Source organism: Marinobacter sp. G5_S1_61_S3, from assembly GCF_054968585.1.
The window spans coordinates 230,687-346,029 of sequence record NZ_JBQKUK010000001.1 but is presented as its reverse complement, the minus strand read 5'-3'; the positions used below and the strand labels follow the sequence as shown (position 1 = coordinate 346,029).

Here is a 115,343-nt window from a genome sequence, read left to right as displayed (position 1 = left end):
ACCCGCACCTGAAACATTGGAAGGCGGCACTTTACCCGCTACTGCACTGGGTTGTACACAGTGCCACGGAAACACCCTATGACATCCGGAGTGGAGAATGGGGTACCATCCAGCGCACCTGACAGTTTCCAATTTATCTCTCCGGCCCGGGCTCACGATTCCATGGACGAAACCCACCAGCCATTACCAGAAGTCCGCCAGCCTCTGGTCCAGCGCACACTGACCGAGTGGCGCACGCTGGCCGTCCTGGGCGGACCGATCCTGATTGCCCAGGTGGCGCAGATGGCCAACGGGGTCATTGATACCGTGATGGCAGGCCACGCCAGTGCCGAAGACCTGGCGGCCGTGGGCATTGGCAGTAGTCTGTGGATGCCGGTGTTCCTCTTTTTCATGGGCCTCCTGGGGGCCCTGCAGCCGATCATTTCCGGTTATAACGGGGCGCGCACCACCGAGAAAATCATGCCCGCGACCTGGCAGGGGCTTTATATCGCAGCCGGCGGCACGGTGATCATGATCCTGCTGCTGACCAACGTGCACCCGGTGCTGGATGCCCTGAATCTGGAAACCAACACCGCCCGCATCACCCAGGGCTACCTGGACGCCTTCGCCTGGGGCATTCCTGCGATGTTGATGATCATGGCACTGCGAGGGCTGACGGACGGGCTGGGCCATACCCGGGTGATTATGGCCTTCTCGGTGCTGGGAACCCTGATCAACCTGCCCCTGAACTACATCTTCATTTACGGCAAACTCGGCCTCCCGGCCATGGGCGGCATCGGCTGTGGGTGGGCCACCTCCATCTCCAACGGCGTTGCGGCCCTGGCGTTGCTGATCTACCTGAACCGCAGTGCGGTGTATCGCCGTTTTCACCTGCTGGCAGACTGGGCCAAACCGGACGCAGCGGGCATCCGCTATATCCTGCGCCTGGGCATCCCCATTGGTTTTACCATCTTTGTGGAAGCCAGCATGTTCTCGGTCATAGCCCTGTTCCTGGCACCGCTGGGGCCAGTGATTGTGGCGGGGCACCAGATCGCGCTGAACGTGGTATCGCTGGTGTTCATGCTGCCGCTGAGTATCGGAATGGCGCTGACCCTGCGGGTGAGTTTCCTGGTGGGTGCCAAGGCGCCGGATACTGCCCGGCTCATCGCCCGCAGTTCGCTGATTCTGGCGTCAGCGGTGGCGCTGGTATTTGCCGTGCTGCTGTTTGTGTTCGCAGAAGGAATTGCAGCGCTCTACACCGGTGAGCAGGACGTTCAGGCCGTGACGGTGACACTGCTGGTGTATGCGGCCTTCTTCCAGATTGCCGATGTGATTCAGGTGACCTGCATCAGCGCCTTGCGGGGCTACAAAGACACCAGCATTCCCATGCTCATCATGCTGTTTTCGTTCTGGGGCGTTGGATTGCCGCTGGGGTGGGTGCTGACCTTTACCGACTGGTTGCTGCCTGCCATGGGGGCCGCTGGTTTTTGGGTGGGGCTTACCTGTGGGCTGGCGTCCGCCAGTATCCTGTTGGGGCTGCGATTATTTCTGTACTCGCCAAAACCAGAGTAGTCTTGCCGGGGCGATCACGCAGGGCTGGCGACCATGTCGTCCGCGTAGACAATACGGTCGCGCCCGGTGTCCTTTGCTTCATAAAGTGCTTCATCCGCCCGCGCCAGCCAATCATCAGGTTTTTCGCCAGCCTGGAGCAGGGCAACGCCAAAGGAGGCGGTAACCTGCCCCCCGGGGTGACGCAGGAACTTGTGCATGATGTGCTGCAGGTTGTGCATGACCGCCTTCAACCCGGTTGAATCCACCCCGGGCATCAGCAATACAAACTCTTCACCGCCAAAGCGGAACAGTTGATCGGACTTGCGGATGTTCTGTTCGATCAACGCCACCATTTCCACCAGCACGTCATCCCCTACGTTGTGCCCATACTCGTCGTTGATCTTCTTGAAGTAGTCGATATCCAGCAACACCAGGGCGTAGGAGATGCCGTTTCTGGAAGCGCTGGCAACGGCCATTGCCAGCTCCTGATCCATGGAGCGGCGGTTTTTGACGCCCGTCAGGGGGTCGATTGTGGCCAGGTGTTCCAAGCGCTCCCGCTGGTTCTCGTTGCGATGGGCAAACACATAGGCGCAGCAGCTGACGACCATAGCCGTGGCGGCGAAGGTCCACATCTGGACAAGAGAACTGAAGGCCACGCCATGCACCATCAAGGCAACAACGGCGGCCAGATTGATAAAAATTGCGTAGCGGGGTTCCGTCAGGAAGAAGCTTGTCACCAGGCACGGATATAACCAGAACAGCCCAGGCTCTCCGACCAACGCTCCGACTGTCACCGCCCCGCCGCAGGCCACCAGGGCCATTGCAAAACCACTGCGAGCGGTATCGCCTGTTATCCAGGCGTAAATCATTCCGGCGGTGATCGCCAGCATAATACCCAGATCGACCACCCCGGCCAGCACGTTGCCCTGGACAAACCGCATCACCGCAAAGGGGGTTATCCCCAGAATGGCACTGATGGCCAACAACGTGATGATGGACAGCCTGAAATCTGTTTTCAGACGATAGAGCATAGTGACAGTACATTCCTACCAAGGTCTTATTAGCAAACTATCATAGCGCAAGATCCGATTACGGAAGCTGAACGCAACGAAATTTAACAAACGCACAAATGAAATACTTTGTTAAATCAAAGGACGCAGATTCCCATATCACCGCAAACGTCCCATTCCCGACCGTTCAACAACTGGAGTTGGTATCGGCTTAAGGGGTAAACTTAAGCATTATTATAATAAGCACCAGGAAGCCATTGAGTGCAGAACCTTCTTCGTATCGCACCCGGCGCATTGACCATTGGAAAGCCCTTGCCCTGGACGGTCTATGACGCCGATGGCAATGTTCTGCTGAGACAGGGCTACGTCATACAGAATGACATTCAGCTGGAGCAGTTGTTCGAGCGTGGCCTGTTCCAGCCCCGGGTGATTGAGCGCCCCGACGAGGATATTCAGGAAGATATCCGTCTCCGCAACCCGTTTGCGGATTATCCCGTATTACTGCAAACCCTGGAATCCTCGCTAAACGCCATTACTAACCAGGATGACAGTGCCCGCCAACGGGTACTTGGCCTGTCACGAATGATTGACCAGATGTGCCAGGAATCCCCGGAGGCCAGCCTGGCACTGGTGCACCTGTACTCGATCGAGCCCACCATCCATGAACAGATACTGTTCTATGCCGTTCTCTGTCAGTTTACTGCACGCCGGTTCGGCCTCGATGACAAGCGGATCGCCGTACTGATCAGTGCTGCGCTAATGGCAAACCTGGCTCTGGTGCCGGTGGCCGACAAACTCAATGCTTCCAACCGGGTATTGACCGACGAGCAGCGCGCGGTGATACGCAAACACCCCGAACGCAGCGTTCAGGCACTCAAAGAGGCCGACATCACCAGCCCACTGCTACTCAAAATCATTGCGCAGCACCACGAACAGGCGGACGGTTCGGGCTATCCCCATGGGTTGAGTGGTACCGACATACGGGGTGAGGCGGAAATCCTGGCGCTGGCGGAACGCTATGTGGCAATGATAACGAAGCGGGCTTATCGCGAACGAATGAACATAACCGAGGCCCGCAAACTGATCGCTTCGCTGGCCGACGGCAAACTACGCCCTGCCATTCCGCGGGCTCTGCTGGCCATTCTGACCGATCATCCGCCAGGAACTCTGGTGAGGCTCGCCAACAACGAAGTGGCGGTGATTGTCCGGCGCCCGCACCGTCACCGTGGCCCGTTTGCCAAAGCCATCATTGGTCCCAGGGGCAATCGTTACAGCGGCACCTTTGAGCGGGATTGCAGCCAGCCGGATTTCAATATTATCGACGTTGAACAGCCCGAAGTGATGCCCTCCATGGACTTCGGGCTACTCTGGGGTTTCCACTAACGCTCTACGCGCTCTGTATTATCTCAAGCCCAACGCCTGGGCGTGATGCTCCAGATGGTCATCGATGAACGAGGCGATGAAGAAGTAGCTGTGATCATAACCCCGGTGCATTCTCAGATTGATGTGGTGATGCACCTTCTCACATGCCTCGACCAGCGCCTCGGGATTGAGCTGACTTTCAAGGAAGTCATCCGCTGTACCCTGGTCCACCAGCAGCGGTAAGCGTTCGCTGGCGCCGGGAATCAACAGCGTCGCATCCCACTCTTCCCAGGTTTTCGGGTCGTCCCCCAGATAACCGCTGAAGGCTTTTTGACCCCAGGGGCACTCGCTGGGGTTGGCAATCGGCGCAAAAGCAGACACGGATCTGTACTGCCCGGGATTCTTCAGCGCCGCGATCAGTGCCCCGTGACCACCCATGGAATGACCACTGATACTGCGATCCTCTGTCACCGGCAAGTGGCCTTCCACCAGTTGCGGCAATTCCTTCACCACATAATCGTACATTCGATAGTGAGGGGCCCAGGGTTGGCGTGTGGCGTTCAGGTAAAAACCGGCACCACTACCGAAATCGTAACTGTCATGTTCACCGGGCAGGTCCAGACCACGGGGGCTGGTGTCAGGGCACACAATGGCGATGCCCAACTGCGCCGCTTTTTTCTGGGCCCCGGCCTTCTGCATGAAATTCTGGTCGGTACAGGTCAGTCCCGACAGCCAGTAAAGAACCGGCACTTTTTGAGGGTTGCTGCCCACGGCAACAGGAGGAAGGTACACCGCAAACTCCATATCGCAGTCCAGGGCTGCCGAGTGGTGCTGGTAGCGCCGGTGTTCGCCGCCAAAACAGACGTTGGTGGAGAGCAGTTGCATGGGAACCTCTCAGTCGGAAAATTCACAGTCTTCTGACTACGCGTATTTCGGTACTTCTATGCCATAACCGGCCTTTGCAAACTCTGCCAGGATGGCAGTGCGGGTCACAATACCGATCAAACGATCATGGTCAACCACCGGGTAGACCTTGGGCTTGCCTGCGCCCAGGTTCTGGGCCAGATCCACAACAGACATTTCCGGGGATATGGTGACCGGATTGCGAAACATAACGTCGTCCACGATCGGGTCGCCTTCGTGGTGGTAGTTGCTCACCAGCAGGGCGTGGATGCAGTCCTGTTCGGAAACAAACCCGATCACCTTGCGGTGGTCATCCACGACCGGCAGCCCAGTGACGTGGTTGTGAAGCAGTGTTTTGACCACTTTGGTTAAGGGCGTTCCACGACGAATGGGCTCGATGTGGTTCCACATGACATCGGATACTTTTAGCGATTGCATTGGCAGACTCCCTGACCAGTCATATTCTGGATTCGTCCCTCTTTAAACATAGGCAATGGGGGCGAAAACTGGAAGTATAAACCCGCAACCGGCCATCTCTTTCTGCGGGCACCGGCCGTCAGCCGTTGCCCTGCCTCGGCTGTTGCGCCATGGTTTCAAAGCCGATCTGGGCAAACCGCGACAACAGAGGTTCCGGAAGATCGTGCCCCATTCCGTCAATCATCTCAACGCGGGCATGAGGCATCAGGTATCCCAACTGCTCCGCAGCCACCGGCCGCACCAGCGGGTCGGCCTTGCCATGAATCACGGATACCGGCACCCGTATGCGCCGTGTGGCTGATGACAGGCTGCCAGTGGCAAGGATGGCACGGGTCTGGCGGAGAATGCCGGCGGGATGATAGCTGCGCCGGAACTCCCGTACGATCCGGTCCCTCACTTCCTGTTCGCGAGGTGGGTAGCCCGGACTCTGAATCGCCTTCCAGAAGTCCAGGGAGCGTGCGACAACTGCGGCTTCATCATGCCCCTTCGCGCCAATACCTGCCAGGCGCCAGATCAGCTTTGATTTTGGCATCGGCAGGCGCGGGCTGTTGGTGGAGGTCATGATAAGGGTTGCCGAGCGCACGCGTTCGGGGCGATTCGCAGCCACCAACTGGCTGATCATGCCGCCCATGGAAACACCCACCAGGTGAGCGCAGGTCAGGCTGAAGGCGTCCATCACCTTACAGACATCGTCCGCCATGTCATGCAGGGTATAGGGCGCGGCGATCGGCAGGCCCATCCGGTGCCTTGCCATGACCGCAACCGGATGACCCTCCAGGCGATCCTTCAGGTGCGATGACAGCCCGATGTCGCGATTATCAAACCGGATTACCCGGAAGCCTTCACGAACATACTGGTCCAGCAACGCCTCCGGCCAGAGCGTCATCTGCGCCCCCAATCCCATCACGAAGATCACTGGCTCCCCGGCGGGATCTCCCCGGGTTTCCACACAGAACGACAGCTCGCCTGCCTGGACGTGAAGGGTCTCGGGCATGGCGTTGACCGACGTATCGGCAGAACTCCAATCAGAGTGGCTTAGGGTTTCCGGCATTGAGGGACTCCTGAGATAACCAGTCCACAGCTTAACCCGAGAGGCTACGAATCCAATAGCTTTGCAGACCCACGTCGCGTCAGAACAGCGAATTCTTTGCAGCGAATATTTACAGATGGAAATAAGTATATAAACTCAATGAGTTATACGCTTCCGCCGAGCTCAGATCTGTACTACTCAGATCCATATCGCCGGTGTCGCGGAAGCTCCTCAATACCAAGGCACAAACACAGGGAGATTCCCATGGAAGCCTTTGAGTCGTTTATTAGCAGCATTAACGCACTGGTCTGGGGCCCGCCCATGCTGGTGATGATTCTTGGTGTCGGCCTGTTTCTGAGCATTGGCCTGAAGCTGATGCCGGTATTGAAACTGCGAGCCGGTTTCCAACTGATGTGGAAAGGCCGTACCGGGGCCGAATCAGAGGGCGAGATTCCTCCATTCCAGGCCCTGATGACCGCGCTGTCGGCTACCGTTGGCACCGGTAATATTGCTGGCGTTGCCACCGCGGTATTCCTGGGCGGCCCCGGAGCGCTGTTCTGGATGTGGCTGACCGCCCTCGTGGGTATGGCGACCAAATATTCCGAGGCGGTACTGGCGGTACGCTTCCGGGAAGTGGACGAACGCGGCGCCTACACGGGTGGCCCGATGTACTACATTCGCAACGGCCTGGGTAAAAAATGGGCCTGGCTGGGCGTGCTGTTTGCCATCTTCGCCGCTGTGGCCGCGTTTGGCATTGGCAACACCGTGCAGGCCAACTCGGTGGCCGATGTTCTGGAAACCAACTTCAACCTGCCGCACTGGGTGACCGGCCTTGTGTTGATGGTACTGGTAGGCCTTGTGCTGATCGGTGGCATCAAACGCATCGGGCAGGTGGCGAGCACGTTGGTGCCCTTTATGGCCATCGCCTATATCCTGGTTGGCCTGATGGTACTGGCCATTAACGCCGAGCAGATTCCGAACGCCATCGCCATGGTATTTACACACGCGTTCAGTCCGGTTGCCGCCGAAGGTGGCTTTGCCGGCGCCGCCGTCTGGGCCGCTGTCCGCTTTGGTGTGGCCCGCGGCATTTTCTCCAATGAGGCAGGTCTCGGTTCCGCCCCTATCGCCCACGCGGCAGCCCAGACCAAGAACCCGATCAACCAGGGCATGGTCGCCATGCTGGGCACGTTCATCGACACGATCATCGTGTGCAGCATCACCGGCCTTGTCATCATCAGCTCTGGCGCCTGGACGTCAGGTGAGACCGGTGCGGCACTGACCTCACTGGCCTTTGAAACCGGACTGCCCGGGTTTGGCAATTACGTTGTCGCCATCTCCCTGGCGATTTTTGCCTTTACCACGATTATCGGTTGGTCGTTTTACGGCGAACGCTGCATTGAGTTCCTGTTCGGCGTCAAAGCCATCGTGCCGTACCGCGTGATCTGGATACTGGCGATACCGGTCGGTGCCACCATCAACCTTGGCCTGATCTGGCTGATCGCCGACACGCTCAACGCCATGATGGCGCTGCCAAACCTCGTGGCCTTGCTGCTACTGAGCCCGGTGGTGTTCAAGCTCACCCGTGAGCATTTCGAGAAAGAGCGGTCAGTCGGCGTTAGCTGATACGTAAGTGGAGTCGGATGAGGCAAATCAAGACCCCTTGGTTTTCTCCCATCCGCCTCCACTGTTTATCGTATAGACTGAATTTTGTGCCGGCGCTTCGTCTGGCCGGGCTTTCGTATCATCAAAGGAGGAAACGCGATGAGTTTACGTCTGGGAGATACCGCACCGGATTTTGAGCAGGATTCCAGTGAAGGCAGGATCGACTTTCACCAATGGCTGGGCAACAGCTGGGGCATACTGTTCTCGCACCCTGCCGATTTTACGCCGGTGTGCACCACCGAGCTCGGCCTGACGGCCAAGCTGAAAGACGAATTCGCCAAGCGTGACGTCAAGGCAATCGCTCTGAGTGTGGACCCGGTCGATTCCCACAAGGATTGGATCAAGGACATCAACGAAACCCAGGGTTGTGCCGTTAACTTTCCGATCATTGCCGACCACGATCGCAAGGTGTCTAACCTTTACGACATGATCCACCCCAGCGCCAGTGAGACGCTGACCGTGCGATCGCTGTTCGTGATCGACCCGAATAAGAAAATCCGCTTGATGATCACCTACCCGGCCAGCACCGGTCGCAACTTCAACGAAGTGCTGCGGGTTGTAGACTCGCTGCAGATGACCGACATTCACAAAGTGGCAACACCAGGCAACTGGGAACCCGGCGGCGACGTGGTGATCGTGCCGTCCCTGCAGGATGAGGATGAAATAAAAGAACGTTTCCCGAAAGGCTATCGGGCGGTGAAGTCCTACCTGCGGATGACGCCGGACCCGGGATCGAACTGGAGTGGCGATTAAGCGCTGAACGCGCAATCCGCTGAAACGAAAAAGCCGGGCTGATGCCCGGCTTTTTTATGCCTATCGTTCCTGGCCTCAGAATGCCGGAACCACGGCTCCCTCGTACTGCTTCTTGATAAACGCCTTGACGTCATCCGTTGTCAGCACCTTCGCCAGCTTCTGGATTGCCTCATCGTTGGCGCGGCTTTCATGAGCCACCAGAATGTTCACGTACGGCGATTCAGCCCCCTCAATAACCAGCGCATCTTCCGTCGGATTAAGGCCGGCTTCCAACGCGTAGTTGGTGTTAATGAGCGCCAGATCCACCTGGTTCAGGATACGCGGCAGGGTAGCAGCCTCCAGTTCCTTGAATTCCAGGTCTTTCGGGTTATCAGCGATATCACGCGGCGTAGCGGTGATCTTGCTGCCGTCCTTCAGGGTGATCAGACCGGCTTTCTGCAGCAGAAGCAATGCACGGCCACCGTTGGTGGGATCGTTGGGGATCGCCACTGTGGCCCCGTCTTCAAGCGCTTTCAGAGAGTCGATCCGGCTTGAGTAGGCACCAAACGGCTCAACGTGGACACCCACTACGCTGACCAGGTTGGTACCACGGCCATCGTTGAATTCGTCGAGGTACGGCTGATGCTGGAAGAAGTTCGCGTCCATCCGCTTCTGATCCACCTGCACGTTAGGCTGGACATAATCGGTAAACACCTTCACATCCAGCTCCACGCCCTGCTCCGCCAGCTTGGGCTTAACAAATTCCAGGATCTCGGCGTGAGGTACCGGCGTTGCCGCCACGGAAAGCTTTTCCGCAAGGGCTGCGGAAGAGAATGTCGCAATGGCAGCCACTGCCACCAGGGTCTTTTTGAAGTTCATAAGCACGTTCTCCTGTTGTTTAAAATATCATTCAGACCTCGGAAGCCAGCAAAGACTCCGGGCCCGTGGCGGGAAAGCCCTTCCGAAAACGTGGAGCGCCAGGGATGGCGCGACCGAGCCCTACAGGGACGTACTTACGGGCGTTTTTCGGAAGGGCTTTCCCGCCATGGGCTTGCACCCAAACTGAGCCTATTTGCGGCTGAAATACAGAACGAGACGGTCGCCCGCCATCTGGAGCAATTGTACAAAAATGACCAACAGCGCCACTGTAATCACCATTACGTCAGTCTGGAATCGTTGGTAACCGAAGCGGATCGCCAGGTCGCCAAGACCGCCACCGCCGACTACGCCGGACATGGCAGCGTAGGACACCAACGTAATCGCGGTAACCGTAATACCGGCGATGATGCCCGGCAGGGCCTCCGGCAACAAGGCTCCGAATACAATTTGTTTTACAGTCGCGCCCATGGCCTGGGTAGCCTCGATGATTCCCCTATCCACTTCGCGCAACGACGTTTCGACCAAACGGGCAAAGAAAGGAGCACCACCGGCCACCAGTGGCGGAATCGCGCCGGCCACGCCAAGAGATGTACCAATCAACATCACTGTGAACGGGATCATCACGATCAGCAGGATAATAAACGGTACGGAACGCAGCACGTTCACCACAAAGGACAGCACCGCATAAGCGATGGGCTGTTCCAGCAGTTGGCGCTTGCCAAACAGGAACAGCAGCACGCCTACCGGCAGGCCGATCAGCACGCTGAACAGCAGCGACATGCCCACCATCACCAGGGTGTCCCAACTGGCCCAGCCGATCTCGGTCCAGTCCACGTTGCTCAACAGGTCTCCCATCAAGGCTTCCATCAGCGCAGCACCTCCACATGAACGTCCGCCGCCTCAAAGGCCTGCATGGCGGTATCGAGATTGCCGCCCACCAGCGAGAGAGTCAGCTGGCCGTAGGGCGTGTCCTTGATGTGGTCAATCCGGCCGGAGAGGATACTGAAATCCACGCCGGATTCCCGTGCCACGCTGCCCAGCAGTGGCGTGTAGGTGGATTCGCCACGGAAGGTGAGACGCAGGATGCGGCCTTTGGCGTGCTGCAGGTCCTGCTGCATTTCCTCATGGTCGATGCTTTCGCTCTCGAAGACGAAGTCCCGGGTGGTGGGGTGCTTCGGGTGCAGGAAGACATCACTGACCGCGCCCATTTCGACCACTTCGCCGGCATCCATCACCGCTACCCGGTCACAGACACGGCGTACCACGTCCATCTCATGGGTGATCAGTACGATGGTCAGGCCGAGTTCGCGGTTGATGTCCGCCAGCAACTTCAGGACCGATTGGGTGGTTTGCGGGTCGAGGGCGCTGGTGGCTTCGTCGCAAAGCAGGATCGTCGGGCGGCAGGCCAGGGCGCGGGCGATGCCAACACGCTGCTTCTGTCCACCTGAGAGCTGCGATGGGTACTTATTGGCCTGATCCACCAGGCTGACCCGTTTCAGCAACTCGTCCACCCGGTCACGAATCTCGGTGCGGGAATAAATGCCCGCGAGTTTCATGGGGAAGGCAATGTTGTCCGCCACCGTTTTCGAGGACAGCAGATTAAAGTGCTGGAATATCATGCCCACCTTGCGACGGAAGGCCCGTAGCTCGCTGGCGTTGTAGCCGGTGATATTTTCATCATCAATCAGGATGCGACCACCGGTGGGTGGCTCCAGCAGATTGATCAGGCGCACGAGGGTGGACTTGCCCGCGCCGGAGTGGCCGACGATGCCAAACACCTCGCCGGTGTCGATGGTCATACTGGTGGGGTGTAGCGCGGGGATCGCCCGCCCACCTACCTGGTAGGACTTCTGTACCTGGTCAAATACAATCACAACGTTGCCTTGTGAACGCTTTGTCAGCGCCTTGTGGGTGCAGAGGTAAAACGCGCGATTATAAACCAAACCGATGGCAAACCCGAATCCGCCACCTTGGTAAATCCCCTTACACCATTTGCCACCTGACACGAAGACCACGACTGAACTAGACTGATTCATTACAAGAACATGACTAACAATCCCGAGGCGCGCGCAATTTTGACCACAAAAACCGAGACTCCGCCCTCAAGGATGAACTCGACCCAGGCATGGGTGACCTACCTCAGCAAAGTGGAACTGCCGGTACTGGCAAACACTCTTCGCAGAATTGGTGAACTGACTGACAGCAGTAACAGCACGGTTAACGAGCTTGCAAACGTTATTCTCAACGACGCCCAGCTCACTTCCCAGGTGCTTCGGCTGTCCAATACGGTGTTCTACAACCAGACTCGCACCCAGGTAAGCACCGTAAGCCGCGCCATCACCCTGATCGGCTTCGACGCCGTGAAGTCCATGGCCATCTCGTCCCTGATCGTGGACTCCCTGCTCAAACGCAACGACCGCCCACACCTGCTTCGCTGCCTGGCCCGCGCCATCCACGCCGCCGTCCAGGCCCGCTGCCTGCTGCCAAAGCGCAACGAGCACGCCCTGGAGGAAGTGTTCATCGGGGCCCTGCTGATGAACATTGGCGAGTTGGCTTTTTGGTCCTGCGAGACCGAGCAGGCCAGTGAACTGGAATCCCGGCTGCGTGAGGGGGAGCCGACACTGGAGGCCCAGAAAGCCGCGCTCCACACCACCTTTACCGAAATTACCCGTGGCCTGGTGGACGCCTGGTCACTCGGCCCCTTTATTCGCGAGGTGGTTGCGCCCGGGCAGGCCAATTCGAAGGCCGCCAGCCTGGTGCGCCACTCCGTTGAGATGGCAAGACTGTCCGAGAATGGCTGGCGCGGCGACGACATGGAAAAGGTCATGGAAGCCCTGGGGCAGGACATCGGAGAGAACCCTGCAGCCGTTCGGGACCAGCTCAAGGTGAATGCCGGAGAAGCCGCGCGGGTCGCGGTGTCGCTGGGCATTCCCCAGGTGACCGCGCTGATGCCTGGCAGCCAGGGCAGCTCCGGCGAGGAGGCGGTGCGCGCACCAGAGGTGGACCCCAACCTGCAGTTACAGATTCTCCGCGATCTTACCCACAGCCTTACCGACAAACCGGACATCAACGAAGTCTGTCAGCTGGTCATCGAGGGCATTCACCGGGCAATCGGCATGCAGCGGGTTGTGTTGCTGATGAGCGACCGCAGCGGGCTTGAACTGGTGCCGCGCAAGCTGGGGGGCAGGGGCACCGAAGCCTGGAAGGACAACTTCACCATCCGCAAGGATGGCACCGGTCCTCTCGGGGCGCTCTTACCCCACGCTGATTGCAGTGTCTATCTGCCAAAATCGAAAACCGAAGGGGTTGCCTATGATCGCTGGCTGGGGAACGTGCCGGCGCTGATCGGCCCCCTGAAAGCGAAGGGGCGACTGGTCGGCCTGTTTTACGCGGACAACGCGGCGGCGGACTATGTGCCCTCCGACGATCAGCTGACGGCGTTCGGACACTTTGTCCAGAACGCCCAGCTGTGCATCACGCTGCTATCGAGCCATTAGTTTGCCGAGCCATTCATCCGCACTCAACGATTAGAGTTCATACAATTTCGCAACGTGCAGGATCGGCCCGGTCGGCTGGCCGGTGGGAGAGCCTCCCACCGGCTCCAGGCTGATCGCCAGTGTTCGGCTATTGCTGAGAAGCGCACGCGCCTCATCATCCAGAGTTACCTGATAGGTTCCACCCACCGGAATAACCCCGAGCGACAGGGGCTGGCCATCCGCCGGCACGATCCACAATTCATAATCCTTGCCCTGCTGGGCCGCCGTCGCAGCAACGGGACGCAGTTTCAATTGCCTGTCGAGCGATGACTCACTGACCAACCATAGGGGATCGCTCACGTCCGCCTGTACGATGGCGCCTGAAAGACGGTCATCCACCTCTGGCTCTGGCTGTTGCACCAGGACAACGGCCAGCACCAGCGCCGCAGCCGTTGCCAGCATGCTCCAGCCAGGCCAGAACCAACGGCCGGACGCATCATTGGCCGCAACTGCCGACTCGGGTTTATCCTCCCGGGCCCAAAGCCGGCGTTCGATGCCAGCCCAGACCGACGCCGGAGGCTGTTCTTCCTCAATGCGTGCGCCCAGGTGCCCCAGCTTCTCTTCCCAGAACCAGACTTCCTGGCGGACTCGAACCGACTCCATCATCCAGCGCTCGAAACGCCGACGGGCTGCCCCATGAAGGGAGCCAAGCACGTATTCCGCTGCCAATGCTTCTATTCTTTCCGGTGTCTTATTCATCGTTCCAGACACCTCTTCAAAGCCATTAATCCGCGCCGAATCCAGCTTTTTACGGTTCCAATGGGAGAACTCAGGGCCTCGGAAAGCTCATCGTGGGTAAACCCCCGATAATAAGACAACAGGATACTGTCCCGCTGCGTCTCTGAGAGTTCATCCAGGCACCCGCGAAGCTCGGCGCTGCCCGCCACACGAAGTGATTCGTCCAACGGACCGTCACGTTCATCGGCAACACGCTCAAGGTGGGCATCGCCGGACGTCGGCCGCGATTTCCGATTCCTCATAAGATCGAGTGTGCGATAACGGGCAATCGTCAGCATCCAGCTCAGGGGAGCGCCACGCTCACTGTGATATTCACCAGCGTGGTGCCATATCTGCACAAAGGCATCCTGAACGGCCTCTTCTGCCAGATCTCGCTGACTGGCCAGTTTCAGGCAAAGCCCGAACATCCTGCCGGAAATTTTTTCATACAGCCGCTGAAAGGCCAGTCGGTCTTCCCGGGACACTGCGATTAGCAGTCCCATCAGATCATCCTGCTCAGAATTGCTGGTTACCATCTATACGATCCCTTGTTTTGTTCTACAGGTATTAGTCGACCTTACGTTCAGAATGCCCATCAGGATGCATGCAGGTCATCAGATCGGGCTCAAACACGCCGCTTTGATCAAAATCGTCCAGCGCTTTTTCCCACTTGGTTAACTCCAGGCCCTGGTTGGCAAGCCACGCGGGATTGAAATAGGTGTCGGTGTAACGGTCGCCACCATCGCACAGAAGCGTGACAACCGACCCGCCCTCTCGGGCGCTTTGCATTTCACTGGCGAGGCTCAGTGTGGCAATCAGATTGGTACCGGTAGAGCCGCCACAACGCCGGCCAAGATGATGTTCCAGATACCGGAGCGCGGCAAAACTGGCCGCATCGGGTACGCGAACCATGCGCTCAATCACCGTCGGGCTGAAAGAGGGCTCAACCCTGGGGCGACCAATACCCTCAATGCGCGAACCGCACTGGCCGACAATATCAGACCGCCCGCTAGCGAAGGCGTCATAGAACACCGAGTTTTCCGGGTCCGCCACGCACAGCTCACAACCCCGGGCAAGATGGCCGCCGTAGCGGATGTAGCGCCCGATGGTTGACGACGTGCCACCGGTGCCCGCGCTGACAACAATCCAGCGCGGTATGGGGTGCGGCTCCCGTCGCAACTGCTCGAAAATGCTTTCGGCAATGTTGTTGTTACCCCGCCAGTCTGTCGCCCTCTCAGCGTAGGTGAACTGATCCATGTAGTGACCACCGAGCTCACGGGCCAGACGCTGAGATTCAGCGTAGATCTCACTGCCATTCTCCACCAGGTGACACTCGCCCCCATAGAACTCGATTTTGGCAATTTTCTGTGCCGACGTCGTTCGGGGCATGACTGCGATAAAACGCAGCCCGAGGAGCTTGGCAAAATAGGCCTCGGAGACCGCTGTCGATCCACTCGAGGCCTCGATGATCGGGGTGCCTGGCGTAATCCAGCCATTACAGAGCCCGAACAGAAACAGTGAGCGTGCCAGCCGATGTTTGAGGCTGCCGGTCGGGTGGGTCGACTCATCCTTGAGATAGATATCAACGTCACGCAGGCCCGGCAGGTCCAGCTTGATCAGATGGGTGTCTGCAGAACGATTGAAATCCGCATCAATGCGGGCAATGGCGTCGGAAACCCATTGGGTGCGATGGAGCATGTTGTTGGCCCTGAAATCAAACAAACACCATGAAGCATAGTCGCTCTGGGTCGACTTGAAGAATAACGCTGTGTTGGACCGCCAGCCCCGCCACCTGACACACGCCTCACAAGTTGGCTGAACGTGATGTACTCACTATTCGTACTAAGTCAGCCTGCTTCCGGATAAGACGCTTTCAATTTTTTTTGGTGAGAACTGCATCCTTTTCTCTAATCGCTCCGTAACCCCCTTTGCAACACCAACAATAGAAGAGGAAAACGGAATGAATACTTTACTAAAACGCTCCGGCCTCGCCATTGCGGTTGCCGGACTCTGTATCAGTGCCGGCGCAGCAAACGCCTCAAGCCACCGCGAAGCACCCTTTATCACTGAAGTACCCAAGGTGGACGGGACCGATTTCTACATGTTCCGCAGTTACGAGACGGGACGTGCGGATTTCGTCACCCTGATCGCGAATTACCTGCCACTGCAGGATGCGTATGGCGGTCCCAACTACTTCGATCTGGATGAAGACGCGGTTTATGAAATCCACATCGACAACAGCGGCAACGCACAGGAAAACCTCACGTTCCGCTTTCAGTTCTCGGATAACCTAGAGGATAAACAGTTGCCGGTCGGCCCCGATGGCGACCAAAGAATGGTGTCCGTACCGCTCAAAAACATCGGTGATGCCAGCGACGAAGCGAACGTACAGTTCAGCCAAGACTATACTGTATCGGTTATTCGGGGCGACCGTCGTACCGGTACTGTCGAGACCGCCACCAACGTCACGGATGGCACCGCCACCTTCGACAAGCCACTGGACAACATCGGCGGAAAATCGTTTCCCGGCGGATACCAAGCTTACGCCAACCAGCACATCTTCGAGATTGGCATTCCAGGCTGCGCCACCAACGGGCAGGTCTTCGTGGGTCAACGCAAGGAAGCTTTCGCGGTCAACCTTGGCGAGATCTTCGACCTGGTCAACACCAACCCGCTCGGCCCACGTGACGGCGAAGGTGCCGGTGATCTTGCAGACAAGAACGTGACCTCCTTCGCCCTGGAAGTACCGACCGAGTGCCTGACCGGCACCGCAGTCACCGGAATGGATCAGCCCGTCATCGGCGGCTGGACGACCGCCAGCGTTCGCCAGGCCCGAGTCATCAATCCGCAACCGACCGTTGATGGCAAAGGTGCAACCGTTGAAGGCGGCGCATGGACCCAGGTATCACGTCTCGGTATGCCGCTGGTAAACGAAGTCGTGATCGGCCTGAAAGACAAGGACCGGTTCAACGCCAGCGAGCCCATGAACGATGGCCAGTTCGCTACCTACGTGACTCATCCGACCCTGCCCGAACTGCTGGAAATATTGTTCAGCAGCGCAGGCGCTGAGGCACCGAATAACTTCCCGCGGACCGATCTGGTAACAGCGTTCCTGACCGGCGTACCCGATGTAAACATGCCGGTAGGCGTGCAAACGTCAGAAATGCTGCGACTGAACCCGGAAATCGCAGCCACACCTGCAGCCTCGCAAAATGACCTGGGTGTTCTCGGTGGTGACAACGCCGGCTTCCCGAATGGCCGTCGCCCGGTGGATGACACCGTGGATATTGCCCTGCGTGTAGTCATGGGCGCATTGACCACTGATGCCCCGAACAAGGACGCCCCGTTTACCGACGGTGTGCAACTTGACCCAGCTGAGCTCCAGGAAGTGTTCCCATATCTGGCAACTCCGCTGGCCGGCTCACCCAACTCATAAGGAGTGAATCATGAAACTCACTATGAAGTTAGCCGGAACGGGCCTGATAACCCTGGCACTGGCGGGGTGTTTCGACGGCTCCAGCAGCGGCGGCGGTGGCGGTGACAGGCCAGATCCGGCGGTGGATTTCTCAACCTTTGTGAAGGCTGAGATCGCAAACACCGACGACACCCGTGAAGCCGTTCAGATCAACGACAAGGAGTTCAGCTTCAATGACCAGAATAATGAACAGGCCTTCGACGATCTGTTCATCCAATAGGACCCCTTGCCGGCCTTCAGTACGCCTGAAGCCGGCAAGCACATTCCCTGCCCTTCGGGGCGGGGCTTTTTGTGTCGGGCTGTGGTTGATGGCCGGTTTTCCAAACGTCGCAACCGCTGCACCCGGACCTATCGAGACAGATTTTTCCGACACCGATATTCTTGTTGAACTGCCAGAGCCGGCACTGACCACGTCCGAATTACCGGTTTCGCCCGAGCAGCTGGCAGACACCGTACAAAATCAGATCTCCCGTGCCAGAAGCACCGGAGACCCCCGTTTCCTGGGCTATGCCGACGGGATGTTGCAGCGATGGTCCGGAGAAATGACCGACCGGCTGCTTACCCTCAGGGCAACACTGGACCAGAGCCTCCACCGCTTTGACAGTGCCAGGAAAGACCTGGAAACCGTCGTAGCCCGATCCAGCGCCACACTCCAGAAAAACCAGGCTCGGTTGCTGTTGGCCAACCTGGAAATCGTTCAGGGCAATTATGAAGACGCACGAAAGCACTGCGCCCAGTTGCAACAATCCTACCCCGGATTGATTGCCGACAGCTGCACGGCTCAGGTTGATGCCCGCACGGGTAGCCCCGAAGCGGCCTACCAGAAACTCCAACGACGAACAGACGCAACCGATGCCGATGTCACCAGTCGGCTTTGGGCGGAGGGAACCCTGGGGGATATCGCCGCGCAGATAGGTAGCCCCGCTGCGGAGGATCACTGGCAAACGGTGCTCAGCATCGCCCCCGACGATCTCTATACCCGCACCCAACTGGCAGACTGGTATCTGGGCCGAAACCAGAATGACAAGGTACTGGCCCTGACCGACGACTATGAACAAGTGGATTCGCTGGCCGTTATTCGGGCTATTGCCATGGCTGAGTCAGGGCACCCGACTGCAGAGACGTTGGCCGAAAGCCTCAGGGAGCGCTTCGCAGAGGCTCGTTGGCGCGGAAACCTGCTGCACCAGCGAGACATGGCGCGTTTCCAACTGGACGTGGAAGGCGATGCCGAGACCGCATTGACCTTTGCGGCGGACAACTGGCGCAGCCAACGCGAGCCTCTTGATACCCGGCTGCTACTGCGTGCCGCCGATGCGGCGGGTGACAACGAGCCAGCCCGGAAGGTGAGAACCTGGCTGAAAGAGCAGGGGCAGACCGATGCACGCTACCCGGAGGCTGAATCATGAGGGGTATGAAACAATGGGGCAACCTGGTGGTATCCATGGTCCTGCTGACCCTGATCTCCGGAACGGCATGGGCCCACAAAGCCAGCGACAGCTTCATCTACCTGAACCAGGACCGGGGCGAGATACGGATCGATGTGGCACTCCGGGACGTCTCGGTGGCCTTGCCGCTGGACCGGAACGGGGATCGCCAGCTCAGTGGTGCGGAACTCCGTGCTGGCCGGGACCAGATTACCCGATGGGTAGAGCAGGGCGTAACCTTGTCCAGCGCCCAGGCCGATTGCCGCCTGACCGGCCAGCAATGGGGGCTTGCCAGCCATAGCGACGGCCCCTATGCCGCCGGTCTCTACACCATTAGCTGCCCCGATGGCGCCACGTCCGACACCCTGACATACAACCTTCTGTTCTCACAGGACCCGCTCCATCGCGGCCTGATAAGCCTTGAAAGCGGCGGCACCAGCACGCTGGGGGTAGTAGGCCCTGACAGTCGCCAACTGGCGCTCTCCGCCGGAGACGCACCAGGAAGCCTGCAGCTGTTCGGAACCTTCCTGTACGAAGGTGTCATCCATCTGCTCATCGGCCTCGACCACATACTGTTTCTTCTGGTGCTGATGCTGCCGGCCACACTGAGAAAAAACGATGGCAGCACGCCGGTGGGGCTGAAGCAGCGGCTGTGGGAGCTGACGGGGATCGTGACCGCGTTCACGGCAGCCCATTCCGTAACCCTGGCACTGGCAGCCCTTGGCATTGTTCGTCTGCCCATCGCCTGGGTGGAGACCATCATCGCCCTGTCCATAGCGGTGGCCGCCATGAACGTGATGTGGCCGATACTGGGCAGGAAAACCTGGAAGCTGGCCTTTGGGTTCGGGCTGATACACGGATTCGGGTTCGCCAGCGTTCTGGGGGATCTCACCAGCGGTGTTTCCCAGACCGTCGTGGCTCTCGCCGGATTCAACATTGGCGTAGAGCTCGGGCAGTTGGGCCTGCTGGTTATTGCCTTCCCGCTGCTTTACCTCTGGGGTAAAACACACCTTTACGGCAGGGCAGTCGTTCCGCTGACACTGATTGCAGTAGGCGCAATCAGCCTTTACTGGGTAGCCGAGAGGGCAATGGCCATCTGAGCCTGGCCCCGGTGCCTTTCGACACCGGGGCTCCCAATGGCAGATTAATCAGTGCAGTGCACGGAGTTGGCGTGGATACAGAGCGGCGCTGACCTCCGGTTCATCCAGCAGATCCGCCAATTCCATATCCACCTCGGTTTCCTCGCCTTCATCAGGCAGCGGCTCAAACAGGGTGTTCAGCCAGGAGGTTACTGACGGTGCTTCGTCACGACCGTATTCGGTGGACAAGGCCTTGATCCGTCGGAAGCCGATAATGCGTTGGTGCTTGGGATCACGGATCTGCTCAAAGCCACGCCAGTAGATGCGGTCGCGGGTGTGCAACTGCACAAACAGTGTGTCGATGGGCTCTGCCGGATCCTCACCACGCGCAGGCTGCTCTTCGTCGCTATCTGCCACTGACTGGGTGTCCTCTGACCCTGCTTCGGCTTTCGCCGGTTTCTTGCTGCGGATGGTGGTCCACGCCGGGTACAGCACGGCAACCGCATCGGCTTCCACATGCTCTCGGGCCGCGCGCAGGATCAATCCCCAGCGGGCCTTGTCGGCATCGGTTTCAAGAGAGTTAATGGGCAAGTCGTAGCTTTGTTCGCTGGACAGTACGATCGCCATCATTGGGGCATCAAGCTCCCCCATGGCCTCGGCCTGTGCTACAGACACCAGTTCGTCGATTGCCATCGGTTGGTTCATAATACGCTCGCCTCCTCGATGCCATCAGGGTCGTTCAGGAAGAATGGGCTCTTCCTGACTCACAGCATAGCCTGTTCCTGCCATAAAGATAAACGTGGATACGGTGATCCCGGATCACAATGCGTTATTTATTGTTTCAGTGCATGGCGTCAGATCATTGCTTCCAGCAGTTCGTAGCGCCCAAACCAGGGGTTGGCCTCTTCCAGTTGTGCCGCCAGCTGAAGTAGGGTGCCTTCGTCTCCGTGCGGAGCGCCGAACTGCACTCCCACCGGCAATCCGGCGGCTGTCCAGGCGAGCGGGACAGACATCGCAGGTGTACCGGTAAGGTTGGCAAGCTGGGTAAAGGGCGTGCGGGCGAGGCTTTCCATAGCCATCTGGTCGACTTGCCCACTGCGGTGTACCAACTTGCCGGCTTTCAGCAGCAACATCAGCCGGGCAGCCACCTGCAGATGGGATGGGGTATCCAACTCGCCAATCTTCGCCGGCAACTGGCCAGCCGTCGGGCACAGGTACATGTCGTAACCTTCAAAAAACGCCCCCAGGGCGCGAGCAAAATCGTTCCACTGCTGGCGACGGCGCACGTAGTCCGGTAGAGGCATGGTCCGCCCCAACATACCGATCAGACGGGTATCCAGTTCGAAGTCGTCATCGCGGGCACCAAACTCGGCTTTCGCGCGGTCCATCAACGTAGACACTTCCCCGAAATACAGCCCCAGATAACAGCGGGCGAGGGCCATGCCGTCGAATTCCGGACGCGCATACTCCACCCGGTGCCCCAGGTTTTCCAGAGTGCGCGCAGTCTCCTCAACGGCATCCACACACTCCCTTGCCACGTCGGTTTCGTAGGGCGACGACGTAAATACACCAATCTTGAGGCTGCGTGGCGCCCGCTGCATCAGCTTGGCATAGGGGGCGGCCGGCGGTGCAATGGTAAAGGGATCTCCCACCGCGGGGCCAGCCAGCACGTCCAGCATGGCGGCGCTGTCTCGAACCGTGCGGGTGACCACGTGATCGGTCGAGGCGCCCGTCCATGCCTCACCCACCGAAGGGCCGGAGGAAATGCGACCGCGCGACGGTTTCAACCCGAACAGCCCGTTGTAGGCCGCCGGAATGCGAATCGAGCCGCCACCGTCATTGGCTCCCGCCATGGGTACAATACCCGCCGCCACCGCAGCACCGGAGCCGCCACTGGAACCACCCGGTGTCCGATCCGTATCCCATGGATTACGGCAGGCTCCCCAGAGTTTCGATTCGGTGACTGCCTTCAATCCGAACTCCGGCGTTGCGGTGCGGCCCAGGAATACCAGGCCCGCAGCCCGTGCACGGCGTACAAACTCTGAATCCCGGGACGCGATGTTTTTCTTCAACCCCCGGCTGCCGTAGGTACAGGGCTGGCCTTGCTGTTCCTGGGCCAGATCTTTAAGCAGCATGGGAACGCCCGAGAAGGTACTATCCGGTGTAGGCGCCTGGTTCAGTGCATCGGAGAACTGGGGGTGGCAGATGGCGTTGAGCTTGCCATTCACCGTGGCCGCACGCTCAATAGCGGCCTCACAGATGTCACTGGCCGCGACTTCTCCGCGGCGAATCAGGTCGGCAAGCGCTACCGCGTCGTATCGGAGGTATTCGGATTGCTTCATGATCGATTCCGTTTGTTATTCTGTTTTCGGGAGATTGGGGAAACCGGTATTTATGAACATGAGCTTTAAGCGTCACTTTCTTGCTGTCGTTATAATAGTCACATCTGTTATCGCGTCCACTTCGCAAGCGAGTAAAAAACCGCCGGAACCTGCCGAGAACTGGACCAGCGTTGTTCGCAGCTCACCCTACTGGTCAAGTCAGGGGGTATACCAGAACATCACAACCATCCGCCGCTGGGTACTGAAGGAGTCCGGATATTGCTCTAAGCCCGATCGGCACATTCTGTTCGATATGCGCGGCCAGTTCCTTGGCTATATCGACGATGGCTCCGACCGTGAGGCCACCCAGATTCGCCTGAATGATACCAGAGCCTCTCTGGCAGCCACTGGCCGCGCTGACGACTGGACCCCGGGCGGCCCCGACAGGACCGGATACCCCTTCGCCCTGTCCTGTCGACAGCCGCACGTCAACCTGGATGAAGCCGTTGCACGCTACCTTGGCACCCTGCCTTCGGAACTGATTTGGGGTGCCTGGGACGATCTGTCGTTCGCCTCTCAGGAAGCACCACAGCCACTCCACGAGGCACTGATGTACGTTTATAGCCTGCGTGAGCAGCAGCAACGCCTCGATCTGCCGGTGAGCCTGCCCAAGTACCTCGGCGGCCAGGTATTGATCGAGAGCAGCGGCCAGCAAAGGGCGCACTCTGCCGCCAACGCCAAAGGCATCCTTCAGCTCTCACCCTCGGCGCTCAAAGACTGCCGGATCAAACCCGCCAACCACTGGCATCGATTGGCACAGATTGACTGCGCCCTCAAACTGATGGATCAGAATGCCCGCAACCTCAGGCCGCCCTTCGAGGCGCGCTTCGGTCACCTGCCCGATGATAAAGGGGATCAGCTTTTTACGCTGCTTCTGGTCCAGGCTTATCACGGCGGTGCCAGCCGCGTTCAGTCCCTGCTGGAAGATGAGACACTGTCGAAGCCTGCGATTTATTTTGCCCAGGAGCATGAGCGATTCAGTGCGGGAGACATTGCCTTTGGCATGGTGTTCCACAATTTGGGGCGGGATCGCTTCGGGCTGGCTTCGCTGTATTATGTGGCGGATGTTCAACTCGCCACCGAGGCGCTGTGTAAAACCGCGCGACTCGCTGATACCCGCTTCTGCCAATAAACCCGGAGCCCGCCTTGGAACTGACGTTCATCCCGGAAGGCCTGAACACCGCAACGGCCGTTTTCCTGCTGCTGAGCTCTGTCATTACGTCGATGATTACCGCCAGCCTTGGCGCCGGGGGCGGGGTTCTGCTGCTGGTATTGATGGCGTTCTGGATACCACCGGCGGCGATCATACCGGTTCACGGTATGATCCAGTTGGGTTCCAACGCCGGGCGAGCCACACTGACCTGGCAGCACACCGACTGGAAAGCCATTGCAGCCTTCGCACCAGGGGTACTGGTCGGAGCGGGGCTTGGCGCCTGGTTGCTGATCGACCTGCCGCCCTATCTGTGGCAACTGACCATTGGCGTTTTCGTGCTTTACCTGTGCTGGGGCCCCGCTCTGCCAAAGGGAGCCTTCGGCAGCATCGGGATCTTTCTTGCCTCTGCGTTGACCAGTTTCATTTCCCTGTTTGTGGGCGCAACCGGTCCCCTGGTGGCCTCCTTCATCAAGCAGATGCACACCGAGCGTTTCACCACCGTCGCGACATTCGCCACGGCAATGACGCTCCAGCACGCACCCAAAGCGTTGGTTTTTGGACTCGCTGGTTTCGTTTTCCGCGACTGGCTGATGTTCATACTGGCCATGATCAGCTTTGGTTTTGCCGGCACCTGGCTGGGGCTCCACGTGCTCAAGTCCTTGAGCAATCGGCACTTCAGCCGCGTGTTCAACGTTCTTCTGACCCTGCTCGCTCTACGCTTGCTGTGGCAGGCGGGCAGCTCTGCGGGGTGGTGGTGATCAATCCGGCTTCTGCCGTGACGGTAAGGGAACCGTCACCACACGATTTCGCCCCTGGGCCTTGGCGGCGTAGGTGCCTTCGTCAGCACGCGCAACGACTTCCCGGGGCCCTGTATCCGCGACACCCATCTCGGTCAGGCCGATGCTGGCAGTCACTCCAAACGTCCTGCCGTCCTGCTCTATACGCAAGGCTTCAATACCGGCTCGGATTTTCTCGGCAAGCTCGACAGCGCGCTGCTGACCACAGGCGGGCAGGATTATGCCGAATTCATCGCCACCAAGACGTGCCACCGTGTCCGACTGGCGCACGGACTGCGTGAGCAGGTCCGATAGTCGCCCCAGCAAATCATCTCCCAGCAAGTGCCCGCCTTCGTCGTTGACGGGCTTGAAATAGTCCAGGTCGATCAGCATCAGAACGCTGGCCGCCGTTTTCTTGTTGGTATCCGTCAGGCATTTGACCAGGGAAGAATTGAACGCCCGACGATTGAGCAAGCCCGTCAGGCTGTCGTGGGTCGCTTCCCAGGACAGTCGCTCTTCTTCGCGACGGCGGGCGCTGTCGTCCCGGATCACGAATACCATACGGTGATTATGGCTTTTCCGGCGAAGATGAAGCATTGCCAGGTCTATATCGAAGAGTTGGCCCGCCCTGTTTCGCAGGGTGGCATACAGGCTATCCACATCGGTACTGCGCAGAAAATCGTCAGCCTCCCAGCGATGGTTCTCGTCTTCAATCGATACCAGCGTGAAAAAGTTCTGCCGCTCGCCGTTTTCGGCCAATCCAAGGAACCCGGACGCGGCCTGGTTGGAGTACCGGATAATGCCTTCGGCATCCACCATCAATACGCCTTCCTGCAATACGCCCAGAATACTGTCCGCGCGTTTCTGTTGCTCGGCCAGTTCCGCCTCGATCTCCAGTTCGTGGGTGATGTCCCTGACTACGGTGATGGTACCCAGTGAACGCTCCTCCGTCTCAATCACCGCCGTCATGGCATCCGCCCACACCACGCCACCTCCGGAGCGGCTTTTCAGGCGGAATCGCCCTCGGAACACTGTTTTGCTGCGCAGAGCCTCTCGCCACGCTTCAACCGTGCCAGCCTGATCCTCTTCGTATACGCCTTGAATCAGGGGGGTATGCTGGAGGTCACTGGAGCTGACCCCGATGATCCGCTCAAACGCCGGGTTCACGAACTCAATCCTGCCCAGAACATCGGTCTGGATAATGCCAATCGGCGCACTCTGGGTGAGCGAGCGGAAAAACGCCTCGCGCTCGGCCAGGGAGGACAGCACTTCGTCACGCTCTTCCATCACGGTGTTGAAGGTCTCCGCAACCTGGCGGATTTCCGTGCCTCCCAGAACGTCCACCGGCTCGGTCCGTATCCCCAGGTGGCGCTCACTGATCTGGAACCCCAGATTTCGCATGGGCGCCATCAACCGACGAAACACAACCAGCGCCAAGGGTGCCACAATCAGAATCACGATCAGGAGAGTCTGCGCAAAGCTGTCCGTCAACCGGCTGAGCGGCGCATAGGCCTCATTCACCGGCCACACAGCGGCCACAAACCAGGGCACCTGTGACATCTGGCGCACCGAGGTGATGGTTTCGGTGCCTTCCTGGTCAAGCGTCTGCAAAGTGCCTTCGAAGCCCGCCATCGCCTTCTTGTGAGCCTCGTTTTCAAGCCTGAGCGGCACCATGGTTTCACCGGTACGGCCGTGGCCCAGGGTTACACCGGTACGTGTGGCAATGCTGATATAGCCGGTTTTGCCAATACTCACACCGCTGGTGTCTTCCATGAAGTTGTCGCCGTCGAGAAAAACCGCCCCTCCCAGCACGCCGATAAACCGTTGACGATGATCGAAAATCGGCGCCGTCATCATAACGGCGGGCCGCTCCCGGTAGTTCGACACATAAGGGTCACTGATAATGGAGGTGAGCTGGCTTGAGGTCTGGCGGAAATACTCACGGCCGCTGACATCCAGCCCCGTCTGCCGGAAGCTTTCTGGATACTCCGCAATGACCTTGCCACTGGCATCAAATACGTAGATCCCGTCGAACATATGTTGCAACGCAATCTCGCGACGGACGAGAAGGCGGGAGCGGGAGCGCAGCACCACCTCCTCCATGGTGAACCCTTCCGCGACATGGGTCAGGGTATCCCGGCGCTGGGCCAGGCGTGCATCAAGATCGCTGGCAACCAGTTCCGCGATGGTCTCCACCTGCTCCCTTGTCTGCCCCGCCAGTTCCGAGCGTCCCACCAGAGAACTGACCACGGCCACCGCCAGAGCAGCCAGCACGATGGCCAGGATGACAAAGGCAACAGCACGATTAACCAGGCTTGCTAGCCAGCGTCTTATCATCACAGCGGAGTGGCTCCCGCTTCATGGACGCAGGATAGGTTCGGGTTGACGTCCCTTAATGCTAAATATCTGTTTTTCACTGGATAACGTGTCGATTACTGGAGGATTTAATATTGGTAAGTCTAACAGAGACTCGGGTTTCAGCAGGTTACAGAACTTGCAATTTCAATGATAATCGTTACTATTTAGACCTATTTTCTTAACTGAGGTTTCCCCAATGTCCGAGTCCCTGCTCGCCGACGCCACCGGAATCAGCGCCGGCCCGGTCAGTCAGCTGCTGGAAATGGGCGGCCCCGTCATGATTGTGTTGCTGGCGATTGCCCTGGCAGGTGTTGTCACCTTTCTTTACCTCATGTTATTCGGCACTTTTTTTGCCCCCAGGTTTACTGCCAAACTTAAAAAGGCCATTACAAAATGGCAACAAAGGCCTGGCGACAACGTGTCGGAGGACCTGCAACGGTCCGCAAGCCGATACGCCCGACTGAACCCACTGCACCACTTGATCGTCAACACCATGAACGCCCGCAATGCCGGCACCGATCCCCAGCAGATTCGGGAGTCCGTCGCCAGGGACGCCCATGAAGCCCTCGAGCCGTTCGAGGCACCGCTCAAGATCATCGAAGTGATTGCCGCGCTGGCACCGTTGCTGGGCCTTTTAGGCACCGTTCTGGGCATGATGGAGGCGTTTGGAGCCATGGCCGCCACCGAAGGGCGCGCCAATGCCTCCCAGCTAAGCGGCGGCATCTACGAAGCACTCACCACAACTGCGGCCGGCCTGGTTATCGCCATTCCGTTTGCCGCACTGGCCGCCTGGATTGAATTCCGCCTGCGGCGTATCCAGAAAACCATCAATAGCGCACTGGTTACCATTCTCTCGGTCCCCGTCGCCACAACGGAAAGCGAATCGGCGTTGGAGACCCACGATGAGTCGGCACCGGCCACCGGCACCAGGACCGGGCGCGTTGTGGAGTATTCCGGGGACGAGCATCAGGGTCGCCTGGCCAATGCAACTGGTTGAACCACGCCCGGCACGCCCGATCCCGATCCGCATCACCCCACTGATCGATGTGGTCTTCATTCTGCTGGTGTTCTTCATGCTCACCAGCCGTTTGCTGCCGGTCAGTTTCATGGAGCTTAGCAACAGCACGGGCGACACCAGTTCAGTCACCGGAGAGCCGATCCCCGAAGTGGTCATCCAGCGTGATGGCCAGGCTCGCTGGCAGGGAGAAACCTATGGAGTGGACAGTCTGGTCCAGCAGCTCCGGGCCGGTGGCGTCAGCGAAATCAACCTCGCCACAGAGTCTGCCACCCAACTGACCCATTTCACCCAGGCCTACAGCCAGCTCACTGACAGTGGCGTTACCACCCACTGGAAGCGCACCCCTGACGCTGCGGAGCAGCCATGACGGATCTGGTACCGCCGCCCGTTACCTCGGGCCAATCATTGATGGAGCGTCTCGAGGACGCCCTTCTGCCGCTCATCAACTTGGTATTCCTGCTGCTGATGTTCTTTATCGTGGCAGGCCAACTGTCAGACACCCCGTTGCCAGAGCTACCGGGTACCGGGCAACAAGCCGGTAATGAGCAGCCCTATGCCGATCTGACCGTCACTGCAAAAGGCGAGTGGCAAGTCGACGGCCGCACCGTAACGACGCAGGGCCTTCCCAAGGCATTGCCAGCGCCGGATGAAGAATCCCCGTTGAAAATCGCCGCTGAACGCGAGATTGCCATGTCTGATCTGGAGTCGCTGCTTCGTGTGCTGGAGGACAACGGCTATCAGGAAGTCATCCTGCTGACGGAGCCCGCCAGTTGATGGGTGCCAGCAAGACCGTCCGTTGCCTTCTTCTGCTCGTTTCCGTTGTTATCACTGCAATTGTGGTGGTAATCGCCACGCCCGAGCGAATTCCTGAACTGAAACCGCTCGGAAACGCCGCCGTTAATTCCGCGCCTGCTATCAAGATTTCCCTGGCCGGCAAACCGGCGCCCGAAACGCCCGAACCCCAGCCCCCCGTTGAACAGGAAACGCCCCCAGAGCCAACTCCGAAACCAGAGCCAGAGCCAGAGCCAGAGCCAGAGCCAGAGCCAGAGCCAGAGCCAGAGCCAGAGCCAGAGCCAGAGCCAGAGCCAGAGCCAGAAATTGTGCCGGAACCGGAACCCGAGCCACAACCCGAACCTGAGCCGACACCGCAACCCGAAGTAACAGAGCCTGAGCCCCAGGTTGATACGACTGAAAGCGACACGAGCACGGAGCAAGTGTCCGAAAACACTGCTGAAACTGCTGAAGAAGAAAGCCTCAGCCAGCAGGTTGAACTCACTGCCGGACAGTCCTCCGATGTGGACCGCTACCTCACGGAACTGAGCCGGCATCTGGGGCGCTACTACGAATACCCACGTCGTGCCCGTCGTCTTGGCCAGGAAGGCGCTCCGGTGGTGGTTTTCGAGTTCAGCCGTGATGGCACTCTGGTAGACCACTCTTTGCACGCCTCCTCAAACCATGCGTTGCTCGATGATGCTGCGCTGGACATGCTCAAGGACGCCGAACCACTGCCGGAAGTACCCGACTCCATGAAAGGCCAGACCTTCACCTATACCCTGCCGATTAATTTCAACCTACGTTGAGCAATTTTTTGCTCGACCAGCAAAATCTCGCCCCAAAGCCAGCAACCGATTGCCTGGCCCAGCCTTAGGCTATCAACCTGGAGACCGTTACTTACTGTTATTAAAGACATTTATGTTTCTGGCACGGCCTTTGTTATGTGTTAAGTGTCCAGGGAGATCCCGAGGACACTTACTCATTCACACGTCATGGAGCAGACTATGCCAACTCCTTGTTATATCAGCATCGAAGGCCAAACTCAGGGCAACATCACCGCCGGCGCATTCACCTCCGACTCCGTAGGCAACATCTACGTTGAAGGTCACGAAGACGAAGTGCTGGTACAGGAATTCAGCCACGTTGTCACCGTTCCGACCGATCCCCAGTCCGGTCAGCCTTCCGGTCAGCGCGTTCACAAGCCGTTCAAGTTCACCTCCGCGCTGAACAAAGCAACCCCGCTTATGTACAACGCCCTGGCTTCTGGCGAAATGCTGCCGAAGGTTGAGCTGAAGTGGTACCGCACCTCTGTTGAAGGCAAGCAGGAGCACTTCTTCTCCACCATCCTGGAAGATGCCACCATCATCGACATCCAGTGCAACATGCCGCACTGCCAGGATGCCGCCAGCGCTGACTTCACCCAGCTGGTAACCGCGTCCCTGTCCTACCGTAAAGTGACCTGGGAACACGCTGTTGCCGGTACTTCCGGTGCGGACGACTGGCGTTCGCCGATCGAAGGCTAAGCCTCCGGTCCACGAAGTCACAACGGCCAGCCTTTGCTGGCCGTTGTTGTTTTTACGGCAAGACCAACACCCGGTATCATCAGGGCATGAGTGTTTCCCGCCACCTCCACATGCGCCTGATCGATGACTATTGAAGCACCCATGGCTCGCAGTATTGGCCAACTAATGTGCGATACAACGCACGCCATACTATGGACGCCCGCCCGACAATGGGTTCGCGATCAACTCCCTTCCACTACCCTGCTATGCCGTGTCGGCTCGGGCCAGGCCACCTACCATCGTTTTGACCCACGCCTGAAACAGCACCAGATCACCTACGGCAAGCGCATGATTATGGATAAGCACCAGCCTGATGCCGTTGGCGGCTGGCTATCCGGGCGGGAGATTCGCCAGAGAGAATATTTCGGGGGTACGGTCACCACATTGAACCTGCTGGCGCACACCTGTTGCCACGAATTTGCGCACCTACTCCAGCATGTGTCAGGCCAGCGCTACCGGGGCTCCGTCCATAATCAGCATTTCTACCGGATACTGGACGAGCTCCACGCCAGCGGCGGTGCTGAGGCAGCCAGGCGTCATCTCGCCATCCAGGCCGAAAAGGCAGGGCTTTCCGTGCCCGACGATCCCATTGAGGCGCCAGATACACGCCAACTCATAGCGAACTGGACGATCGGGGATGCGGTGAGCTTTGGCGCCGGCAAACGTGAGCTGGAAGGTCGGATCATTCGGGTGAACCGGAAAACCTGCACCGTGGAGGGCACCGGGCGCAGCCGTGGCTTGCGATACCGGGTCCCCCTGGTTCTGTTACGCGCTCTCGCGGACTGATACCGCAAGCAGGTCGCGCAACTCCGGAATGCAGGACCCGCAATTGGTGCCGCACTTCAGGCTATTACCCAGGGCTTCTATCGACTGCGCCCCTTCAGCAATGGCACCGGCTATCTGGTTTTCCCCAACCTGAAAACAGCTACAGATCATGGCGCCCGGATCTTCCACGTCGACGTCCCGTGCAGCCAACAGCGCCCGGCGGCTGGAGTCGCAAAGTTCTGTTTCGGCAAAACAGCGATCCAGCCAACTGGTCTCCGGTATCAACGCCGGATCGCTGTCGACCATCAACACCGCTTCCAGTTGCCCGTTGACCAGCCGGGCGGCGCGAAACCGCCCCTGCGCCACATCGGCCATTACCAGATGCGCTTTTCCGCCCAGCCACTCTGTCATCGACGCCGGCCAGTCAACTGGCTGCCGCCCGGCCAGCCACCAACTGTCGCAGTATTGCAGTGGCGCCTGGCACCAGTAGTCGGCCTGCCAGCGCCGGGGCCGATTGCGCCTGACCAGCAATCGTGCATGCCAACGGGCGCGGAATGGCGTTATGTCGGCTCGCCCATGTTTGGCCTCCGGCTGGCCCGAAACTGGGTCTGTCACTGATTCGGTCAGCAGTGTTGCAACCCCACTGGACGCAAACTGTCGATTCCAGTGGATGGGTATAAATACCTCGCCACGACGCTGTTCGGGGCTCTTTCGGACTCGCCCCACGTAACCGCCGTCACCGAGGCTCAACCGCGCCAGATGCCCCTCCTTCAGCTGGTGCGCAACCATGTCGTCGGGATGCACGTCGACATAGGGCTCTGAGCGGTGGGTCAGTAATCGTGGGGTGTTGGCGGTTCGGGTCATGGTGTGCCACTGGTCCCGTATACGGCCGGTATTGACCACCATGGGGTAGTCGTCACTGGTTTGTTGGGCGGGCAATCGGGTGTTGATAGCGACAAAGCGGGCACGCTGGTTGTCGGTGACAAAACGGCCATCGGAAAACAGTCGTGTCGAGCCTTCAGCCTCCACTCCAGCGCCCTCCATAACTGGCCATTGCACCGGGATCAGCGCTTCATAGCCTGCATCTGAAAGGTTAGCCAGCCCGGCAAGGTTAAACAGGCGCTCACCGTTGTTCTCATGGGCGGACAGGGCTGCGTGTTCGCGAAAGATATCCGCTGGCCGCTTATAGTTAAATGCCTCGCCGAACCCCAGTTTTCCGGCCACGGAACTCATGATCCACCAGTCCGGTTTTACTTCCGCGGGCAGGGGTAGGAAGCAACGCTGCCGCGAAATACGGCGTTCCGAATTGGTGACGGTGCCATCCTTTTCCCCCCAGCCAGCGGCGGGTAGGAGGATGTCCGCGAGGTCCGTGGTATCAGTGTGGGCGACGCAGTCTGAAACAATCACGGTGGGACAACGCGCCAAGGCCTCCCGAACCCGGGCCGAATCCGGCAGACTGACCGCCGGGTTGGTTCCCATGATCCAGATCACCCGGATATCACCACGGTGAACCGCCTCAAACATGTCCACGGCCTTGTAGCCCGGACCATCGGCCACCGCACCGGTACCCCAGAAATCCGCCATTCGTGATCGGGCTCCCGGGCTGTCGTAATCCATGTGAGCGGCCAGGGTATTGGCCAGCCCGCCCACTTCCCGTCCACCCATGGCATTGGGCTGGCCGGTCAGGGAGAAGGGCCCCGCTCCGGGCTTACCCACCCGGCCTGTCGCCAGGTGGCTGTTAATAATGGCATTGCCTTTATCGGTGCCGGCAATCGACTGGTTTATGCCCTGGGAAAAGCCGGTGACGGTGCGCGGCGTCTGAGCAAACCAGGCATAAAAGGTTTCGACATCCTCCGGCGCAAGATCACACTGCTCTGCGACCGATTCGACGCTTGGGGCCGCCGCCCGTGCACTTGCCAATGCGTTATCGAAACCCTGGCAGTGCGCATCAATGTAGGCCTGATCCAGGCCACCGTGATCGGCGAGCCAACTCAGCAAACCGTTGAACAATACCGTATCCGTACCTGGCCGCAACGCCAGGTGAAGGTCCGCCAGTTCACTGGTGGCGGTGCGGCGTGGATCAATAACAACCACTCGACGCCCATCCCGCGCACTGGCCTTCATACGCTGGTAAAGCACCGGATGCGCCCACGCGGCGTTACTGCCAGCCAGAACCAGCAGGTCCGCCAGTTCCAGGTCCTCATAGCAACCCGGAACCACATCCGCCCCAAAGGCCCGTTTGTGAGCAGCCACAGCCGACGACATGCAAAGCCGGGAGTTGGTATCCACATGAGGTGTGCGAATGAACCCTTTGGCCAGCTTGTTGGCGACGTAATAGTCCTCGGTCAGCAACTGGCCCGACAGGTAAAAGGCCACCGACTGTGGGCCGTGAGTCTTGACGCTGTCCTGTATCGCATGTGCCACCTCGTCCAGCGCCTGCTCCCATTCGCTGCGGCGCCCCCTGACAATCGGGAACAGCAACCGTCCGTCTTCCTGGCCGGTGGTTTCGTGAAGGCTGGCACCTTTCACACACAGACGCCCCTTGTTCGCAGGGTGGTCTTTGTCCCCGGCCACCGGTGTGCCGCCGTCGGAATAGGCCATCACGCCACAGCCTACCCCGCAATAGGGGCAGGTGGTATGAACCGGGTCCGGGCCAGTAGTGTTGAGTAAGTCCACGGTGTCTCCTGAGTGTTACACGCACAAAAAAGCCCGCAATGTCCGGAACTCCCTGAACAGGCAGGAACCGGGCATGCGGGCTTCGTTGCCAGCATTCAGTACCGGGATCAAGTAACCCCGGGCCTGGCAGTTTATGGTTGGCGTGTCAGCTTTCGCTACAAACGTTTCCCAAAGCCCGTGCAAATCCAGGGCCACTCCCGGAGAAAACCGGCCAGCAGGTGTTTCAGCAAACTCTGGGACCACTCAATACCCCCGTGCCAGGAGTCATAACAGTGCAAAACGCTCAAAAACGCCCAATCAGAGCGCACAGTTAACGAATAAAAATATTTGCCCATGACCTTGAGAAACGGCTATTCCCCTGCTCGCAAGGCACTTCCCGTGACCCTGGCAAATTTATTGCACTGACACTGATGGAACCGTTTTGCTGACAGCGTTAAAGAGAAAGGCATCCAATGCCTGTACATCGAGGAAACCATCATGAATTCGCCAGAACCCCTTCGCATCCTTCTGATCGACAAGGACCCCGAACGGGCAAGCCAGGTTTGCCAGGCGCTCAGACATGAGGGCCATGAAGTCATTCGCCAGCGCCCGGATGCTACCGGCCTGACCGCAGCGGTTGCCCGCGACCAGCCGGACATGGTGATCATTGATATGGACTCGCCCGACCGGGATACCCTGGAGAACATGAGCACCCTCAACACTCACGCACCCCGGCCCATCGTTTTCTTCGCCGACCAGCCCGGTGATCGCGCCACCATCCATGCCGCAGTGAAGGCGGGGGTCAGCGCCTACGTTGTCGACGGCATACAGCCGGACCGGGTTCGCTCGATCATTGACTCAGCCGTAGCGCAGTTCGAATCCTTTCAGGCACTGAGGGCAGAGCTGGAGGAAACCCGCTCGGCACTGGAAGACCGCAAGGTTATTGAGAAAGCCAAAGGGCTGATCATGCGGCATGAAAACTGCGACGAGGAAACGGCCTATCGTATGCTGCGCAGCTCTGCCATGGAGCACAGCGAACGCCTGGCGGTGATGGCGGGGCGCGTTATCAAGCTGTTGGAACGACACAGCCAGGGCTCGGCCGGTGCCATCCAGAAAGCATCCTGATCAACGCTGTTAGGGAGCATCCATGGTTCGTCCAACCCCGCTTCACAAGCATCCCGGATTCAATGTCCGCCTCGGCTTTGTGCCGCTGCTCGATAGCGCACCATTGATTGTTGCGCGAGAGCTGGGGCTGTTTGATGCCGAAGGGTTGGACGTGGAACTGGTGCGTGAAGGCTCCTGGGCATCATTGCGCGACAAGGTCAGTTTTGGCCTGCTGGACGGCGGCCACATGCTGGCGCCGATGCCGCTGAGTATGTCCCTGGCGACCGACCGCCCCAAAGTGCCCGTTGTGGTCGGCATGGTGCTGAGCCGCAACGGCAACGGGATTACCCTCAGCGCTCGGCTGCATCACGAACTGACCCATTCAGCCACGGATCTGGAGAACCCCATTGCCACCGCTCGCGCGCTGATACGCGTGGCCAGGGGCAGAGGCGAGCCAATACGATTGGCCTCCGTGGCGCCCTGGTCCAGCCATGACCTTCAGCTCCGGGACTGGCTGGCCTCTGCCGGGCCAGACGCGGAAAAGCACGTGCAGATCATCCCCGTATCCCCGATACAGATGGTGGACGCGTTTCGATCAAATACCATCGAAGGCTGCTGCGTCGGTGAGCCCTGGAACAGCTTGCTGGAGTACGAGAAGCTGGGGCATATTCTCCATTCCGGCCACCAGATCTGGCAGAACGCCCCTGAAAAGGTTCTGGGTATGCGCGCCGACTGGACGGAGCAGCACAACGTGATGCACCGGCACCTGTTGCGGGCACTGCTTGCAGCCTGTCAGTGGCTGGATAACCCTCACAACCATCGCCTGCTACGGGACATCCTGGCCAGGCCCGAGTATCTGGGTGAACAGATCAACGTGCTGGATAACCACCCGTACAGTCTGTTCCATCCGCGATTGCATCAACACTTTTTTCGCCACTCCGCCAACTTCCCCTGGCTGTCACAAGCCCATTGGCTGGCAACCCGCCTGACGCTCCGGGGTCAACTCGGCCCGGTGGACGGCGCCATGGTTCGTCAGGTCGTCAGGCCGGATCTGTTCCGCAACGCCGCAGCTTCCATGGGCATTGACGCACCGGTTATCGACAGCAAGACCGAGGGCCGGCACCAACTCCCCTTTACCCTGTCGGGGCGCTACGGCCCCGTGGATGTTGCCAGCGACCGCCTGTTGGGAGAGCACCTCCACGACTGGCTGGCCGACAACCCCATGGCTACGCCCAATAAAGAAGCGTCACGCACTAAAACAGCCACGAAATCCCGCCCTCAATAACACTCATTTTTGTGCTCATTCATTATTATTTATAAATATCAATAATTTAAAAACATGGCACGCAGACTGCTTTGTCAACATAGACGATCTTGCATTCACTGTGCGGGTAAACGGCAGTGACGAAAACTGACAGAACATCAGGCATTGAGGCCTGCATCCCGGAAACGGGGGGCAGGCTTTTTTTTGTCTGAATAATACTCCGGGAGAGCACCATGCAACTGAGAACACTGGCAGCGACATTCTTGATCTTGACGGCGGCGGGCTCAGCACACGCCGACATCGGCCCGGCCGAAAAGCCAGACCTGAAGCTCGGCTTCATCAAACTGACGGACATGGCGCCACTGGCCATTGCCTGGGAACAGGGATTTTTCCTGGATGAAGGCCTGTTCGTGGAACTCGAAGCCCAGGCCAACTGGAAAGTCCTGCTCGACGGCGTGGTGACCGGCACCCTTGATGGCGCCCACATGCTGGCAGGCCAGCCACTTGGTGCGACCATTGGTTACGGCACCCAGGCGGACATCATCACCGCGTTCAGCATGGACCTGAACGGCAACGGCATTACCGTATCGAACGACGTATGGGAGCAAATGCACCCACACATTGAAGACGGCAGCGACGGCAATCCCGCTCATCCGATCAGCGCCACTGCTCTGAAACCGGTCATCGACCAGTACCGTGACAAGGGCGAGCGTTTTCGCATGGGCATGGTTTTCCCGGTGTCCACCCACAACTACGAGCTTCGTTACTGGCTCGCTGCAGGCGGCCTGAACCCAGGCTATTACGCTCCCCAGCGTGGTGACACCAGCGGCAACATAGACGCCGACGTTCACCTGTCGGTCACGCCGCCACCGCAAATGCCGGCCACCATGGAAGCCGGCACCATTCAGGGCTATTGCGTGGGCGAACCCTGGAACCAGCAAGCAGTGTTCAAAGGCATCGGCGTGCCGGTCATCACCGACTACGAAATCTGGCCCAACAACCCTGAGAAAGTATTCGGTGTTACTGAAGCCTGGGCAGAACAGTATCCCAACACCCATCTCAGGCTGCTTCGTGCACTGATCCGCGCCGCCCACTGGCTGGATGAAAATGACAACGCCAACCGTGAAGAGGCGGTGAAAATCCTGTCCCGCTCAAGCTACGTGGGCGCCGACGAGGAAGTGATCGCTAACTCCATGACCGGCACCTTCGAGTACGAAAAAGGCGATGTCCGCAAGGTGCCGGACTTCAACGTGTTCTTTCGCTACTACGCCACCTACCCATATCCCTCCGATGCCATCTGGTATCTGAGCCAGATGCGCCGCTGGGGGCAGATTGCCGAGCCGAAGTCCGACGACTGGTATATGGAAACCGCAGCCAAGGTCTATCGCGCGGATATTTACAAGGAAGCGGCCCGAACCCTGATCAAGGACGGCACGCTCAAGGCAGAGGATTTCCCGGACCTGGATGCGGAAAACTTTGCGCGCCCGCACCAGGGCGATCTGATCGACGGCGTGGCCTTCACTCCGAGGGAACCGAACGCCTACATCGACAGCTTTGAGATTGGCCTGAAAGGCTCGCAAACCCCTTAAGACTTGAGTGTCAGGAGACATCACATGACCACGCTCAGCCAGACCGACTCGTTATCATCAGGCCAACGCTGGCTCCGTGCGTTGACGGAAAAGCTGTCCGGCCAGAACCTGGCCGAAACCTTCCGCCAGTTGCTGCTGCCAGCTATCGGTATCGCGCTGTTCCTCGGCTTCTGGCATCTGGCCGCGCCCCAGGTGCAAACATCGCTGGGGGCCTTCCCGGGCCCCGCCGATGTGCTGGAGCAGTCTGGGCAGTTGTGGCAGGAGCACAGCAACCAGCGGGACCGGGCGGCGCAGTTTGTCACCATGCAGGAGGATCGCAACGAACGCATCCTGGCGGAGAACCCGGACGCGGAGGTGAAAATCCGCGACTATCCCGGCGCACCCACGTTCATCGACCAGATCTTTACCAGCCTGGGTACGGTGTTGGCCGGCTTTGTACTGGCAACCCTTATTGCCGTGCCTCTAGGCATCATTATCGGCCTGAACCGCCACTTCTCGGCGGCCATCAATCCTCTGATCCAGATTTTCAAGCCGGTATCGCCACTGGCCTGGCTGCCGCTGGTCACGATGGTGGTCTCCGCTACGTACGTGAGTGATGACCCGATGTTCGAGAAGTCATTCCTGACCTCGATGATCACAGTCACCCTGTGCAGCCTGTGGCCAACGCTGATTAACACGAGCGTTGGGGTTTCAGCGGTAAATCCCGATCTTTTAAACGTTTCAAAAGTGCTGCAACTGTCGTTCTGGACTCACGTTCGCAAGGTCGTGTTGCCGTCATCTGTTCCGATGATCTTCACCGGCCTGAGAGTGTCCCTGGGCATCGCCTGGATGGTTCTCATAGCGGCCGAAATGCTGGCTCAGAGCCCCGGCCTCGGAAAATTTGTCTGGGACGAATTCCAGAATGGCAGCAGTGAATCCCTGAGCCGAATAATGGTGGCGGTACTGGCCATCGGTTTTATTGGCTTCCTTCTTGATCGAATCATGCTACTGATTCAGAAAAAAGTAGCCTGGAACGAATAAAACTCGGCATAGAGCTGGCAGGGAGGGTGGTCCGGGGACGTCAAAAACATGGATGTTTTTGTCGAGCGTACAGGGACGTATTCACAGCGTGCCCCGGACCACCCTCCCTGCCAGCTCGTACTCCGAAACCAGAGGAGAAAGAACATGAGTAAGTCGCATCTTGAATTGACCAATGTGCAGATGGCCTTTGATACAAAAGATGGGCCATTCGTAGCACTGGAAAACGTCGACCTGAAGATCCGAAAAGGGGAATTCGTTTCCCTGATTGGCCACTCCGGTTGCGGCAAGTCCACTGTGCTGAATATTGTGGCCGGCCTGCTCCAGGCTACCCGCGGTGGCTGCGTACTGGACGGGCATGAGGTGAACACACCGGGGCCGGAACGGGCGGTGGTGTTTCAGAATCACTCGTTAATGCCCTGGCTGACGGTTTACGAGAACGTTGAACTGGCTGTGCAGCAGGTATTCCGCAAATCCATGAGCAGAGCTGAGCGAAAGGAATGGATTCTTCACAACCTCAAGCTGGTCAACATGGACCACGCCTTGGATAAACGCCCCGGAGAGATCTCTGGGGGTATGGCCCAGCGGGTGGGGATTGCCCGGGCACTGTCGATGAAGCCCAGCGTACTGTTGATGGACGAGCCTTTTGGCGCGCTGGACGCGCTGACGCGTGCCCACCTGCAGGATTCGCTGATGAAAATTCAGCAGGACCTGAACAGCACGGTGATCATGATTACCCACGATGTGGACGAGGCCGTGCTGCTGTCGGACCGCATTGTGATGATGACCAACGGGCCGGCTGCCACCATCGGGGAAGAGTTGCGCATTGAGCTGGAGCGCCCCCGCAACCGGGTCACCCTGGCCGACCATCCAGAATATGTGCGCTACCGTCAGGCGGTATTGTCCTTCCTGTATGAAAAACAGCGCTTCCCCGGCAAAGGCGAGGATGAACAGGATAAGCCCACCGCTGAAGCCGAAGCGGCGTCGCAGGAAGACAGCTCACCGGATGTCGATAACGAGCATTCTGAGAGCCCCGTTCGCCGCATTGCATGAAATCAAACGGAGAAGCTCGCGCCCTTCAGAAGCACTCATCCGGTGCACGTCGCCCTGTCAGAGCGCACAGTTTTCGGGCCAAGCTCAAAGCGACATCTTTCAACTTACTGTAAATAAAGGACTAATAATTTTGGCACGGCGTTCGCTACTGTAGATACAGGGAAGAATGTCCCGGCTAAGGATCGGCCGGACCATCAGATCATTGTTGTTGGCATTGGCGCCGGACCATCGAGTTCCTTCGGGAATCAGATGCTCCGGCTTTTTTCGTTTTGGACACAAGAAGGGCATCACCATCATGAGCGCAAAGGCAGAACAGACTCTCGTTATCTGCGGACACGGCATGGTGGCCCAGCGTCTGCTCGAAAAACTGGTTGTTCAACCGCATCGGCCTTTTGCACGCATTGTGGTGTTCAATGGCGAGGCAAGCCCTGCCTACAACCGCATCCAGCTTTCGGCCCTGCTGGCCGGCGATGCCAACGAAGACAGTCTGCAATTGCAGCAACCGGACTGGTATCAGCACAACAACATCACCTTGCATCAGGGAGATCCCGTTACCGCCATTAACCGGGAAGAGCACACGGTTACCACTGCCAGCGGGCGGACTCAACACTACACCAGCCTGGTTCTGGCCACCGGTTCCCGCTCCGCCAGTCTTGGCCTGAAGGGTGAGGAGTTGGAGGGTGTGATGGGCTTCCGCGACCTGCAGGATACCCGCCGTCTGATCAACATCAGCCAACGCCATCGCCGCGCGGTGGTCATCGGTGGTGGTTTCCTGGGTCTGGAGGCGGCTGAAGGCCTGCGCAGCCGGGGTATGGCGGTGACCGTACTGCACCGTAGCGGCCATCTTCTCAACCGGCAACTCGACCCGGCCGGCGGCGCCCTGCTGGAAGAGGCCCTGACCAAACGCGGGCTGACCATTCGCACGCAAACATCTCCCGTGGCCCTGCTCGGTCGCAATGTGGTCCGTGCCGTGCAGCTGGACGACGAAACCCTGATCAGCACCGACCTGGTGGTGATCGCCGCGGGCATTACCCCGAACACGGAACTCGCTCTGGAAGCGGGGCTGGATTGTGAACGCGCCATCCGGGTGAATCCGCAGCTGCAAACCAGCGACCAATACATCCATGCACTAGGCGAATGCTGCCAGGTCGGCAGCCAGACCTTCGGGCTGGTGGAGCCCGGCTATCAACAGGCGGACGTGCTGGCACAGGTGCTGTGCGACGAGAACAGCCAGGCGACGTTTGAGCCATCCATCATCCCGACGCGCCTGAAAATCAGCGGCATCCCGATATTTTCCTGCGGCCAGACCGACGCGGACGCTGAGACCGAATCCGTGGTCTGGCAGGACTACGACACCAATCGCTACTGCCGCCTGCTGATTCGCGACCAAAGACTCACAGGCGCCGTGCTCTTCGGTGAAACCAGCGACGGCCCCTGGTACAGCGAACGCATTCAACAGGCCGATGACATCAGCCCTTACCGGGCCCATCTGGCCTTTGGCAAGCACTACTGCGAAGCCGCGTAAAGCGGCCGGGAACAGAGAGAGGAATTACCATGAGCAAGAAAACCCTGATCGTGATTGGCAACGGCATGGTCGGCCACCATTTCCTGGAACAGTTGGTGGGAACCCCGGCAGCGGCCGATTTCGACATCAAGGTGTTTGGTGAAGAGAAACTGCTGGCGTATGACCGGGTTCACCTGTCCGAGTACTTTGGTGGTTCCACCCATGCCGACCTGGCCATGGGCACAGCAGACTGGTACGCCGAAAACCACATCGACCTGCGCCTGGGCGAACAGGTAACCGGCATCGACCGCGCCAATCAAACCATTACCACACCGATGGGCGATTATGGCTACGACGAACTGGTGCTGGCCACGGGTTCCTATCCGTTCGTGCCGCCCATCAAGGGCAACGAGAACCCCCACTGCCTCGTGTATCGCACCCTGGAAGACCTGGACAGCATCCGTGCCAGCGCCGACGGTGTTAAAACCGGCGTTGTGGTGGGCGGTGGCCTGCTGGGTCTGGAAGCAGCGAATGCACTCAAGAGCCTGGGCCTGGACGCCCACGTGGTGGAATTTGCACCCCGGCTGATGCCGGTGCAGCTCGACGCTGACGGCGGCGCCCTGCTAAAGCATAAAATCGAAGAGCTCGGGGTGCAGGTTCATACTGAGAAAGCCACCACTGAAATCGTTGAAGGCGAAGAAGCCCGCTTGCGGATGAATTTCAGTGACGACACCCATTTGGAAACCGACCTGATCGTGTTCTCCGCCGGCATCCGCCCCCAGGACGCCCTGGCCCGTTCCAGCGAACTGGCCATGGGTGAACGCGGTGGCATTGTCATCAACGACCAGTGCACCACCTCCGACCCCCACATCCACGCCATTGGCGAGTGCGCGCTGTGGAGTGAGAAGATTTTTGGCCTGGTGGCACCAGGCTACACCATGGCCCGCACCCTGGCCTCCGTGCTGAATGGTGACCGTGAGGCCGCCTTTACCGGCGCCGACATGAGCACCAAGCTCAAGCTGTTGGGTGTGGATGTCGGCTCGATCGGCGATGCCCACGCCCAGACGCCGGGCGCCCGCAATATCCGCTTTAACGATGAGCAGGCCGGCCACTACCGCCGCATGGTGATCAGCGAAGACGGCAAGACCCTGTTGGGCGCCATCCTGGTGGGCGACAACAGCCACTACGACACGTTGCTGCAATACGCGTTGAACGGCATTGAGCTGCCGGAGAACCCGGAGACCCTGATTCTGCCGGAAAACCAGGGCGGTGCTCCCGCGCTGGGCCCGGATGCCCTGCCGGAAACCGCCTCGATCTGCTCCTGCCACAACGTGTCCAAGGGCGATATCTGCGGCGTGATCGATGCCGGCTGTACCGACCTTGCCGGTGTTAAGGCAGAAACCAAGGCCAGCACCGGCTGTGGTGGCTGCGCGGCGCTGCTGAAAAACGTGGTGGACAGCGAACTGGAAAAACGCGGCGTGGAAGTCAGCAAGGACATCTGTGAGCACTTCCCGTACAGCCGCCAGGACCTGTTCAATATCGTGAAGGTCAATGGCATCCGCACCTTCCGGACATTGATCCGTGATCACGGCAAGGGCCATGGCTGCGACATCTGCAAACCGGCCGTCGCGTCCATCCTTGCCACCTGCTGGAACGAGCACATCCTGGCCACCGACCACGTGCCCCTGCAGGACACCAACGATACCTTCATGGCCAACATGCAGAAGAACGGTACCTACTCCATCGTGCCCCGGGTGCCGGGCGGCGAAATCACCCCGGACAAGCTGATTGTGCTGGGTGAAGTGGCCAAGGAATACAACCTGTACACCAAGATCACGGGTGGTCAAAGGGTGGACCTGTTCGGCGCCACCCTGAGCGAACTGCCCGAAATCTGGGAAAAACTCATCGCCGCCGGCTTCGAAACCGGCCACGCCTACGGCAAGTCCCTGCGCACGGTGAAGTCCTGCGTCGGCAGCACCTGGTGCCGCTACGGCGTGCAGGATAGTGTGGGCATGGCGATTTTTCTGGAGAACCGCTACAAGGGCCTGCGTTCCCCCCATAAGCTCAAGATGGCGGTGTCCGGCTGCACCCGCGAATGTGCGGAAGCCCAGAGTAAGGACATCGGCGTGATCGCCACCGAGAACGGCTGGAACCTGTACGTATGCGGCAACGGCGGCATGCGTCCGCGCCACGCGGATTTGTTTGCCACGGATTTGTCCGACGAGGAACTGATCAGCGCTATCGACCGGGTGTTGATGTTCTACGTGCGCACCGCGGACCGTCTGCAACGCACCAGTGTGTGGATGGAGAACCTGGAAGGTGGCCTGGACTATCTGAAGCAGGTGGTCCTGGAGGACAGCCTGGGTATTGGTCAGGAGCTGGAGCATCACATGGCGGATCTGGTGGATACCTATCAGTGCGAGTGGAAGACGGCGGTTGAGGATCCTGAGAAGCGGAAGCGGTTCCGGGAGTTTGTGAATGCTCCGGAGAAGAAGGATCCGGTTCAGGAGTGGACTACCGAACGGGAGCAGCGTCGACCTCTGCTTGAGGGGGAGCCTGCTTAGGACTGGTGGCTTGGGGTGGAGCGCGGGGGTCGATATTTTTTCCCTTGGGAAAAAGAACTCGCTGCGCTCGGACACCTTTTTCCTGGCGGGAAAAAATATCGACCCCACGCTCATCGGATCACCAGTTATCGCTGTTTGAATGTTTATCCAGTAGCGGGTTATGGACTCGACTGGGCTAGAGCTGACACTTTGAATAACCGTATTGGAATTGGAGAACGTTATGAAAGCACGCACTTCCTGGGACGTTGTTTGTACCGTTGATGACCTTGTGCCGGAATCGGGAGTTGCGGTCTGGACGGAAGACGGGCCGGTGGCGGTGTTCTATCTACCGCATCGGTTGCCGGCGTTGTTTGCGATCAGCCATACCGATCCGTTTACCGGTAAGAACGTGCTGGCACGGGGGATTACCGGGGATCTGAAAGGTCAGCCGGTGGTGGCGTCTCCGCTGTACAAACAGCACTTCAACCTGGAAACCGGTCAGTGCTTGGAGGACGAGGCGGTAGCCGTAAAAACCTACCCAGTCCTGCTGGATGGCAACAACGTCCGCGTGGAAATCCCTGCAACCAACAAGGAATCAGCCGTGGCCTAACCCGTTAGTTTCCCCGGGCAGGCTTCTGCAAGGGCTCGAAAAGCCGATTTGGGGGGTGGGGTTATTTTTTCTGCCAGGAAAAAGGTGTCTGAGCGAAGCGAGTTCTTTTTCCCAAAGAAAAAATAACCCCACCCCCCGAAGCGGCGACTCCCCCCAAGACCAACAAAACAGGCCTGTTCAGCACAAACCCGAAACTTCCCCCAAACCAGAAATGCTGCAACACTGACTCCCAGACAATAATCACAACAAGGCGAGATCTGTTTCGTGAAAGCACTAAGCCCGGTAGACCAGGTATTCCTGTGGCTGGAAAAACGCCAGCAGCCCATGCACGTTGGCGGCCTGCAGCTGTTCTCGTTCCCCGAGGATGCACCGGATGACTATGTGGCCCAACTTGCGGACCAGTTGCGGGAGGAAACCATCGTCACACCTCCCTTCGACAGGCGCCTGGGCAGTCGGTTCGGTCAACCGGTCTGGGTGGAAGACGAACAGCTGGACCTGGAGCATCATTTCCGCTTTGAGGCTCTGCCCACGCCAGGCCGGGTCCGGGAGTTGTTGTCGTTTGTCTCCGCCGAACACAGCCACCTGATGGACCGGGAACGGCCCATGTGGGAGTTCCACCTCATTGAAGGCCTGAAAGACCGGCAGTTCGCCGTTTACACCAAGGTACACCATTCTCTGGTCGATGGTGTGTCTGCCATGCGCCTGTTCCAGCGCATGCTGTCACAGGACCCGGAGCAGCGAAACATGCCGCCGATCTGGTCGCTGCCGCGCCGCAGCCGCAGCGGTGACGACGATGAAGGCCCGTCGATGTGGCGCAACGTTGCCCATCTGCTCGGGGAATCGGGTAAACAGCTGGGCACGGTTCCGGCGGTCACCAAGGCGCTGCTGAACACCGTTAACCGGGCCCGCAAGGACCCGGCCTACGATTCCATCTTCCACGCGCCGCGCTGCGTCCTGAACGGCAAGATCACCGGCTCCCGCCGTTTTGCGGCCCAGTCCTATGATCTGAAACGCATCCGTGCCGTATGCACCGCCTTCGGTACAACGGTTAACGACGTGGTCATGACCATGTGTGCCACGGCCCTGCGGACCTACCTGATGAATCAGGACGCGTTGCCGGAAAAACCGCTGGTCGCCATGGTACCGGTTTCCCTGCGCACGGATGACAGCTCCGGTGGCAACCAGGTGGGTATTATCCTCGCTTCCCTGGGCACCCACCTGAACGACGCGGCTGAGCGGCTGCGCTATATCCACGAAGACGTGAAAGCCTCCAAACAGCGCTACGCGGCCATGTCCCCGGAAGAAATCCTGAATTATACGGCGCTGCTGCTGGCCCCGGCGAGCTTCAACCTGCTAACGGGGCTGGCGCCGAAGTGGCAGACCTTTAACGTGGTCATTTCCAACGTACCAGGGCCGAAGGAGCCCAGCTACTGGAACGGCGCGAGGCTTGAGGGCATGTATCCGGTGTCCATCGCCATGGACCGGATTGCCCTGAACATGACCCTGACCAGCTACTGCGACCAGGTGGAGTTCGGGCTGATTGGCTGCCGTCGCACCCTGCCCAGCCTGCAGCGCATGCTGGATTATCTTGAAGAGGGCCTGACCGAGCTGGAGCAGGCGGCTGGGCTGTAACGCCTAGCCGAACTTCACTTCCTGATTCCGCTCCGAGATCAGGCTGTTCAGTGTCCAGAAATCATAAAGCACACCCACCAGGAACAGACCGCCCGTCAGCAAGTAAATGATTCCGGTGATCCACTTGCCCATGTACATCCGGTGGATACCAAATACGCCAAGGAAGGTCAGTAGAATCCAACCGATGTTGAAACTGACCTCGCCCTCACGGAACCGGTGATCCGCCTCCCGATCCATGGCCGGTATCAGGAACAGGTCGATGATCCAGCCAATGAACAGCAACCCCAGGGTGAAAAACCAGATGGTGCCGGTGATGGGCTTGCCGTAGTAGAACCGGTGCGAGCCCAGGAACCCGAAGATCCAGAGCAGGTAGCCGATGAGTTTGCTGTGGGTGTCCTGATTGTCTGCCATTTGCGTTCCTTTTGGCTCGGGTTTTGGCGTGAGACTTGGCCAAAACCGACAATAGATCAATCAGATGCAGGCTTCAAACAAAGCTCGCGTGTTTTCCGCTGTCATCTTCACCGGGTTGCCACCGGCACTTGGGTCTTCAAGCGCCATTCTGGTCATTTCCTCAATGCGATCCGTCCCCACACCCATGTCCCTCAAACGCTCCGGCACGCCAAGGGATTCCCGCAACGTCATGATGAACTGGGTGAATCCGTCAAAGCCATTGGCAATGCCCAGGTAGCGGGTAATGTCGTCGACCCGGTTTTCGATCGCTGGTCGGTTCATGGCGATGACCGACGGCAGCACCACGGCGTTGGTCATGCCATGGTGGGTGTTGTAGATCGCTCCGACCGAATGGGAGACGGCGTGGGTCGCCCCCAGCCCCTTCTGGAAGGCTACCGCGCCCATGGCGGCGGCGACCAGCATCTGCCCGCGAGCCTCGATATCGGCGGCATCCGCATACACCCGGGGCAGATTTTCCTTCACCAGCCGCATGCCCTCCAGCGCAATACCCTGGCTCATGGGGTGGAAGTTGGGGGAACAGAACGCCTCGAAACAGTGAATAAAGGCATCCATGCCGGTTCCCGCAGTGATAAATGGCGGCATACCAACCGTCAATTCGGGGTCGGAGATCACAATCGACGGCAGTATTCGGGGATGAAAAATGATCTTTTTGACGTGGCTCTGACTGTTGACGATGACGCTGGCTCGACCGACCTCCGACCCCGTGCCTGCGGTCGTTGGTACGGCGATGATGGGGGCAATCCCATCGGCATCCGCGCGTTTCCACCAGTCACCAATATCCTCGAAGTCCCACACCGGCCGGGTCTGACCGGCCATGAAGGCCAGCAATTTACCCAGGTCCAGCCCGGACCCTCCGCCGAAGGCGATCACGCCGTCGTGGTTGCCGTCGAGAAAGACCTTCCGGCCCGCTTCCATGTTGATTTCCGTGGGGTTGGGATCAACCTCTGAAAACATGGCTCGTCCAAGGCCAGCCTGCTCCATTAAATCGAGCGTGTCCTGGGTAATGGGAAGGCTTGCCAACCCTCGGTCGGTCACCAGTAACGGCCGGGTTATACCTGCCTCCTTACAGCATTCGCCGAGTTCGGCAATACGACCGGCGCCAAAACGGATATCGGTGGGATAGGACCAGTTTGCGGAGAGTGTCATTGTCAGCCCCTCGTCAGAGAATCGGGTTGTCTGTTGATCCGGATATCAGTTCACCGGTTTTTTCAGGTAATACGATTTCGGGCGCGTCAGGTTGTGGTAGCCGATGATCGAAAGCCCTCCACCGCGACCGGTGTTCTTGCAGCCGGTCCAGCAAAGCGCCGGGTCCAGATAATCACAACGGTTCATGAACACCGTGCCAGTTTCAATCTGATCGGCCACCCGCGTGGCGCGGTCAATATCTCTGGTCCACAAGGACGCAGTCAGGCCGAACTCGCTGTCGTTCATCAGGGCGACGGCTTCAGCGTCATCTTTGACTTTCATGATGCCAACCACCGGGCCAAAGGACTCCTCCCGCATGACCCGCATGGAATGGTCCACGTCGATAAGGATCTGCGGCATCAGATAGGCGCCGCCCTGATCAGGAAAGAGCTCAGGGTCGATCAATGCCCGGGCACCGCTGGCAAGGGCGTCTGCCGTCTGCTCCCGGACATGGTCGGCAAAGCGGACATGCGCCATCGGGCCGAGCGTTGTGTCCCTGTCCAGCGGATTGCCAAGCCGGTAGCCGCTGACGATGGCAACGGCTTTCTCAACAAACGCATCGAACAGGTTTTCTGCGACGTAAATACGCTCAATGCCGCAGCAACACTGGCCGGCATTGAACATGGCGCCGTCGATCAGTGTCTCCACGGCGGCATCCAGATCCGCATCGTCCATCACGTAACCGGGGTCCTTACCGCCAAGCTCCAACCCTACGCCGGTAAACGTGCCGGCGGCGGCCCGTTCTATGGCCTGCCCCCCATTCACCGAGCCGGTAAAGTTCACGAAACCGAAAGCTTTTTCCTCGATCAGTGCGGAAGTGGTCTCGTGGGACAGGAACACGTTCTGGAAAACCTCGCTGGGGACGCCGGCGGCGTGGAACGCCTGCACCATGTGCTCACCGACCAGGGGCGTTTGTGACGCGTGTTTGAGAAACACTGCGTTACCGGCAATCAGGGCAGGAACGACCGTGTTCACCGCCGTCATGTAGGGATAGTTCCAGGGCGCGACAACCAACACAGCGCCGTGAGGTTCGCGCTGAATGTAGCGATGAAAGGAGGCGCTGTTTTCAATCTCGATGGGGGCAAGCCCTTCTTCCGCCAGATCGGCCATCATCCCGGCACGCTCATCCACGCCGCCGAACTCGCCGCCGTAGCGCACGGGCCGCCCCATCTGCCACGCCAGTTTTTCCACGATGTCGTCGTTCATGTCACCGAGTCGGGCGATGCCGTCGCGAACCCGCTGAACCCGCTCTGACAGTGGCAGGGCGGCCCAGTCCAGCTGCGCGTTTTTTGCCCTGGCAACGGCCTCCCGCGCGGCTTCCAGGGAAAGCGTTGTGCGCTCCACGTACACGGAACCATCGATGGGCGATATGCATTGAATGGGTGTGCTCATAGCTGTGTCCTACGCCTGCTCAAATCCACGTTTGACTTCGTAATCGGTAACCACACGATCAAAATCTTCCTGCTCCCACTCCGCACAGCGCACGTAGTGATCAATGACGTCGTTACCCATGGCTTCCCGCAGCATGGTCGAGCCGCGTAACGATTCCGTGGCGGCCCTCAATGTGGCTGGGATACTGCGCGCAGACTCGGCGCCATAGGCATTGCCGGAGAACTCCGGCTCCAGTTCGAGTTTGCCTTCGATACCGGCGATGGTGGCGGCAATCTGCGATGCCAACGCCAGGTACGGGTTCAGGTCCGACCCGCCGATGCGACACTCCACTCGCACGGCATCCGTGTTCGGTGCGACAACGCGGTAACCGGCCGTACGGTTGTCGATGGACCAGACAGTGCTGGTCGGGGCAAAGGTGCCGGCGGCAAATCGTTTGTACGAGTTAACGTAGGGCGCGAGAAAGAAAGTGGTGTCGTTGGCGTATTCCAGTAGCCCCGCCAGCGCATGCTCCATGGTTTTGGACATACCATGGGCACCATTGGGGTCATAGAACACTGACTTTCCGGTACTGTCCGAGAGGGCCTGATGGATATGGCTGGACGACCCAGCGGCGTTGTGGTTCCACTTGGCCATGAAACTCACACTGCGCCCGTGCTGCCAGGCGATTTCCTTGACGGCATTTTTCACCAGAACGTGAGTGTCGGCCATGGCGAGCGGGTCGGAGTAGTGAATGTTGAGCTCGGCCTGACCAGCGTCGGCCTCACCCTTGCTACTCTCGACCGTGATCCCCGCCTGGTAGAGCCCATTACGGATGGGCCGCATCACGTCTTCCTCACGGGTGGTCTGGAAGATGTGGTAGTCCTCGTTATAGGGGCTGATGGGCGTCATATGGTGATACTGACGCTTCTGCATCTCCTCAAAGGTCTCCCGGAAAATGAAAAACTCCAGCTCGGTGGCCGTGGTCATCTGCAGCCCCATGGCTGACAACCGTTCCAGCTGTTTTTTCAGCACCGCCCGGGGCGAGTGAGGTACCGGCTCATGGGTGGCGTGATCAATCAGATCACACAGAATAAAGGCGGTACCCTCGAGCCATGGCAGGCGGCGCAGGGTGGTCAGGTCCGGCTTCATCACATAGTCGCCATAGCCGGCCGCCCAACTGGTCGAGGCGTAGTTCTCCACCGTTGTCATTTCCAGATCGGTCGCCACCAGGTACTTGCAACAGTGGCTCTCTTCCCAGGCGGTGTCGATAAAGTACTGGGCCTGGAAGCGCTTGCCCATGAGACGCCCCTGCATGTCCGGAATCGCCGCCACGACCGTATCAATGGTGCCGTCCTCGACACACGTTTTCAGTTCCTTAAAAGACAGTTGAGCTGCCATCTCACCGCTCCGCAATATCAGTTAGGCTAAAAGGCGCCGCGCTCAGTGACGAGTGAATCCGGTAGTGATCGCCACTGAACGCAGTGTTTCTCTGCGATCCCATCAGGTGTATCGATAGGGCCGCCCCGCCTTCTCCATTTTCTCGTTGTATTCCTTGAGGATCTTGACCACCCGGGCCTTGGTTTCGGATTCCTGGGCAACCTCGTCCCAGAACACGCGCGCGGCCTTTTCAACTTCTGCCCACTCCTTGTCCGGAATGGTGGTCAACTTCATCTTCGTGCCGTCTGTACGCAGTTTGGCCTCGCCTCCCCAATACCACCACTGACGGTAGTAGTGGGAGCTGTCCATGGTCAGTTTGAGCAGTTCCTTGAGATGATCCGGAAGCTCGTTGTAGCGATCCATGTTGGCAAAGAAGGATCCCGCCCAGGCACCGGAGATGTTGTTGGTCAGGAAGTAGTTGGTCACATCCGCCCAGCCCACCGTGTAGTCCTCGGTAATGCCGGACCAGGCGATACCGTCCAGCTCACCCGTCTGCACCGCGACTTCGATGTCTTCCCAGGGCAGTTGAACCGGTACCACGCCGAACTGGCTCATGAAACGGCCGGCAGTGGGGAAGGTGAACACACGCTTGCCCTTAAGATCCTCGAGGCTGTGGATCGGCTCTTTGGTGGCAAAGTGGCAGGGGTCCCAGGCACCGGCGGACAGGTGTTTCACGCCCACCTTGGAATACTCTTCATCCCAGATTTCATTCAGGCCGTACTGATTGAACAGCACGGGTACGTCCAGCGAATAGCGGCTGGCGAACGGAAAGTAGCCACCGAAAACAGTAACCTCGGTGGGTGAGGCCATGGAATCGTCATCGGACTGAACCGCGTCAATGGTGCCTTTCTGCATGGCGCGGAACAGTTCCCCCGTGGGCACAAGCTGATCGGCAAAATAGAGCTCGATCTGCATCTCTTTGCCGGCAATACGGTTGAAACTGTCGATCGCCGGCTTGACCACATGCTCTGCCAGGGCCGGCCCGGCGTATGTTTGCAGCCGCCATCGTATTTTTGGCTCCTGCGCGTAAAGTCTGGGTGGCGTGAGGGCGGCTGCCCCGGCCAGTGCTGCTACGGATGCTGATGCGAGAAATTTACGTCTTGTGGTCATGTCGACCTCCTTGACTGACGCTTGTTATGGAAGCCGGCCGGCCTCCGGGGTGTTACTCGACATTCGTATTCATCCAAAAACGTTGACGGTTCACTTGTTGTAAACGTACTCCGGCAGCCAGAGCGCAATCTGTGGAAAGGCCATGATCAGCGACAGTGCCACCAGCATCACGCAGACAAACGGGAGAATTGAACTGTAGATATCGCGCAGGGAAATCTCAGGCGGCGCCATGGCCCGCATCAGGAACAGGTTGTAACCGAAAGGCGGCGTCATATAGGCAATCTGGGTGGTAATCGTGTAGAGAACGCCATACCAGATAAGATCAAAGCCAAGAGCTGCCACCAACGGCACGTACAGGGGCGCCACAATCACCAGCATTGCGGTATCGTCCAGGAAGGTACCCATCAACAGAAACGACAACTGCATCATGATCAGGATCATCCAGGGGTTCAGCCCCAGCTGCTCGGTAAACAGGCTGTCGATGGCCTTTACCGCACCCAGCCCATCAAACACGGCACCGAAACCCAGGGCGGCGAGGATGATCCACATGAACATGCAGGAAATGGCCAGCGTCTGGCGTACGGAGGCTTCAAACACGGCCCGGGTCATCCGGCGTTTGAGGATCGCTGCGACGAATGCCGCCATGGCACCGATGGCCGAACTCTCCACCAGGCTGGTCCAGCCTTTGACGAACGGCACCATCATGGAGGCGAAAATAACCACCGGCAGAACTCCTGCACGCAGCAGGCGTAACTTCTCGCCCAGGCTGACCTGGCGCTCCTCTTTTGGCAGCACAGGCCCGAGTTCGGGCTGGAGACGACACCGCACCGCAATGTAGACGATAAACATCACCGCCATGATCAGCCCCGGCACAACGCCCGCAAGCCATAGCTGCCCCACCGGCTGGCGGGCAATCATGGCGTACAGCACCAGCACCACCGAGGGCGGCACCAGAATGCCCAACGATGAACCCGCCTGAACCACGCCCGTGACCATACGCTTGTCATAACCCCGCCGGAGCAATTCGGGCAGGGCGATGGTGGCTCCAATGGCCATACCGGCAACCGACAAACCGTTCATGGCTGACACCAGCACCATCAGGCCAATGGTGCCAATGGCAAGCCCGCCATGAATCGGCCCCATCCAGACATGGAACATCCGGTAGAGATCGTCGGCGATTTTCGATTCCGAGAGCACGTAGCCCATGAAGATAAACATCGGCAGCGTCAGCAGCGGATACCAGTTCATCAGCTTCATGGCGGATGAGAAGGGGATATCAGAACCACCGGTCCCCCACAGCGCTAGTGCTGAGGCCGCGGCAACGGCACCAATGGCACCAAACACGCGCTGGCCGGTCATCAGCATCAGCATCATCGAGGCAAACATGAAAATGGCGATGAGATCGTAAGACATCAGATGTCTTCTCCCCGAATGCGGGCGATGTCTTTGAAAAGCTCCGATATCGCCTGCAACAACATGAGTGAGAAGCCGATGCACATCACCACCTTGATCGGCCACATGTAGGGTCGCCACGCGGATGCGCTGCGTTCGCCGTATTGAATCGCATAGCTCGTGCTGTCGTAGGCGCCGTAAAGGAGCACGCCCAGAAAGAAAATCAGGAAGAAAATGGTGAAGACATCGAACCAGGCTTTTCTACGGACGGACCAACCGCCGTAAAACAGGTCCATGCGTACATTGGCGTCCAGCTGGATGGAATAGGGACCGCCCAGTATGTAATACGCCACCATGGCGAACTGCGCGGCTTCAAGCGTCCATAACGAGGGAAGGAAGAACGCTTTGGAAATGGACGACCACAGCAGAATAGCGACCATGACAAAGATGCCGTACATCACCGCTCGACCAACACGGTAATTCACGGCATCCACGAAACGGATGTATCCGTTGACGAACGGTGGCATCCACAGACCCCACTCAATGCGTTAGTGAGCCAGTCAGACAGCCGAGTGGCCATGGACTGCTGTTTTTCTGTAGCAAACTTTTAAGCTAGCACAGCATTTTTAATCTGTCGCATGACCGGAAGATCGTTGTCAGGGACCAACCTCGGGTGCCGGGTCCGGACCGCCTTCGCGGAACTCGCTGGCCGACTTTCCGGTCCACTTTCGGAAGGCACGGCTGAAGTTGGACAGGTCCGCGTAGCCCAGCTCATAGGCGATCTCGCTGACGGACTGATTGGTGTAACGCAGCAACTGGATGGCGCGGTCTTTCAGTACCGCTTCGACAATTTCCCGGTAGGTGGTGTCCTTCTCCGCCAGCCGTCGCTTCAGGGTGCGGGACGACACGCAGAAGCGCTCCGCCATGGCCTCCAGGGATGGCAGCGGCCCGGGCATCATGTGGAGCATGTTGCGGATGGCATAGGTGATGTCGCCCTGGTCTTTCAGGGCTTTTTGCAGTTCGAACTCGCACTGGTCCCGTGCCATCCGGGATGCTTCCGCATCCGCCAGGCGCATGCGGGTGTCCAGCAGGCCCTTGGGAAACACCATGGTTTCCTCGGGCTGGCCATACTCGAAAGGTACCGGTAGCTGGGACGCAAACCTGGGGTAATAGGCCGGCTCCGGAGAAGTCAGTTGTACCTTCACGCCAGGGAGCTTGCCATCCACCAGCGGGAATCCTCGTTTTTCCGCATCCTCCCGGTCGATCAGTTGTTCCGCCAGCATCATCAGCGTGGCACTGACGGTTTCCGCCAGAAAACGGTATTGGGTGGGCACGTCGAACTCGGAGCGCAATCGCACCAACACATGGTCGCCGGTGTCGGTCAGGGTCATAGTGAGGAAGGGCACACGCAACTGCAGGTAGCGCCTTACAGAATCCAGGGCGCCAGCGAGTGTGGGGCTGGTCAGGGCGGCGAAGCCGAGGGTGCCGTGGATGGTGACCCGCAGTTCCCGCGCCAGCATGAAGCTCAAGCCGTCTTTGCTGGCCAGGTTCAGAGCCCGCTCCACCATTACAATCGCATCGGTGACAAACACCCGGCTATCATTGGATTTCAGATCCTGGGGCGTGAATGCCATGCCTTCGTACAGAGCACGGTCGTTGTGGCCCAACTGCCGCACCACATCCGCCAGCACCCGGAGGTACACACCGGGAACCAGGAACAGTCCCAGCATCTGCCGTTCTTTTTCCGGGCCCGGGTTCGCCATGCAGGTTCCTTTTCGTTGTGTGAGATTTGTTGTGGGAAGACTCACTGCCACCGATGCTATCAGAAGCCCGGCGCAGCCACACTGTGACTGGAGGCACCGGCAACCACGTCAGCATAGTCAATTGAGGCCGCCCCTGGCCCCTAATCCACGATGGCCGTCCCCTTTTCGCATTCAAAGCCCGCGTTGACTCACACACACTGGTCCCATCACATCAGCCATAGCGCCCAAGCGCAGGAGTAACGATATGCTGAGAACGAAAACCACTGAGTCAAAGCCGGTTGCACGCACCCCGGACAACGTTGCCATCAAGCCACAGCGCATGGGGTTTGAATTCGGGGAGAAGGTTCCCCATTACTGGCTGGACAACAGCTATATCCTGAGCCACACCATGAACGCTCTGTCTGTGCTGTTCCCGCAGGGCGAGCAGTTTTTCGTGGATTCGGTCCGCTACTATCAGGATCAGATCAACGACCCCAAGCTGAAAAAAGAAGTCAGGGGCTTTATCGGCCAGGAAGCCATGCACTCGCTGGAACACAAGTCCATGAACCAGCACGTGCGGGATCAGGGCATGCCCGTGGCGGAACTGGAAGAACACCTGGAAGTGGTGTTGGGCATTGCCAAGAAGCTTCCAAAACGGCACCAACTGGCCATCACCTGCGCCCTGGAACATATGACCGCGATGATGGCGGACATGCTGCTGGAGCGCAGCGACGTTCGCGAAGACATGCATGAAACCATGCGCCCGCTGTGGGTGTGGCACGCCATTGAGGAAACCGAGCACAAAGCGGTGACCTACGACGTGTTCAACCAGGTCGGCGGCACCTATGCCGAGCGCACGTTTTACCTGGCATTCAGTACAGCCGCATTGGGCGTGATGGCCAGTTACTTCACCACCCGGATGATGCTGAACGATCCGAAGAACTTCTCACTGAAAGACTCTGCCCGCGGCTTGTGGCGGATGTGGGGCAAAAACGGCACCTTCTCCAGCCTGATCCCCACCTGGCTGGAATACTTCAAGCCGGGATTCCACCCTTGGGACCACGACAACAGCGAACTGATTGCCCGCTTCAAGGAGCAGATCAACGAGTACATTGCCCCGCAGTATCAGAAGGGAAATCGCCGGACTATTCAGTAACCCTGTATGTCAGTAACCCTGGATGATCACTAAGTCCTTGCTGTCGCAAGCGGGCCTTTGACCGGCGAAAGGCCCGCCCTGGCGACCCGATTGCGCCCGGCCCGCTTGCTGCTGAACAGGCAGCGGTCGGCAATCCGGAACAAGGACTCGGCTTCGATGGCATGATCGGGATAATGCGCAATTCCGAACGATGCGGTCACCCGGATCAGGGCATCACCATAAGGAAGTTCGCTGTCGGCAATACGCTGGCGCAACTCGTCCATTAACTGGAACGAATCCTCGAGTTTCACATCCCGCAGAATCAACCCGAATTCCTCTCCGCCCAATCGTCCCACTGCGTCGGTGGTCCGCAGACGTTCGGTGAGCTGCTTGCCAATGTTTTGCAGAACGTGGTCTCCGGCGTCATGGCCCATGGTGTCATTCACTACCTTGAAGTGGTCGATGTCCATAATCACCAGGGCAAATCCCGAGCCACTGCGGGCACACTCTGCGATGGTGCGGGCCAGGGTGCTCTGGAAGTTCGCACGATTGGCCAGCCCTGTGAGTGCATCAGTCTGTGCAAGAGTGAACAACTTTTGCTCGGCTTCCTCACGACGGGCTTCATAAAGATGGATAAAACCCAGCATCAGGATGGCGCAGAGCACCATGTTTAGCAGGTCGATCACGCCGCCGGCATCAGCGACGAACTCCAGGTGGAAGTAGTAGGTGACGCAGCCCGCCACCACGAACGGCGCGCTGAGCAGGAAACCTTCTTTCTTTCCCAGCAGCAAATACGCCAGAACCGGTATCATCAGCACCCACACGAAGGCAGACACCGAGGCTTCGGGTACCAGCATGATCATCAAGGCGAAGGAAAACCCCGTCACCAGATAACTGTAGATCCAGACCTGGAGACGAGGTGTGCGATTGATTCGGGTAACCCCAAAGAACAGGATAAGGCTCGCAATGAGCTCCCCCGTTGCGAGCCAGATATAGCCGTTCAGAATCTGCAGGCAGCCAAAAACCACCAGTGCAGAGGCGGTCACGAGAAACAGTGCTCGCATCAACGAACGACGGTGGGTGTCCCGGAGGCCTGAGCGGCTTTGTTCAAGCGACGCACCAAGGTCCGGGTGCTGGGGAGTGTTCATGCTGCCTCTTTCCCTGAAATACAGCGAGATTGGAATATCGGTGGCTGTATGCAAAATATACAGCGGCAGTCACTGGGCTTCAATCATCCCGGCGAACTGCCGCGAAACCACCGAAATACGGCAAGCATGAAAAAGGGTTTCAGACGTAAAGATTTTTCCGCGAAAAACGCTCAACCAGAGGCTGGTAGGCGGACCCCAGAATCCGGTTCAGGGCATCGATACCCCAGGCATCGGGCCCGACCAGAATTCGGGATTCATCTTTCAGAATGCCACGGACGATGATATTCGCCGCCTTTTCCGGAGTGGTCATGGCGATCTTGTCGAAGCCCTTGCGCTGGGCTTCGGCGTTCTCCGATTTGCCCATACGCGCCGCATTCGCAATGTTGGTGCGGATGCCACCGGGATGAACACAGCTCACCGCGACCGACTGCTTTTCCAGCTTCATTTCCTGGCGCAGTGACTCAGTAAAGCCACGAACTGCGAATTTAGCCGCGTTATAGGCGCTTTGCTTGGGTACGCCAATAAGTCCGAACACGCTGGAAATATTCACCACGTGACCATCCCCGGAGGCGATCAGGTGCGGCAGGAAGGCCCGGGTACCATGGGCCACGCCCCAGAAATCGATATCCATGACCCACTTGAAGTCATCGTCGGTCATCTCCCGCACAGATGCGGACAGGGCAACGCCGGCGTTGTTAATCACCAGGTTCACCTGGCCGAAATCCCTGGCGACCTGCTCAGCATGAGCGTAGATGGCATCCCGGTCTGACACATCCAGGGCATAGGTGCGAACTTCCGCCCCGCTACAGCCAGCTGCAGTTTCCGCAAGGCCTGTCTCGTTGACATCGGAAAGCGCCAGGCGACAGCCCTTTTCCGCCAGTGCCACGGCCAGCGCCCGGCCTATGCCGGAACCCGCGCCAGTAACCACGGCTACCCTGTTGTTCAGATCTTTCATGGTCGATGACCTCTTGTTGTGCGATGTGTTGCTTACTCTAACAGGTGTCGGGCCGCTGGATATGGCAAAAGCGCGCCTATGACCGGGGCATTCCGGCCACCCGATACCCGGGGTTCAGCAACACCACGAATATCGTGACTCCGTCCCCACGAATGTGCACAATCCGGGACGACGTTGGCCGGGTTTGGTTACAATCTCCTGGCTAACCCTTTTTCCTGTCACTAGTGGATGTTGCTGTATGGAATGGAGTCTCACGCATTTCTGGCTGATACTCGCCCTCGTATTGAGTCTCGCAGAACTGACGTCTGGTGTGCTGGTGCTACTGGCGCTGGGGATCGCAGCTGCTTTAACGGCGCTGTTGACCGCTCTCGGCGCGCCTTTCGAATGGCAACTGGTCGGTATGGGCGTGTTTTCGGGCATTCTGGTACCCATTGCCATTCGCTGGATCAAACCGAGGTTTTCCCCCAAGGGTGTCGCTTACGGGACAACCGGCACCGGCGTCGAGCAGGGCAAGCAGTATCGCACGCTGAAGCGCGATTTTGACGGCGCCAGTGGCATCAAGATCAACGGCGACTTCTATCGCCTGCGTACCAGCGATACCGGCATGACCGAACTGCCCGCAGGCACCGAGGTTACTTTCGAACGTTTTGACGGCACCACTGCCGTTGTTCACACGATCACTAAAAAGGAGCAGTAAACATGGAAAACGTGGTTTCCCCGGGGCTGGTGATCAGCCTTATTTTCGTCGTCATTGGCATTTTCATCATCGCCAAGGGCCTGGTGATTGTGCGCCAGTCCGAAGTGATGGTGATCGAGCGGCTAGGGTCATTCAATCGCATACTGGAGAGTGGTGTTAACATCATCATCCCCTTCATTGAGCGCCCGCGCGCCATCACCATGACCCGCTACGTGCGCATCGGCGACGAGTATCATCCAAGCAGCAGTTTCGAAACCCGCATTGACCGCCGCGAAACCGTCATGGACTTCCCCGGACAGCCGGTGGTAACCACCGACAACGTCACCGTAAACATCAACGGCGCGCTTTACTACCAGATTATCGACCCACGCCGTGCGGTTTACGAAGTGGCCAACATGAGCCAGGCGGTCGAGGTTCTGGCCAAAACCACCCTGCGCTCCGTGGTGGGCAAGATGGAGCTGGACAAGCTGTTTGAATCCCGTAGCGAAGTGAACAACGCCATCCAGGCCGAAATGGAAGAAGCGGCGTCAAAGTGGGGTGTGAAGCTGACTCGCGTTGAAGTTCAGGACATCAGCATGCCGGAAGAGGTGGAAGAAGCCATGCGCCTGCAGATGGCCGCCGAGCGTAAGCGTCGCGCCACGGTGACCGAGGCCGAAGGTGAGAAGTCTGCCGCTATTGCCATGGCCCAGGGCCAGCGGGAATCCGCCATTCTCAACGCTCAGGGCGACAAGGAATCTGCCATCCTGCGTGCCCAGGGTGAGCAGGAGTCCATTCGCCTGGTCTTGAGTGCCATGGGTGACACCGAAGAGAACAAGCAGACCGTTATCGGCTATTTGCTGGGGCAAAGCTACATCAAGGTACTGCCGAACATGGCCAAGGAAGGGGAACGGGTCTTCGTGCCCTACGAGTCATCCGCCCTGCTGGGTTCCATGGGCATGTTCCGGGAACTGGCAGGCAGCCCCGAAGACATCGTGCGCCAGAGTGTGAAACAGGATGGCCTGCGCGGCGGCATGGTGGCGTCAGCCGGCAACAGCTAGAACATCCGGACACTCAGCGGCTTCGGCAACCTCTATTCCAGGAGGTTGTCGAGGGGCCGCTGATAACCCGGCGCAAACACTTCCAGGAAATACATCACTTCCGGCAGGGCGTCATCCTCCAGCTTTTTCAGGATGTGACCCGCCGCTGGTTCAAACTCCTTGTTGCCCGCCTGCATCTCAGCCTGGCATTTCAACAACGCCGAGAGCCGGTCGGCCGCCTTGATCAATTCCTTCACCTCCTGCTCCCATCCGGATTCGCGAACATAGGGCGCAAAATCCTCCTGCAGGTCCGCCGGTAGCAGCGCCAGTAGCTCGGCCTCCGCCTTGTGCTCGATGTCTCCGAACGCTTCCCGCATAACCTGCGAATGATATTTGACCGGTGTCGGCATATCGCCTGTAATAACCTCTGTGGCATCGTGGTAGAGCGCTGCGGCAGCGATCCGGTCAGCGTTGACCTGCCCGCCAAAATGCCGGTTACGGATAATTGCAAGCGCATGAGCCAGGGTAGCCACCTCCCAGGAATGAGTGGCGACATTCTCCTCAATGGCGTTGCGCATCAGCCCCCATCGCTTGATCCACCGCAGGCGAGACACATAGGCAAAGAAATGACTGAGAGGGCGTTTCATAATGGGCGCTTCACGTTTTGCATGAGTTTATTGTTGGCCTCTTTTGACTAAGATTAAACAGTGGTAATGTGAATGGACGTTCAAATCTTGATGCCGGGAAGCACTCTATCTTGAAACTCCAACTCGGATTAAAGCGCAGACATCCGCTGAAAGTCACCCTTCTGATACTGGGCTTAACGCTGACTCTCGGTGTTACAACCACTGTTTCGGCCCAGACCAACATCGCTGTCGGCGTCTATAATTTCCCTCCGGTGGCCAGTGTGAACAGTGAAAACAAGGTGGAGGGCTTACTCGGTGACCTGTTAAGAGAGCTGGATTCAACAAACGACAAGGTCACGTTCCGGATTGTCTACACTTCCCCAAAACGCAGACACTTGGATTTCCACGCCGGATTGTACGACGTTATTTTCTTTGAGAACCCGAGTTGGGGCTGGGAAAACCTGCCTGTTAACGCTACCCGACCAATTCTGATGGACGAAGACGTCTATGTCGCCCTCAACAAACCCGGCCGTGACCAAAGCTTCTTTGACAACGTCACCGAGCGACAGCTCGTTGCTATCTCGGGCTATCACTATGGCTTCGCCGGCCTGTCTACGGATAACGCCGAGCTTGAGAAACGATTCAATATCGAGTTCTCCCATAGCCACAGCCGTAATCTTGACCTGATCAAGGCGGACCGTCCGTCACTGGCCGAAGTGGCTGTGGTCAGTCGCTCCTATCTACAGAGCCACCTGAACGATAACCCCGAGGACAGTGACAGGTTCCTGGTGTCCGATACCCCCGATCAGACCTATCTCCTCCATATCATGGCACGGGACAACGGCCCCATCGACGCAACCACATTGGAGCAACTGCTGTCGCCGCTGTTCAAAGACGGGCGGTACCAGCAATTTGTCGATAAACGCGACCTCCAGTTGCCGCCGGGCATCTCCGAGCCAGCAGCGCCTTGATCCCAGCCGCTGTCACCGCACATCCAGCTCAAAGCTGACGGTGACAGTGCCGGCCTCATCGGCCGTCGCGTCGCGCACAGGGTCAAGCAGGTATACCTGATTTTCTGATGCTCCATGCTCCTGCAGCATTTGCTCCCGGAGCCATACGCCTCGGGATGTTGCCAGGTTGCCCAAAGCCTCCGGTGGCAGTTCCACATCGGCTATCAGTCGCTTCACCAGCGCCTGCTCCCATTCCTGTTTGCCGGGTTCTACGTTCCCGCCGGCAACGTCGTTTCGGAAAGCTTCCACCGACGCCACGTAATCCGAATCCGCGTACGCCTGCTCAAGCCGAGCGATACGTGTAGACGCGGAAGCTCCATCCGCTATGCCCAGTTGCTCGAACAGTTTCTGCCGCCGTAACGCGTCTCCGTCTGCCTCTGGTGCGACCGCTCCACGAACATTGAGCGCCAGACCAGGGCGTTCATTCAAGGCCTTGCCCAGTGCCTCCAGTTTGACGCCTTCCCCATCGGCAAGCTCGGTGCGCCCCACTTCAAAACGCACATTGCCCAGTTCTTCTCCCGACAGGCCCGCAAAATCCGCAATCGAACCCAGCATGCTGAATGGCGACGTGGCGGCTTTGGCAACGAGGTTTACGAATGTCCTCATGACAACCTGACCGATACTGAAGTCCGGGCTTTCCAGATCTCCGCTGATGGGCAGGTTGATATCGATGACACCCTGCCGGTCACGCAGCAACGCCAGACCAAGCTTGACCGGTGCACTGACGGCCTCGTCACTCGGAACGGGGCCTCCAAGCTCCAGCCGATCCAGGATGACGCTGTTGGCAGCATCCAGACGGCTGCCGGAAAACTCATAATCCAGATCAAGCTTGAGCTTGCCACTGTCCACGCTGTATCCCAGGTAACGGCCAAAATACGGTGACAGCATGGGCAGAGAGACGTTCTCCATGGTCAGCTTCAGATCGCTGGTATCATCGGTGCCCAGGGCGCCCACGGAACCATCCAGCGTCATGGTTGCCACATCGCCAACCCGCCCCTGGATCGAGATCTGGCCCTGTTGCGGCGCCACGTTGCTAAGCCCGGTTACTGAGCCGCGCAACTGGTCGAACCGGGTTGCGAATGTCGGGTCCAGGGTCCGATCGGTGTAGGAGATGGCACCTTCTTCCAGCATCAGTTGGCCAATGCGGAAGATGAAGCCGGGTTCGCCGTCGCTACTGGTTGTTTCTCCAGCTGGCGCGGATTCGTCCGACGGCGAGGACCTGACAATCCGTTCAACATTATGAGTGCCGTTGCTGTCACGGACCACGTTCACCGCAGGACCCACCAGGGTAATGGTGCCAATCTGCAGCCGTGCCGGCGCGACGTTGTACTCCAATGGTTCCAGGCGCACGCTCTGCCAGCGGATCAGGGGCTGATCGCTGTCGCCAAGACGCATATCCAGGGAGGCCACCTCGCCAGTGCCGCTAAAGGTACCCGTCAGCGGGTCTTGCTGTTGATCCAGATCCAGATTGCCATCGACAGACAACAGGCCATCCCTGACATCCAGGTTCGCCGCCTGGTTGATATAGGCGCCAAACTGCGACAGGGCAATCCCGCTGCCAGACAGCCCGGCTTCCAGCGTGAAAGGTGCCAACGTGGCCTGACCATTGATCGACAGTTTCCCACCACCGTTCAGCGCACCACTGGCGTTGTAATTGACCGGTTCCTCCAGGCGATGGGAGATCTCATCGATGCTGATCGACAGGTCCTCAAGGGCCAGTTCTGCGGGCAGTTGCGGCTGCTCGTCCCGCCAACTGACGGCGCTGTTGGCCAGTTCCACGCCGGCCACCGTCCAGCGGAAAGGCGCTCCTGTGCCAGTGTCGTCACCACCTGATTCGTCCGCACTATTCTGAAGTGGCGCCAGAAGATTGAGCTGGCCGTTCGCATCACGGAGCAGTGACAGGCTGACACCATCGATGTTCACGGTGCCAGTGGACAGCTCCTGTTCGCTAAGCCCGAAACGGATATCACCTACGCTCAGACGATCCGCACTCAGCAGCCCATCATCGGCATCAGCCTCAACGCCGAGATCGACATCGTCGATCGTGAGCTGGCCCTCCGAGGTGGTCAGATACAGTTCACCGGCAGAACGCAGTTCGTACTGCGAGCTAAGGGTCACACTGCCGTTACGAAGCTGATAGGGAAGATAGGGCTTGAGAAAATGCTGCAGGGTTTCATGGGACACGTCACCCAGTTTGAGGAACCCTTTTGAATAGAGAGGGGCGATGCTCAGGTCGCCTTCCCACTCAATGGTCTGGCTGCCGACCGCCGCCAGCAGGTAATAGCTGCTGGCGGCGTCCTCGCGGGGCCAGGTGGCCAGGTCGTTCAAAGCCAGATCCAGGGGCGTAACCCGAAATTCTTCCTGGCCTTGCTGACTGAAATCCCGGAACAGCAGTTCGCCACCCGAGATCCTGATCCGGTCAAAATAGATTCTGGGCGGTTCTCCGGAATCCGCGTCCTCGGGCGCCGGTTCTTCGCCACCCGGATTATGGGCCTGCCAGTCCCGGGCGAAGTTGACACTGTAATCCTCCAGCAAATCCAAGCGAACATAGGGGGCTTCCAGTTCGATGTCCTGCAGCGCGACAATTCCGGTGAGCAATCGCCAGACCCCGAGGTTGGCATAAAGGCTGTCAAAGGCAACCACCGGCTCGCCTTCAGCGTCCCTGGCCTCCAGGCCAACGGCTTCAACGCTCATGGCGAAGGGGTTCACCTGGACCTCTTCAATCTCGGCCTTCCACCCCATGTGTTGTTCCAGCCGCTCCGGCAGCGTTCGCTCCAGCCACCACGGCAATAGCGCAAACCCGGCGATGGCATAGATCACCACCAGAACCAGTACCACTATCGAGATATTTCTGGCAGACAATCGTCGTTTGCGGTTCGCAGGCACCGGGCTCTCCTTGTTGTCCATTGCTGACAGGCGCGATCTGTCGCCAATCTATCCACCAAGGATAGCCCGCCAGTCACCGGTTTGTCAGCCGGATGGGTTGATGAGGAGGGTGAAGGAGAGTGATGGACTGACATGGGGCAACGAACCCGATATTCTGTTTTCACTGACTCAGGCAACGAAATCCCTCATTCAGGAAACCCGGATGGATATTAGCGATATGCGCCGAGACTTCGAAAGCGAAGGCCTTGAGCGCGATGCCCTTGATGACAACCCCGTCAGACAATTCCAGGTCTGGTTCGAGAATGCCCGTGAGGCCGGCATTCTCGAGCCCAATGCCATGTCACTGGCCACCTCAGGCGGAGACGGCATGCCCGACATACGGACCGTCCTGTTGAAATACTTCGACGACGCCGGTTTCGTGTTCTATACCAACTACGGCAGCCGCAAGGCCCACGAAATGGCAGAAAATCCAAAAGCCGCCCTGCTGTTCCCCTGGATCGGGCTGAACCGCCAGGTGCGGATTCAGGGCCATGTGGAAAAGGTCAGCAAATCCGAATCCCTGAGGTACTTCACCTCTCGCCCCCGGGGCAGCCAGATTGGTGCCTGGGTATCGGAACAGAGCAGGGCGATCAACTCCCGCGGTTTGCTGGAACAGAAAGTGGCCGAGATGAAACGCCGATTCAAGGACGGGGCGATCCCGCTACCCGATTTCTGGGGCGGTTACCGCGTGGTGCCGGAACGAATCGAGTTCTGGCAGGGGCGGCCAAGCCGCCTGCATGACCGCTTTGAATACGTCAGGCAGGACGATGGCTGGCACATCGACCGTCTACAGCCGTAACCCGCACGGCTCCACCAACCTCAGGCGAGAAGGCAGGACTATGGACAATCAACAACGCTGTCCCTGGTGTGGCGATGACCCACTCTACGTTTACTACCACGACACCGTATGGGGCCGCCCCGAATACGACGACCTGGCGCTGTTTGAGAAGCTGTGCCTGGACGGCCAGCAGGCGGGCCTGAGCTGGATCACCATACTCAAGAAACAGGACAACTACCGCGCCGCCTACGACCATTTCGACCCTGAAAAAATCGTCCGTTATGACGAGGCCAAAGTCGACGCCTTGATGCAGGACACCGGCATCGTCCGTAACCGCCTGAAAGTCGAGTCCATCATTCGCAACGCCCGGGGCTACCTGGAGCTACGGGATCAGGGCCACCCGTTCAGAGACTTCCTGTGGTCGTTTGTCGGTGGAGAGCCTATCCAGAATCACTGGCAGCGCTTTGCCGACGTGCCGGTTTACACGCCCGAGGCCGAAGCCATGTCCAAGGCACTGAAAAAACGCGGCTTCAACTTTGTGGGGCCCACCATTGTATATGCCTTCATGCAGGCCACGGGCATGGTCAATGACCACCTCGTTCAGTGCCCTCAACACGCCGCCTGCCGTGAGCTCGCGGACAATGTCTGACTATTATTTCCTCGGCGTTACACGACCGGAATGATCCCAAACGATCCGTTGCTCGTAAGTCCGTGGGTAGCACATCATCCCCGCGTTTTACGGTGAGAGTCATACGGTGAGAATAACCCTGAAAGAACTCAGGCAGTCGACCAACCCGGCCATTGAGTTGGTGGGTACGGAGCCCGCCGCTATCGGACCAATGAGGATTCGGGTTCAGGGGAAGCACTCGTGATTGCCGTCGCCAGACTGGCGATCGTGGTGGGCATTGGCGGGCTGCTACCGTTCCTTGCCGCCATTTTCGGACTCTTTGCGCTGCCTGAACAAAGCCTGGCCATCTCCCGCTATTTCTACCTGTACAGCGCGGGCATTCTGGCCTTTATGGCGGGCATCTACTGGCCACTGGCCATGCAGCTTGAGAATCGCTGCTACCCGATTTCCCCCCTGGTAACCATGTTGTTGAGCCAAGTGTTCTTCATCACCGCCGGCATTGGTCTGCTGCTGCCCATTGCCGGCCAGATCCTGGTTTACACGCTGGCCTATGTCGCGCTGTATGTGGTCGACGCTCGCTGGATGAGGGGTTATTGGCCGGACTGGTATCTGAAGTTGCGGCTGGGACTGACAGCTGTTGTCCTGGCGTGCCAGGTAGCGGCGGGCGCCTGGTTCATTCTGGCCCAGGGCTAAGCCGGTCGATACCGGCCCTGAATACTAGCCCCGGAGCTCGTCGTTAGGGTCGATAAAACGGCCCCGTAACTTTTTCAGGGCGCATTTCTCTATCTGCCGCACCCGCTCCCGGCTTATTCCCAGGTCATCGGAGATCACCTGCAAGGTTTCCGGTTCTGGGAGGCCCAGGCCGTAACGCCTGGCCAGGACATCCTTTTCCCGCGTACTCAGTTCCGCCAAGAGAGCGGTCAGTGTCCGTTTGCGGTCACGCTGGGCCATGTCGTGGTCCGGCGCGGACTGATCGTCTGCGCTGAGGCTGTCACCCAGCGTAATGCTACCCTCCGTGCCCACCGGCAGATCCACCGACACTTCCATGCTGGCCAGCGCCCGCAGCTCACCAATGCGGGAAGGCGACACCTCAATCTCCCGTGCCAGTTCGGTCTGCGACGGCGTGCGGCCCAATGTCTGGTGCAGTACCAGGGATTTTTTCTGCAACAGGCGGATTTCATCGACCACGTTTTCAGGGGTATGCACAAGCCGGGTTCCACGCTTCATGCACCGCTTCACCTCTTCGCTGATCCACCAGTAGGCATAGGTCGAGAAACGAAAGCCCTTGGTAGGATCAAACCGCTCCACGGCCTTGATCAGACCGACATTGGCATCCTGAATGACATCCGACATAGGAATGCCGCGGTTGGCGTAGCGCCGTGCGATGTGCACCGCGAGCCGGAGATTGCTGCGAATCAGCCGCTGACGACTTGCGGTGGCGAGATGGTAGGCACGACGACACCGCCTCGAAAAAGCACAGGCGTCGCCCAGGCTTCCAACCACTTCGCGGAATGTCTGAGGGGTGCCTTCCGGCAAGGCCAGCTCGGCAGATATGATCCGATAGCAGAAGGTCAGGCGCCGTGAAAGTCGGCGCTCGCCCTCATTGGTGAGCAATTCGTAACGGGACGCATCCCTGAAGTACAGCCCTACCAGGGATTCCGTTTCGCCGGAATGGGCTATGGTCGGAGACGGCCCCGGGCTCTGAACGTCAGTCATGGCACAGGTTCCGATCGCGAATTTCCAGAGAATACGCGCGGAACAGCGTCATGGATCCCCCGTTGCCGGGGACACAGACTGTCCGTTGTGGCAATTACCGACGTAGAGAAACCAGCAGGTTACGCTGCAACGATCGCGTACTCGTGGTTGTGAGGCTCAATCAGCGCGCCATGAAGCGCCACAATGGTCTTCTCATAGGCGTCTTCGTCCACTACGAACTGGATGTCCACCTGCCGCATGCACTGGTGCAGGGCCAGAACGCTGATATCCTCGTCCGCCAGGGCCTTGACTGACCGAGCCAGGATGCCCGACACCTTGATATCGCTGCCAATGGCAGACACGATCGCCACCTTGCGAGTGCTGATTTCGGCGTTGGGAAATTCGTCTTTCAGCGCCCTGACCACCCGTTTGACGTGTTTGAGCGTACTGTCCACGTAGTGGGTAATGGTGTTGGCGTTGGTGTCCTTGGATACGAAACGCACCTTGAAGCGACCCAGCACTTCCAGAATGCGACGGTCGGAACCGGGCTCACCCTGCATGTCCTGATCGAACACCTCAATGGCAAACACGCCTTTGTTACCCGCGATGATCTCTACCTGAGGCTTCTCACTGACGTAGTCGCCGGTGATCAGGGTACCGGTGTGCTCCGGCTCGAAGGTGTTCATCACCCGCAGCGGAATCTCGTTCTGACGCATGCCCTTGCCAGCGCGCGGGTGGATCGCTTCCATACCGAGGTTCGCCAACTGGTCAGCAACGTCATAGTTGGTGCGCCCCAGGGGGACGACCTTGTCCGCACCGACAATGTTGGGGTCCGCGGAACTGAGGTGGTATTCCTTGTGGATGATCGCTTCGCGGGCGTTGGTAATCACCGCGACCCGGCTGAAGGTCATCTCGCTGTAGCCCCGGTCGAAGGTACGCATCAGGCCTTCCTTGCACTGGGCATACCCCGTCACGATCGGCAACTCACGGCTCAGGTCCACCGCGTCGAATGCCTGCTTGAGCTTTTCATCCAGCGGCAACAGTTCATTGTCGCGCCACCCGGTCAGGTCCACGAACCGCGCATTGATGCCTTCCTGCTGGAGCTTCAGGGCGGTGTTGAAGGCACTGTGGGCCTCACCGATACCGGCCAGCATTTCACGAACCGTCAGCAGATGCTCCTCAAGCTGGAACTGCCCGTAGGAACACAGACGTTGCAAATCAATCAGGCAGCCGCGAACGCCTTCGATGCGGTCAGTGATGAACTGGTCCGCCTGCTGCTTGAGCATGGGGTCCGGGAACAGCTCGCCATTGATGTCGGTCAGGAACTGGATCAGTTTGGTGAGGTCGTCGCCCCAGGCCCAGTCCGACTCGGCATCGGCGAACAGGGCATAGACACCCGGTTCTCCGGTTTTCTTGTGCTCCAGCAATTCGTCGGTGACACCGCCATAGGCGGAGACCACGAAGATGCGCTGGTACAGGTCGTCCTTGGAGCGCCCGCCGAGAATGATGTTGTCGCGCACCGCCTCATAATTGCTCATGGAGGTGCCGCCGATTTTCTCTACGGTATGTTGTTCGCTAGTCATAATGTTACCGTCGTTATCCTGCAGAATGAGTGTCGGGAGATGGCAGGCGTCTCAGGACGCCTTGCTCATTCCCTCCTGCATGATTTCGTCCACGCTTTGACCTAGAAGTTTAGCACCTTTGCGCAGATCGTCCTCGCTGGTGGTCAGCGGCATCAGGCATTTGATCACTTCGTCATTGGGGCCGCTGGTTTCAATAATCAGGCCCTTCTCAAAGGCGCGACCGGTTATCTTGTCCGTCACTTCAGCGTCGGTGGCTTCAATGCCACGCATCATGCCCCGGCCTTTCATCTTGAACTCGCCCGGGTACTTGTCACAGATTGCCTGCAGCCCTTCAGCCAAAACCTCGGTCTTGGCTTTCACTTCATTGGCAAAGGCATCGTCTTTCCAGTAGGTCTCGACCGCTGCGCGGGCGGTTACAAAGGCCATGTTGTTGCCCCGGAAGGTGCCGTTGTGCTCGCCCGGCCCCCAGACATCAAGCTCCGGCTTGAACAGCACCAGGGCCATCGGCAGGCCGTAACCGCTCAACGACTTGGATACCGTTACGATATCCGGCTTGATGCCCGCAAATTCGAAACTGAAGAACTCGCCGGTACGGCCGTTCCCTGCCTGGATATCGTCAACGATCAACAGAATGTCGTACTTTTTGCACAGCTTCTCGAGGCCCTGCAGCCATTCAGCGCGGGCGGCGTTCAATCCGCCTTCGCCCTGGACCGCTTCAACGATGACCGCTGCCGGCAGTTCAAAGCCGGAGGAGCCGTCGGACAACACCTTGTCCATGATTTCCAGGGTATCTACGTTCTCACCCAGGTAGCCGTCATAGAACATGAAGTCCACATTCCCCAGCGGGGTGCCAACGCCGCCACGGTGGTGCTTGTTGCCTGTGGCCGCGACCGCACCCATGGTGACGCCGTGGAAGCCATTGGTGAAGGACACGATGCCATTGCGGCCTTTCACCTTGCGAGCCAGTTTCAGGGCCGCTTCCACGCAGTTGGTGCCGGTAGGACCGGTAAACTGCATTTTGTAGTCCAGGCCACGGGGGTCCAGGATGTGCTTCTTGTACGACTCAATGAAATCGTGCTTGGCGGTGGTAAACATATCCAGGCCCTGGCTGACACCATCGCTTTCAATGTACTCGAGCAGCGCTTTCTTGAGAATGTCGTTGTTGTGGCCATAGTTCAGTGACCCGGCGCCGGCCAGGAAGTCCAGGTATTCCTTGCCATCTTCGGTGTACAGGTGCGCGTTCTTGGCACGGTTAAAGATCACCGGAAAGGCACGGGAATAAACGCGTACTTCGGATTCGGTCGACTTGAAAAGTTCCATTGTCTTGCCTCTTAGCATGTCAGGTTCGAGGTAACTGTGCGGTAGCACGTTGGTTGAAGCCGTTGTGACAGATTCACCTCAGCAATCTGCCGGCTAGTCCAAACAGGGGGATCGGTCGTTCGGGAAGGCTGCTACGCCGTCTTTGTGAAAGGCCCGATGCGGAGCAGGAACTCGGAGTCGTGCTTGCCGCCAAAGTGGGTGTCTTTCTCAAAGTGCTCGTGGTAAGTCAGTTCAGCACCCATGTCACGGGCAAAGGACCGGAACAGCGCCCAGGAAGCCTCATTGTCTTCAGTGATGGTGGTTTCCATGTGGGTCACGTCTTTACACGCGTCCCTGGCCACAATCGCCTTCAACATCCGCTTGGCAAGACCTTGCCCACGACCTTTCTCGTGAACGGCCACCTGCCAGACAAAAACGGTTTCGGGCTGTTGGGGGGGAATATATCCGGAAATAAAGCCGACCAGATCGCCGTCTATCTCCGCGGCCACGCCGGTTTCGGCAAAATGGCTGCACTGCAGGAGGTTGCAGTAGATCGAGTTAGGGTCCAGCGGGGGGCATTGTGCCACCAACTGGTGAAGCCTGTAGCCATCATCCTTGACCGGCGTGCGGAGGGTGATGGCGGTGGTATTCGAGCCTTCTGATGTCATAACGTGATCGATTCGCCTCAAAAAGTTAGCGTTAAATTATATAGACCACAAAATATATTTCAAGTCGGCGCTCTGGGGCCGCCAGCCCCGATGGCCACCTCTCACCTTCAGAATAGACATTATTACACCAACCGCCAGTGACAAATTCGTTACCCTATAGAGCCCCTTCCAGGGGGAAACGTAATATCGTCTGCGGTTATCGAAGTCCCTCCAACGATCCGGTCCCGGTACGACACAGCGGCGGCCGAACCCGCCGGCCAGAGCCGGTCAAACTGCGTTAACCAGGCGTCGACGTCATAGTCCACGGGTAACAGTGAGACATTCAGGCCCTGCCGCTCAAGACCGGCAACCGGCTCAGCCACGGGGCTCGCCAGACCGATCCGGGTGATCAACCCACGGGGGTCCTGCCGCAGATTCCCCATTCCGGCTGCCCCGTTGTTGGCAACCACACAACGTCGCTCGTTCACCATTCCCGACCACAGTACTGGCAGGCAGGTGTGGGTGGAGACAATCACATCAGCACCGCTGGCCAGGAACCACTCCGTCAGCTTCGCCTCGTTACCAGCCACAAAGGATTCATGGGCCAACCCCCAACCGGCGAGGGACTCCGGATCGCCGTGAATCACCAAAACCTTTAGGCCTCCAAATATCAGGCAACGGTAACGGGGTAAGAGGGATAACCGCGCCTGAATATCGGAATGCTCCCCGGCCACCCCCTGCAGCCGCTCCATAATGGCGTTGGAACGTGCCACGACGCCCTCATCCACGAAATCCGGATAGGCACAACCGCAGCCGGCGCCATCATTGGGGTTGGCCAGTTCATAATCCACGTTGCCCAGGCTGACGGTGTGCTCCAGCACCCGATTGTTGATCTCCCGGAACAGCCCGTCGGTGGCGTTAAACCAGTTAAAATCCCCGTTAAACACCAACGTCACCCGGCGGCCCTGTCGCTCCTCCGCCCGTGCCAATTGCTCGATTTCATCCAGGGCAAGGGGATTTCCGTACAGGCCACCGATAACATACAGCACGTCCCCGGCCACCTGTTGCGGCTCAGCACACAGCGACGCCGGATCGTAGCGATACGCCAGCGGACAACTCCGGCCCTCGGTCACGACACCACCTCCTAAACCTCCCCGGCCGCCAGAGAGCGCCCGGCAAGTCGGCGGACGACCAGCGGCACAAAGAAACCGGCGGTGCAGATCAGGAAGCCGTAGGCGTTTACACCCAGCAGCATGGCGTATTTGCCGTCACCGATGGCCCAGCTGGCGGGAATCAGCCCCGTTGCCAGCAGCACACCCAGACCCAGGCCGGTCCAGAAACTGAGATGAAAGCTCCAGGGCGACCAGCGGGTAAACCCGTAGAACAGGAACACCGGTGCCAGCCCCATCACCATGGTGCCGGAAATGGTGGTGGCCTTGAGAATGTCGGTGCCGGCAAACATCGGCAGGTTACCCAGCAGTGCGAACACAATCATGATGACCGCGCCCACGCGAACGCTCGGCAACCGGTCTTTGGCACGTTTCGCCAGCCGTGGCAGATCCACCGCCAGGGACTTGGCCAGTGAACTGAATGTGGAATCCAGCGTGGAGCCGGCGGAGGTCATCATCACCACACTCATGAAGAAGAGCGCCGCCAACCCAAGCGATTGTCCGACAGCCGCGGGCGCATTACCCATGGCCTCAATGCCATTGAGCCGTGCGTGAACACCGACGAGGCTGAAGATGAACACCGCCACAAAGCCCAGCAGTCCTGCCACCACGAAGCTCTTCAACATCGTTTTTTCCTTGTTCACAAAACCGCGGTCGGTTAGCACCGGATCGTGGAAGGGGTAGCTGAACATCTGCAACAGCGCGACGAGCAACAGGTCAAAGCCGGCATTGAGCTTGAACTCACCGTCGGTGAGCAGGGCACTGGTGTCATTGGCCGGCACAATCAGGAACAGCACCGCGCCGACAAAGAACACAAACACGAACGCCTGAATCACATCCGTGAATATCGACGACCGCAGGCCACCTTTCAGGCTGTAGGCGAGAGTAAAGACGGTAAACAGCATCGCCGCGGAGTAGTACTCCCACTCACCCGGCAGCCCGAAATAGCCGCCCACCACGGCGGTGTTACTCCAGACTTCGTTATACAGACGGATCAGGATGGCCGCCGCAAACGCCAGACTGGCCAGCCGGCCAAAGCGCGACGTGAGGAAATCCTGCAGGCTGCGGGCACCGGTCTGGGTCCGAATCAAATATATGATGTAGCCGGCCACGGGAATCGACAGCCAGTAACTGGCGTACGCCAGACCGCCGGTGACACCATAAGCAGCCCCCAGGTTGGCCGCGTTGGTCACCGACTTGGCAAAGATCCAACTGATGAAAATACTCGCCGTCAGCGACCACTGACTTACCGGGTTACCCTGATCATCCGCACCTTTATAGAACGAATTGGCGTTTTTGCTCTTGGGCGACAACACATACATCACCACCCCATAAACCACCAAAAACCCCCAAAACAGGGTCGCTTCCGTGAAATTCATCGTCTGTCTTTTCCTCGTCCGTTCTTTGTTCTAATCCAGCGAATTACAGTCATTCAACCGCGGTCTGGGGGTGGTGTTTTATTTCCTGGGGAAAAAAACTCGCTTTGCTCAGACACCTTTTTCCTGGCGGAAATAAAACACCACCCCCAGACCGCCAACTCCCAGCAACCAGTCTTAGAAAAAGTCACCCAGGCGCCGAACAACTAGCCCCAAACCGATAACAGGCAAAACACCGGTGATGCCGCAACATAATCCGCTCATCCATGCTCTCCGCCAGCGTCCCGCCAAGGTCATACTGCGGATCGTCATCCACCAACGTACAGGCATACACCCGCACCCGGTCATCCCGCTTCACCAGCATGCGCGTATAAGTGCACATGAAGTGCGACCGCGCCTCTTTGGTGGGGTATTTCTCCATGCAGGTTTCGGTAATCTCCGGGCTGCCGTCTTCTGAGCCGGGCGTCCCCAGATCAGGGAACGCGGTGAATGCCAGCGTTTCAGGAATGCCCCAGTCCCGCAGAATCTCGCGGAAAGCCGCTTCCACATCTGCCGAAATCTCCTCCGGATCGGTCTGGCGAGCAATCGATACCTGAAAACCCTGGTCGACCAGCCAGCGAATACCCTCCAATGCCTTATCGAAACTGCCTTCACCCCGGTCCACGTCATGCCGGGCCCGGTCAGGGAAGTCCAGACTGACGCGGAAATGGATCGGGTACGCGTTGTCCAGTAACGGCAGCACCTGATGACGGCGTTTGAGCAGTGGATCCGTGGCATTGGTCAGGACAAAGCAGGGACGGTGCTGGCTGGCGTAATCGAGGATATTGATGAAATCCTTGATCACGAAAGGCTCACCGCCGGTGAAGGAGAACTGCTCCACCCCCATATCCAGGGCTTCGTGAATAAAGGGTTTCACGTCGCTCAACTTCATGCCCGGAATACGGCCATCGCCGGGGTGTGACCCTTCCAGGCAAAACGGGCAGGCCAGGTTGCAGGCGGTGCCGGTATGAATCCACAGTTCCTTGAGCTTGTCGGAATCAATGTAGCCGCGCGGGTCGCCGTTGCGGGTTTGGGTCCAGCTGTCGCGGGCCCTCGGTTCCAGCACTTCCACGGCGGGAATACGTCTTTCGGCGGTTTGGGTCAGGGGCATAGCTGCTCCGTGTTGACGATGAATCTATGAGTGCCAAAAAAGGTGCAGGCCCTGTAACACCTGCACTTATTCTGTTTTACGTTGTTACTTCCCGGCCGGCCTTGTCGCCGGTCTGTTTGCCACGGCGCCAGCCGTGAAGTTTCTCAAGCAGTTTGAGAATGCCCTGGGGTGCGTGTTCGCGCTTCCACTCTCCAGCGGCATACTTGGCTGATTCGTTCCAGGTCGGGTAAGGGTGGATAGTACCCAGAATTTTGTTCAGGCCCAGGCCGTGCTTCATGGCCAGGGTGAACTCGGCCAGTATCTCGCCGGCGTGCACACCGACCACGACGGCACCCAGAATCTTGTCCTTCCCTGGCGGCGTGAGCACCTTGATAAAACCGTAATCCTCACTCTCAGCAATGGCACGATCCAGGTCGTCCAGGCCATAGCGGGTGACTTCGTAAGCCACACCTTTTTCCTTGGCTTCGGCCTCGCTAAGGCCGACCCTGGCCACTTCCGGCGAGGTAAAGGTCACCCAGGGCATCACCCGGTAATCCACCTGGAAACGCTTGAACTCGCCAAACAGACCGTTCACTGCCGCGTACCAGGCCTGGTGAGCCGCCGCGTGGGTAAACTGATAGGGCCCGGCCACATCGCCACAGGCGAAGACGTTGGGGAAGCGCATGCTCATGTCTTCTGCCACTGGCACAGTGCCATTGGGCAGGGTTTCCACCCCAATCTTTTCCAGCCCCAGGCCGTCAGTTCGAGCGGCACGACCAACAGCAACCAGAACCTGGTCAAACACGATCCTCACGCGCTCGCCGTTGAACTCGCAGTAGGCCACCTTTTCTCCGTCCTCGACAGCGAACTCCTTGGCGGCGTGGTTAAGCCGCAGATCAATGCCATCCTGTTCAAACTGTTTCCGGATGACCTCGGAGACATCGGCGTCTTCCTTGGCCAGCAAACGCTCGCCCATTTCCACCTGGATCACCTTGCTGCCAAGCCTCGCAAAGGCATGGGCCAGTTCCGAGCCAATGGGGCCGCCACCAAGTACCAGCAAGCGCTCAGGCTGGGTCTGCAGGGACCATAGATTGTCCGATGTCAGCGGCTCCATGTCCGCCAAACCTGGAATGGGCGGCACTGCCGGCTTGCCCCCAGTGGCCACCACAATACTGCGCGCGGTCAGGCGCTCGGTGTGACCGTCGCTATGGACCACTTCCAGCTCCCAGGGCGATACGAAGCTGGCGGTACCGGAGATGCAGTCAACACCCAGTTTGCGGAAGCGCTCGGGCGAGTCGTGGGGTTCCACCTTGGCGATGACTTCTTTCACCCTCGCCATGATATTGGCAAAGGAGCCTTTTACCGGTACCGACTCCAGGCCATAACGATTCGCCTGGCGCAGGGTGTCGGCCGCCTTGGCACTGCGAATCAGCGCCTTGGACGGCACGCAACCGGTGTTGAGGCAGTCTCCGCCCATTTTGTCTTTCTCGATCAGCGCCACCTTGGCCTTAACCGCTGCGGCAATGTACGCCGACACCAGGCCCGCCGAGCCACCGCCAATCACCAGCAGGTTGTAATCAAACGACTCGGGTTTCTGCCAGCCGGCGTACACCCGGCGCTTGCGAATGAAACCGACAACAAACTTGGCGATCAGCGGGAACACCCCCAACAGCGCGAAAGACAGCAGAATATTGGCCGACACAATGTCGCTGGTGGTTTCAATCGTCGACAGCTGGGTGCCGGCGTTTACATACACAAAGGTCCCCGGCAGCATCGCCGCCCAGCTCACCAGAGCGTAGGTCTTCAGCTTCATGGCGGTCAGGCCCATCGCCAGGTTAATCAGGAAGAACGGAAATACCGGTACCAGACGCAGGGTGGCAAGATAGAACGCACCGTCTTTTTTGATGCCACGGTCCATCTTTGCGACGGTTTCCGCGTACTTCTCCCGCAAGGTATCCCGCATCAGAAACCTGGCCACCAGGAACGCAAGTGAGGCACCGATGGTCGATGCGATGGATACTGCAACCAGACCATAGACATTACCGAAAAAGGCACCGCCGGCCAGCGTCATGATCGCGGCACCGGGCAGCGACAGCGCCGTTACCACCACATACACTCCAGCAAACCCAAGCACCGCCGCCAGCAAATTCTGATTGATCCACTGTTCAATGGCAGACTGGTGTTTCTGCAGGTTTTCCAGCGTGAGTATCTCGTGACCGCCAAAACTGACAAACAGTGCAACCACGACACCGATAACCAGCAGCAAAACGAGCTTTTTGGAGTTCATAGCTAAATCCATAAATTAAAAGTGAAAACGGTTGCTCTGAGAGACACGCCAAAGCGCTGGATGTTACAGCAGCCAGGGTCTAAAATTTTTTTGAGCAGTGACTCATCATTACTGGAACTAATGGCTGCGACTATAGACATACCATTGTCCAGGCCGCTCTGGATGTCCAATAACATGTTTATAACAACGCTCTAACGCGGGTGTCCTGGGGTATACGGAATGGAAACCACAACGCACCAATCTGACGACGACATCCTCATCACCGGCCTGAAGTCGGGGAACCAGGGCGCCTTTCGCGAGGCTGTGCGTTTATACACCCCTGGCATGATGGCCGTCGCCCGCTTTTACCTTGATCACGCCTCGGCAGAGGAAATTGTCCAGGATTGCTGGGTGACGGTTATCGACGCCGTTCAGACATTTGAGGGCCGTTCCGGCCTGAAGACATGGTTGCACCGTATCGTGGCAAACCGGGCCAAGAATCATCTCCGAAAGACCAAGAGGGAGGTGAACGCGGATTTTTCGGAAGCGCTGGACCCGGACCTCGCCGCCCGCTTTGCGCCCAATGGTCGCTGGGCCACACCGCCGAGCCTGAAAACCAATGAGTCCGCCCAGGCACTGATGGAGAACGGTGCACTGAGCGACTGCCTTGATCGACACCTGTCCGCACTGCCGGAAACACAACGATCAGCATTGATGTTGTACGAAGCGCATCAGCACAAATCCGACGACGTGTGTAACATTCTGGATGTCAGCGCCTCTAACCTGCGCGTGCTCCTGCATCGGGCACGGCAGAAAATCTTTCTGATGGTTGAGACATTTCAGGAGACAGGCGAATGTTAATGTGCCGGGATCTGGCTCGCATCGCCAGCGATTACATTGACGGTGAGCTGGGCACCGGGAAAGTAATGTCTGTGAAAATGCACCTGCTGATGTGCGGTCGATGTCGTAGCTTCATTGGCAGCCTGCGGGCCAGCATAGAGCTTATGAACGCCCACTCGAGCCAGCAGCTGGACGAAGATCTGGTACGCCGGATTGACGAACGTGTCAGTGAGTCGCTCAACGCTCGGCACTCCGGAAACGACACGTCGGACCCGTGATGCTCTTCGCTTTCGTTTAACGACACCCGCCCCTTCCGGACGTTACACCAGGCTCTGACAGAACCACTCTTTTCGCTTGCCAATGGAACTCCCACACCGCCGCTCTGTCTCTGGAACGATCATTCAAAATTCGAAAGGAGATATGGAATGCCCAAGCAGTTACCCCTTGCCCTGCTGTTACTTCGACTTGGTGTTTTCGTTGTTTTTCTGGTCTGGACCCTGGATAAACTGGTTCAGCCCGAGCACGCTATCAAGGTTTTCGATTCATTCTACGGGCTCGATGGCCTTGGCGAGACAGCCGTCTACCTCATCGGCATCGCACAACTTGTGCTGATACTGATGTTTGTTGCTGGCCTTCTGAAAACCTGGACTTACGGCGCACTCCTGATCTTCCACGGTGCTTCCACCCTGTCCTCATTCGCGAAATACCTGCAGCCTTTCGATAACCTCCTGTTCTTTGCGGCCTGGCCCATGCTCGCCGCATGCGCGGCGCTGTATCTGCTTCGTGATTACGATACGCTTACGCTTTCGAGGCAACCGGCTCCCACTGCTGCGTAAAACGGCGCCAGGGCGTTGTAACAGTCAGTCCGGTTGTTTGTCCTTGTTGCTATCAACCTACCGCCAACAACCGGAGTACCGATGCTACTGAACTGGCTGTCACGGCGCCTGACCACCTATCTTTCAAAGCAGGTCACCCAACACTCGGTGCGCACCTCCGCCTGGGAGGCCCTGGAAAAAACTCTTCAGCCCGGCGACGTTTTACTGGTGGAGGGAAATACGCGAATCAGTGTGGCCATCAAGTACCTGACTCAGTCAACCTGGTCGCACGCCGCCCTTTACCTGGGACCGAACGCGGGCCTTGGCGCCGCCGGCAATGGCGAGCCACATGTACTGATCGAGGCGGATCTTGAGGAAGGTATTCGCCCGCTTTCGTTGTCGGCATACCGCAACACCCATACCCGCATCTGTCGCCCGGTCGGACTCACCGACAATGATATCGACAAGCTTGTGGATTACTCGAAAAGCCGGCTCGGCCACCAGTACGACCTGAAAAACGTCTGGGATCTGGCACGCTACCTGTGCCCGACGCCACCGGTACCGTCCCGTTACCGACGTTCGCTTCTGGCCCTTGGCAGCGGTGATCCCACGCGGGCGATCTGCTCCACATTCATCGCCGAGGGATTCCAGGCCCTCCGTTACCCGATACTGCCCGTAAGCCTGTCCGAATCAGAAGGTGATCCGGCTTGCGACGCGCAAAAACGCGAGTACTTCCGGATTCGCCACCATTCTCTATTTGCGCCCCGGGATTTCGACGCCTCCCCCTATTTCGACGTCGTTAAACCCACACTGGAACAAGGGTTTGATTACCGGGGGTTCCGGTGGGCGGAATGACACTGAGAATCGCCATCGTTGTTGTGGTAATGGCTGCCCTGGCAGGTGCCTGGTGGCTGCTGCAGATATTGGGAATACCTGCGGACCTGTCTCCAGATGCCCTTGCACAATGGCTGAAAAGCCAGGGGGCTGCCGGCCCACTGTTGCTGATGCTGCTGATGACGATGGCGGTTGTGATAGGCCCGATTCCCACGCTTCCGGTCAGTGCAACCGCAGGTCTGGCGTTTGGTGTGCTTGAGGGAACCGCCATCGCAGCAACCGGTGCCCTGCTGGGCGCCATGGCGGCGTTCTGGATTGCCCGTTGCCTCGGACGCGAGGTGATCTGCAAACGTTTTCCGGACAACCCTGTGCTTGCACGGGATGGCTCGCAACGCTTTCTCACCATTGCCATCCTGCTGACCCGGCTGATACCCGTTTTCTCGTTCGCCCTGATCAGTTACGCCGCCGGCGTCACTGCCATACGCGCCTGGCGCTTTGCGATTGCCACCTTCGTTGGCATGCTGCCAATGACGGTGGTGTTTGCAGGCCTGGGGAACACGTTCACGTTGAATCCGGTACTTACCGTCGCCGCAGGCGCGATTATCCTGGCAGTGATGGTATGGTTGCCGTGGTCCATCAGCCGAAACCCCGGCTCGCAGCTGGCGCGCTGGCTTCAACTTAACCAATAACAACAAAGAGACGACCTTATGCGCCGTCCGGTCAAAGCCGATGTTATGCCCTGGCTCGCCCGTGCCCTTTCCAGTGCGCCCCGATACGCTCTGCAACGATCCCTTCACAACCTACGGGCAAAGACGCGGGGTGAGAGCGATCTTGTCCAGGTGTTCGTAAACCCCCGAGACCCATTTGGGCTGCCCCTGTTGCAAGCGCTTATCCAGCTACAGGAACGTTTTTATGTGCGTTTCCGGGTCCATACTGTCTGGCAACTGGACGACAACATGTACCCCGAGCCGGCTCTCTGGCGCACCTGGGCGCAACAGGACGCTACAAGGCTCGCACAACTATACGGCTTCACGCCTCCAGACCGGCCGACGGCGCCCTCCGAGACCGAACTGACGACAGCCACGGCCCGTCTGCTCAATGCAGAAAAAACCGGTGAAGGGCTGATAACCGCCGTGCGTGTGCTGGAAGATCTATGGCATTCACATTCCGGCTCGCCACCGGACACAGCGCCCGCAAGGTATGACCACGCACAGCTGTCCGAGAATGAACGGTTGCTCCGGAGGCTAGGGCACTATCAAGGCAGCATGACGAGGTACCTGGGTGAATGGTTCTGGGGTGTGGACCGCCTGGATCATCTTGAGCGGCGTCTAAACGAACAGGGACTGAACCGGGACGTCCCCGATGCGGTCCTTTTCACGCGCACATGGTCCGATTTGATGAGTAGCAGCCCCAGCCCGGCTGACGGCCATCGAGCGACCACCACCCTTGAGATCTTCTTTTCCATCCGCAGCCCATACTCCTATCTGGGCCTGGAGCGAGCAGTCCAGTTGGCCAAGGCGTGGAATATTCCTCTTCAATTGAGACCGGTTCTGCCCATGTTGATGCGCGGGCAGTCGGTACCGGATGCCAAAAAGTGGTACATCTTCCACGACACCAAAAGGGAGGCCAACAAGCTGGGCATTCCGTATGGTTTCGTCGCCGATCCTTTGGGGCCGGGCGTGGAAAGATGCTATGCCTTGTTCGAATACGCCCGCTCACTCGGTCGCGAGACCGACTACATGCGGGCCTACGCCAGGGCCGTCAATGCCGAAGGCATCCGCTCCGAAACCGATGCCGGTCTGAAAGTAATCGTCGAACGAGCCGGCCTGGACTGGCAGAAAGCCAAGGCTTTATTGAACGATCAAAGCTGGCGTGAGTGGGCGGAGGACAACCGCAAAGCCATGTATGACTGCGGGCTATGGGGCGTTCCCAGCTTCCGTTACGGGGAGGTCAGCTGTTGGGGGCAGGATCGGTTGTGGGTGATCGAAAAGAGCATCGTCGCGGCTACCGCGACTCTCAATAAACGCCAAGGGCGCGTATGATAACTCCATGCTCGTCCCAACGTGGGCCGTGAAGGCGACAAACTCTGGAAGGAGGTTCTATGAAAACACTATTGATTCATTCGTTGATCATCGTATCCATGATGGTAAGTGCTCCTGCTCTTGCCCAGGGAGACCCCTTGAGAGTCGGAATGTCCGGCCAGTATTTCCCGTTTACCTTTGTGGAGCAGGATACCCTCAAAGGGTTTGAAGTTGATGTGATGAACGCAATTGGCAAGGAAATGGGGCGTGAAATCCAGTACCAGACCGCCAACTTCTCAGGCCTGTTTGGCATGTTGGAATCCGGGCGCATCGACACCGTTGCCAACCAGATCACCATCACCGAGGAGCGCCAGAAGGCCTACATTTTCAGCGAACCGTATGTCTATGACGGTGCTCAGGTAGTGACCAAGGAAGGCAACACCGAGGTTGAGGGTGTGGAAGATCTGAAGGGTAAAACCGTCGCGGTGAATCTGGGCTCCAACTTCGAGGCCCTGTTGCGGGAACTGCCCTATGCAGACCAAATCAACATCAAAACCTATGAGAGCAATCTGGAGCGTGATACCGCTCTGGGTCGCGTGGACGCCTTCGTTATGGACCGGGTCAGTGCCAGCCAGATCATCAAGGAGAAGCCACTGCCGCTGGAGCTCGCCGGCCCAACGTTCTCCCAGATCACCAACGCCTACCCGTTTCGCGACACGGACGCCGGACGAGCGTTGCGTGATGAAGTAAACGCGGCCCTGGCAGCCCTGCGTGACAACGGAACCCTGGCCTCCATTTCAGAGAAGTGGTTCGGCACCGACATCACCCAGCCCTGAGGGGCGCCATCAAGGCCTGACTCGCTATGGACGTGTTGAACGTCGAATACATGCTTGGGCTGGTACCTGTGTTGCTCGGGTACCTGCCTCTCACCCTGCAGCTGGCCGGCGTCGGGATGGTGCTGGCGCTGATCCTCGCCTGCCTGTTCGCCGTCGTCAGGGTGCTGCGCATCCCGGTGCTCAATCAGCTGACCATCGTGTTCATTTCCTTTTTCCGGGGCACTCCGCTGCTGGTGCAGTTGTTCCTGTTCTATTACGGGCTGCCGCAACTGGTCAGTGCATTGACGGTCATAGACGGCGTTACGGCGACCATCATGGGCCTGACCATGCATTTTTCGGCGTACATGGCGGAATCGATACGTGCCGCCATCGTGGGTGTGGACCGCAGCCAGACCGAAGCCGCCCTGTCGATCGGCATGACCAACGGCCAGCTGATGCGACGGATAGTGTTGCCCCAGGCCACACGTGTGGCACTGCCCACGCTGATGAACTACTTCATCGACATGATCAAGGCCACCTCCCTGGCATTTACCCTGGGGGTTACCGAGCTGATGGGGGCCACCCAGAAAGAGGCCGCCGGCAGTTTCCTGTACTTCGAGGCCTTCATTGTTGCCGCCATCATGTACTGGATCGTCGTTGAGATGCTCTCCAAGCTTCAGCACTACCTGGAAATCCGTCTGAACAAGGCCTACAGCCGATGATCAAACTGGAATCACTGAGCAAACATTTTGGCAAGGCCGTGGTTCTCGACGGCATCGATCTCGCCATCGAAGAAGGTGAGATCGTGGTGATCATCGGTCCCTCAGGGACCGGAAAATCCACCCTGTTGCGCTGCGTCAACTTTCTGGAACAACCCACCAAAGGCACCATGACCGTGGGTGATCTGACCGTGGACGTGAACCGCGCCAGCCGCGCGGACATTCTCTCCATGCGCCGGCGAACCGCGTTCGTTTTCCAGAACTATGCCCTGTTCTCCAACAAGACCGCGTTGCAGAACATCGCGGAACGGTTGCTCGTGGTGGATCGCTGGCCGAAAGAAAAAGCCTACCAGCGCGCACGGGAGATACTTGATCGGATCGGCCTCGCCGACAAGGCAGATGCCTATCCGGCGTCCATGTCCGGCGGACAGCAACAGCGGGTCGGTATCGGCCGTGCCATGGCGACGGGCGCGGAAGTCATCCTGTTTGACGAGCCCACCTCGTCACTCGACCCCGAGTGGGTGGAAGAAGTGCTGGGGCTGATGAAACAGTTGGCCTCGGAACGCCAGACCATGATGGTGGTTACCCACGAAATGTCCTTCGCGCGGGACGTGGCCGACCGTGTGATCTTTATCGACGGAGGTCGAATCGTGGAGCAGGGGCCTCCCAGTGAGATTTTCCATAATCCCAAGGACCCACGAACCAAGGACTTTCTGAAGAAAATCCTGGCCACCAATCCGGTATGAACGGCGGTCGGGCCGACCAACACCGATTATCGGAATTCAGAAAAATTGTCGGGCTTGTTAAGCGCCCAGTCGTAATCGATGTACTCCATCGCAGACGTTTGCGCGACGCGACTCGCCACTGACGCATCCGCCCAGGCCCTTATAAACGCCTTTGGTGTTCCCGATGCCTCTTCGAAATCCGTCGCGTACCACTTGAACAGTTCGGTGACATACGCTGTATCAGTATCGATCCTCAGATGCCGATCCGTATTGAACGCACGCCGGGTATTCTCTGCCAGCAGGTTTTCCAGATTGTCAGCCGTGTAGACAGTCTCCCGCAATGGCGGGCAGCCAACGGACGCACAATTCACCGCGAAGTGTACCCGCGCGTCTTTCCACCCTTTATCTGCGTATTCCTCCCCAAGAAGGATATCCTTCTCCATCTGGTTCAGGCTGTATTCCTGTCCGCCTATCTCAAACTTTTCCCGGTCAAAAACACTGTCCACAAAGGGATTGACGCGACCGCCGTAGTCCCAGACCGAGTCGACGAGTTCTCCGTCCGGTCGCTCAGTCAGGATCTGGTCGATCATGAAGAAATTATAGGCGTTGAGCCAGAAGGCGACGGATTCAGCCTCGCCATCGAGGGTGCCGGTATCGAAATCTGCAAGGCGGTCACGCTGGTCCGCCAGCAGGCCGTCGGTCTGCGATGAGGCCAGGGCCGCCTCATAGTCAAATGCAGAAACCAGGCCACCGTCGGTCGTTGTCGACTCTGTCAGGTACTGTGTTAGCAGACGCTGAAACGGGTCAAACGTTGCTTCAGCGGCGGCAGCGGTCACCGGCATGATGACGGCGAACATCATCAGGCCTATCAATCGTCCAGGTTTGTTCACGTCACTCTCCACAGGTCTAAAGGTTCCGAAGGTCTACAGGTTCATCGACTTTGCTCTTTCACCGACACGAAAAGCCGGCCATTGTTACAATGCAATTAGTATTGATAATCGATTACATTTAGTTTAGTTTCCGCATCGTGACGAAAAACAACCATCAGGTGCCGAGAACCATGCTCAAACAACCCAACCCTCTTCGCTATTCCCTGATCTTCGCGCTTGGATGCGCCACAACCGCAACTGCTCAGGAAGGCACCGATCAGGCACCGAAATCTCTTGATACACTTGAAGTAACCGCCACTCGCGGTCTCGACTCCCTCAACGTTAACCCCGGTGCGGTCACCGTGGTTGACCGCGACGCCATCGACAAACAGTCCTCATTGGGTGGCAACGTGGGCGATATTCTGGCCAAAACCGTTCCAGGCCTGTCGCCCTCTACCCACGGTTTAACCAGTGTGGCGCAGACGCTGCGTGGCCGAAACCTGTTCGTACTGATTGACGGCATCCCCCAGACCATCAGCCTGCGCGACGGGCTTCATTCCCTGAACTCCATTGACCCGTCATCGATCGAGCGCATCGAAGTGATCCGGGGCTCCAATGGTGTGTACGGCTTTGGCGGTACCGGCGGCATCATCAACATCATCACCCGCAAGAACGAGAAAGGCGCCCCCCTATACCGCACCGAACTGAATGGTGGTTTCTCGACCGAGCACATCAAGGACAGCGAACAATTCGGGCTATCCCAGAGCGTGACCGGTGGCTCAGGAGCCCTTGACTACCAGCTCCGAGGCTCCTACGAAAAACGCGCTAATGTCTTCGATGCCGATGGCGACCGCATCCCGCCGGACCCGAACGGCCAGGGTGGCATTGCCGACTCCCGCGAGTTCGACGTGCTGGCAAAGCTCGGCTTCGACCTGGACGCCGACAAGCGCCTGGAACTGACCACCAGCTACTACGACATCAAGCAGGACACCAATTACGTCCTTGAAGCGGGCGTGTACGGCGAGCAGAAAACCCGCGCCGTCAAAGGCGACCCGGGCGGCGAGGATCAGGGCACTGAAAACCTGAACGTGAACCTGACCTACAGCGACCAGCAACTGTTCGGCAATACCTCACTGGGTGCGCAGCTGTATTATCGCGACTACATGACCCGATTCGGGTACTTCGCCACCTTCTATCCCGGCGGTGGACAGTCGCTGACCGAATCGGAGCGCATCGGCTCCCGTCTGGACTTTGAAACGCCGTTTGACGTCATGTCTGGCGCCAAGTTGCTCTGGGGCCTGGACACCCTGATGGAAACCACGGCCCAGCCCCTGGAAGACGGGCGGACGTTCGTACCTGAAATGGACCAGAACAGTGTGGCGCCGTTCCTGCAGGCGGAACTTCGGCTGAATCCGAAGTGGACCGTTAATGCTGGTGTCCGCTACGAAAAATTCTGGTTCGAGGTGGACGACTACACCACGGTGTTTGGTGCAGACGTCGAAGGCGGTGAGCTGGAGTACAGCGAAACGGTCTTCAATACCGGGGCCCGATACCAGGTGAACGATGTCTGGGCAGCCACCGCCAGCTTCTCTCAGGGCTTCACGGTGCCGGAGATTGGCCGCACCCTGCGCCAGCCCCAGCAGGGCACATCGCTGGATCAGATCCGCCCTGAGCCACAGGTGGTCGACAACTACGAGGTTGGCACCGAGGCCGTCTGGGATCGCGCCGATCTTGCACTGACGCTGTTCTACAGTGAGTCGGAACTGGGAACCAGCCTTGCGGCAGCCAACGCCAACGAGCCCATTCCCGTGCTGCGCAGCCCTGAACGTATCTACGGTTTCGAGGCAGAGCTCAACACCTATCCCACCCGCGACCTGAGTGCCGGCGGCACCTTCACCTGGATGGAAGGCAAAGTCGATTCTGACGATGATGGCAGCTACGACACCTATCTTGCCGGCAACCGGATTTCACCACTCAAGCTCACCGGCTATGTGGAACACGATACTACTGCGCGCTGGAGCAATCGCCTGCAGGCCATGGTCGTGGGTGATCGCGACCGCTTTAGCGGTAGCGGTTTTGGCCAGGGCGAGGTGGAGTCCTTCACGGTTCTGGATCTGACCAGCACCTGGCGGACCGGAAACGGGGATATCACCCTGGCCATCAACAATCTGCTGAATGAAGACTACTTCCCGGTGATCTCGCAGATCTATAATTTCGACACCCAGTACACCGCTGCACCGGGCCGATCGGTCATGGTCAGTTACGGGGTCGACTGGTAAACGGAAGATTGTCGGGACCACACATAAGGCCGCTCACAGCGGCCTTATGTTTTTTACCACCCAGCAAAGCGACGCCGTAGGGCCCTCGTCCAGGTCCGCACAGGTATCGACGCGCATGACCTCCATGGTGCCGCATCGGGCTGTCAGTGCCCCGGAATCATCATTCGACGCCCAGTCCACTTGCACCGCAACCTCCTTGCTGTCATCACAGGAAGCTTCCGGACCAACTGACAGTGCCGCACAAATGTTTCTGTCTGAAAGCCACTCCAGGGCGGAGATTTCAGCGCACTGCTGGGCAGGCGTCAGCAGCGACTGGCCACGATAACAGGGCAGGTAGGGAAGGCCATCTGCCTCATGCTGCAGAAAAGGCAGCACCTGTTCCGGCGCAACGCGGCCGTATTTACGCATGGACGGGAACACCATGATGCTCGCCGCAAGCCGGCATCCGCCCAGATGGGAACTTTCCCAGACCTCAAACGGCAAGTCCCGGTCTGCGACTGTACGGGCGAGCTCCTGATAGGTCGCATATCCAAACTTGGCACAGCACTTGTCCTTGCGGCCATGGGTGCAACACAGCACCAGGGAGTCGGTCATCGCTGCGCCGGCCCACCCACTCAGGTCGTTGCCGGACTCCAGGGCCTCCAGAAACGCCGGCAGGTCACGCCGCTCAACGTCAAAGCTGCGGCCTTCCGGCAACAGGTAAAGTCGGTGACTGAGCGCCGGCCGACCACGCTGGTGAATCAGGTTCACCCGCCGTCCACTCGCCGCAAGACGGTTGACCCGTGATGCCAGGTCGTCATCCATATCACGGGCGATTCGCAGGCTTCGAGACCACTTCGGCCGCGGCCAACTGATCAGCAGATTACTCTCGGCATGGGTTGCTGTGCCGGCAAGAGGGTCGCCGGCCTCAATACTGTCGACAGCACAGAACCGATGGGCGGAGGCACTCATGCCGTTACCACCGGCGAGGTAAAGGAGGCGGTCTCTGCCACGGTTCGTTTTATCGGCACACAAACCGGCCGGCCCGCCAAAGGTTCACGGATAACCTGGGCATCAAGATCAAACACCTGCTTGAGGTTGTCGGCGGTAAACACGGTCTCCGGTGGGCCGTCGTGCAGAATCCGGCCCGCCTTCATCATTACCAGCCGGTCGGCGTAGGCCGCAGCCAGGTTGAGGTCGTGGAGCACTACCAACAGCGTCCGCCCTTGTGTGTGCGCCAGGGATACCAGTAGTTCCAGCAGGTCCACCTGTACCTTCAGGTCCAGAAACGTGGTGGGTTCATCAAGCAGAAGCAGATCGGTTTCCTGGGCCAGCACCATGGCAATCCAGCAGCGCTGACGCTGCCCGCCACTGAGCGCATCCACCGGCCGGTCAGCAAACGTCGCAACGTCCGCCACGGCCATGGCCTCCTCAACGGCGGCTTCGTCGTGCCGGGACCACTGGCGCATCAGGCTCTGATAGGGGAAACGCCCAAGCCCTACCAACTCCCTGACCGTCAGCCCATCCGGGGCGGTGGGGCTCTGTGGCAGTATTCCGAGCTGTTGCGCGACGGTGCGGGTGGGCTGACGATGGATATCGTTGCCGTCAAGAAGCACCTTGCCAGCGCTGGGGGCCAGCGTTCGGGCCAGGGTTTTCAGCAGGGTGGATTTGCCCGAGCCATTCGGTCCCAACAGAACGGTGACACTGCCCTCGCGCACCGTGAAATCCACGTCCGTCAGCACCTGTCGGCCGTCGTATCCCGCGCACACTGAGTCACCCCGCAGTCGTGGCTGGCGATCGTAGTCCGGGGATGGGGAATGTCGATTCAGGGGCATATTGGCGTCGCTTTCGAGTGAAGTCAGATGATATTATCTCCCATTCTCATTATCAAATTGGCCCCCATCAAATCAGCCCATAGTTGCTGTCCGCTAAACAACCGGATTTATCATGCACCGCTACGCCAGCTTCCTGCTGATCGTTACCTGTCTCCTTCAATCCCCCGCAGCCATCGCTGCCATCACAACTACCCCGGTAACCACCGTGGAGCATGCCCTTGGTGAAGCTACCATCGCGGGCCGGCCTGATCGTGTGGTATCCCTGTATCAGGGCGCCACCGATACCGCTGTGGCGCTGGGGATCAACCCCATAGGCGTGGTGGAGTCCTGGACCGAAAAGCCGATGTATCAGTACCTGCGTGAAGACCTTCAGGGCGTGACCTATCTGGGGTTGGAAACCCAGCCTGACCTGGAGCGCATCGCCTGGCTGTCGCCGGACCTGATTGTTGGCGCCAGGAACCGGCATCGCACCATCTACCCCTTGCTGGAACGCATCGCGCCCACGGTCATACCGGGCAATGTCTACGACTTCAAGGCACTGCTTACGATGATGGCAAAGGCCACCGGCCGCACGGCTCGCGGTGAGGAATTGCTGACGCGCTGGCAGGAACGGGTTGAGGATTTCAGAACCCGAATCCGCCAAAAGCTGGGTGAACAGTGGCCCCAGGAGGTAGCAATCCTGAGTTTTCGGGCCGACCATGCCCGCATCTACTACGGCGGCTTCGCCCGCTCCGTGCTGGACGAGCTTGGCTTCACTGCCCCAGCCTCCCATCGCCAGGAAAGCTGGGGCATAAAGCTTACCAGCCAGGAAAGCATCCCGGCCATGGACGCCGAGGCCGTCTTCATCTTCATGGAGGACGATCCCGCCGTTCAGCGCACGTTCAACACCTGGTCCAGCCACCCCCTTTGGAAAAACCTGAAAGCCGTGCGGCAAAACGACGTCTATCAGGTGGACCCGGTCACCTGGAACATGGGCGCTGGCATTATTGCCGCCAATCAGATGCTGGACGAGCTCTACCAGCACTACGACCTTCATCAACCTGAGCGTCAGGGGTGCCCACGATGCTGACCACCCCACCGGCAAAAACGCTGGGAACCCTACTCTGCCTGGGCCTGCTGCTGGCCGCTACGGTATCAAGCCTGATATTCGGTCACATTCCTGTGTCACTGGAGATGCTGATCAACAGCCTGACGGACTACGATCCCGGATCCCTCGAACATCTGGTCATTCACTCGGAACGCTTTTCGCGAACCGTGACCTCCGTGGTCGTAGGTGCCGGCCTGGCCATTGCCGGAGCGCTGATGCAGACGCTGACCCGCAACCCTCTGGCGTCACCCGGCATTCTCGGCATCAATGCCGGCGCCATGTTTTTCGTGGTTGTCGGCGCCACGCTGTTTTCGCTGACCTCGCCATCGCAACTGGTATGGGCCGCCTTTACCGGCGCCGCCACGGCCGCCGTGCTGGTGTATTTTCTGGGGCAGGAAGCCGGGCGCGGGGTTTCGCCCGTGCGCACGGTGCTCGCCGGCGTCGCGGTGACAGCGCTGTTCGTCTCCTTTGCCCAGGGGTTGCTGATCCTCAACCAGGACCGTTTCGAAAGCATCCTGTTCTGGCTGGCGGGTTCCGTTTCAGGGCGCGACCTGGATGCGATAGCGCCATTGTTGCCGCTGTTCGGCGGCGCCCTGATCCTCGCGTTGCTATTGTCCCGGCAATTGAACCTGCTCGGGCTGGACGATGAGGTCATCCGCGGCCTGGGGCTCAGAGTAGGGCAGGTGCGATTGTTGATCGGTCTGGTGGTGATTGTCCTGGCAGGCACTTCTGTGGCCATGGCGGGGCTGATCGGCTTTGTCGGCCTGATCGTGCCACACATGGCTCGCGGCCTCTTTGGCACGGATCATCGCTGGCTGCTACCCCTGTCGGCCATTATTGGCGCCACGCTGCTGCTGGCTGCCGACACCACCGCCAGGCTGGTGATACCACCCCAGGAGATTCCCGTGGGAGTCATGACAGCGCTGCTGGGCACACCGCTGTTCCTCCATCTCGCCCGACACGTGAGGAAAGTATCATGAGCCGAACCCTGATACTTCGCTCCCGCAATGACCACTGGTCGATCAAACTCAATACCAGAGTTCTGGTGGTCACCGGTGTGCTCGCAGTGGTACTGGCTGTCAGCAGTGTTCTCGCGCTGACGTCTGGCAGCCATCCCACCTCGGTTATGGAGGTACTCGGCACCCTGGCCGCCCCGGATCAGTCAGAGCTGGCACTGATTATTCTGGAAATTCGCCTGCCCAGAATACTCATGGCGATACTGGTGGGCGCTGCTCTGGGCTCAGCTGGACTGATCCTGCAAGGTCTGGTGAGAAACCCGCTGGCGTCACCGGATGTCATTGGCATCACCAGTGGGGCGTCGGCCGCCGCGGTGCTGTTCCTCTGGCTCGGCGGTGTCACCGGAACCTCGCTGCTACTGGCGCCCGTCGCCATGGGGGGCGCCTTTGTCGTGGCCTTGGGCATTACCGCTCTGGCCTGGCACCGGGGAATCAGCCCCGCCAGGCTGGTGCTGGTGGGCATCGGGCTGGCAGCCGGGCTGACCGCAGTGACCACCCTGCTGCTGGTACTGAGCCCCGATGCCACCGCCATGAATGCCTATATCTGGCTCACTGGCAGCCTCTACGCCTCACAGTGGCACGACGTCACCGCCCTGGCACCCTGGCTGATGGTGTGCTGGCCCCTGGCGCTGATCAAGCTGCGACACCTCGATGCACAATCCATGGGGGAAGATATGGCGCTGGGCCTGGGTAGCGCCCTGCAAGGCCATCGTTTGCTGTTCCTGGTGCTGGCTGTGGCGCTCGCCGGCTCTGCCGTGGCCTATGCCGGCGCGGTCGGGTTCATCGGCCTGATTGCGCCACACATGGCGCGACGACTGGTCAACAGTGGCCACACGGGGCTGTTGCCCATCGCGGCACTGATCGGCGCATTGATTCTTCTCTATGCGGACTGGGTGGGTCGGGTAGCGTTCATACCCAGGGATCTACCGGCCGGCATTTTCGTTGCGGGCATCGGTGCGCCCTTCTTCGTGTACCTGCTGTACCGACTCAGGCGGGAACTGGGGTGACAGTAAAAGCCCGGAGCACTGAGGCCCCGGGCTTTGGGATGCCGACTGCTCAGAAGTCGAGCTGATAACCAAGGGTGACGGTGCGGCCACGGCCCTGGAAATAGTACTCGTCACTCACCCGGGCAGACTGGGAGTAGTACGTGAAGTAGTCCTTATCCAGCAGGTTCTCGATGCCCAGGGAGAACTTCCCGGCACGGGTCCGGTAGGCCATAGAGCCATCCACCAACCCGTATCCGTCGAAGTCCAGGTCATCTCCTTCGATGTCCCGGTCCAGGAACTGGGTGAACTGAAGGTGGCTCGACAGCCTCTTCGTCCAGGCAGCTGACCAGCTCAGTTTCAGGGTTTCCGGCGCAATATTGATGCCGCTCAGCTCAGTGTCTACATCGCCATCACCGTCGGTGTCGGACTCACCATCCGCATAGGTGTATGAGAACGCCAGGTTATGCGCGTCGTTCAGGTCCGCATCGGCGGTGACTTCCACACCCTGGATCTCGGTTTTTTCCCGGTTGCCGACCCAGGTGCCGTTCACTTCCGTCAGGCGCTCACCAAAGTCGGAATCCGACTCGTAGTAACTCACCTCAAAGTGATAGCGGTCCCAGTCGAAACGGCCACCAATCTCACGGTTATCAGTGATGATCGGCTCCAGTACCAACAGATTATCAACGTCCTGCCCCGCGTCGCTGATTCCCCTCAGTACACGGCCAACATCTGGCATGCCGAAGCCCTCGGAATAGTTCGCAAACAGCTGCAACTGGTCCGTCGCCTGATAGACAACACCCGCATTGAACAGGGTTTCATTGAAGTCCGGATTGCCACCCTGGACGGTGACGTTATCCTGGGTGACATTGCTACGGTCGATGGTGTTGTAGGTGTCGACCTTAAGCTCCGCATGTTCATAGCGGACACCGGTGTGCAGGGTCAAACGGTTGGTGACCGCAACATCGCCCTGCAGGAAGGCTGCGTAGTTGCGGAACTGCGATTTGGGTACGTAGGTACGCCCGGTTTCCACCAGCGTCTGGCGGGTTTCATCCTGAAGAACATCCAGCCCCGTTGTCAGGGTCAGGTAATCGTTCAGCAGGCCGTCGCGGGTGAGGGTGAACTTGGCGCCCACCTTGTCGGATTCATTACGGGTCTGGTCGAGCTGATCGTTGCCGTTGGCGTCCACATAGGGGAAGAACGGCGTGGTGGCAAACCGGGCCCGGAAGGTCTGGCTGTATAGCTGGGTATCCACCTGGTTGCCCAGCCAATCGCCGTGCGAGTAAGAAAGGCGAGCGGTGGTGACTTCGTTCTCTCCCGGTTCACCATCAATGATGCCTGGACGTGCTGTTGTGGGTACTCCGTTGTCGCGGTCGCCGGGTACCGGTACGTAACCGCCTTTGCCTTCCAGTTGGAAGCGGTTGATGAAAAACTCCACGTTCTGGTCGTCATCCAGCCAGTAACCCAGCTTGGCCAATACGTCATAGCTTTCGGTGTTCTGGAGTTCACCGGGATAGGCCACCCCGATCAGGCGGTCCTCGCCATCGTAGAACACGCCGCGCTCCTGAATGTTCCCGCCCAGAAGATAGTCCCAGCGGCCCTGCTGACCGCTGATCCGGTAGCCCACTTTGTAACCCTGGCCATCGGAGTCCACGTTGTCGTCACTGGTCACGCTGGCCGACACAGACTGGGAAACCTCACCGCTGTCGGGCCTGCGAGTTACAAAATTGATGATGCCACCCGTCGCACCCAGGCCGTGCTCCGCACTGGCACCGTGGATTACTTCGATACGCTCGACCATATCCAGATCGATGGTGTAGCTGTCCCGCGCGCTGTCCCGCAGTGGATTGCTCTGCGGCACACCGTCCACCAGGAACAGGGGTGACCGGCCCCGGAAGGTTTCACCGGCGTTGGACAGTTTCTGACGGCCCGGAGAGTAGGAAGGAATCAGGTTGCTCAGCACCTGGCCGGGGTCATTGGAAATCGCCTGCTGTTGTTCGATCTGCTCGCGGGTAATGATGGTTGTCTTCTGCGGAGTCTCTCCCGCTGTGCTTTTGTTGCGGGTGGCCGTGATAACCAGGTCCGGTAACGCTTTGGCGTTGTCGCCGGATTGGGTATTGGACGAAGATTGCGCCAGTGCAGAACCGTGAACAGCCGCTATGGCCAGCGCCAGCAGCAGGGGACGTGACTCCGGAGTTTTCATAGACAAATCTCGAATGGTTAATGCATTTTGCCCGCACCCTTCAGGATGACAGACATTACCTCATGTTAACGAGGTGCAAATGCTAACAATTCTCATTGTCTAAATCAAAACCATCAGTTCTTACAACGAGAGGCGCTCGACGGCCAGCCGGGAAACGGCATTCAACTCTGCCCCGTCCGACGTTGCATAATCGCTGATCTGCTGTTTCATACTCCGGGCCCAGAACTTCCTGATGTGGGTGGCGACCACCTCCGCCGCCTCGCCCTCATCGCCATGATGGAGGTTGTTATCACTGATCTGGTTGATCATCTTGATCAGGTTCCGCAACTGCTGGTCACTCATGCTCGCGTTCCTCGGAAGGTTGGCCACTGTCGCCCCGATTGTAGATGACATGCCGCCCAGGGCGGGCGAACCCGATCAGGGTCATGCCGGCCGTTCGCGCTTCCCGGACCGCCAGTGCCGTGGCCGCAGAGACAGCCACCAGGCAACCGATACCGACACTGGCACTTTTCTGCACCATCTCGAAGCTGGCGCGACTGGAAACCAGTGCAAAGCCATCGTCGAAGGCCGACTCGCCCTTCTTGTGTATCCGTGCGCCGATCAGTTTATCGAGTGCGTTATGACGGCCGACATCTTCCCGAACCAGTTCGATGCGGCCCTGGCTATCGCACCAGGCTGCACCGTGGGTGGCGCCGGTCTGTTCCTGCAGGGGCTGGTAGTGCCGAAGGCTGCTCAGAGCGCGCTGAACGTCTTCATCATCCGGTATCGGGCGAAGCGGCACGCGTGGGATCGCCCGGACCGCATGGGCCAGGGATTCGGTGCCGCATAGCCCGCAGCCGGTTCGTCCGGTCATATTCCGTCGCTGTTGGCGCAAACGGGCAAAACAGTCGCCGGCGATGTGCATCTCGATAGCGATGCCCTCGTCGACGGCATGTACGTTCAGGTTAAACAACTGCCCGAGGCTGTCGATAATGCCTTCGGTCAGACTGAAACCCAGTGCAAAATCCTCCAGATCACAAGGCGATGCCATCATTACCGCATGGGATATGCCGTTATAAACCATCGCCACCGGCACCTCTTCGGCGACACTATCCTGACCGGGGGCGCCCTCAATACCGCCATGAACCTCCACCGGGAGGTCACAGGACGCTGGCGCACCCTTCTCAGGGTCCGGCCCCATCACTGGCATGACTGCCAGCTCCGGGTTATTTGAGTGCCGCGGCATCGGGTTGCTCCATATGGCTGGCCGACGGTTCCAACAACCCTTGCTGGCGCTGGTCAAACTGCTCGAAGTGGCGTTGCCATTCTGACGGCTGCGAGACCTTCTCCACCTGCACCGCAGTCACCTTGTATTCCGGGCAGTTGGTGGCCCAGTCAGAGCTGTCGGTGGTGATCACATTGGCACCGCTGCCCGGGTGGTGGAAGGTGGTGTACACCACCCCCGGCAACATGCGATCACTGATTCTTGCCCGCAGGACCGTCTGGCCCACACGGCTGGTGATGCCCAGCCAGTCGCCCTCGCGGATGCCCCTGAGTTCGGCATCGCTGGGATGAACTTCCAGTACATCCTCCTGATGCCACTGGCTGTTCTCGGTGCGTCGGGTCTGGGCACCGACATTGTACTGGCTCAGGATGCGACCGGTGGTCAGCAACAGCGGGAACTTGCGATTGGTTTTTTCCTCGCTGGCAACATACTCGGTGACCGCAAACTTGCCCTTGCCGATCGGGAAATCGAGGGTGTGCATGGTGGGCGTGCCGTCGGGATGCTCGTCGTTACAGGGCCACTGGATGCTGCCCAGTTCGTCCAACTTGTCGTAACTGACACCGGTAAACGTCGGCGTCAACCGGGCGATCTCATCCATGATTTCGGACGGATGACGGTACTGCATCGGATAGCCCAGCGCGTTCGACAACGCCATGGTGACTTCCCAGTCCTCCATGCCCGCCACCGGCGCCATCACTTTACGCACCCGGTTAATACGGCGCTCGGCGTTGGTGAAGGTGCCGTTCTTTTCCAGGAACGTGGAACCCGGCAGCAGCACATGGGCGTACTTGGCGGTTTCGTTGAGGAAGATGTCCTGCACGATCAGGCAATCCAGCGAACTGAGCGCCGCCTCCACATGCTGGGTATTGGGATCGGACTGGGCAATGTCCTCGCCCTGCACATACATGGCCTTGAAGCTGCCGGCGATGGCGGCATCAAACATGTTGGGAATCCGCAGGCCCGGCTCATCGTCAATGGCCACATTCCAGGCCTCCTGAAACCTGGCTCGAACGGCCGGGTCGCCCACATGCTGATAGCCCGGCAGTTCGTGGGGGAAGGAGCCCATGTCGCAGGAACCCTGAACGTTGTTCTGGCCCCGTAACGGATTCACGCCAACGCCTTCACGGCCGATGTTGCCGGTGGCCATGGCCAGGTTGGCTATGCCCATCACCATGGTCGAACCCTGGCTGTGCTCGGTGACCCCGAGGCCGTAATAGATGGCGCCATTACCCGCTTCGCCATAGGCTCGTGCGGCCTGGCGTACCAGGTCCGCCGACACCCCGGTGACCGCTTCCAGGGCTTCCGGAGAGTTGCGCTCCTCGGCGATAAACTCACGCCACTGGTTGTAGTGTTTCGGGTCACAACGGCTTTCGATAAACGCCTTGTCTTCCAGGCCTTCCGTTACGACAACGTGGGCCAGGGCGTTGATCATCGCCACGTTGGTGCCCGGGCGTAGCGGCAGGTGAATGCCTTCGGTGCCGTGGGGTGTTTTCAGCAGGTCGATGCGGCGTGGATCAATCACAATCAGCTTCGCGCCCTGGCGCAGCCGCTTGCGCATCTGGGAGGCGAACACCGGGTGGGCGTCGGTGGGGTTGGCACCGATTACGATCATGGTGTCAGCCTTCATCACCGAGTCAAAGGTCTGGGTCCCGGCGGACTCGCCCATGGTGGTCTTCAGACCAAAGCCGGTGGGTGAATGACAGACCCGCGCACAGGTATCGGTGTTGTTGTTGCCGAACGCGGCGCGGATCAGCTTCTGCACCAGATAGGTTTCCTCGTTGGTACAGCGTGAGGAGGTGATGCCACCGATGCTCTCCCGGCCGTATTTCGCCTGGGTGTCCTTGAGCTTCTTCGCGGAGAATTCGATGGCCTCATCCCAGGACACGACTTTCCAGGGGTCGTTGATCGACTCCCGGATCATTGGCTCCTTGATGCGGTCCTTGTGGGTAGCATAGCCGAAGGCAAAACGGCCTTTCACACAGGAATGCCCGTGGTTGGCGTCACCCCCCTTGTAGGGCACCATTCGCACCAGCTGGTCGCCCTTCATTTCCGCCTTGAACGAGCAGCCCACGCCGCAATAAGCGCAGGTGGTGACCACACTGTGCTCGGGCTGGCCGGCATCAATCACGCTCTTTTCCATCAATGTGGAGGTGGGGCAGGCCTGCACGCAGGCGCCGCAGGACACGCACTCGGAATCCATGAACGGATCGTTCTGGCCCGCAGATACCTTGGAGTCGAAGCCGCGGCCTTCAATGGTCAGCGCAAAGGTACCCTGCACTTCCTCACAAGCGCGCACGCAGCGGGAGCAGACAATGCACTTGCTGGGGTCGAAGCTGAAGTAGGGGTTGGAATCGTCCACTTCCACGTCCAGGTGGTTCTCGCCCTCAAAACCGTAGCGCACTTCCCGCAAACCCACGGCGCCGGCCACGTCCTGCAGTTCACAGTCGCCGTTGGCCGGGCAGGTCAGGCAGTCCAGCGGGTGGTCGGAAATATACAGCTCCATGATGTTGCGCCGGAGCTTGGCCAGCTTGCCGTTCTGGGTAGTGACGGCCATGCCCTCGGACACCGGCGTGGTACAGGAGGCCGGATAGCCGCGGCGGCCCTCGATCTCCACCGCGCACAGGCGACAGGAACCGAAGGCTTCGAGGTTGTCCGATGCGCACAGCTTGGGAATGTTGATACCCGCCAGGGTGGCTGCCCGCAGCACCGAAGTGCCTTCGGGCACTGCGATATCGGTGCCGTCAATGGACAGGCTAACCAGGGTTTCGGAGGTGCTGGGCGGCGTACCATAGTCGATATCGGGGTTCAGGCCGCCTGTACCTCGGTTAAAAGTGCCCGGATCAAAATATTGCAACATCGTTATTGCCTCCACTCGCGTCGGTCAGGCCGTCAGGTCGTCCGGGAAATGTGTCATCACGCTCTGTACCGGGAACGGGGTCATGCCCCCCATTGCACACAGGGACCCGTCGACCATGGTCTCGCACAGCTCTTCCAGCAGAACCAGATTGGCCTCACGGTTCTCACCGGCGCGTATCCGGTCAATCACTTCCACACCACGCACCGATCCGATCCGGCAGGGCGTGCATTTGCCGCAGGACTCCACGGTGCAGAACTCCATGGCGAACCGGGCCTGCTCTCCCATGTCCACGGTGTCGTCAAACACCACCACGCCGCCATGGCCGATACCCGCGCCAAGCTGGCCGAAGGCCTCGTAATCCATGGGCGTGTTCCACTGACTTTCCGGCATATACGCCATCAGCGGGCCGCCCACCTGGACCGCTTTCATGGGGCGGCCCGAGAAGGTGCCGCCACCGAAATCTTCGAGGATCTCCCGCAAACTAACGCCAAAAGCCAGTTCGATCAGGCCGCCCTGGCGGATGTTGCCCGCCAACTGGATCGGCAGGGTGCCCCGTGATTTCCCCATACCGTAGTCCGCATAAGCATGGCTACCCTGAGCCAGAATGAACGGTACGGCGGCAAACGACAGTACGTTATTGACCACGGTGGGCTGGCCGAACAGCCCTTTGATCGCGGGCAGGGGCGGCTTTGCTCGAACCAGGCCGCGCTTGCCCTCCAGGCTTTCCAACAGCGAGGTCTCCTCACCACAGATGTAGGCGCCCGCCGCCAGCCGCACTTCCAGATCGAAGGCACGACCGCTGCCCCGAACATCCTGGCCCAGATAGCCTTCGGCTTCGGCACGACGGATCGCTTCATTCAGAATGCGGTGCGCCACCGGGTATTCCGACCGCAGATAGATGAATCCCTGGGTCGCCCCAACCGCCAGCCCGGCAATGGTCATGCCTTCGATCAGCATGTAAGGGTCACATTCCATGGCGAGCCGGTCTGCGAAGGTGCCGGAATCACCCTCATCGGCGTTGCAGACGACGTACTTCTGCTGCTGCCAGGGCTCATCGTGTACGGTCTGCCACTTGATACCGGTGGGAAAGGCTGCGCCACCCCGACCACGGAGGCCGGAGGCTTTGACCTCGTCGACAATGCCCTGGGGCTCCACGCTGATCGCCGTTTCCAGGCCGTCAAAGCCGCCATGATCACGATAGTCGGTAATCGACAGCGGATCGGTGATGCCAATACGGGAAAAAGTCAGGCGTTGCTGGCGTTTCAGGTAGGGAATATCGGCCACCGGGCCAAGAAACAGAGGATGGCCGGACGCACCATCGAACAACCCGGCCTCCACCAGCCCCTGAACGTCATCCGGTTCCACCGGGCCATAGCCGATCCGGCCGCTGGCCGTCTCGACTTCCACCATAGGTTCAAGCCAGAACAACCCTCGGGAACCGTTACGAACCAGTTCAATAGCCACACCCTGAACTCTGGCATGGTGTTCTATCAGTCTCGCCACGTTATCCGCCCCCATGGACAGGGCGGTGGTATCGCAGGGCACGTAGATTCTGGTTGCCATCATCGATGCTCCCGTGATTACCGGATGTCCAGCGCGGACGTGGTGAGCTTGTCCGCCAGGCGATCAAACTTCTGCGGCGTCATGCGGCCGTGGATATCGTCATTCACGCGGATGGAAGGGGCACAGGCGCAGTTGCCCAGGCAGTAGACAGGCTCCAGGGTAAACTCGTTGTCGGCTGAGGTGCCGTGATAGTCCACCCCCAGGCGGTCCTTGATATGCGCTTCAAGCATGCGCCCACCCATGGCCTGACAGGCCTCGGCGCGACACACGTGAATCACCTTGCTGCCCACCGGATGAGTGCGGAAATGGTGGTAGAAACTGATCACACCATGGACTTCGGCACGGGTCTGCTGCAGCGCCTCAGCGATGATGGCCACGGCGCCCTCAGGGATGTAACCAATCCGGTTCTGGACGGCGTGCAGGATGGGGAGCAGGGCGCCAGGCTTGTGTTTCAGGGCGTCCATTTCCGCCCGGACCATGTCAGGTGTCCAGTCGCGGGCGTAAGCCATGGCGCCGAGTGATTGCTGATTCACCTCTGACATATGCATACTTGTTCCTATTATTTCTTGTTCTGTTACAGTATCTGAACAGTAATAGCCATACGCTACCACTCCATCATCGCCGACGGAATATGAATAGGAATGCATAAGAAAAGGCTGTCTATTTCCCCTACCTGGGTCTTCCGAACCGATAACGGTGAGCTGTTCGAGCCGGTATTATTCCGCCTGCTCGAAACGATCCGCGACAGTGGCAAACTGACCGCGGCGGCAGAGGCGGCCGGCGTGTCTTACCGCCACGCCTGGAACTTGCTCAATCGCAGTTCCGATGTTTTCGGAATGCCACTGGTGATCATGCGCAAGGGGCACGGCACCGAGCTGTCCGCCCTGGGCGAGAAATTGCTGTGGGCAGATCAGCGGGTCAAAGCCCGGCTCGGGCCTCAGATCGACAGCATGGCGTCCGAATTTAACGACCAGATCCAGCAACTGCTGGCCGGTGAGCACCCGGTCCTTCGTCTTCACGCCAGTCATGGGTATGCCGTGGCCCTGCTCCCGGAGTTCTCAGACCGCGTTGAAGTCAACCTCCAATACCGCAACCCCGAAGAGGCACTGACCGCCCTCAATCGCGGCGAATGCGACCTGGCAAGCTTTCACTTTCCCACCTGCCCGGAACGGGCCCGGGAAATCATGGCCCATTACCAGCATCAACTGGCCGGCAAACGATTCCGGCTGATTCGTTTTGTCACCCGGCGCGAAGGCCTGATGATGCGCAAGGACGCCCCGGTGAAGGTCCATAACCTGTCGGAGCTGGCCGCTTCCGGGCTCCGATTTATCGGCCGTGACCGCCATTCCGGCACCCGCATCCTGTTCAACCTTCTGCTACGTCAGGCGGGTCTCACTGAAAAGAGCATCAACCGCTCGCCTCAGCACGAGTTCACACACACTGCCGTCGCTGCCTTTGTCGCGTCGGGAATGGCGGATGTAGGCTTCGGCGTGGAAGCGGCGGCCAGCCAGTTCAACCTTGATTTCGTGGAAATGGCCAGCGAGCACTACCTCCTGCTCTGCCATGAAGAGCGGCTGGGGCAGGACAACCTGTCGCACCTGATTGAGCTGATGCGCTCGCAGGCCTTTATCGATCGGATCGAACACCTTCCCGGCTATGAGCCGGACAGTCCGGGAACCATCACTACCTTTGAACAGTTACTCGCAGGCACAGGCTGAACCGAGTCGAAAATCCCCTTAAATGGTCTCGCATAAAAAAGCCGGACGTCGGTCACCCGACATTCCGGCTTTCTTGCGGATGGCGCCAGCCTGTGGCTGCTCAGTCTTTACGTAAATCCGGATTCAGCGTGTAGGTACCGGTCACCCGGGCGCTGGCCAGAACGTGACCTGCCATGGCTTCACGAACTGCGGCACCATCGAACTCACCATCCAGCCCCAGAGTTTCAACATCCAGCGCGTGCACTTCGTAGTGGTAATGATGGAGGATCTCATCGTTCCAGGGCGGACAGGGACCATCGTAACCGGCATAGGTTCCTGCCATGTCGGGATTGCCAGCCAGGAACTGGGTGTAGTTGTTCACGCCACGAATACCGATCGGGCCCGGACCGGGCTCCTTTCCCTTGGGAATCACACCATCGCTGTCCTCGCCCTCGGGGATGCGGGACGTGGCGGCCGGCACGTCCACCAGCAGCCAGTGGAAGAAATCCACCCGGGGAATGTCCTTCGACACGGTTTTGCCTTCCTGATTGACGTCGTCCGCCACGCTGGGCACGTCCGGGTCAAACATCATCACCACGAAACTCCTGGTGCCCTCCGGCGCGTCCTCCCAGACCAGTTCCGGGTTGCGGTTGGGGCCAAAGCTCATGTGGTCCTGTTCGCTGTAGACACCAAACGCGAATTTCTCCGGCACCGGCTGGCCTTCTTCAATACCTCGAACCTTGATTTTCACAGTCCTGTTCTCCTGTACCCTTGATGGTTTTGCTTACCTGATAGCACGGTTTTAACAGTGGCGTTGTGGGTCTGTCCAGATCCATACCGTACCCAAGTCCAATTCTTGGCTGGCTCCAGGCGTGTTACGGTTGCTCAAGATTCGCTATGAAACCAGAGGAAAACCATGAGCCACGACAAGCCAACCAGGCCCCAGAACCCCGACAATCAACAGGACGAAGACGCCATTGCTTTCGCCCAGGGGTTGTTCGAACTGGCCCGGAATGGTGGTGCCGGCCCCCTCAGCGTGATGCTCAACGCCGGCGTACCCGTGGACATCCGCACCAACACCGGTGACAGCCTGCTGATGCTCGCCTGCAGCAACGGCCACAAAGACACCGCGCGCCTGCTGCTGGAACAGGGTGCCGACCCCAACCTGGCCAACGACCAGCTACAAACGCCCCTGGCCAGCGCGGTGTATCAGGGCAATACCGACATTGTAGACCTGCTGCTGACCTCCGGCGCCGACGTCGACCATCGCCCGGCAGGCGCCAAAACACCGCTGATGGTCGCCGCCATGTTCAATCGGGTGGATATGATTGGGCGTTTGCTGGAAGCAGGCGCGGATAACTCGTTGAAAGATGAGGATGGGCAAACGGCAGAGGATCTGGCCCGGACCATGGAAGCGAACGAGGCTATCGGGGCGTTGTCGTCGTAGCGGCAGAATCACGAACAAAACGCCTCAGCGTGACTTCGACCGTCACCGCCAGGGTTTCGAGTGTCTCGGCACGAACCCGCCCCTCCGCAGGCGCCCGGTAAAAATGCGGCGTCATCGCCAGCAGATCGGCAATCGCCTCCTGGCTTTCCAGGGTCAGTGAATAACGAATCGTCTCTGTCCCCAGACTCAAAAAACCTTCAGGCACGTCAACAGCTGGCGGCTTTTCGGGTTTGAGCGACGGATAGATAATCTCCCGCAGTTCCCGCAGGTGATCGGGGCCAGCGTCGGCCTGGATCAGGATGCCGCCGGGTTTGAGCACACGGGCAAATTCGCTGTAGACGGGAAAGCCGAACAGGCAGAGTACGCGGTCCAGGGTGCCAGGCAATACCGGCAGGTTGGCATTGCTGCCCACCACCCAGCGCGGGCGCTTGTCCTGTTTGGCGGCGGCCAGGGTGGCCCATTTGGAGATATCCAAGCCCATCAGCGAGAACGACGCTTCCGGGTTTTCCGCCACCAGTTGCCGCAGGTAGTAGCCCTCACCGCACCCTGCGTCCAGACAGGCCAGCCTGGTGTCGCTGGCATTGCCGGGCATCACAGCTTTGCTGACGGCCTCGGCAACCGGCCGGTAGTAACCGGCGTTGAGGAAACGCTGTCGAGCCGCCACCATCTCCTTGCTATCACCCGGGTCCAGCGAACGCTTCTTCTGTACCGGCAGCAGATGCAGGTAGCCCTGGCGGGCGACATCGAAACTGTGGCCAGCCGGGCACTGCCAGCAAGTACCAGAATTGCTGAGAGGGTCACCATCCAGCGGGCAGGCGAGGGCGTTGAACGCGTCCGTGCTCATGGGCAGGAAACCTCCGGAGTTACCATCCGGCTTGAGAACCAGCGGGCAAATGCCCAGAATAACGACGCAGCGATCAGACAAGGGACGCCACCGTGAAGGGCGAGATTATCCATTACACCCGGGACGCACTCGGTGGCATTCTGGTGGTCGACTATCGCAAACATCGGGTGATGACCTTTGATTCGGTGTTTGAGCAAAGCAAGATAGATCGCCGCAGGCCCCATCTTCCCGTTCATGAGTACAGCCGCGCCATGCTGTTGCCAGTTGCCTTTGCACAGCCCGCACACGCCACGATTCTTGGCCTCGGCGGCGGCGTGATGGCCAGTGCGCTGTTGCACCTGCTGCCTGACTGCCAGGTACACGCGGTGGAATTGCGGCCCCGGGTGCTGGAGGTGGCCCGCGAATACTTCAGCCTGCCGCATTCCGACAACCTGACAATGACCATCGGCGATGCCAGGGACGCCCTCGGCAAAGCGCCGGACGGTAGCAGCGACCTCATCCTGGCCGACATGTACAACTCCGACCGCATGAGCCCGGCCCAGGCCCAGCGGCAGTTTATCAGACAATGCAGCCGGGTACTTGGCGACGACGGCTGGCTCGCCATCAATTATCACCGCACGCCGGACATCAATGGTCCGTTGTTCCACCAGCTGCGCGCGGGGTTTGCAGTCCTCCTGCTGTTCAAGAGTAAAACCAACAACACGGTGATCTTCGCCAGCAAGCGCCCCTTTGAAGCCCTGCACACCAAAGACCCCACCCTGGTGGCGCTGGAAAACCGCCTGCCTATCGACTGGCGACGTTTAATGGGGCGGGTGATTCGCCTGAACTGATCGACCTCTGCTTTCCTTCTCAGCCTCCATTTCTCCTCACAAAGTAGCACCTGCCCGGCCCGGAGGTCGCATTGTGCCCGCATGGCAAATCTCTAGCATGGATCTGACCAACAACAAGAAATCGATGGAGAGAGACCATGCCCTTGCGGCTATTGCTGCTGTTGGTCCTAGCCTGTTTTCCCCTGGCGACGTATGGCGCCCTGGACGATGAGAAGCAGACGTTAATCCAGGAACTATTCCCCAAGGCCACAGACATTCGTGACCGGTTGCCGGACTACCCGGTGTACCCGGTGTATCAGCTTCAGGAGCTGATAGGCTACGCCTACGAATCCCGCGATATCAGTCCACTCCAGGGCTTTGCCGGGAAACCCGTCAGCATGTTGATCGGGCTCGACAGCCGCGGCCGCTTTACCGGCATTCGCATTCTCAACCATCACGAACCGGTGTTTCTTCATGGACTTGGCGAAGAGCCACTGTTCGAGTTCATCGACCAGTACGAGGGCCGCTCCCTCACCGAACAGATTGTTATTGACACGTCAGGCTCTCGCAGCGGCAAAAGCCCGGACGGCAACGTGGTGCATTTCGACGGCGTGAGTAAGGCCACGGTGTCCGTGCTGATCATCAACGACACGGTTCTTTCCTCGGCCCTCAAGGTGGCTCGAAAGAAGCTCGCCGGATTTACTCAGGAAGCGCCTACCCGGGCGAAAACCGATCTCTACCAACCGCTGTCGTGGGCGCAACTGTTCGAACGGGGGTACATCGGCCACTGGCGTATCAGCTCTGCGGCGATCGAACAGAAACTGGGCTCGCCCCTGGTGGATTATCCCGAGGCGTCGCAACCTGACCCTGGCGAGCCTTTCGCCGAGCTGTTTTTCGGCTACATCAACGCACCAATGGTGGGCCGCAATCTGTTGGGCGACGAAGGTTTCCAGCGGCTGAAAGAAAAGACGGGGCCAGACGCCCAGATACTGGCCGTCATGTCCCGCGGACTTTACCCACACCTACCGGATGACTTCACCCCAGGAAGCTCACCGGATCGCCTGGGATTGCAGCAAAATAGTCTGTCGCTGGACATTCGCGATATCAACGTGTTCGACCAGAACATACAGATCAACGCCGACGGCATGCCGGAGTTCGCCCGGACAACCCTGTTCCGGGTCGGCGGCAACGCAGGCTTCAATCCCGGTGCCGAAGCGACTCTGAAGCTGGGCGTCACATTGCGGAAGAATCACCTGGTTGCCGACAGCACCGAGCTGGAGATCCCGATGGCCTTTGCGCAGGAGCTGTTCGAAGCCGTCGAGGTGACACCTCGGCCAGAAGACAATCGCCAACCGGTGTGGATCGGGCTATGGAAGGAACGCTGGTTGACCATTTCCCTGTTGGTCCTCAGTCTCACCCTGTTGACGGTGTTCTTCGCCCGCCAGCGCACCCTGAGCCAATATCCGAAACTGGTGCATCGGTTCCGCTGGGGCTTTCTGTTCTTCACCCTGTTCTTTATCGGCTTCTATGCTCAGGGTCAGCTTTCGGTGGTGAATATCTACACCCTGTTCCTGGCCATCTGGGACGGTTTTTCACTCAACGTATTCCTGATGGACCCGGTGCTGTTTATCCTGTGGACCTACACCTTTATCAGCCTGTTTGTCTGGGGGCGCGGGCTGTTCTGTGGCTGGCTATGCCCCTTTGGCGCGTTGCAGGAGATGTCGGCCTGGTTGGGCGAGAAACTGAAGTTCCGCCAGGTGAAAGTACCGGAAAAATGGCATCGGCGGCTGATTCTATTGAAGTACCCGATACTCCTGGTGCTGGTGGGAACGGCGTTCTATTCACTGGAACTGGCGGAGAAGCTGGTGGAAGTGGAACCGTTCAAAACCGGCATCACGCTCATCTTCGTGCGTTATTGGCCGTTCGTGGCCTATGCCGTTGGCCTGCTGGTGGTGGGCATGTTCATCCACAAGTTCTACTGCCGCTACCTTTGCCCGCTCGGGGCCGGCCTGGCGGTTCTGGGCAAGCTGCGCCTGTTCAGTTGGCTCGACCGGGTGGAGCTGTGCGGCAAGCCTTGCCAGCACTGCAAGAACAGTTGCGGAATCAATGCGATCCATAAAGATGGCCGGATTGACTACAACGAATGCATCCAGTGCCTGGAGTGCGTGGTGATTCTGAAAGACCAGAGCCAATGCGTGGACAAGGTGCTGGAGAAGAAACGCCAGCGCCAGGCGCAAATACTGGCAACGGATGCGGGCTGAACCGCACCCGTAGCGTCAGGGAATCGTTCCGTTACTTCTTCTTTTCCCAGGCAAACTTCTGGAATGGCTCGTCAACCGGCGTTTCCGCAATGTGGTTGATGTAGTTGCTCATGACTTTCTGGGACAGCACCAGGATCACTTCCAGTACCTGACGATGCTTGTAGCCAGCACCATAGAACGCATCCAGGTCTTCCTTACCGACATTGCCTTTCTTGTGCATGACAGCCAGCGTGAACGTCCTCAGGGCTTCAAGCTTGTCACTGGGCAGTGGCGTCTCGTCGCGCAACGCGTTGATGATGTCGTCCGACACTTCCATCATCTTGGCGATTCCGGTGTGCGCCGGTACGCAGTAATGGCAGGCATTCTCTACGTTGATGGTCTGCCAGACAACGGTTTTCTCATCATTGTCAAAACTGCTTTCCAGCACCAACCGGTGCAAGGTCTGATAACCCTCAAGAGTTCCTGGTGCTTCTGCCATGATCCCGTGCAAACTGGGAATCATGCCAAAGCCCTTGACTGAATTTTCCAGAAGCGGTTTTGATTTTTCGGGCGCCGATTCGACATCGTGGATGGTGAAATCCGTCATAACACTCTCCTTTCGGTTAATATTGAGCGTTCATTCAATTACAGACCCACGGTAACTGTTTTTGAGCGATCACTCAAGTTATCATTACGAGGAATTAAATCACCCGTCGTTGGCAGGTACCCATGGCCAGAAACGCTCGTTACGATCGACAAATCGCGCTAGACAAAGCAATGAACCTGTTTTGGGAGCGGGGCTATGCCGGCGCTTCCATGAAGCAGATTGAGCAGGCTCTGGACATGCGCCCTGGCAGCATTTATGCAACCTTTGGCAGCAAGGATGGACTGTTCAGCGAAGCGCTGGCTGCCTATGCACAGAGAAGCGGGCTGGAACTGCGCGAGCACCTGGCTGGAAGTCCGTCGGTGATGGACGGGCTGCAGGAGCACCTTCGTTGCATCGCACGACAGGCCAGCCCCGGCGGCGAGTCGCCATCCCGCGCCTGCATGGTCGTTAAAACCCTGCTCGAAGCCAGTAACACCAATACGGCCATTGCAAACCAGGCGAACTCGATCCTGAGCGCTATTGAGCAGGCCCTGACTGAACTTCTGGAGCAGTCGAAACGCCAGGGCGAGCTGGCACCAGGAACCCATTGTGCCCGGCTGGCAAGACTGCTTCAGGCACAGATCATTGGCCTCCGGTCTTTTGCCCAGCGGGAGATCAGCTCTGAACAGGTCGCTGAGCTTGCCGAAGACATGGCAGCCATGCTCGATCACTATCGTGCCCGCCACTAGGCCCCGCCCGCTCAGGGCCTGCCCCGGATATAGGTACTAACGGCGAATTGTCCCTGTCACAACAGTGCGTTAGCATTACCGCTCTGTGTCGTTGCCTTCCCCAGTGAGGACAGCCAAGGGTTTTTGACGAGAGTTCTTGGCTATCTTCACTTCAGGAACCCTTGTCATGGATAATCTGCATCACATCGTCGTCGTAGGCGGCGGCGCGGGCGGTCTTGAGCTGGCCACCCGCCTCGGTAACAAACTCGGAAAGAAACGCAAAGCCCGTATCACCCTGGTCGACGCCGGCCTGACCCACGTCTGGAAACCCCTGCTTCACGAAGTGGCCTCCGGCTCGCTTGATGCCAACGCCAACGAAATCAACTACCGGGCCCACGCACGCAAGCATCACTATGAATTCCAGCTCGGGCGCATGAACGGCCTGGATCACAACGCCAGGGAAGTGATCATCGCGCCATTCCACGATGAGGACGGCGGCGAAGTCGTGCCGGAACGCCGCATCGGTTATGACACCCTGGTGATTGCCGTGGGCAGTACAGCGAACGACTTCGGAACCCCCGGCGCCCAGGATCATTGCCTGTTCCTGGACAGCCTCAACCAGGCCCGGCGTTTCCACAACCTGATGCTTAACGCATTTTTGCGTAAGAACCACGATGCCCAATCCGGCAATGGCCATGAACTGCCCATCACCATCATTGGCGCCGGCGCAACCGGCGTTGAACTGGCAGCGGAACTGCGACTGGCTTCCAGGGAACTGCCCATATACGGTATGAATCACCTGCGGCCGGAGGATGTATCCATTACCGTTGTCGAAGCCGCTGACCGCATTCTGCCGGCGCTGCCGGCCCGGCTCTCCGAGGCTGCAACCCGCGAACTGGATCACCAGAATGTCAGGGTGATGACTGGCGAACCCGTCAGCGAAGTCCGCGATGGCGTGGTGGTGCTCAAAGACGGCACGGAAATCGCCTCGGAGATGACCATCTGGGCCGCCGGCATCAAGGCGCCTGCGTTCCTGGCAACACTGGACGGCCTGGAAACGAACCGTGGCAACCAGATCAAGGTGAAGCAAACCCTGGAGGCCACCACGGCTCCGGACATCTTTGCCTTTGGCGATTGCGCGGAGTGCCCCCAGCCCCAGTCAGAACGGCCCGTACCACCGCGTGCTCAATCCGCGCACCAGCAGGCGGACACTCTTTTCAAGACCCTGTGTCATCGACTGGAAGGCCGTGAGGCGGTTCCGTTTGTCTACAACGACCATGGTTCGCTGATCAATTTCAGCCGCTACACCACCGTGGGGAACCTGATGGGGAATCTCTCCGGTCGCAGTATGTACATCGAGGGCAAAGTCGCGCGCCTGTTTTACCTGTCGCTCTACCGCATGCACCAGGTCGCGCTGCACGGCGTCGTTCGAACCGGAATCATCTGGTTGATGGACCGGATAAGCCGGGCCATGCACCCGCGCCTGAAACTGCACTGATCCGCTCGTGACCCTGCTATCATCGAGACATATTCCCAGGCCGGAGCAGGAATGGATCCGCTAGTTACTCTGATCGGCGCTCTGATGCTGGTCATCAGCATCATGCTCAGCCCGCTGTCCAGCAGGCTGGGCATGCCGGTACTGCTGATTTTTCTCGTGGTGGGCATGATCATGGGGGAAGACGGTCCCGGTGGCATCCTCTTCGACGACTTCGAGCTGGCGTTCCTGATTGCCAACCTGGCACTCGGCGTGATCCTGCTGGATGGCGGCATGCGCACCCGGGCAGAAACCTTTCGTGTCGGTCTCCGCCCGGCATTGGTCCTCGCTTCCGTTGGCGTATTCCTGACCGCCTCCGGGGCCGGCCTGGTGGCCTGGTGGGTGTTCGACATGCACTGGCTGACAGCACTGCTGATTGGCGCCATTATCTCCTCCACCGATGCAGCGGCAGTGTTTTCACTGCTTCAGGGGCGCGGCCTTCATTTGAACGAACGGGTCAGTGCAACCCTGGAAATCGAGTCCGGCAGCAACGACCCGATGGCGATTTTCCTGACCCTGATGCTGGTCACCATGATTGAGGCAGGCGGAACATCCGAAGGCTGGATGGCGCTGATGATGCTGGTGAAGCAATTCGGCATTGGCGGTGCGGTAGGCGTCGCCGGTGGTTTCATCGTGGTGGAACTGGCCAACCGGGTTCGGCTGACCCCGTCGCTATACCCTTTGCTGGTGGTGGCCGCCGGCATCATGGTGTTCTCCGGCACCAACGCGCTCGGAGGCAGCGGTTTCCTGGCGATCTATCTGGCCGGTGTGGTGGTTGGCAACCGCCCGGTTCGAATGATGCCGATGATTCTCCAGGTTCACGATGGCCTGGCCTGGCTGGCCCAGCTATGCCTGTTCCTGATGCTGGGGTTGTTGGTCACGCCCTCGGAACTGTTGCCTCTCGCCGGGGGCGGTCTGGTCCTGGCGCTGGCGCTGATTTTCCTGATCCGGCCGCTGACGGTGATGGCGACACTCTGGCCGTTCGGCTTTAATCAACGCGAGCTGGGCTTTATCAGCTGGGTTGGTTTGCGAGGCGCCGTGCCCATTGTGCTGGCGTTATTCCCGATCATCGCCGGGCTGCCGGAGGCGCAGCTCATCTTCCATGTCGCCTTCTTCATCGTACTGGTGTCGCTGGTGGTTCAGGGGACCACCATGGCGCCACTGGCCAGGAAGCTGCGACTGGAAGTCCCCGCCGGTGAAGATCCCTACCGCCGCCTGCCCCTCGATGTCCCGGCCGCCGGGGATCACGAACTGATGCTGTTTCCGCTCCGGGGCGGCGCCTGGGAGTCACCCAGACCCCTGGGCCAGCTCCGGTTACCGGACAACACGGCCATTGCTGGCGTTTTCCGCAAACGGACGTGTTATCAGCCAAGCCCGGATATGGAAGTCGCCAGCGGCGATGTACTGGCAATGTTTGCAACGCCAGCGATGCTGTCCGAGCTGGGCAAAGCCCTCAGCGGTCGCCATGCCCCCAAATACCTCGCCGAGCGCGCCTTCTTTGGCGACTTCGTGCTCAATGGCGATGCTCTGCTGGGGGATGTCGAGCAGGTCTACGGCATCGAGTTTGACCAGCTGCCCCCAGAATTGTCCCTGGCGGAGTGCTTTGCACGGCGCACCAAAGGGCATCCGGTGGTGGGCGACAAGGTGGTACTGGGCCCCGTTACCCTGGTCGCAAGGGCAACCGAGGCCGACCGGGTGACGAAGGTAGGCCTGAAAATGGACAACCAATAAAAATCTTTAACAAAAACACTCAAAACCCTGGTTCGATTAACAAAAGTCCTGTGCTATAAAGTGTACAAAGATTAATCATTGACTCCTTATGCTACTGAAAATGTCGATTTCACTCTCCGGCACCGGCCGGTCCTCAGTTGCCATTGCCAGCTTTCTGGCCTTTGCTTTCTCGTTGTTGCTGGCGCCCCTATCCCCGCTATCGGCATCGGAGCTGCCGATGGGTGCCATGGATGAAACGCCGGAAGTCAGCGAGGTTCTGGTTCGTAAGGAAGAGCGCAGGCTTTACCTGCTGTCCGGTGACCAGGTGGTGCGCAGCTACCGTATCGGGCTGGGCGACAACCCCTCGGGGCACAAGCTCTACGAAGGGGATAAGCGCACCCCCGAAGGTAAATATGTGCTGGATTGGCGTAACTCCAACAGCGATTTCTACAAATCCATCCACATTTCCTATCCCAATGCTGAAGACCGCGAGCAGGCTTCTGCCTGGGGGCTCGATCCCGGCGGTAGCATCATGATTCATGGTTTGCCAAACGAGGCCGGTGATATGGCATTCGCTTTCCTCGGATTGGACTGGACCGATGGTTGCATCGCCGTCAGTAACGAGGAAATGGACGAAATCTGGCAATTGGTGGCTGATGGTACGCCAATACGGATTGTCCCCTGACACTGATCCAATCCCCGCTTCATGCGTAGATTCTTGCTGCAATATTAAGTTGTTGTCATAACCTAGGAACTTTTACGTATCCTTAGTTAACATTTCTGTCTAGACTGATTTACACTGTTTGACGATGTCGTTGGCCAAGCGCTAACGACCCCGTTTTGACAGAATGTCTGCACCAACGACTTCTGGAACGCAGGAAATAAAACGACCAATAAGGGGATATACAATGCGTAAACTGACGATCGCAGGGTTTGCACTGGCCACCGCACTGACCGCAGGTTGTGCGACAACCGACCAGGGCGCTCTCGACGAAGCAAATGCAACCGCTTCTTCCGCCGAGCAAACCGCTGAAAATGCACTGAACACCGCTAACAGCGCTTCCAGCGCTGCACGCTCCGCTCAGCGCACTGCTGACGAAGCACTGGCTGCCGCCAAGGCTGCCCAGAAGGCTGCTAACGAAGCCAACGAGCGCGCCAAGCGTATGCTCGAGCGTGCCAGCCAGAAGTAAGGCTGTTACGTAAAAAAAAGGCCGGGATTCGTCCCGGCCTTTTTTGTGGGCGCCTGGTAGCACTCATCAGGATTCGTCGTTATCGCTCTTCGGCTTCTGTGGTGAGGGCGTTTTGCTCATAAAGGCAGACATCATTTCCATCGGCAGCGGGAACACAATCGTGGAACTGTTGTTGGTGCTCATATCCGCCAGGGTTTGCATGTAGCGCAGCTGCATTGCTCCAGAGTTGGCGGACATAACTTCGGCCGCTTCAACCAGCTTTTTCGATGCCTGCAATTCACCCTCCGCGTGAATCACCTTGGCACGACGCTCCCGCTCTGCCTCCGCCTGACGGGCAATGGCACGAATCATCGACTCGTTCAGGTCCACGTGCTTGATTTCAACGTTGGCGACCTTGATGCCCCATTCCTCGGTCTGGGCGTCGATAATACTCTGGATATCCGAATTCAGCTTGTCACGCTCTGAGAGCATTTCATCGAGATCATGCTTACCCAGTACCGAACGCAACGTCGTCTGGGCCAGTTGACTGGTAGCAGAGCCGAAATCCTCGACCCGTATAATCGCACGCTCAGGGTCGACCACCCGGAAATACAGCACGGCATTGACCCGCACGGTCACGTTGTCTTTCGAGATAACGTCCTGGCTCGGCACGTCCAACGCAATAACACGCAAATCCACGCGGGTTATCTGTTGGATACCTGGGATTACGATGATCAGGCCAGGCCCTTTGACACCCTGAAAGCGCCCCAGGAAGAAAACCACGCCACGCTCGTATTCCGGCAGAATCTTGATCGCCGACCCAAGAATCAGCAGGAGCACCACCGTGGGTGCGATATAGGGAATCAGGTCTGTGATGTTCATAAGGCCTCCTTCGTTGGCTTGATCGCCGGGTAACCTGTCAACATTCTCCAGGCCGGCGTCAGGGTTCCGCTTTGTCGGCTTCGACGTACACCGTCAAACCTTCCAATGCAGTCACCCTCAGCTTGTCACCGTTGCCTACTGGGGATTTACAGGCGGCATTCCAGCGTTCACCGCTCATGCGCACGTGCCCCCTGAAATACCCGTCGTCTTCCTGAAAGTCATCAAGTGCGGTCACTCTCTCGTGGACAATCTGTTCGCTTCCGCTGACCGGGTGCTTCCGGCGCAAGCCGATGAACTTGATGACGGTCCAGAGGATAAAGCCGGCCGCGACCAGTGCCGTGCCACCGATGGTGGGCAGTGAAATCTCCTGATGGCTGCCGTCCATCAGTATGATGGAACCGGCTACAAACGCGACAATCCCCCCTATGCCCAGTATGCCGAAGCTGGGCATAAAGGCCTCGCCGACAATGAAGGCAAGCCCCAACAGAATCAGCGCCAGGCCCGCGTAATTGACGGACAGCACCTGGAAGGCAAACAGTGCGAGGATCAGGCAGATAGCGCCAATCACACCCGGGAATATCGCCCCGGGGTTGGATAATTCGAAGATAATGCCGTAGAAGCCGATGATCATCAGGAAGTAAGCGACATTCGGATTGGTGATCACCGATAGCAGTCGCGTGCGCCAGTCCGGGTCTGCTCGCGTCAATTCAATGTTCGCGGTGGCCAGCGTTTTCTCGCCATTGGCCATTTTCACGGTGCGCCCGTCGATCTGCTGCATCAGGCTGTCCATGTTGTCAGCCACCACATCGACCACGTTCTGCGCCAGTGCTTCTTCGGCGCCCAGGTTGACGGCTTCGCGCACTGCCTGCTCCGCCCAGTCGGCGTTGCGGCCATGTCGCTCCGCCAGGCCACGGATGTAGCTGACGGCATCTTCCAGAACCTTACGCTCCATGGCCGTGCCGCCTCGGCGTTTATCGGAGGCGTCATCCTGCGCCGATTCCTCGTTTCCGGCACTTTCCTTGTCATCGGGATTGGCATCCCCGGCGTCTTCTGCAGGCTTCTGTTCCTCGGAACCGGGCAGCCCGCCCATCTGGACCGGCGTGGCCGAACCCAGGTGGGTGGCCCCTGCCATGGCCGCCACGTGACTGCCATAGAGAATGTAGGTACCGGCGCTGGCGGCACGCGCCCCTGCCGGCGACACCCAGGTCACCACGGGTACCTCTGAAGAAAGGATCTCCTTGATGATACCGCGCATGGATTCCATCAGACCGCCAGGGGTATCCATCCGGATAACAAGCAACTCGGCACCTTCGGACTCGGCGCGGCGAATGCCACGCACCAGGTAATCCATGGTGGCGGGGCCGATAGCCCCGTCGACGGTCAACACAAGACCTCTCGGAGCGTCATCCTGCTGGGCGATAACCGTATGGGACAGAGAGGCCAATGCCAGCACCAGGCCCAGCAGGAACAAGGCCAGCCACCAGTGCAGGCGGCCGGAGGGATTGGATTGGTTGGGTCGGTTAGCGATCATCACTCCTCCCCGGATCCGTTCAGCGGATCAGAGCCTTCGGTATCAGAACCAGAGGCGTTGCTTCTCACCTTTATTGCCATCTGGGGTACTTCGCATCGGCCCGGCAGACTCATCCGCGACGCGGGTCAGACGTTCACCCACCATCCGCGGCAGGCCGTCCGCCTGGTCCACAGCCAGTTCAATGGCCATGCGCTTCACTTCCACACCGGGCATTTTCTGGCGGAAGTCTTCCACCTTTTTCTGCACTTGCTTCCACAATTTTTCACGGTCCTGCTGACTGTAATCTTCTTCAGGGCGATGTACCTCCAGCCAGACCTCATTACCTTTCAGGCCGATCTTCACGGGCTCATGGATAACCTGCACCGGCGTGCCCTTACTGACTTCGTAGACAAACCGCGATATATCCTCGTTGTACATGCGGAAACAACCGTGACTGACCTGCATGCCCACTCCGAACAACTTGTTGGTACCGTGAATCAGGTACCCTTTCTCACTGAGCATCAGTGCGTGGGACCCCAGAGGATTACCCGGCCCCGGTGGAATCATCCTGGGCAGGTACTCTCCCGCAGCTTCGTATTCGGCACGGATGCTTGCAGGCGGATACCAGGCCGGCGACTCCAGTGGCATGGTCACTTCGGCGTTGGTCAGTGGCGATGGGTTGTCATCGGTGCCTACCCCCACCGGATAGACCTGTACCTTTCCCTCAGTAAAGTAGTACAAACGGTATTCCGCCAGATTGATGATTATGCCCTCGCGCTTTACATCCGGAAGCACGTAGTGCCGGGGCACGGTTATCCGGGTGCCATCACCGGGCAGCCAGGGATCAACACCGGGGTTGGCCTTAACGAGTTCCAGATAACCAAGACTGTTCTGATTGCCAATGGCCGCAAAGGTGTCTTCATAGCGGGTGGTCATCACCGACAGCTCCCCGGCCAGATCCCCGTCAATGGAAAACCGGGGAACACGGGGCTTCTCGGGGGTGTCGCTTTTTCCTTCGGCTGTAGTCAGTTCCTGACCCGCGGCCTGCGCTTCCGTTTCGGCACCAACCACGTTGGCCGACACCAGGGCCAGCAAAACCAGCAGAAAACCTGTCAACTG

General features: G+C 58.8%; 104 protein-coding genes (1 of these 104 cut by a window edge). 55 read left to right on the top strand and 49 right to left on the bottom strand.

Annotation, left to right across the window (positions count from 1 at the left end; genetic code table 11):
* Positions 1–162: 162 nt before the first annotated feature.
* A complete protein-coding gene (locus tag ACTRWH_RS01500; protein ID WP_036205529.1) occupies positions 163–1,551 on the top strand; it encodes an MATE family efflux transporter in 1,389 nt (462 codons plus the stop codon).
* Positions 1,552–1,565: 14 nt separating this feature from the next.
* On the opposite strand, the gene ACTRWH_RS01495 is transcribed toward ACTRWH_RS01500, so the two are convergent.
* On the bottom strand, positions 1,566–2,561 hold the full coding sequence (locus tag ACTRWH_RS01495) for a GGDEF domain-containing protein (RefSeq protein WP_036202060.1): 996 nt from the start codon (positions 2,559–2,561) through the stop codon (positions 1,566–1,568).
* A 240-nt stretch (positions 2,562–2,801) separates the two neighbouring features.
* On the opposite strand from ACTRWH_RS01495, the gene ACTRWH_RS01490 reads away from it, so the two are divergent.
* Entirely contained in the window at positions 2,802–3,923 is a 1,122-nt protein-coding gene (locus ACTRWH_RS01490) for an HD-GYP domain-containing protein (protein ID WP_075196299.1), read from the top strand.
* A gap of 18 nt (positions 3,924–3,941) precedes the next feature.
* On the opposite strand, the gene fghA is transcribed toward ACTRWH_RS01490, so the two are convergent.
* The 3 genes from fghA to ACTRWH_RS01475 form a co-directional block, all read right to left on the bottom strand.
* A complete protein-coding gene (gene fghA, locus ACTRWH_RS01485; protein WP_036202054.1) occupies positions 3,942–4,787 on the bottom strand; it encodes an S-formylglutathione hydrolase in 846 nt (281 codons plus the stop codon).
* Between the two features lie 36 nt (positions 4,788–4,823).
* On the bottom strand, positions 4,824–5,243 hold the full coding sequence (locus tag ACTRWH_RS01480) for a CBS domain-containing protein (RefSeq protein ID WP_036202051.1): 420 nt from the start codon (positions 5,241–5,243) through the stop codon (positions 4,824–4,826).
* Between the two features lie 118 nt (positions 5,244–5,361).
* Positions 5,362–6,333, bottom strand: coding sequence for an alpha/beta fold hydrolase (locus ACTRWH_RS01475; protein WP_083637254.1), 972 nt, complete (start codon positions 6,331–6,333; stop codon positions 5,362–5,364).
* Positions 6,334–6,576: 243 nt separating this feature from the next.
* Here ACTRWH_RS01475 and ACTRWH_RS01470 point away from each other — a divergent pair, with 243 nt between their 5' ends.
* Together ACTRWH_RS01470 and ACTRWH_RS01465 are read left to right on the top strand one after the other, a co-directional pair.
* A complete protein-coding gene (locus ACTRWH_RS01470; protein ID WP_036202046.1) occupies positions 6,577–7,935 on the top strand; it encodes an alanine/glycine:cation symporter family protein in 1,359 nt (452 codons plus the stop codon).
* 138 nt (positions 7,936–8,073) lie between these two features.
* Positions 8,074–8,727 (top strand): peroxiredoxin, encoded by a 654-nt coding sequence (locus ACTRWH_RS01465; protein ID WP_041335694.1) that lies wholly within the window; start codon positions 8,074–8,076, stop codon positions 8,725–8,727.
* Positions 8,728–8,802: 75 nt separating this feature from the next.
* Here ACTRWH_RS01465 and ACTRWH_RS01460 read toward each other — a convergent pair whose 3' ends face one another.
* From ACTRWH_RS01460 to ACTRWH_RS01450, 3 genes are all read right to left on the bottom strand, one after another.
* Positions 8,803–9,585, bottom strand: coding sequence for a MetQ/NlpA family ABC transporter substrate-binding protein (locus ACTRWH_RS01460; protein ID WP_075196300.1), 783 nt, complete (start codon positions 9,583–9,585; stop codon positions 8,803–8,805).
* Positions 9,586–9,774: 189 nt separating this feature from the next.
* Positions 9,775–10,452: a methionine ABC transporter permease gene (locus tag ACTRWH_RS01455; RefSeq protein ID WP_007155138.1), complete on the bottom strand. Its 678-nt coding sequence runs from the start codon at positions 10,450–10,452 to the stop codon at positions 9,775–9,777.
* Complete coding sequence (locus tag ACTRWH_RS01450) at positions 10,452–11,459, bottom strand: methionine ABC transporter ATP-binding protein (RefSeq protein ID WP_007155139.1); 1,008 nt, start codon at positions 11,457–11,459, stop codon at positions 10,452–10,454. The genes ACTRWH_RS01455 and ACTRWH_RS01450 overlap by 1 nt, the downstream gene beginning before the upstream one ends.
* A 201-nt stretch (positions 11,460–11,660) precedes the next feature.
* Between ACTRWH_RS01450 and ACTRWH_RS01445 the strand changes: the two genes are divergently transcribed.
* A complete protein-coding gene (locus ACTRWH_RS01445) occupies positions 11,661–13,082 on the top strand; it encodes an HDOD domain-containing protein (protein ID WP_036205527.1) in 1,422 nt (473 codons plus the stop codon).
* Between the two features lie 30 nt (positions 13,083–13,112).
* On the opposite strand, the gene ACTRWH_RS01440 is transcribed toward ACTRWH_RS01445, so the two are convergent.
* The 3 genes from ACTRWH_RS01440 to ACTRWH_RS01430 are packed head-to-tail and all read right to left on the bottom strand — an operon-like array spanning position 13,113 to position 15,536.
* A complete protein-coding gene (locus tag ACTRWH_RS01440) occupies positions 13,113–13,820 on the bottom strand; it encodes an anti-sigma factor (RefSeq protein WP_462825801.1) in 708 nt (235 codons plus the stop codon).
* Positions 13,817–14,374 (bottom strand): sigma-70 family RNA polymerase sigma factor, encoded by a 558-nt coding sequence (locus tag ACTRWH_RS01435; RefSeq protein WP_041335689.1) that lies wholly within the window; start codon positions 14,372–14,374, stop codon positions 13,817–13,819. Before ACTRWH_RS01435 ends, ACTRWH_RS01440 begins: the two co-directional genes overlap by 4 nt.
* 31 nt (positions 14,375–14,405) lie before the next feature.
* Entirely contained in the window at positions 14,406–15,536 is a 1,131-nt protein-coding gene (locus ACTRWH_RS01430; RefSeq protein WP_085681920.1) for a PLP-dependent cysteine synthase family protein, read from the bottom strand.
* Between the two features lie 262 nt (positions 15,537–15,798).
* Between ACTRWH_RS01430 and ACTRWH_RS01425 the strand changes: the two genes are divergently transcribed.
* The 4 genes from ACTRWH_RS01425 to ACTRWH_RS01410 all read left to right on the top strand — a co-directional run bounded on the left by ACTRWH_RS01425 (position 15,799) and on the right by ACTRWH_RS01410 (position 19,837).
* Positions 15,799–17,274 carry a DUF4331 domain-containing protein gene (locus tag ACTRWH_RS01425; protein WP_085678024.1) on the top strand — a complete coding sequence of 492 codons (1,476 nt, stop codon included), beginning with the start codon at positions 15,799–15,801 and terminating at the stop codon, positions 17,272–17,274.
* 10 nt (positions 17,275–17,284) lie between these two features.
* Positions 17,285–17,533 (top strand): hypothetical protein, encoded by a 249-nt coding sequence (locus tag ACTRWH_RS01420; protein ID WP_036202027.1) that lies wholly within the window; start codon positions 17,285–17,287, stop codon positions 17,531–17,533.
* An 88-nt stretch (positions 17,534–17,621) separates the two neighbouring features.
* Complete coding sequence (locus tag ACTRWH_RS01415; protein WP_462825800.1) at positions 17,622–18,719, top strand: tetratricopeptide repeat protein; 1,098 nt, start codon at positions 17,622–17,624, stop codon at positions 18,717–18,719.
* Positions 18,716–19,837, top strand: coding sequence for a HupE/UreJ family protein (locus ACTRWH_RS01410; RefSeq protein WP_273622732.1), 1,122 nt, complete (start codon positions 18,716–18,718; stop codon positions 19,835–19,837). The genes ACTRWH_RS01415 and ACTRWH_RS01410 overlap by 4 nt, the downstream gene beginning before the upstream one ends.
* A gap of 48 nt (positions 19,838–19,885) precedes the next feature.
* On the opposite strand, the gene ACTRWH_RS01405 is transcribed toward ACTRWH_RS01410, so the two are convergent.
* Both ACTRWH_RS01405 and ACTRWH_RS01400 read right to left on the bottom strand, forming a co-directional pair.
* The gene (locus ACTRWH_RS01405; RefSeq protein ID WP_036202020.1) at positions 19,886–20,521 is read right to left on the bottom strand and encodes a hypothetical protein; all 636 of its coding nucleotides are present in this window, start codon (positions 20,519–20,521) and stop codon (positions 19,886–19,888) included.
* 149 nt (positions 20,522–20,670) lie between these two features.
* Entirely contained in the window at positions 20,671–22,158 is a 1,488-nt protein-coding gene (locus ACTRWH_RS01400; RefSeq protein WP_075196304.1) for an amidase, read from the bottom strand.
* A 52-nt stretch (positions 22,159–22,210) separates the two neighbouring features.
* On the opposite strand from ACTRWH_RS01400, the gene ACTRWH_RS01395 reads away from it, so the two are divergent.
* Both ACTRWH_RS01395 and ACTRWH_RS01390 read left to right on the top strand, forming a co-directional pair.
* Positions 22,211–23,329 carry a hypothetical protein gene (locus ACTRWH_RS01395; protein WP_462825799.1) on the top strand — a complete coding sequence of 373 codons (1,119 nt, stop codon included), beginning with the start codon at positions 22,211–22,213 and terminating at the stop codon, positions 23,327–23,329.
* Positions 23,330–23,343: 14 nt separating this feature from the next.
* Complete coding sequence (locus tag ACTRWH_RS01390; protein WP_421858901.1) at positions 23,344–24,108, top strand: sulfite exporter TauE/SafE family protein; 765 nt, start codon at positions 23,344–23,346, stop codon at positions 24,106–24,108.
* Here ACTRWH_RS01390 and ACTRWH_RS01385 read toward each other — a convergent pair whose 3' ends face one another.
* Entirely contained in the window at positions 24,109–26,463 is a 2,355-nt protein-coding gene (locus ACTRWH_RS01385; RefSeq protein ID WP_462825804.1) for a diguanylate cyclase domain-containing protein, read from the bottom strand.
* Positions 26,464–26,680: 217 nt separating this feature from the next.
* Here ACTRWH_RS01385 and ACTRWH_RS01380 point away from each other — a divergent pair, with 217 nt between their 5' ends.
* From ACTRWH_RS01380 to ACTRWH_RS01355, 6 genes are all read left to right on the top strand, one after another.
* A complete protein-coding gene (locus ACTRWH_RS01380) occupies positions 26,681–27,481 on the top strand; it encodes a MotA/TolQ/ExbB proton channel family protein (protein ID WP_041335675.1) in 801 nt (266 codons plus the stop codon).
* Positions 27,468–27,869 carry a biopolymer transporter ExbD gene (locus ACTRWH_RS01375; protein WP_462825798.1) on the top strand — a complete coding sequence of 134 codons (402 nt, stop codon included), beginning with the start codon at positions 27,468–27,470 and terminating at the stop codon, positions 27,867–27,869. The genes ACTRWH_RS01380 and ACTRWH_RS01375 overlap by 14 nt, the downstream gene beginning before the upstream one ends.
* Positions 27,866–28,276 (top strand): biopolymer transporter ExbD, encoded by a 411-nt coding sequence (locus tag ACTRWH_RS01370; RefSeq protein ID WP_462825797.1) that lies wholly within the window; start codon positions 27,866–27,868, stop codon positions 28,274–28,276. The genes ACTRWH_RS01375 and ACTRWH_RS01370 overlap by 4 nt, the downstream gene beginning before the upstream one ends.
* Complete coding sequence (locus ACTRWH_RS01365) at positions 28,276–29,082, top strand: TonB family protein (protein ID WP_462825796.1); 807 nt, start codon at positions 28,276–28,278, stop codon at positions 29,080–29,082. The genes ACTRWH_RS01370 and ACTRWH_RS01365 overlap by 1 nt, the downstream gene beginning before the upstream one ends.
* A gap of 198 nt (positions 29,083–29,280) precedes the next feature.
* Positions 29,281–29,799, top strand: a complete 519-nt coding sequence (locus tag ACTRWH_RS01360; protein WP_007155157.1) for an Hcp family type VI secretion system effector — start codon at positions 29,281–29,283, stop codon at positions 29,797–29,799.
* A gap of 123 nt (positions 29,800–29,922) precedes the next feature.
* Positions 29,923–30,624 carry a hypothetical protein gene (locus ACTRWH_RS01355; RefSeq protein WP_136633637.1) on the top strand — a complete coding sequence of 234 codons (702 nt, stop codon included), beginning with the start codon at positions 29,923–29,925 and terminating at the stop codon, positions 30,622–30,624.
* Here ACTRWH_RS01355 and ACTRWH_RS01350 read toward each other — a convergent pair.
* Positions 30,604–33,279, bottom strand: a complete 2,676-nt coding sequence (locus tag ACTRWH_RS01350; RefSeq protein ID WP_462825795.1) for a molybdopterin-dependent oxidoreductase — start codon at positions 33,277–33,279, stop codon at positions 30,604–30,606. The two genes, ACTRWH_RS01355 and ACTRWH_RS01350, sit on opposite strands and share 21 nt — an antisense overlap.
* A gap of 477 nt (positions 33,280–33,756) precedes the next feature.
* Between ACTRWH_RS01350 and ACTRWH_RS01345 the strand changes: the two genes are divergently transcribed.
* The 9 genes from ACTRWH_RS01345 (at position 33,757) to ACTRWH_RS01305 (ending at position 45,574) form a co-directional block, all read left to right on the top strand.
* Positions 33,757–34,383 (top strand): ANTAR domain-containing response regulator, encoded by a 627-nt coding sequence (locus tag ACTRWH_RS01345; RefSeq protein WP_036201980.1) that lies wholly within the window; start codon positions 33,757–33,759, stop codon positions 34,381–34,383.
* Between the two features lie 22 nt (positions 34,384–34,405).
* Positions 34,406–35,647, top strand: coding sequence for a CmpA/NrtA family ABC transporter substrate-binding protein (locus tag ACTRWH_RS01340; RefSeq protein WP_091641481.1), 1,242 nt, complete (start codon positions 34,406–34,408; stop codon positions 35,645–35,647).
* A gap of 212 nt (positions 35,648–35,859) precedes the next feature.
* On the top strand, positions 35,860–37,215 hold the full coding sequence (locus ACTRWH_RS01335) for an ABC transporter substrate-binding protein (protein ID WP_462825794.1): 1,356 nt from the start codon (positions 35,860–35,862) through the stop codon (positions 37,213–37,215).
* A gap of 24 nt (positions 37,216–37,239) precedes the next feature.
* Positions 37,240–38,235, top strand: a complete 996-nt coding sequence (locus ACTRWH_RS01330; protein ID WP_075196314.1) for an ABC transporter permease — start codon at positions 37,240–37,242, stop codon at positions 38,233–38,235.
* Positions 38,236–38,415: 180 nt separating this feature from the next.
* On the top strand, positions 38,416–39,285 hold the full coding sequence (locus tag ACTRWH_RS01325) for an ABC transporter ATP-binding protein (protein ID WP_227662383.1): 870 nt from the start codon (positions 38,416–38,418) through the stop codon (positions 39,283–39,285).
* 295 nt (positions 39,286–39,580) lie between these two features.
* Complete coding sequence (locus ACTRWH_RS01320; protein WP_462825793.1) at positions 39,581–40,810, top strand: FAD-dependent oxidoreductase; 1,230 nt, start codon at positions 39,581–39,583, stop codon at positions 40,808–40,810.
* 29 nt (positions 40,811–40,839) lie between these two features.
* Entirely contained in the window at positions 40,840–43,353 is a 2,514-nt protein-coding gene (gene nirB / locus ACTRWH_RS01315; RefSeq protein ID WP_462825792.1) for a nitrite reductase large subunit NirB, read from the top strand.
* Between the two features lie 220 nt (positions 43,354–43,573).
* A complete protein-coding gene (nirD, locus tag ACTRWH_RS01310) occupies positions 43,574–43,942 on the top strand; it encodes a nitrite reductase small subunit NirD (protein WP_036201963.1) in 369 nt (122 codons plus the stop codon).
* A gap of 264 nt (positions 43,943–44,206) precedes the next feature.
* Positions 44,207–45,574: a wax ester/triacylglycerol synthase family O-acyltransferase gene (locus tag ACTRWH_RS01305; RefSeq protein WP_462825791.1), complete on the top strand. Its 1,368-nt coding sequence runs from the start codon at positions 44,207–44,209 to the stop codon at positions 45,572–45,574.
* Positions 45,575–45,577: 3 nt separating this feature from the next.
* Here the strand turns inward: ACTRWH_RS01305 and ACTRWH_RS01300 are convergent, their stop codons facing one another.
* From ACTRWH_RS01300 to ACTRWH_RS01265, 8 genes are all read right to left on the bottom strand, one after another.
* Positions 45,578–45,985, bottom strand: a complete 408-nt coding sequence (locus tag ACTRWH_RS01300) for an NINE protein (RefSeq protein ID WP_462825790.1) — start codon at positions 45,983–45,985, stop codon at positions 45,578–45,580.
* Positions 45,986–46,045: 60 nt separating this feature from the next.
* Positions 46,046–47,191: an iron-containing alcohol dehydrogenase gene (locus ACTRWH_RS01295; RefSeq protein ID WP_075196318.1), complete on the bottom strand. Its 1,146-nt coding sequence runs from the start codon at positions 47,189–47,191 to the stop codon at positions 46,046–46,048.
* A gap of 45 nt (positions 47,192–47,236) precedes the next feature.
* A complete protein-coding gene (locus ACTRWH_RS01290; protein ID WP_462825789.1) occupies positions 47,237–48,622 on the bottom strand; it encodes an aldehyde dehydrogenase family protein in 1,386 nt (461 codons plus the stop codon).
* 9 nt (positions 48,623–48,631) lie between these two features.
* Positions 48,632–49,999: a glutamine synthetase family protein gene (locus ACTRWH_RS01285; protein ID WP_036201946.1), complete on the bottom strand. Its 1,368-nt coding sequence runs from the start codon at positions 49,997–49,999 to the stop codon at positions 48,632–48,634.
* Positions 50,000–50,101: 102 nt separating this feature from the next.
* On the bottom strand, positions 50,102–51,148 hold the full coding sequence (locus ACTRWH_RS01280) for a TRAP transporter substrate-binding protein (RefSeq protein ID WP_036201943.1): 1,047 nt from the start codon (positions 51,146–51,148) through the stop codon (positions 50,102–50,104).
* A gap of 90 nt (positions 51,149–51,238) precedes the next feature.
* Positions 51,239–52,561, bottom strand: a complete 1,323-nt coding sequence (locus ACTRWH_RS01275) for a TRAP transporter large permease (protein ID WP_036201940.1) — start codon at positions 52,559–52,561, stop codon at positions 51,239–51,241.
* Entirely contained in the window at positions 52,561–53,067 is a 507-nt protein-coding gene (locus ACTRWH_RS01270) for a TRAP transporter small permease subunit (RefSeq protein ID WP_036201937.1), read from the bottom strand. Before ACTRWH_RS01270 ends, ACTRWH_RS01275 begins: the two co-directional genes overlap by 1 nt.
* 129 nt (positions 53,068–53,196) lie before the next feature.
* Positions 53,197–54,303 carry an AraC family transcriptional regulator ligand-binding domain-containing protein gene (locus tag ACTRWH_RS01265; protein ID WP_462825788.1) on the bottom strand — a complete coding sequence of 369 codons (1,107 nt, stop codon included), beginning with the start codon at positions 54,301–54,303 and terminating at the stop codon, positions 53,197–53,199.
* 244 nt (positions 54,304–54,547) lie between these two features.
* Here ACTRWH_RS01265 and ACTRWH_RS01260 point away from each other — a divergent pair, with 244 nt between their 5' ends.
* Positions 54,548–55,438, top strand: coding sequence for a metal-dependent hydrolase (locus ACTRWH_RS01260; RefSeq protein WP_462825787.1), 891 nt, complete (start codon positions 54,548–54,550; stop codon positions 55,436–55,438).
* A gap of 29 nt (positions 55,439–55,467) precedes the next feature.
* Here ACTRWH_RS01260 and ACTRWH_RS01255 read toward each other — a convergent pair whose 3' ends face one another.
* The gene (locus ACTRWH_RS01255; protein WP_462825786.1) at positions 55,468–56,565 is read right to left on the bottom strand and encodes a diguanylate cyclase; all 1,098 of its coding nucleotides are present in this window, start codon (positions 56,563–56,565) and stop codon (positions 55,468–55,470) included.
* A gap of 139 nt (positions 56,566–56,704) precedes the next feature.
* Positions 56,705–57,520: an SDR family NAD(P)-dependent oxidoreductase gene (locus ACTRWH_RS01250; RefSeq protein ID WP_462825785.1), complete on the bottom strand. Its 816-nt coding sequence runs from the start codon at positions 57,518–57,520 to the stop codon at positions 56,705–56,707.
* Positions 57,521–57,758: 238 nt separating this feature from the next.
* On the opposite strand from ACTRWH_RS01250, the gene ACTRWH_RS01245 reads away from it, so the two are divergent.
* Positions 57,759–58,217 (top strand): NfeD family protein, encoded by a 459-nt coding sequence (locus ACTRWH_RS01245; RefSeq protein WP_286810493.1) that lies wholly within the window; start codon positions 57,759–57,761, stop codon positions 58,215–58,217.
* Positions 58,218–58,219: 2 nt separating this feature from the next.
* A complete protein-coding gene (locus ACTRWH_RS01240) occupies positions 58,220–59,254 on the top strand; it encodes an SPFH domain-containing protein (RefSeq protein ID WP_036201921.1) in 1,035 nt (344 codons plus the stop codon).
* A gap of 32 nt (positions 59,255–59,286) precedes the next feature.
* Here the strand turns inward: ACTRWH_RS01240 and yfbR are convergent, their stop codons facing one another.
* On the bottom strand, positions 59,287–59,880 hold the full coding sequence (yfbR, locus tag ACTRWH_RS01235; protein ID WP_421858938.1) for a 5'-deoxynucleotidase: 594 nt from the start codon (positions 59,878–59,880) through the stop codon (positions 59,287–59,289).
* Between the two features lie 110 nt (positions 59,881–59,990).
* Here yfbR and ACTRWH_RS01230 point away from each other — a divergent pair, with 110 nt between their 5' ends.
* Positions 59,991–60,830, top strand: a complete 840-nt coding sequence (locus tag ACTRWH_RS01230; RefSeq protein WP_226909998.1) for an amino acid ABC transporter substrate-binding protein — start codon at positions 59,991–59,993, stop codon at positions 60,828–60,830.
* A 12-nt stretch (positions 60,831–60,842) separates the two neighbouring features.
* On the opposite strand, the gene ACTRWH_RS01225 is transcribed toward ACTRWH_RS01230, so the two are convergent.
* Complete coding sequence (locus tag ACTRWH_RS01225) at positions 60,843–63,755, bottom strand: DUF748 domain-containing protein (RefSeq protein WP_462825783.1); 2,913 nt, start codon at positions 63,753–63,755, stop codon at positions 60,843–60,845.
* A gap of 202 nt (positions 63,756–63,957) precedes the next feature.
* Between ACTRWH_RS01225 and pdxH the strand changes: the two genes are divergently transcribed.
* The 3 genes from pdxH to ACTRWH_RS01210 all read left to right on the top strand — a co-directional run bounded on the left by pdxH (position 63,958) and on the right by ACTRWH_RS01210 (position 65,893).
* A complete protein-coding gene (gene pdxH, locus ACTRWH_RS01220) occupies positions 63,958–64,593 on the top strand; it encodes a pyridoxamine 5'-phosphate oxidase (RefSeq protein WP_305936315.1) in 636 nt (211 codons plus the stop codon).
* Positions 64,594–64,633: 40 nt separating this feature from the next.
* Positions 64,634–65,221: a DNA-3-methyladenine glycosylase I gene (locus ACTRWH_RS01215; protein ID WP_421861683.1), complete on the top strand. Its 588-nt coding sequence runs from the start codon at positions 64,634–64,636 to the stop codon at positions 65,219–65,221.
* 219 nt (positions 65,222–65,440) lie between these two features.
* Positions 65,441–65,893 carry a DUF3429 domain-containing protein gene (locus ACTRWH_RS01210; RefSeq protein WP_041332826.1) on the top strand — a complete coding sequence of 151 codons (453 nt, stop codon included), beginning with the start codon at positions 65,441–65,443 and terminating at the stop codon, positions 65,891–65,893.
* 24 nt (positions 65,894–65,917) lie between these two features.
* Here ACTRWH_RS01210 and ACTRWH_RS01205 read toward each other — a convergent pair whose 3' ends face one another.
* The 8 genes from ACTRWH_RS01205 to ACTRWH_RS01170 all read right to left on the bottom strand — a co-directional run bounded on the left by ACTRWH_RS01205 (position 65,918) and on the right by ACTRWH_RS01170 (position 76,385).
* Complete coding sequence (locus ACTRWH_RS01205) at positions 65,918–66,916, bottom strand: sigma-70 family RNA polymerase sigma factor (protein WP_462825782.1); 999 nt, start codon at positions 66,914–66,916, stop codon at positions 65,918–65,920.
* A gap of 119 nt (positions 66,917–67,035) precedes the next feature.
* Positions 67,036–68,478: an aspartate kinase gene (locus ACTRWH_RS01200; RefSeq protein WP_075196330.1), complete on the bottom strand. Its 1,443-nt coding sequence runs from the start codon at positions 68,476–68,478 to the stop codon at positions 67,036–67,038.
* A gap of 51 nt (positions 68,479–68,529) precedes the next feature.
* Entirely contained in the window at positions 68,530–69,798 is a 1,269-nt protein-coding gene (gene ectB, locus ACTRWH_RS01195) for a diaminobutyrate--2-oxoglutarate transaminase (protein WP_041332825.1), read from the bottom strand.
* Between the two features lie 131 nt (positions 69,799–69,929).
* The gene (gene ectA, locus ACTRWH_RS01190) at positions 69,930–70,445 is read right to left on the bottom strand and encodes a diaminobutyrate acetyltransferase (RefSeq protein ID WP_036201897.1); all 516 of its coding nucleotides are present in this window, start codon (positions 70,443–70,445) and stop codon (positions 69,930–69,932) included.
* Positions 70,446–70,594: 149 nt separating this feature from the next.
* Complete coding sequence (locus ACTRWH_RS01185) at positions 70,595–71,557, bottom strand: metallophosphoesterase family protein (protein WP_462825781.1); 963 nt, start codon at positions 71,555–71,557, stop codon at positions 70,595–70,597.
* 11 nt (positions 71,558–71,568) lie between these two features.
* A complete protein-coding gene (locus ACTRWH_RS01180; protein WP_007154860.1) occupies positions 71,569–72,972 on the bottom strand; it encodes a sodium:solute symporter family transporter in 1,404 nt (467 codons plus the stop codon).
* Between the two features lie 184 nt (positions 72,973–73,156).
* On the bottom strand, positions 73,157–74,119 hold the full coding sequence (locus ACTRWH_RS01175; protein WP_462825780.1) for a radical SAM protein: 963 nt from the start codon (positions 74,117–74,119) through the stop codon (positions 73,157–73,159).
* 76 nt (positions 74,120–74,195) lie between these two features.
* Positions 74,196–76,385, bottom strand: coding sequence for an FAD-dependent oxidoreductase (locus tag ACTRWH_RS01170; RefSeq protein WP_228210665.1), 2,190 nt, complete (start codon positions 76,383–76,385; stop codon positions 74,196–74,198).
* A gap of 219 nt (positions 76,386–76,604) precedes the next feature.
* Here ACTRWH_RS01170 and ACTRWH_RS01165 point away from each other — a divergent pair, with 219 nt between their 5' ends.
* From ACTRWH_RS01165 to ACTRWH_RS01125, 9 genes are all read left to right on the top strand, one after another.
* The gene (locus tag ACTRWH_RS01165; protein ID WP_007154863.1) at positions 76,605–77,225 is read left to right on the top strand and encodes an RNA polymerase sigma factor; all 621 of its coding nucleotides are present in this window, start codon (positions 76,605–76,607) and stop codon (positions 77,223–77,225) included.
* Positions 77,219–77,482 carry a zf-HC2 domain-containing protein gene (locus tag ACTRWH_RS01160; RefSeq protein WP_041332818.1) on the top strand — a complete coding sequence of 88 codons (264 nt, stop codon included), beginning with the start codon at positions 77,219–77,221 and terminating at the stop codon, positions 77,480–77,482. Before ACTRWH_RS01165 ends, ACTRWH_RS01160 begins: the two co-directional genes overlap by 7 nt.
* 147 nt (positions 77,483–77,629) lie before the next feature.
* Entirely contained in the window at positions 77,630–78,040 is a 411-nt protein-coding gene (locus ACTRWH_RS01155) for a hypothetical protein (protein ID WP_007154865.1), read from the top strand.
* An 81-nt stretch (positions 78,041–78,121) separates the two neighbouring features.
* Positions 78,122–78,874 carry a YiiX/YebB-like N1pC/P60 family cysteine hydrolase gene (locus ACTRWH_RS01150; RefSeq protein ID WP_041332814.1) on the top strand — a complete coding sequence of 251 codons (753 nt, stop codon included), beginning with the start codon at positions 78,122–78,124 and terminating at the stop codon, positions 78,872–78,874.
* Positions 78,871–79,542 carry a VTT domain-containing protein gene (locus tag ACTRWH_RS01145; protein WP_462825779.1) on the top strand — a complete coding sequence of 224 codons (672 nt, stop codon included), beginning with the start codon at positions 78,871–78,873 and terminating at the stop codon, positions 79,540–79,542. The genes ACTRWH_RS01150 and ACTRWH_RS01145 overlap by 4 nt, the downstream gene beginning before the upstream one ends.
* Before the next feature lie 18 nt (positions 79,543–79,560).
* Positions 79,561–80,895: a DsbA family protein gene (locus ACTRWH_RS01140; RefSeq protein WP_462825778.1), complete on the top strand. Its 1,335-nt coding sequence runs from the start codon at positions 79,561–79,563 to the stop codon at positions 80,893–80,895.
* A 59-nt stretch (positions 80,896–80,954) separates the two neighbouring features.
* The gene (locus ACTRWH_RS01135) at positions 80,955–81,710 is read left to right on the top strand and encodes an amino acid ABC transporter substrate-binding protein (RefSeq protein ID WP_041332806.1); all 756 of its coding nucleotides are present in this window, start codon (positions 80,955–80,957) and stop codon (positions 81,708–81,710) included.
* 26 nt (positions 81,711–81,736) lie between these two features.
* Positions 81,737–82,411, top strand: coding sequence for an amino acid ABC transporter permease (locus tag ACTRWH_RS01130; protein ID WP_075196337.1), 675 nt, complete (start codon positions 81,737–81,739; stop codon positions 82,409–82,411).
* Complete coding sequence (locus ACTRWH_RS01125) at positions 82,408–83,154, top strand: amino acid ABC transporter ATP-binding protein (protein WP_036201846.1); 747 nt, start codon at positions 82,408–82,410, stop codon at positions 83,152–83,154. Before ACTRWH_RS01130 ends, ACTRWH_RS01125 begins: the two co-directional genes overlap by 4 nt.
* 26 nt (positions 83,155–83,180) lie before the next feature.
* On the opposite strand, the gene ACTRWH_RS01120 is transcribed toward ACTRWH_RS01125, so the two are convergent.
* Positions 83,181–84,023, bottom strand: coding sequence for a DUF547 domain-containing protein (locus ACTRWH_RS01120; protein ID WP_226909996.1), 843 nt, complete (start codon positions 84,021–84,023; stop codon positions 83,181–83,183).
* Between the two features lie 170 nt (positions 84,024–84,193).
* On the opposite strand from ACTRWH_RS01120, the gene ACTRWH_RS01115 reads away from it, so the two are divergent.
* Positions 84,194–86,281, top strand: coding sequence for a TonB-dependent receptor (locus tag ACTRWH_RS01115; protein ID WP_199480502.1), 2,088 nt, complete (start codon positions 84,194–84,196; stop codon positions 86,279–86,281).
* A 33-nt stretch (positions 86,282–86,314) separates the two neighbouring features.
* On the opposite strand, the gene ACTRWH_RS01110 is transcribed toward ACTRWH_RS01115, so the two are convergent.
* Entirely contained in the window at positions 86,315–87,232 is a 918-nt protein-coding gene (locus ACTRWH_RS01110) for a sucrase ferredoxin (protein ID WP_136633235.1), read from the bottom strand.
* Positions 87,229–88,095 (bottom strand): ATP-binding cassette domain-containing protein, encoded by an 867-nt coding sequence (locus tag ACTRWH_RS01105; RefSeq protein WP_462825777.1) that lies wholly within the window; start codon positions 88,093–88,095, stop codon positions 87,229–87,231. The genes ACTRWH_RS01110 and ACTRWH_RS01105 overlap by 4 nt, the downstream gene beginning before the upstream one ends.
* Before the next feature lie 112 nt (positions 88,096–88,207).
* On the opposite strand from ACTRWH_RS01105, the gene ACTRWH_RS01100 reads away from it, so the two are divergent.
* The 3 genes from ACTRWH_RS01100 to ACTRWH_RS01090 are packed head-to-tail and all read left to right on the top strand — an operon-like array spanning position 88,208 to position 91,205.
* Positions 88,208–89,164: an ABC transporter substrate-binding protein gene (locus ACTRWH_RS01100; RefSeq protein ID WP_126810882.1), complete on the top strand. Its 957-nt coding sequence runs from the start codon at positions 88,208–88,210 to the stop codon at positions 89,162–89,164.
* The gene (locus ACTRWH_RS01095) at positions 89,158–90,162 is read left to right on the top strand and encodes a FecCD family ABC transporter permease (RefSeq protein ID WP_428396899.1); all 1,005 of its coding nucleotides are present in this window, start codon (positions 89,158–89,160) and stop codon (positions 90,160–90,162) included. The genes ACTRWH_RS01100 and ACTRWH_RS01095 overlap by 7 nt, the downstream gene beginning before the upstream one ends.
* Complete coding sequence (locus ACTRWH_RS01090) at positions 90,159–91,205, top strand: iron chelate uptake ABC transporter family permease subunit (protein WP_462825776.1); 1,047 nt, start codon at positions 90,159–90,161, stop codon at positions 91,203–91,205. The genes ACTRWH_RS01095 and ACTRWH_RS01090 overlap by 4 nt, the downstream gene beginning before the upstream one ends.
* A 49-nt stretch (positions 91,206–91,254) precedes the next feature.
* On the opposite strand, the gene ACTRWH_RS01085 is transcribed toward ACTRWH_RS01090, so the two are convergent.
* From ACTRWH_RS01085 to ACTRWH_RS01060, 6 genes are all read right to left on the bottom strand, one after another.
* Positions 91,255–93,384 (bottom strand): TonB-dependent receptor, encoded by a 2,130-nt coding sequence (locus ACTRWH_RS01085; protein WP_136633941.1) that lies wholly within the window; start codon positions 93,382–93,384, stop codon positions 91,255–91,257.
* Between the two features lie 120 nt (positions 93,385–93,504).
* The gene (locus ACTRWH_RS01080) at positions 93,505–93,726 is read right to left on the bottom strand and encodes a formate dehydrogenase subunit delta (RefSeq protein ID WP_075196346.1); all 222 of its coding nucleotides are present in this window, start codon (positions 93,724–93,726) and stop codon (positions 93,505–93,507) included.
* Positions 93,719–94,609 carry a formate dehydrogenase accessory sulfurtransferase FdhD gene (fdhD, locus tag ACTRWH_RS01075; RefSeq protein ID WP_085678117.1) on the bottom strand — a complete coding sequence of 297 codons (891 nt, stop codon included), beginning with the start codon at positions 94,607–94,609 and terminating at the stop codon, positions 93,719–93,721. Before fdhD ends, ACTRWH_RS01080 begins: the two co-directional genes overlap by 8 nt.
* Positions 94,590–97,505, bottom strand: a complete 2,916-nt coding sequence (gene fdhF, locus ACTRWH_RS01070; RefSeq protein ID WP_305936326.1) for a formate dehydrogenase subunit alpha — start codon at positions 97,503–97,505, stop codon at positions 94,590–94,592. Before fdhF ends, fdhD begins: the two co-directional genes overlap by 20 nt.
* Before the next feature lie 24 nt (positions 97,506–97,529).
* The gene (locus ACTRWH_RS01065) at positions 97,530–99,068 is read right to left on the bottom strand and encodes an NADH-ubiquinone oxidoreductase-F iron-sulfur binding region domain-containing protein (protein WP_462825803.1); all 1,539 of its coding nucleotides are present in this window, start codon (positions 99,066–99,068) and stop codon (positions 97,530–97,532) included.
* Positions 99,069–99,085: 17 nt separating this feature from the next.
* Positions 99,086–99,577 (bottom strand): formate dehydrogenase subunit gamma, encoded by a 492-nt coding sequence (locus tag ACTRWH_RS01060; RefSeq protein ID WP_036207823.1) that lies wholly within the window; start codon positions 99,575–99,577, stop codon positions 99,086–99,088.
* Positions 99,578–99,709: 132 nt separating this feature from the next.
* On the opposite strand from ACTRWH_RS01060, the gene ACTRWH_RS01055 reads away from it, so the two are divergent.
* Positions 99,710–100,786, top strand: a complete 1,077-nt coding sequence (locus ACTRWH_RS01055) for a substrate-binding domain-containing protein (RefSeq protein ID WP_462825775.1) — start codon at positions 99,710–99,712, stop codon at positions 100,784–100,786.
* A gap of 100 nt (positions 100,787–100,886) precedes the next feature.
* Here ACTRWH_RS01055 and ACTRWH_RS01050 read toward each other — a convergent pair whose 3' ends face one another.
* Positions 100,887–101,516 (bottom strand): YbhB/YbcL family Raf kinase inhibitor-like protein, encoded by a 630-nt coding sequence (locus ACTRWH_RS01050; protein WP_036207624.1) that lies wholly within the window; start codon positions 101,514–101,516, stop codon positions 100,887–100,889.
* 165 nt (positions 101,517–101,681) lie between these two features.
* On the opposite strand from ACTRWH_RS01050, the gene ACTRWH_RS01045 reads away from it, so the two are divergent.
* The gene (locus tag ACTRWH_RS01045) at positions 101,682–102,212 is read left to right on the top strand and encodes an ankyrin repeat domain-containing protein (RefSeq protein ID WP_462825774.1); all 531 of its coding nucleotides are present in this window, start codon (positions 101,682–101,684) and stop codon (positions 102,210–102,212) included.
* On the opposite strand, the gene ACTRWH_RS01040 is transcribed toward ACTRWH_RS01045, so the two are convergent.
* On the bottom strand, positions 102,190–103,137 hold the full coding sequence (locus tag ACTRWH_RS01040) for a putative RNA methyltransferase (RefSeq protein WP_227517828.1): 948 nt from the start codon (positions 103,135–103,137) through the stop codon (positions 102,190–102,192). The two genes, ACTRWH_RS01045 and ACTRWH_RS01040, sit on opposite strands and share 23 nt — an antisense overlap.
* An 11-nt stretch (positions 103,138–103,148) precedes the next feature.
* Here ACTRWH_RS01040 and ACTRWH_RS01035 point away from each other — a divergent pair, with 11 nt between their 5' ends.
* Together ACTRWH_RS01035 and ACTRWH_RS01030 are read left to right on the top strand one after the other, a co-directional pair.
* Complete coding sequence (locus tag ACTRWH_RS01035; protein ID WP_199446841.1) at positions 103,149–103,886, top strand: spermidine synthase; 738 nt, start codon at positions 103,149–103,151, stop codon at positions 103,884–103,886.
* Positions 103,887–104,023: 137 nt separating this feature from the next.
* Positions 104,024–106,126 (top strand): 4Fe-4S binding protein, encoded by a 2,103-nt coding sequence (locus ACTRWH_RS01030; protein ID WP_462825773.1) that lies wholly within the window; start codon positions 104,024–104,026, stop codon positions 106,124–106,126.
* 31 nt (positions 106,127–106,157) lie between these two features.
* Here ACTRWH_RS01030 and ACTRWH_RS01025 read toward each other — a convergent pair whose 3' ends face one another.
* A complete protein-coding gene (locus ACTRWH_RS01025) occupies positions 106,158–106,712 on the bottom strand; it encodes a carboxymuconolactone decarboxylase family protein (RefSeq protein WP_075196353.1) in 555 nt (184 codons plus the stop codon).
* A gap of 122 nt (positions 106,713–106,834) precedes the next feature.
* On the opposite strand from ACTRWH_RS01025, the gene ACTRWH_RS01020 reads away from it, so the two are divergent.
* The 5 genes from ACTRWH_RS01020 (at position 106,835) to ACTRWH_RS01000 (ending at position 111,853) form a co-directional block, all read left to right on the top strand.
* Positions 106,835–107,440, top strand: a complete 606-nt coding sequence (locus tag ACTRWH_RS01020) for a TetR/AcrR family transcriptional regulator (protein WP_085678130.1) — start codon at positions 106,835–106,837, stop codon at positions 107,438–107,440.
* 166 nt (positions 107,441–107,606) lie between these two features.
* A complete protein-coding gene (locus tag ACTRWH_RS01015) occupies positions 107,607–108,917 on the top strand; it encodes an NAD(P)/FAD-dependent oxidoreductase (RefSeq protein WP_036207642.1) in 1,311 nt (436 codons plus the stop codon).
* A 51-nt stretch (positions 108,918–108,968) separates the two neighbouring features.
* On the top strand, positions 108,969–110,684 hold the full coding sequence (locus ACTRWH_RS01010; protein ID WP_462825772.1) for a potassium/proton antiporter: 1,716 nt from the start codon (positions 108,969–108,971) through the stop codon (positions 110,682–110,684).
* A gap of 217 nt (positions 110,685–110,901) precedes the next feature.
* Complete coding sequence (locus tag ACTRWH_RS01005) at positions 110,902–111,348, top strand: L,D-transpeptidase family protein (protein WP_226910032.1); 447 nt, start codon at positions 110,902–110,904, stop codon at positions 111,346–111,348.
* Between the two features lie 223 nt (positions 111,349–111,571).
* A complete protein-coding gene (locus tag ACTRWH_RS01000; protein ID WP_007154661.1) occupies positions 111,572–111,853 on the top strand; it encodes an Lpp/OprI family alanine-zipper lipoprotein in 282 nt (93 codons plus the stop codon).
* Between the two features lie 66 nt (positions 111,854–111,919).
* Here the strand turns inward: ACTRWH_RS01000 and ACTRWH_RS00995 are convergent, their stop codons facing one another.
* The 3 genes in view from ACTRWH_RS00995 to ACTRWH_RS00985 are tightly spaced (at most 58 nt apart) and all read right to left on the bottom strand, a layout consistent with a single transcriptional unit that may run on beyond the window.
* Positions 111,920–112,714 carry a slipin family protein gene (locus ACTRWH_RS00995; protein WP_041332783.1) on the bottom strand — a complete coding sequence of 265 codons (795 nt, stop codon included), beginning with the start codon at positions 112,712–112,714 and terminating at the stop codon, positions 111,920–111,922.
* A gap of 58 nt (positions 112,715–112,772) precedes the next feature.
* Positions 112,773–114,245, bottom strand: coding sequence for an NfeD family protein (locus tag ACTRWH_RS00990; protein ID WP_136634117.1), 1,473 nt, complete (start codon positions 114,243–114,245; stop codon positions 112,773–112,775).
* Between the two features lie 42 nt (positions 114,246–114,287).
* A protein-coding gene (locus ACTRWH_RS00985) for a L,D-transpeptidase family protein (protein ID WP_199480506.1) crosses the window boundary here: on the bottom strand, positions 114,288–115,343 show its 3' portion. The gene runs 12 nt beyond the window's last position; 1,056 of the gene's 1,068 nt are visible here — the last part of the coding sequence; its start codon lies beyond the right edge, outside the window — the gene reads right to left on this strand; its stop codon occupies positions 114,288–114,290.

Excerpts from the sequence above, each read along its gene's own strand:
- fghA (WP_036202054.1), bottom strand. The coding sequence starts at position 4,787 with ATGCAACTGCTCTCCACCAACGTCTGTTTTGGCGGCGAACACCGGCGC.
- ACTRWH_RS01200 (WP_075196330.1), bottom strand. The coding sequence starts at position 68,478 with ATGACTAGCGAACAACATACCGTAGAGAAAATCGGCGGCACCTCCATG.
- ACTRWH_RS01360 (WP_007155157.1), top strand. The coding sequence starts at position 29,281 with ATGCCAACTCCTTGTTATATCAGCATCGAAGGCCAAACTCAGGGCAAC.
- ACTRWH_RS01355 (WP_136633637.1), top strand. The coding sequence starts at position 29,923 with ATGACTATTGAAGCACCCATGGCTCGCAGTATTGGCCAACTAATGTGC.
- ACTRWH_RS01460 (WP_075196300.1), bottom strand. The coding sequence starts at position 9,585 with ATGAACTTCAAAAAGACCCTGGTGGCAGTGGCTGCCATTGCGACATTC.
- ACTRWH_RS01500 (WP_036205529.1), top strand. The coding sequence starts at position 163 with ATGGACGAAACCCACCAGCCATTACCAGAAGTCCGCCAGCCTCTGGTC.
- ACTRWH_RS01295 (WP_075196318.1), bottom strand. The coding sequence starts at position 47,191 with ATGACACTCTCCGCAAACTGGTCCTATCCCACCGATATCCGTTTTGGC.
- fdhD (WP_085678117.1), bottom strand. The coding sequence starts at position 94,609 with ATGCCGCGGCACTCAAATAACCCGGAGCTGGCAGTCATGCCAGTGATG.
- ACTRWH_RS01110 (WP_136633235.1), bottom strand. The coding sequence starts at position 87,232 with ATGAGTGCCTCCGCCCATCGGTTCTGTGCTGTCGACAGTATTGAGGCC.
- ACTRWH_RS01260 (WP_462825787.1), top strand. The coding sequence starts at position 54,548 with ATGCTGAGAACGAAAACCACTGAGTCAAAGCCGGTTGCACGCACCCCG.
- ACTRWH_RS01180 (WP_007154860.1), bottom strand. The coding sequence starts at position 72,972 with ATGAATTTCACGGAAGCGACCCTGTTTTGGGGGTTTTTGGTGGTTTAT.
- ACTRWH_RS01140 (WP_462825778.1), top strand. The coding sequence starts at position 79,561 with ATGCGCCGTCCGGTCAAAGCCGATGTTATGCCCTGGCTCGCCCGTGCC.
- ACTRWH_RS01290 (WP_462825789.1), bottom strand. The coding sequence starts at position 48,622 with ATGAGCACACCCATTCAATGCATATCGCCCATCGATGGTTCCGTGTAC.
- ACTRWH_RS01205 (WP_462825782.1), bottom strand. The coding sequence starts at position 66,916 with ATGACTGACGTTCAGAGCCCGGGGCCGTCTCCGACCATAGCCCATTCC.
- ACTRWH_RS01285 (WP_036201946.1), bottom strand. The coding sequence starts at position 49,999 with ATGGCAGCTCAACTGTCTTTTAAGGAACTGAAAACGTGTGTCGAGGAC.
- ACTRWH_RS01455 (WP_007155138.1), bottom strand. The coding sequence starts at position 10,452 with ATGGAAGCCTTGATGGGAGACCTGTTGAGCAACGTGGACTGGACCGAG.
- ACTRWH_RS01125 (WP_036201846.1), top strand. The coding sequence starts at position 82,408 with ATGATCAAACTGGAATCACTGAGCAAACATTTTGGCAAGGCCGTGGTT.
- ACTRWH_RS01010 (WP_462825772.1), top strand. The coding sequence starts at position 108,969 with ATGGATCCGCTAGTTACTCTGATCGGCGCTCTGATGCTGGTCATCAGC.
- ACTRWH_RS01255 (WP_462825786.1), bottom strand. The coding sequence starts at position 56,565 with ATGAACACTCCCCAGCACCCGGACCTTGGTGCGTCGCTTGAACAAAGC.
- ACTRWH_RS01155 (WP_007154865.1), top strand. The coding sequence starts at position 77,630 with ATGCCCAAGCAGTTACCCCTTGCCCTGCTGTTACTTCGACTTGGTGTT.
- ACTRWH_RS01335 (WP_462825794.1), top strand. The coding sequence starts at position 35,860 with ATGCAACTGAGAACACTGGCAGCGACATTCTTGATCTTGACGGCGGCG.
- ACTRWH_RS01145 (WP_462825779.1), top strand. The coding sequence starts at position 78,871 with ATGACACTGAGAATCGCCATCGTTGTTGTGGTAATGGCTGCCCTGGCA.
- ACTRWH_RS01045 (WP_462825774.1), top strand. The coding sequence starts at position 101,682 with ATGAGCCACGACAAGCCAACCAGGCCCCAGAACCCCGACAATCAACAG.
- ACTRWH_RS01275 (WP_036201940.1), bottom strand. The coding sequence starts at position 52,561 with ATGTCTTACGATCTCATCGCCATTTTCATGTTTGCCTCGATGATGCTG.
- ACTRWH_RS01470 (WP_036202046.1), top strand. The coding sequence starts at position 6,577 with ATGGAAGCCTTTGAGTCGTTTATTAGCAGCATTAACGCACTGGTCTGG.
- ACTRWH_RS01345 (WP_036201980.1), top strand. The coding sequence starts at position 33,757 with ATGAATTCGCCAGAACCCCTTCGCATCCTTCTGATCGACAAGGACCCC.
- ACTRWH_RS01365 (WP_462825796.1), top strand. The coding sequence starts at position 28,276 with ATGGGTGCCAGCAAGACCGTCCGTTGCCTTCTTCTGCTCGTTTCCGTT.
- ACTRWH_RS01030 (WP_462825773.1), top strand. The coding sequence starts at position 104,024 with ATGCCCTTGCGGCTATTGCTGCTGTTGGTCCTAGCCTGTTTTCCCCTG.
- ACTRWH_RS01430 (WP_085681920.1), bottom strand. The coding sequence starts at position 15,536 with ATGCTCCATCGCACCCAATGGGTTTCCGACGCCATTGCCCGCATTGAT.
- ACTRWH_RS01475 (WP_083637254.1), bottom strand. The coding sequence starts at position 6,333 with ATGCCGGAAACCCTAAGCCACTCTGATTGGAGTTCTGCCGATACGTCG.
- nirD (WP_036201963.1), top strand. The coding sequence starts at position 43,574 with ATGAAAGCACGCACTTCCTGGGACGTTGTTTGTACCGTTGATGACCTT.
- ACTRWH_RS01135 (WP_041332806.1), top strand. The coding sequence starts at position 80,955 with ATGAAAACACTATTGATTCATTCGTTGATCATCGTATCCATGATGGTA.
- ACTRWH_RS01270 (WP_036201937.1), bottom strand. The coding sequence starts at position 53,067 with ATGCCACCGTTCGTCAACGGATACATCCGTTTCGTGGATGCCGTGAAT.
- ACTRWH_RS01330 (WP_075196314.1), top strand. The coding sequence starts at position 37,240 with ATGACCACGCTCAGCCAGACCGACTCGTTATCATCAGGCCAACGCTGG.
- ACTRWH_RS01170 (WP_228210665.1), bottom strand. The coding sequence starts at position 76,385 with ATGAACTCCAAAAAGCTCGTTTTGCTGCTGGTTATCGGTGTCGTGGTT.
- ACTRWH_RS01105 (WP_462825777.1), bottom strand. The coding sequence starts at position 88,095 with ATGCCCCTGAATCGACATTCCCCATCCCCGGACTACGATCGCCAGCCA.
- ACTRWH_RS01370 (WP_462825797.1), top strand. The coding sequence starts at position 27,866 with ATGACGGATCTGGTACCGCCGCCCGTTACCTCGGGCCAATCATTGATG.
- ACTRWH_RS01020 (WP_085678130.1), top strand. The coding sequence starts at position 106,835 with ATGGCCAGAAACGCTCGTTACGATCGACAAATCGCGCTAGACAAAGCA.
- ACTRWH_RS01100 (WP_126810882.1), top strand. The coding sequence starts at position 88,208 with ATGCACCGCTACGCCAGCTTCCTGCTGATCGTTACCTGTCTCCTTCAA.
- ACTRWH_RS00995 (WP_041332783.1), bottom strand. The coding sequence starts at position 112,714 with ATGAACATCACAGACCTGATTCCCTATATCGCACCCACGGTGGTGCTC.
- ACTRWH_RS01215 (WP_421861683.1), top strand. The coding sequence starts at position 64,634 with ATGGACAATCAACAACGCTGTCCCTGGTGTGGCGATGACCCACTCTAC.
- ACTRWH_RS01005 (WP_226910032.1), top strand. The coding sequence starts at position 110,902 with ATGGGTGCCATGGATGAAACGCCGGAAGTCAGCGAGGTTCTGGTTCGT.
- ACTRWH_RS01160 (WP_041332818.1), top strand. The coding sequence starts at position 77,219 with ATGTTAATGTGCCGGGATCTGGCTCGCATCGCCAGCGATTACATTGAC.
- ACTRWH_RS01480 (WP_036202051.1), bottom strand. The coding sequence starts at position 5,243 with ATGCAATCGCTAAAAGTATCCGATGTCATGTGGAACCACATCGAGCCC.
- ACTRWH_RS01165 (WP_007154863.1), top strand. The coding sequence starts at position 76,605 with ATGGAAACCACAACGCACCAATCTGACGACGACATCCTCATCACCGGC.
- ACTRWH_RS01095 (WP_428396899.1), top strand. The coding sequence starts at position 89,158 with ATGCTGACCACCCCACCGGCAAAAACGCTGGGAACCCTACTCTGCCTG.
- ACTRWH_RS01415 (WP_462825800.1), top strand. The coding sequence starts at position 17,622 with ATGGCCGGTTTTCCAAACGTCGCAACCGCTGCACCCGGACCTATCGAG.
- ACTRWH_RS01080 (WP_075196346.1), bottom strand. The coding sequence starts at position 93,726 with ATGAGTGACCAGCAGTTGCGGAACCTGATCAAGATGATCAACCAGATC.
- ACTRWH_RS01300 (WP_462825790.1), bottom strand. The coding sequence starts at position 45,985 with ATGGCAGACAATCAGGACACCCACAGCAAACTCATCGGCTACCTGCTC.
- ACTRWH_RS01495 (WP_036202060.1), bottom strand. The coding sequence starts at position 2,561 with ATGCTCTATCGTCTGAAAACAGATTTCAGGCTGTCCATCATCACGTTG.
- ACTRWH_RS01465 (WP_041335694.1), top strand. The coding sequence starts at position 8,074 with ATGAGTTTACGTCTGGGAGATACCGCACCGGATTTTGAGCAGGATTCC.
- ACTRWH_RS01280 (WP_036201943.1), bottom strand. The coding sequence starts at position 51,148 with ATGACCACAAGACGTAAATTTCTCGCATCAGCATCCGTAGCAGCACTG.
- yfbR (WP_421858938.1), bottom strand. The coding sequence starts at position 59,880 with ATGAAACGCCCTCTCAGTCATTTCTTTGCCTATGTGTCTCGCCTGCGG.
- ACTRWH_RS01000 (WP_007154661.1), top strand. The coding sequence starts at position 111,572 with ATGCGTAAACTGACGATCGCAGGGTTTGCACTGGCCACCGCACTGACC.
- ACTRWH_RS01375 (WP_462825798.1), top strand. The coding sequence starts at position 27,468 with ATGCAACTGGTTGAACCACGCCCGGCACGCCCGATCCCGATCCGCATC.
- ectB (WP_041332825.1), bottom strand. The coding sequence starts at position 69,798 with ATGGAACTTTTCAAGTCGACCGAATCCGAAGTACGCGTTTATTCCCGT.
- ACTRWH_RS01340 (WP_091641481.1), top strand. The coding sequence starts at position 34,406 with ATGGTTCGTCCAACCCCGCTTCACAAGCATCCCGGATTCAATGTCCGC.
- ectA (WP_036201897.1), bottom strand. The coding sequence starts at position 70,445 with ATGACATCAGAAGGCTCGAATACCACCGCCATCACCCTCCGCACGCCG.
- ACTRWH_RS01420 (WP_036202027.1), top strand. The coding sequence starts at position 17,285 with ATGAAACTCACTATGAAGTTAGCCGGAACGGGCCTGATAACCCTGGCA.
- ACTRWH_RS01320 (WP_462825793.1), top strand. The coding sequence starts at position 39,581 with ATGAGCGCAAAGGCAGAACAGACTCTCGTTATCTGCGGACACGGCATG.
- ACTRWH_RS01250 (WP_462825785.1), bottom strand. The coding sequence starts at position 57,520 with ATGAAAGATCTGAACAACAGGGTAGCCGTGGTTACTGGCGCGGGTTCC.
- ACTRWH_RS01440 (WP_462825801.1), bottom strand. The coding sequence starts at position 13,820 with ATGAATAAGACACCGGAAAGAATAGAAGCATTGGCAGCGGAATACGTG.
- ACTRWH_RS01115 (WP_199480502.1), top strand. The coding sequence starts at position 84,194 with ATGCTCAAACAACCCAACCCTCTTCGCTATTCCCTGATCTTCGCGCTT.
- ACTRWH_RS01025 (WP_075196353.1), bottom strand. The coding sequence starts at position 106,712 with ATGACGGATTTCACCATCCACGATGTCGAATCGGCGCCCGAAAAATCA.
- ACTRWH_RS01425 (WP_085678024.1), top strand. The coding sequence starts at position 15,799 with ATGAATACTTTACTAAAACGCTCCGGCCTCGCCATTGCGGTTGCCGGA.
- pdxH (WP_305936315.1), top strand. The coding sequence starts at position 63,958 with ATGGATATTAGCGATATGCGCCGAGACTTCGAAAGCGAAGGCCTTGAG.
- ACTRWH_RS01090 (WP_462825776.1), top strand. The coding sequence starts at position 90,159 with ATGAGCCGAACCCTGATACTTCGCTCCCGCAATGACCACTGGTCGATC.
- ACTRWH_RS01085 (WP_136633941.1), bottom strand. The coding sequence starts at position 93,384 with ATGAAAACTCCGGAGTCACGTCCCCTGCTGCTGGCGCTGGCCATAGCG.
- ACTRWH_RS00990 (WP_136634117.1), bottom strand. The coding sequence starts at position 114,245 with ATGATCGCTAACCGACCCAACCAATCCAATCCCTCCGGCCGCCTGCAC.
- ACTRWH_RS01395 (WP_462825799.1), top strand. The coding sequence starts at position 22,211 with ATGAACATGAGCTTTAAGCGTCACTTTCTTGCTGTCGTTATAATAGTC.
- ACTRWH_RS01410 (WP_273622732.1), top strand. The coding sequence starts at position 18,716 with ATGAGGGGTATGAAACAATGGGGCAACCTGGTGGTATCCATGGTCCTG.
- ACTRWH_RS01175 (WP_462825780.1), bottom strand. The coding sequence starts at position 74,119 with ATGCCCCTGACCCAAACCGCCGAAAGACGTATTCCCGCCGTGGAAGTG.
- ACTRWH_RS01245 (WP_286810493.1), top strand. The coding sequence starts at position 57,759 with ATGGAATGGAGTCTCACGCATTTCTGGCTGATACTCGCCCTCGTATTG.
- ACTRWH_RS01015 (WP_036207642.1), top strand. The coding sequence starts at position 107,607 with ATGGATAATCTGCATCACATCGTCGTCGTAGGCGGCGGCGCGGGCGGT.
- ACTRWH_RS01150 (WP_041332814.1), top strand. The coding sequence starts at position 78,122 with ATGCTACTGAACTGGCTGTCACGGCGCCTGACCACCTATCTTTCAAAG.
- fdhF (WP_305936326.1), bottom strand. The coding sequence starts at position 97,505 with ATGTTGCAATATTTTGATCCGGGCACTTTTAACCGAGGTACAGGCGGC.
- ACTRWH_RS01385 (WP_462825804.1), bottom strand. The coding sequence starts at position 26,463 with ATGATAAGACGCTGGCTAGCAAGCCTGGTTAATCGTGCTGTTGCCTTT.
- ACTRWH_RS01405 (WP_036202020.1), bottom strand. The coding sequence starts at position 20,521 with ATGAACCAACCGATGGCAATCGACGAACTGGTGTCTGTAGCACAGGCC.
- ACTRWH_RS01055 (WP_462825775.1), top strand. The coding sequence starts at position 99,710 with ATGCATAAGAAAAGGCTGTCTATTTCCCCTACCTGGGTCTTCCGAACC.
- ACTRWH_RS01435 (WP_041335689.1), bottom strand. The coding sequence starts at position 14,374 with ATGGTAACCAGCAATTCTGAGCAGGATGATCTGATGGGACTGCTAATC.
- ACTRWH_RS01400 (WP_075196304.1), bottom strand. The coding sequence starts at position 22,158 with ATGAAGCAATCCGAATACCTCCGATACGACGCGGTAGCGCTTGCCGAC.
- nirB (WP_462825792.1), top strand. The coding sequence starts at position 40,840 with ATGAGCAAGAAAACCCTGATCGTGATTGGCAACGGCATGGTCGGCCAC.
- ACTRWH_RS01060 (WP_036207823.1), bottom strand. The coding sequence starts at position 99,577 with ATGGCTTACGCCCGCGACTGGACACCTGACATGGTCCGGGCGGAAATG.
- ACTRWH_RS01380 (WP_041335675.1), top strand. The coding sequence starts at position 26,681 with ATGTCCGAGTCCCTGCTCGCCGACGCCACCGGAATCAGCGCCGGCCCG.
- ACTRWH_RS01240 (WP_036201921.1), top strand. The coding sequence starts at position 58,220 with ATGGAAAACGTGGTTTCCCCGGGGCTGGTGATCAGCCTTATTTTCGTC.
- ACTRWH_RS01130 (WP_075196337.1), top strand. The coding sequence starts at position 81,737 with ATGGACGTGTTGAACGTCGAATACATGCTTGGGCTGGTACCTGTGTTG.
- ACTRWH_RS01265 (WP_462825788.1), bottom strand. The coding sequence starts at position 54,303 with ATGGCGAACCCGGGCCCGGAAAAAGAACGGCAGATGCTGGGACTGTTC.
- ACTRWH_RS01325 (WP_227662383.1), top strand. The coding sequence starts at position 38,416 with ATGGCCTTTGATACAAAAGATGGGCCATTCGTAGCACTGGAAAACGTC.
- ACTRWH_RS01065 (WP_462825803.1), bottom strand. The coding sequence starts at position 99,068 with ATGGCAACCAGAATCTACGTGCCCTGCGATACCACCGCCCTGTCCATG.